Origin of the sequence: Rhizobium sp. 25PS6 (assembly GCF_032464655.1) — a bacterium.
In the GTDB taxonomy this organism is placed as follows: Bacteria; Pseudomonadota; Alphaproteobacteria; order Rhizobiales; family Rhizobiaceae; genus Rhizobium; species Rhizobium laguerreae.
The window spans coordinates 169,687-282,788 of record NZ_JAWDIV010000004.1 but is presented as its reverse complement, the minus strand read 5'-3'; the positions used below and the strand labels follow the sequence as shown (position 1 = coordinate 282,788).

At 61.8% G+C, this 113,102-nt stretch carries 111 protein-coding genes, 3 pseudogenes and 1 riboswitch (2 of these 115 only partly in view); of the genes and pseudogenes, 54 read left to right on the top strand and 60 right to left on the bottom strand.

The features are described from left to right. From RWK44_RS08025 to RWK44_RS07995, 7 genes are all read right to left on the bottom strand, one after another. Nucleotides 1–98: the beginning of an ABC transporter ATP-binding protein gene (locus RWK44_RS08025; protein ID WP_316028640.1), read on the bottom strand. 910 nt of this gene lie to the left of the window's left edge; the window shows 98 of its 1,008 coding nt (coding positions 1–98); the start codon lies at nt 96–98; its stop codon lies beyond the left edge, outside the window. Further along, on the bottom strand, nt 91–1,188 hold the full coding sequence (locus RWK44_RS08020) for an ABC transporter ATP-binding protein (RefSeq protein WP_168284342.1): 1,098 nt from the start codon (nt 1,186–1,188) through the stop codon (nt 91–93). The genes RWK44_RS08025 and RWK44_RS08020 overlap by 8 nt, the downstream gene beginning before the upstream one ends. A gap of 3 nt (nt 1,189–1,191) precedes the next feature. Continuing rightward, complete coding sequence (locus RWK44_RS08015; protein WP_063475102.1) at nt 1,192–1,404, bottom strand: hypothetical protein; 213 nt, start codon at nt 1,402–1,404, stop codon at nt 1,192–1,194. Continuing rightward, the gene (locus RWK44_RS08010) at nt 1,401–2,354 is read right to left on the bottom strand and encodes a carbohydrate ABC transporter permease (protein WP_168284341.1); all 954 of its coding nucleotides are present in this window, start codon (nt 2,352–2,354) and stop codon (nt 1,401–1,403) included. The genes RWK44_RS08015 and RWK44_RS08010 overlap by 4 nt, the downstream gene beginning before the upstream one ends. Beyond that, nucleotides 2,351–3,319, bottom strand: a complete 969-nt coding sequence (locus RWK44_RS08005) for a carbohydrate ABC transporter permease (protein WP_077978478.1) — start codon at nt 3,317–3,319, stop codon at nt 2,351–2,353. The genes RWK44_RS08010 and RWK44_RS08005 overlap by 4 nt, the downstream gene beginning before the upstream one ends. 123 nt (nt 3,320–3,442) lie before the next feature. Next, entirely contained in the window at nt 3,443–4,768 is a 1,326-nt protein-coding gene (locus RWK44_RS08000; protein ID WP_168284339.1) for an ABC transporter substrate-binding protein, read from the bottom strand. 121 nt (nt 4,769–4,889) lie between these two features. Beyond that, a complete protein-coding gene (locus RWK44_RS07995) occupies nt 4,890–5,252 on the bottom strand; it encodes a hypothetical protein (RefSeq protein WP_165504407.1) in 363 nt (120 codons plus the stop codon). Between the two features lie 86 nt (nt 5,253–5,338). On the opposite strand from RWK44_RS07995, the gene RWK44_RS07990 reads away from it, so the two are divergent. Together RWK44_RS07990 and RWK44_RS07985 are read left to right on the top strand one after the other, a co-directional pair. Continuing rightward, complete coding sequence (locus RWK44_RS07990; RefSeq protein WP_316028639.1) at nt 5,339–6,784, top strand: MFS transporter; 1,446 nt, start codon at nt 5,339–5,341, stop codon at nt 6,782–6,784. Between the two features lie 279 nt (nt 6,785–7,063). Next, nucleotides 7,064–8,128, top strand: coding sequence for a sensor histidine kinase (locus tag RWK44_RS07985; protein ID WP_131663578.1), 1,065 nt, complete (start codon nt 7,064–7,066; stop codon nt 8,126–8,128). A 26-nt stretch (nt 8,129–8,154) separates the two neighbouring features. Here the strand turns inward: RWK44_RS07985 and RWK44_RS35115 are convergent. Beyond that, a pseudogene (locus RWK44_RS35115) lies at nt 8,155–8,280 on the bottom strand (endonuclease domain-containing protein); the annotation flags it as partial. 71 nt (nt 8,281–8,351) lie between these two features. Here RWK44_RS35115 and RWK44_RS07980 point away from each other — a divergent pair. The 3 genes from RWK44_RS07980 to RWK44_RS07970 all read left to right on the top strand — a co-directional run bounded on the left by RWK44_RS07980 (nt 8,352) and on the right by RWK44_RS07970 (nt 11,909). Continuing rightward, nucleotides 8,352–8,903, top strand: coding sequence for a DUF924 family protein (locus RWK44_RS07980; protein WP_131663577.1), 552 nt, complete (start codon nt 8,352–8,354; stop codon nt 8,901–8,903). A 92-nt stretch (nt 8,904–8,995) separates the two neighbouring features. Then, complete coding sequence (locus tag RWK44_RS07975; protein WP_316028638.1) at nt 8,996–11,530, top strand: mechanosensitive ion channel family protein; 2,535 nt, start codon at nt 8,996–8,998, stop codon at nt 11,528–11,530. A 112-nt stretch (nt 11,531–11,642) separates the two neighbouring features. Next, on the top strand, nt 11,643–11,909 hold the full coding sequence (locus tag RWK44_RS07970) for a hypothetical protein (protein ID WP_131663575.1): 267 nt from the start codon (nt 11,643–11,645) through the stop codon (nt 11,907–11,909). A gap of 21 nt (nt 11,910–11,930) precedes the next feature. Here the strand turns inward: RWK44_RS07970 and arsK are convergent, their stop codons facing one another. Genes arsK through RWK44_RS07940 form a run of 6 tightly spaced genes read right to left on the bottom strand, consistent with a single transcriptional unit; the run spans nt 11,931 to nt 15,860 of the window. Continuing rightward, a complete protein-coding gene (arsK, locus tag RWK44_RS07965; RefSeq protein ID WP_131663574.1) occupies nt 11,931–13,166 on the bottom strand; it encodes an arsenite efflux MFS transporter ArsK in 1,236 nt (411 codons plus the stop codon). Beyond that, a complete protein-coding gene (arsH, locus tag RWK44_RS07960) occupies nt 13,163–13,888 on the bottom strand; it encodes an arsenical resistance protein ArsH (protein WP_316028637.1) in 726 nt (241 codons plus the stop codon). Before arsH ends, arsK begins: the two co-directional genes overlap by 4 nt. Beyond that, nucleotides 13,863–14,285: an arsenate reductase (glutaredoxin) gene (gene arsC, locus RWK44_RS07955; protein WP_131663572.1), complete on the bottom strand. Its 423-nt coding sequence runs from the start codon at nt 14,283–14,285 to the stop codon at nt 13,863–13,865. The genes arsH and arsC overlap by 26 nt, the downstream gene beginning before the upstream one ends. Further along, nucleotides 14,282–14,977, bottom strand: coding sequence for an MIP/aquaporin family protein (locus RWK44_RS07950; protein WP_316028636.1), 696 nt, complete (start codon nt 14,975–14,977; stop codon nt 14,282–14,284). The genes arsC and RWK44_RS07950 overlap by 4 nt, the downstream gene beginning before the upstream one ends. Further along, the gene (locus RWK44_RS07945) at nt 14,977–15,507 is read right to left on the bottom strand and encodes an arsenate reductase ArsC (RefSeq protein WP_131663570.1); all 531 of its coding nucleotides are present in this window, start codon (nt 15,505–15,507) and stop codon (nt 14,977–14,979) included. Before RWK44_RS07945 ends, RWK44_RS07950 begins: the two co-directional genes overlap by 1 nt. Continuing rightward, complete coding sequence (locus RWK44_RS07940; RefSeq protein WP_131663569.1) at nt 15,504–15,860, bottom strand: ArsR/SmtB family transcription factor; 357 nt, start codon at nt 15,858–15,860, stop codon at nt 15,504–15,506. The genes RWK44_RS07945 and RWK44_RS07940 overlap by 4 nt, the downstream gene beginning before the upstream one ends. A 42-nt stretch (nt 15,861–15,902) precedes the next feature. Here RWK44_RS07940 and RWK44_RS07935 point away from each other — a divergent pair, with 42 nt between their 5' ends. Next, nucleotides 15,903–16,424 carry a DUF6428 family protein gene (locus RWK44_RS07935; protein WP_020050403.1) on the top strand — a complete coding sequence of 174 codons (522 nt, stop codon included), beginning with the start codon at nt 15,903–15,905 and terminating at the stop codon, nt 16,422–16,424. A 28-nt stretch (nt 16,425–16,452) separates the two neighbouring features. Here the strand turns inward: RWK44_RS07935 and RWK44_RS07930 are convergent, their stop codons facing one another. From RWK44_RS07930 to RWK44_RS07905, 6 genes are all read right to left on the bottom strand, one after another. Beyond that, a complete protein-coding gene (locus tag RWK44_RS07930) occupies nt 16,453–16,905 on the bottom strand; it encodes a DUF411 domain-containing protein (protein ID WP_020050402.1) in 453 nt (150 codons plus the stop codon). A gap of 56 nt (nt 16,906–16,961) precedes the next feature. After that, complete coding sequence (locus tag RWK44_RS07925) at nt 16,962–20,132, bottom strand: efflux RND transporter permease subunit (RefSeq protein ID WP_316028635.1); 3,171 nt, start codon at nt 20,130–20,132, stop codon at nt 16,962–16,964. Beyond that, nucleotides 20,129–21,574 carry an efflux RND transporter periplasmic adaptor subunit gene (locus RWK44_RS07920; protein WP_245503830.1) on the bottom strand — a complete coding sequence of 482 codons (1,446 nt, stop codon included), beginning with the start codon at nt 21,572–21,574 and terminating at the stop codon, nt 20,129–20,131. Before RWK44_RS07920 ends, RWK44_RS07925 begins: the two co-directional genes overlap by 4 nt. Beyond that, nucleotides 21,571–21,990 (bottom strand): FixH family protein, encoded by a 420-nt coding sequence (locus tag RWK44_RS07915; RefSeq protein WP_316028634.1) that lies wholly within the window; start codon nt 21,988–21,990, stop codon nt 21,571–21,573. The genes RWK44_RS07920 and RWK44_RS07915 overlap by 4 nt, the downstream gene beginning before the upstream one ends. A gap of 112 nt (nt 21,991–22,102) precedes the next feature. Continuing rightward, nucleotides 22,103–22,486, bottom strand: coding sequence for a hypothetical protein (locus RWK44_RS07910; protein WP_131663567.1), 384 nt, complete (start codon nt 22,484–22,486; stop codon nt 22,103–22,105). 42 nt (nt 22,487–22,528) lie between these two features. Further along, nucleotides 22,529–23,533 (bottom strand): squalene cyclase, encoded by a 1,005-nt coding sequence (locus RWK44_RS07905; protein ID WP_131663566.1) that lies wholly within the window; start codon nt 23,531–23,533, stop codon nt 22,529–22,531. Nucleotides 23,534–23,940: 407 nt separating this feature from the next. Here RWK44_RS07905 and RWK44_RS07900 point away from each other — a divergent pair, with 407 nt between their 5' ends. From RWK44_RS07900 to RWK44_RS35040, 3 genes and pseudogenes are all read left to right on the top strand, one after another. Beyond that, nucleotides 23,941–24,771 (top strand): response regulator, encoded by an 831-nt coding sequence (locus tag RWK44_RS07900; RefSeq protein ID WP_131663565.1) that lies wholly within the window; start codon nt 23,941–23,943, stop codon nt 24,769–24,771. Nucleotides 24,772–24,956: 185 nt separating this feature from the next. Beyond that, nucleotides 24,957–26,288 carry a diguanylate cyclase gene (locus RWK44_RS07895; protein ID WP_017960878.1) on the top strand — a complete coding sequence of 444 codons (1,332 nt, stop codon included), beginning with the start codon at nt 24,957–24,959 and terminating at the stop codon, nt 26,286–26,288. A 31-nt stretch (nt 26,289–26,319) separates the two neighbouring features. After that, nucleotides 26,320–26,440 (top strand): annotated as a pseudogene (locus RWK44_RS35040) (glutaredoxin); the annotation flags it as partial. 661 nt (nt 26,441–27,101) lie between these two features. On the opposite strand, the gene RWK44_RS07890 reads toward RWK44_RS35040, so the two are convergent. From RWK44_RS07890 to RWK44_RS07845, 10 genes are all read right to left on the bottom strand, one after another. Beyond that, nucleotides 27,102–28,121, bottom strand: a complete 1,020-nt coding sequence (locus RWK44_RS07890; RefSeq protein ID WP_003540607.1) for a GlxA family transcriptional regulator — start codon at nt 28,119–28,121, stop codon at nt 27,102–27,104. A gap of 294 nt (nt 28,122–28,415) precedes the next feature. Beyond that, a complete protein-coding gene (locus RWK44_RS07885) occupies nt 28,416–28,616 on the bottom strand; it encodes a hypothetical protein (RefSeq protein WP_026157393.1) in 201 nt (66 codons plus the stop codon). A gap of 302 nt (nt 28,617–28,918) precedes the next feature. Continuing rightward, entirely contained in the window at nt 28,919–29,500 is a 582-nt protein-coding gene (locus tag RWK44_RS07880) for a hypothetical protein (protein ID WP_316028633.1), read from the bottom strand. Between the two features lie 132 nt (nt 29,501–29,632). Then, on the bottom strand, nt 29,633–31,075 hold the full coding sequence (locus RWK44_RS07875) for a DUF1254 domain-containing protein (protein ID WP_131663564.1): 1,443 nt from the start codon (nt 31,073–31,075) through the stop codon (nt 29,633–29,635). Nucleotides 31,076–31,198: 123 nt separating this feature from the next. Next, nucleotides 31,199–32,029 (bottom strand): transporter, encoded by an 831-nt coding sequence (locus RWK44_RS07870; protein ID WP_316028632.1) that lies wholly within the window; start codon nt 32,027–32,029, stop codon nt 31,199–31,201. Between the two features lie 116 nt (nt 32,030–32,145). Next, entirely contained in the window at nt 32,146–33,948 is a 1,803-nt protein-coding gene (locus RWK44_RS07865) for an adenylate cyclase (protein WP_316028631.1), read from the bottom strand. Between the two features lie 216 nt (nt 33,949–34,164). Next, a complete protein-coding gene (locus tag RWK44_RS07860; RefSeq protein ID WP_168285081.1) occupies nt 34,165–35,442 on the bottom strand; it encodes an alpha/beta hydrolase in 1,278 nt (425 codons plus the stop codon). Between the two features lie 65 nt (nt 35,443–35,507). Next, the gene (locus tag RWK44_RS07855; protein ID WP_131663772.1) at nt 35,508–35,882 is read right to left on the bottom strand and encodes a hypothetical protein; all 375 of its coding nucleotides are present in this window, start codon (nt 35,880–35,882) and stop codon (nt 35,508–35,510) included. 105 nt (nt 35,883–35,987) lie between these two features. Beyond that, nucleotides 35,988–37,004 (bottom strand): Lnb N-terminal periplasmic domain-containing protein, encoded by a 1,017-nt coding sequence (locus RWK44_RS07850; RefSeq protein ID WP_316028630.1) that lies wholly within the window; start codon nt 37,002–37,004, stop codon nt 35,988–35,990. A gap of 51 nt (nt 37,005–37,055) precedes the next feature. Then, complete coding sequence (locus tag RWK44_RS07845) at nt 37,056–37,322, bottom strand: hypothetical protein (protein WP_026158814.1); 267 nt, start codon at nt 37,320–37,322, stop codon at nt 37,056–37,058. A 221-nt stretch (nt 37,323–37,543) separates the two neighbouring features. Here RWK44_RS07845 and RWK44_RS07840 point away from each other — a divergent pair, with 221 nt between their 5' ends. The 3 genes from RWK44_RS07840 to RWK44_RS07830 all read left to right on the top strand — a co-directional run bounded on the left by RWK44_RS07840 (nt 37,544) and on the right by RWK44_RS07830 (nt 40,390). Further along, nucleotides 37,544–37,846 carry a DUF2147 domain-containing protein gene (locus tag RWK44_RS07840; RefSeq protein ID WP_051077434.1) on the top strand — a complete coding sequence of 101 codons (303 nt, stop codon included), beginning with the start codon at nt 37,544–37,546 and terminating at the stop codon, nt 37,844–37,846. A 115-nt stretch (nt 37,847–37,961) separates the two neighbouring features. Beyond that, nucleotides 37,962–38,738, top strand: a complete 777-nt coding sequence (locus RWK44_RS07835; protein ID WP_316028629.1) for a hypothetical protein — start codon at nt 37,962–37,964, stop codon at nt 38,736–38,738. 134 nt (nt 38,739–38,872) lie between these two features. Further along, nucleotides 38,873–40,390 (top strand): DUF1254 domain-containing protein, encoded by a 1,518-nt coding sequence (locus RWK44_RS07830; protein WP_316028628.1) that lies wholly within the window; start codon nt 38,873–38,875, stop codon nt 40,388–40,390. 633 nt (nt 40,391–41,023) lie between these two features. On the opposite strand, the gene RWK44_RS07825 is transcribed toward RWK44_RS07830, so the two are convergent. The 5 genes from RWK44_RS07825 to RWK44_RS07805 form a co-directional block, all read right to left on the bottom strand. Further along, nucleotides 41,024–41,671: a MarC family protein gene (locus tag RWK44_RS07825; protein WP_131663558.1), complete on the bottom strand. Its 648-nt coding sequence runs from the start codon at nt 41,669–41,671 to the stop codon at nt 41,024–41,026. A 79-nt stretch (nt 41,672–41,750) separates the two neighbouring features. Then, entirely contained in the window at nt 41,751–42,152 is a 402-nt protein-coding gene (locus RWK44_RS07820) for a hypothetical protein (protein WP_168285069.1), read from the bottom strand. A 54-nt stretch (nt 42,153–42,206) separates the two neighbouring features. Beyond that, a complete protein-coding gene (locus tag RWK44_RS07815; protein WP_222061045.1) occupies nt 42,207–44,363 on the bottom strand; it encodes a mechanosensitive ion channel family protein in 2,157 nt (718 codons plus the stop codon). 44 nt (nt 44,364–44,407) lie between these two features. Further along, nucleotides 44,408–45,721, bottom strand: a complete 1,314-nt coding sequence (locus RWK44_RS07810) for an alpha/beta hydrolase (protein ID WP_168285071.1) — start codon at nt 45,719–45,721, stop codon at nt 44,408–44,410. A gap of 143 nt (nt 45,722–45,864) precedes the next feature. Then, nucleotides 45,865–47,685, bottom strand: a complete 1,821-nt coding sequence (locus RWK44_RS07805; protein WP_222061047.1) for an adenylate cyclase — start codon at nt 47,683–47,685, stop codon at nt 45,865–45,867. A gap of 146 nt (nt 47,686–47,831) precedes the next feature. Between RWK44_RS07805 and RWK44_RS07800 the strand changes: the two genes are divergently transcribed. The 4 genes from RWK44_RS07800 to RWK44_RS07785 all read left to right on the top strand — a co-directional run bounded on the left by RWK44_RS07800 (nt 47,832) and on the right by RWK44_RS07785 (nt 50,649). Next, complete coding sequence (locus RWK44_RS07800) at nt 47,832–48,089, top strand: hypothetical protein (RefSeq protein ID WP_131663553.1); 258 nt, start codon at nt 47,832–47,834, stop codon at nt 48,087–48,089. Nucleotides 48,090–48,241: 152 nt separating this feature from the next. Further along, on the top strand, nt 48,242–49,348 hold the full coding sequence (locus tag RWK44_RS07795) for an HlyD family secretion protein (protein WP_316028627.1): 1,107 nt from the start codon (nt 48,242–48,244) through the stop codon (nt 49,346–49,348). Continuing rightward, nucleotides 49,338–50,366: a DUF2955 domain-containing protein gene (locus tag RWK44_RS07790; protein ID WP_131663551.1), complete on the top strand. Its 1,029-nt coding sequence runs from the start codon at nt 49,338–49,340 to the stop codon at nt 50,364–50,366. Before RWK44_RS07795 ends, RWK44_RS07790 begins: the two co-directional genes overlap by 11 nt. A 28-nt stretch (nt 50,367–50,394) precedes the next feature. Continuing rightward, nucleotides 50,395–50,649, top strand: coding sequence for a hypothetical protein (locus RWK44_RS07785; protein WP_245503828.1), 255 nt, complete (start codon nt 50,395–50,397; stop codon nt 50,647–50,649). A gap of 103 nt (nt 50,650–50,752) precedes the next feature. On the opposite strand, the gene RWK44_RS07780 is transcribed toward RWK44_RS07785, so the two are convergent. The 5 genes from RWK44_RS07780 to RWK44_RS07760 form a co-directional block, all read right to left on the bottom strand. Beyond that, nucleotides 50,753–51,250, bottom strand: a complete 498-nt coding sequence (locus RWK44_RS07780; protein WP_168285074.1) for a CYTH domain-containing protein — start codon at nt 51,248–51,250, stop codon at nt 50,753–50,755. Between the two features lie 175 nt (nt 51,251–51,425). Further along, nucleotides 51,426–51,758, bottom strand: a complete 333-nt coding sequence (locus RWK44_RS07775) for a hypothetical protein (protein ID WP_131663550.1) — start codon at nt 51,756–51,758, stop codon at nt 51,426–51,428. Between the two features lie 102 nt (nt 51,759–51,860). Beyond that, a complete protein-coding gene (ppk2, locus tag RWK44_RS07770) occupies nt 51,861–52,694 on the bottom strand; it encodes a polyphosphate kinase 2 (RefSeq protein WP_131663549.1) in 834 nt (277 codons plus the stop codon). A gap of 17 nt (nt 52,695–52,711) precedes the next feature. Beyond that, nucleotides 52,712–54,430: a SulP family inorganic anion transporter gene (locus RWK44_RS07765; RefSeq protein ID WP_316028626.1), complete on the bottom strand. Its 1,719-nt coding sequence runs from the start codon at nt 54,428–54,430 to the stop codon at nt 52,712–52,714. A gap of 196 nt (nt 54,431–54,626) precedes the next feature. Beyond that, a complete protein-coding gene (locus tag RWK44_RS07760) occupies nt 54,627–55,091 on the bottom strand; it encodes a hypothetical protein (protein WP_128401682.1) in 465 nt (154 codons plus the stop codon). A gap of 757 nt (nt 55,092–55,848) precedes the next feature. Here RWK44_RS07760 and RWK44_RS07755 point away from each other — a divergent pair. The 5 genes and pseudogenes from RWK44_RS07755 to RWK44_RS07735 all read left to right on the top strand — a co-directional run bounded on the left by RWK44_RS07755 (nt 55,849) and on the right by RWK44_RS07735 (nt 59,072). Continuing rightward, entirely contained in the window at nt 55,849–57,231 is a 1,383-nt protein-coding gene (locus tag RWK44_RS07755) for a DUF3300 domain-containing protein (RefSeq protein WP_222061054.1), read from the top strand. Nucleotides 57,232–57,251: 20 nt separating this feature from the next. Further along, on the top strand, nt 57,252–58,208 hold the full coding sequence (locus RWK44_RS07750) for a DUF2950 domain-containing protein (RefSeq protein ID WP_222061056.1): 957 nt from the start codon (nt 57,252–57,254) through the stop codon (nt 58,206–58,208). A gap of 81 nt (nt 58,209–58,289) precedes the next feature. Next, the gene (locus RWK44_RS07745) at nt 58,290–58,523 is read left to right on the top strand and encodes a DUF2171 domain-containing protein (protein ID WP_017964693.1); all 234 of its coding nucleotides are present in this window, start codon (nt 58,290–58,292) and stop codon (nt 58,521–58,523) included. A 115-nt stretch (nt 58,524–58,638) separates the two neighbouring features. Next, nucleotides 58,639–58,811: pseudogene (locus RWK44_RS07740) on the top strand (DUF2945 domain-containing protein). Between the two features lie 75 nt (nt 58,812–58,886). Then, nucleotides 58,887–59,072: a DUF3008 family protein gene (locus tag RWK44_RS07735; RefSeq protein WP_003564288.1), complete on the top strand. Its 186-nt coding sequence runs from the start codon at nt 58,887–58,889 to the stop codon at nt 59,070–59,072. 25 nt (nt 59,073–59,097) lie between these two features. Here RWK44_RS07735 and RWK44_RS07730 read toward each other — a convergent pair whose 3' ends face one another. After that, nucleotides 59,098–59,817 carry an MgtC/SapB family protein gene (locus RWK44_RS07730; RefSeq protein ID WP_168285077.1) on the bottom strand — a complete coding sequence of 240 codons (720 nt, stop codon included), beginning with the start codon at nt 59,815–59,817 and terminating at the stop codon, nt 59,098–59,100. Nucleotides 59,818–60,055: 238 nt separating this feature from the next. On the opposite strand from RWK44_RS07730, the gene greA reads away from it, so the two are divergent. Both greA and RWK44_RS07720 read left to right on the top strand, forming a co-directional pair. Then, nucleotides 60,056–60,538, top strand: a complete 483-nt coding sequence (gene greA, locus RWK44_RS07725) for a transcription elongation factor GreA (protein ID WP_316028625.1) — start codon at nt 60,056–60,058, stop codon at nt 60,536–60,538. A 24-nt stretch (nt 60,539–60,562) separates the two neighbouring features. Beyond that, nucleotides 60,563–60,883 carry a hypothetical protein gene (locus tag RWK44_RS07720; RefSeq protein ID WP_376776624.1) on the top strand — a complete coding sequence of 107 codons (321 nt, stop codon included), beginning with the start codon at nt 60,563–60,565 and terminating at the stop codon, nt 60,881–60,883. A 48-nt stretch (nt 60,884–60,931) separates the two neighbouring features. Here the strand turns inward: RWK44_RS07720 and RWK44_RS07715 are convergent, their stop codons facing one another. After that, entirely contained in the window at nt 60,932–61,825 is an 894-nt protein-coding gene (locus RWK44_RS07715) for a LysR family transcriptional regulator ArgP (RefSeq protein ID WP_077978440.1), read from the bottom strand. A 100-nt stretch (nt 61,826–61,925) separates the two neighbouring features. Between RWK44_RS07715 and RWK44_RS07710 the strand changes: the two genes are divergently transcribed. Continuing rightward, nucleotides 61,926–62,534: a LysE/ArgO family amino acid transporter gene (locus RWK44_RS07710; protein ID WP_020050356.1), complete on the top strand. Its 609-nt coding sequence runs from the start codon at nt 61,926–61,928 to the stop codon at nt 62,532–62,534. A gap of 110 nt (nt 62,535–62,644) precedes the next feature. Here the strand turns inward: RWK44_RS07710 and RWK44_RS07705 are convergent, their stop codons facing one another. Continuing rightward, entirely contained in the window at nt 62,645–62,833 is a 189-nt protein-coding gene (locus tag RWK44_RS07705; RefSeq protein WP_017960849.1) for a hypothetical protein, read from the bottom strand. Between the two features lie 73 nt (nt 62,834–62,906). Here RWK44_RS07705 and RWK44_RS07700 point away from each other — a divergent pair, with 73 nt between their 5' ends. Next, on the top strand, nt 62,907–63,848 hold the full coding sequence (locus RWK44_RS07700) for a LysR family transcriptional regulator (protein ID WP_017960848.1): 942 nt from the start codon (nt 62,907–62,909) through the stop codon (nt 63,846–63,848). Between the two features lie 185 nt (nt 63,849–64,033). Then, complete coding sequence (locus RWK44_RS07695) at nt 64,034–64,189, top strand: hypothetical protein (RefSeq protein ID WP_003540537.1); 156 nt, start codon at nt 64,034–64,036, stop codon at nt 64,187–64,189. A gap of 37 nt (nt 64,190–64,226) precedes the next feature. On the opposite strand, the gene RWK44_RS07690 is transcribed toward RWK44_RS07695, so the two are convergent. Together RWK44_RS07690 and RWK44_RS07685 are read right to left on the bottom strand one after the other, a co-directional pair. After that, nucleotides 64,227–64,580, bottom strand: a complete 354-nt coding sequence (locus RWK44_RS07690; protein WP_316028624.1) for a hypothetical protein — start codon at nt 64,578–64,580, stop codon at nt 64,227–64,229. Nucleotides 64,581–64,600: 20 nt separating this feature from the next. Then, a complete protein-coding gene (locus RWK44_RS07685) occupies nt 64,601–65,602 on the bottom strand; it encodes a glycine betaine ABC transporter substrate-binding protein (protein WP_206105866.1) in 1,002 nt (333 codons plus the stop codon). Between the two features lie 620 nt (nt 65,603–66,222). Between RWK44_RS07685 and RWK44_RS07680 the strand changes: the two genes are divergently transcribed. After that, entirely contained in the window at nt 66,223–67,680 is a 1,458-nt protein-coding gene (locus RWK44_RS07680) for a cobyric acid synthase (RefSeq protein ID WP_131663769.1), read from the top strand. A gap of 246 nt (nt 67,681–67,926) precedes the next feature. Here RWK44_RS07680 and RWK44_RS07675 read toward each other — a convergent pair whose 3' ends face one another. Continuing rightward, nucleotides 67,927–68,496, bottom strand: a complete 570-nt coding sequence (locus RWK44_RS07675; protein WP_131663536.1) for a hypothetical protein — start codon at nt 68,494–68,496, stop codon at nt 67,927–67,929. Nucleotides 68,497–68,799: 303 nt separating this feature from the next. Between RWK44_RS07675 and RWK44_RS07670 the strand changes: the two genes are divergently transcribed. After that, a complete protein-coding gene (locus RWK44_RS07670; RefSeq protein WP_221998027.1) occupies nt 68,800–70,056 on the top strand; it encodes an adenylate/guanylate cyclase domain-containing protein in 1,257 nt (418 codons plus the stop codon). A 21-nt stretch (nt 70,057–70,077) separates the two neighbouring features. Here the strand turns inward: RWK44_RS07670 and RWK44_RS07665 are convergent, their stop codons facing one another. Beyond that, entirely contained in the window at nt 70,078–71,868 is a 1,791-nt protein-coding gene (locus RWK44_RS07665; protein ID WP_221998029.1) for a chloride channel protein, read from the bottom strand. A 254-nt stretch (nt 71,869–72,122) separates the two neighbouring features. Further along, a riboswitch (cobalamin riboswitch) is annotated at nt 72,123–72,519 on the top strand. Between the two features lie 332 nt (nt 72,520–72,851). Here RWK44_RS07665 and cobU point away from each other — a divergent pair. The 12 genes from cobU to RWK44_RS07605 all read left to right on the top strand — a co-directional run bounded on the left by cobU (nt 72,852) and on the right by RWK44_RS07605 (nt 86,108). After that, nucleotides 72,852–73,376: a bifunctional adenosylcobinamide kinase/adenosylcobinamide-phosphate guanylyltransferase gene (gene cobU / locus RWK44_RS07660; protein WP_077978435.1), complete on the top strand. Its 525-nt coding sequence runs from the start codon at nt 72,852–72,854 to the stop codon at nt 73,374–73,376. A 4-nt stretch (nt 73,377–73,380) separates the two neighbouring features. Next, nucleotides 73,381–74,430: a cobalamin biosynthesis protein CobW gene (gene cobW, locus RWK44_RS07655; RefSeq protein ID WP_221998031.1), complete on the top strand. Its 1,050-nt coding sequence runs from the start codon at nt 73,381–73,383 to the stop codon at nt 74,428–74,430. Nucleotides 74,431–74,434: 4 nt separating this feature from the next. Next, nucleotides 74,435–78,574 (top strand): cobaltochelatase subunit CobN, encoded by a 4,140-nt coding sequence (gene cobN / locus RWK44_RS07650; protein ID WP_221998033.1) that lies wholly within the window; start codon nt 74,435–74,437, stop codon nt 78,572–78,574. 3 nt (nt 78,575–78,577) lie between these two features. Then, on the top strand, nt 78,578–79,213 hold the full coding sequence (gene cobO / locus RWK44_RS07645; RefSeq protein ID WP_077978430.1) for a cob(I)yrinic acid a,c-diamide adenosyltransferase: 636 nt from the start codon (nt 78,578–78,580) through the stop codon (nt 79,211–79,213). 59 nt (nt 79,214–79,272) lie between these two features. Then, nucleotides 79,273–79,692 carry a cobalamin biosynthesis protein gene (locus tag RWK44_RS07640; protein ID WP_131665055.1) on the top strand — a complete coding sequence of 140 codons (420 nt, stop codon included), beginning with the start codon at nt 79,273–79,275 and terminating at the stop codon, nt 79,690–79,692. Nucleotides 79,693–79,762: 70 nt separating this feature from the next. Continuing rightward, the gene (locus RWK44_RS07635) at nt 79,763–80,716 is read left to right on the top strand and encodes a nucleoside hydrolase (RefSeq protein WP_131664921.1); all 954 of its coding nucleotides are present in this window, start codon (nt 79,763–79,765) and stop codon (nt 80,714–80,716) included. Nucleotides 80,717–81,043: 327 nt separating this feature from the next. Beyond that, the gene (gene cobA, locus RWK44_RS07630) at nt 81,044–81,883 is read left to right on the top strand and encodes a uroporphyrinogen-III C-methyltransferase (protein WP_221998035.1); all 840 of its coding nucleotides are present in this window, start codon (nt 81,044–81,046) and stop codon (nt 81,881–81,883) included. Next, nucleotides 81,880–83,187: a cobyrinate a,c-diamide synthase gene (locus tag RWK44_RS07625; RefSeq protein WP_221998037.1), complete on the top strand. Its 1,308-nt coding sequence runs from the start codon at nt 81,880–81,882 to the stop codon at nt 83,185–83,187. The genes cobA and RWK44_RS07625 overlap by 4 nt, the downstream gene beginning before the upstream one ends. Further along, nucleotides 83,184–84,269, top strand: coding sequence for a threonine-phosphate decarboxylase (locus RWK44_RS07620; protein WP_221998039.1), 1,086 nt, complete (start codon nt 83,184–83,186; stop codon nt 84,267–84,269). Before RWK44_RS07625 ends, RWK44_RS07620 begins: the two co-directional genes overlap by 4 nt. Beyond that, nucleotides 84,266–85,246: an adenosylcobinamide-phosphate synthase CbiB gene (cbiB, locus tag RWK44_RS07615; protein ID WP_316028623.1), complete on the top strand. Its 981-nt coding sequence runs from the start codon at nt 84,266–84,268 to the stop codon at nt 85,244–85,246. Before RWK44_RS07620 ends, cbiB begins: the two co-directional genes overlap by 4 nt. A 93-nt stretch (nt 85,247–85,339) precedes the next feature. Beyond that, nucleotides 85,340–85,540 (top strand): ECs_2282 family putative zinc-binding protein, encoded by a 201-nt coding sequence (locus RWK44_RS07610; RefSeq protein WP_168306413.1) that lies wholly within the window; start codon nt 85,340–85,342, stop codon nt 85,538–85,540. A 139-nt stretch (nt 85,541–85,679) separates the two neighbouring features. Next, the gene (locus RWK44_RS07605) at nt 85,680–86,108 is read left to right on the top strand and encodes a L,D-transpeptidase (RefSeq protein WP_168321650.1); all 429 of its coding nucleotides are present in this window, start codon (nt 85,680–85,682) and stop codon (nt 86,106–86,108) included. Nucleotides 86,109–86,117: 9 nt separating this feature from the next. On the opposite strand, the gene RWK44_RS07600 is transcribed toward RWK44_RS07605, so the two are convergent. Further along, the gene (locus RWK44_RS07600; RefSeq protein WP_222061066.1) at nt 86,118–86,840 is read right to left on the bottom strand and encodes a Crp/Fnr family transcriptional regulator; all 723 of its coding nucleotides are present in this window, start codon (nt 86,838–86,840) and stop codon (nt 86,118–86,120) included. A 429-nt stretch (nt 86,841–87,269) separates the two neighbouring features. Between RWK44_RS07600 and RWK44_RS07595 the strand changes: the two genes are divergently transcribed. The 7 genes from RWK44_RS07595 to RWK44_RS07565 all read left to right on the top strand — a co-directional run bounded on the left by RWK44_RS07595 (nt 87,270) and on the right by RWK44_RS07565 (nt 93,736). Continuing rightward, entirely contained in the window at nt 87,270–87,548 is a 279-nt protein-coding gene (locus tag RWK44_RS07595; protein WP_003540486.1) for an acyl carrier protein, read from the top strand. A gap of 200 nt (nt 87,549–87,748) precedes the next feature. Then, nucleotides 87,749–88,231 carry a 3-hydroxyacyl-ACP dehydratase FabZ family protein gene (locus RWK44_RS07590; RefSeq protein WP_003540474.1) on the top strand — a complete coding sequence of 161 codons (483 nt, stop codon included), beginning with the start codon at nt 87,749–87,751 and terminating at the stop codon, nt 88,229–88,231. Continuing rightward, on the top strand, nt 88,228–89,433 hold the full coding sequence (locus tag RWK44_RS07585) for a beta-ketoacyl-ACP synthase (protein ID WP_168321652.1): 1,206 nt from the start codon (nt 88,228–88,230) through the stop codon (nt 89,431–89,433). Before RWK44_RS07590 ends, RWK44_RS07585 begins: the two co-directional genes overlap by 4 nt. A gap of 12 nt (nt 89,434–89,445) precedes the next feature. Continuing rightward, complete coding sequence (locus tag RWK44_RS07580) at nt 89,446–90,732, top strand: beta-ketoacyl-ACP synthase (RefSeq protein WP_003540471.1); 1,287 nt, start codon at nt 89,446–89,448, stop codon at nt 90,730–90,732. Between the two features lie 56 nt (nt 90,733–90,788). Then, nucleotides 90,789–91,817: a zinc-binding dehydrogenase gene (locus tag RWK44_RS07575; protein WP_221943828.1), complete on the top strand. Its 1,029-nt coding sequence runs from the start codon at nt 90,789–90,791 to the stop codon at nt 91,815–91,817. Between the two features lie 4 nt (nt 91,818–91,821). Beyond that, nucleotides 91,822–92,757: a lipid A biosynthesis lauroyl acyltransferase gene (locus RWK44_RS07570; protein ID WP_221943826.1), complete on the top strand. Its 936-nt coding sequence runs from the start codon at nt 91,822–91,824 to the stop codon at nt 92,755–92,757. 262 nt (nt 92,758–93,019) lie between these two features. Beyond that, on the top strand, nt 93,020–93,736 hold the full coding sequence (locus tag RWK44_RS07565; protein ID WP_221943824.1) for a PAS domain-containing protein: 717 nt from the start codon (nt 93,020–93,022) through the stop codon (nt 93,734–93,736). Nucleotides 93,737–93,791: 55 nt separating this feature from the next. Here the strand turns inward: RWK44_RS07565 and RWK44_RS07560 are convergent, their stop codons facing one another. The 3 genes from RWK44_RS07560 to RWK44_RS07550 all read right to left on the bottom strand — a co-directional run bounded on the left by RWK44_RS07560 (nt 93,792) and on the right by RWK44_RS07550 (nt 95,415). Continuing rightward, entirely contained in the window at nt 93,792–94,154 is a 363-nt protein-coding gene (locus tag RWK44_RS07560; RefSeq protein WP_020050327.1) for a VOC family protein, read from the bottom strand. After that, nucleotides 94,155–94,553 carry an SRPBCC family protein gene (locus tag RWK44_RS07555; protein WP_221943822.1) on the bottom strand — a complete coding sequence of 133 codons (399 nt, stop codon included), beginning with the start codon at nt 94,551–94,553 and terminating at the stop codon, nt 94,155–94,157. Nucleotides 94,554–94,623: 70 nt separating this feature from the next. Beyond that, nucleotides 94,624–95,415 carry a helix-turn-helix domain-containing protein gene (locus RWK44_RS07550; RefSeq protein WP_221943820.1) on the bottom strand — a complete coding sequence of 264 codons (792 nt, stop codon included), beginning with the start codon at nt 95,413–95,415 and terminating at the stop codon, nt 94,624–94,626. 210 nt (nt 95,416–95,625) lie between these two features. Here RWK44_RS07550 and gndA point away from each other — a divergent pair, with 210 nt between their 5' ends. The 5 genes from gndA (at nt 95,626) to RWK44_RS07525 (ending at nt 99,716) form a co-directional block, all read left to right on the top strand. Next, entirely contained in the window at nt 95,626–97,077 is a 1,452-nt protein-coding gene (gene gndA / locus RWK44_RS07545) for an NADP-dependent phosphogluconate dehydrogenase (protein ID WP_221943818.1), read from the top strand. A gap of 84 nt (nt 97,078–97,161) precedes the next feature. After that, entirely contained in the window at nt 97,162–97,920 is a 759-nt protein-coding gene (locus RWK44_RS07540) for a carbon-nitrogen hydrolase family protein (RefSeq protein ID WP_316028622.1), read from the top strand. A 13-nt stretch (nt 97,921–97,933) separates the two neighbouring features. Then, complete coding sequence (locus tag RWK44_RS07535; RefSeq protein ID WP_316028621.1) at nt 97,934–98,428, top strand: GNAT family N-acetyltransferase; 495 nt, start codon at nt 97,934–97,936, stop codon at nt 98,426–98,428. Between the two features lie 56 nt (nt 98,429–98,484). Next, on the top strand, nt 98,485–98,994 hold the full coding sequence (locus RWK44_RS07530; protein ID WP_222061076.1) for a GNAT family N-acetyltransferase: 510 nt from the start codon (nt 98,485–98,487) through the stop codon (nt 98,992–98,994). 104 nt (nt 98,995–99,098) lie between these two features. Further along, complete coding sequence (locus RWK44_RS07525) at nt 99,099–99,716, top strand: class I SAM-dependent methyltransferase (protein ID WP_132609091.1); 618 nt, start codon at nt 99,099–99,101, stop codon at nt 99,714–99,716. Nucleotides 99,717–99,760: 44 nt separating this feature from the next. Here RWK44_RS07525 and RWK44_RS07520 read toward each other — a convergent pair whose 3' ends face one another. The 3 genes from RWK44_RS07520 to RWK44_RS07510 are packed head-to-tail and all read right to left on the bottom strand — an operon-like array spanning nt 99,761 to nt 102,046. Beyond that, nucleotides 99,761–100,306, bottom strand: a complete 546-nt coding sequence (locus RWK44_RS07520; RefSeq protein ID WP_316028620.1) for an AAA family ATPase — start codon at nt 100,304–100,306, stop codon at nt 99,761–99,763. Between the two features lie 15 nt (nt 100,307–100,321). Beyond that, entirely contained in the window at nt 100,322–101,398 is a 1,077-nt protein-coding gene (locus RWK44_RS07515; protein WP_131642356.1) for a D-alanine--D-alanine ligase family protein, read from the bottom strand. 33 nt (nt 101,399–101,431) lie between these two features. Further along, nucleotides 101,432–102,046 (bottom strand): C39 family peptidase, encoded by a 615-nt coding sequence (locus tag RWK44_RS07510; RefSeq protein WP_131642357.1) that lies wholly within the window; start codon nt 102,044–102,046, stop codon nt 101,432–101,434. A 597-nt stretch (nt 102,047–102,643) separates the two neighbouring features. On the opposite strand from RWK44_RS07510, the gene leuS reads away from it, so the two are divergent. Then, nucleotides 102,644–105,160 carry a leucine--tRNA ligase gene (gene leuS / locus RWK44_RS07505; RefSeq protein ID WP_316028619.1) on the top strand — a complete coding sequence of 839 codons (2,517 nt, stop codon included), beginning with the start codon at nt 102,644–102,646 and terminating at the stop codon, nt 105,158–105,160. Nucleotides 105,161–105,314: 154 nt separating this feature from the next. Here leuS and RWK44_RS07500 read toward each other — a convergent pair whose 3' ends face one another. The 6 genes from RWK44_RS07500 to RWK44_RS07475 all read right to left on the bottom strand — a co-directional run bounded on the left by RWK44_RS07500 (nt 105,315) and on the right by RWK44_RS07475 (nt 111,903). After that, on the bottom strand, nt 105,315–106,430 hold the full coding sequence (locus RWK44_RS07500; protein WP_025394893.1) for a TRAP transporter substrate-binding protein: 1,116 nt from the start codon (nt 106,428–106,430) through the stop codon (nt 105,315–105,317). 48 nt (nt 106,431–106,478) lie between these two features. Continuing rightward, complete coding sequence (locus tag RWK44_RS07495; protein WP_316028618.1) at nt 106,479–108,059, bottom strand: TRAP transporter large permease; 1,581 nt, start codon at nt 108,057–108,059, stop codon at nt 106,479–106,481. A gap of 16 nt (nt 108,060–108,075) precedes the next feature. After that, nucleotides 108,076–108,624: a TRAP transporter small permease subunit gene (locus RWK44_RS07490; protein ID WP_077978406.1), complete on the bottom strand. Its 549-nt coding sequence runs from the start codon at nt 108,622–108,624 to the stop codon at nt 108,076–108,078. 101 nt (nt 108,625–108,725) lie between these two features. Next, nucleotides 108,726–109,388, bottom strand: a complete 663-nt coding sequence (locus tag RWK44_RS07485) for a response regulator transcription factor (RefSeq protein WP_020050312.1) — start codon at nt 109,386–109,388, stop codon at nt 108,726–108,728. After that, complete coding sequence (locus RWK44_RS07480) at nt 109,385–110,773, bottom strand: cache domain-containing protein (protein ID WP_316028617.1); 1,389 nt, start codon at nt 110,771–110,773, stop codon at nt 109,385–109,387. Before RWK44_RS07480 ends, RWK44_RS07485 begins: the two co-directional genes overlap by 4 nt. A gap of 86 nt (nt 110,774–110,859) precedes the next feature. Further along, nucleotides 110,860–111,903 (bottom strand): LacI family transcriptional regulator, encoded by a 1,044-nt coding sequence (locus RWK44_RS07475; protein WP_077978404.1) that lies wholly within the window; start codon nt 111,901–111,903, stop codon nt 110,860–110,862. Nucleotides 111,904–112,359: 456 nt separating this feature from the next. Between RWK44_RS07475 and RWK44_RS07470 the strand changes: the two genes are divergently transcribed. Continuing rightward, nucleotides 112,360–113,102, top strand: the 5' portion of a protein-coding gene (locus tag RWK44_RS07470) for an ABC transporter substrate-binding protein (RefSeq protein ID WP_025394888.1). 493 nt of this gene lie beyond the right edge of the window; only the first 743 of its 1,236 coding nucleotides appear in the window; its start codon is at nt 112,360–112,362; the stop codon falls past the right edge of the window.

Here is a 113,102-nt window from a genome sequence, read left to right as displayed (position 1 = left end):
ACGACGAACTCGCCGTCGCGGATCGAAAGATCGAGGTCGGCCAAAGCCTGGGTGTCGCCGAAGCGCTTGGCGAGGTTCCTGAGGACGACATCAGCCATGCCGGGTCTCCTGATAAAGCGAGGATGGCACCGCGCGGCCGGACGTGCAGTCGAAGAGCGCGAGTTTCGCCGGGTTGAATTCGAGGCCGACCCTTTCGCCGATCTGGAAGCTGCGATTGGCGGGAACGCGGGCCTTGATCAGGCCGCCCTGGGTTTCCACGGCCACGACCTGGTTGGTGCCGAGATATTCGCTGCCATAGACGGCGCCGCGAAGCGCCGAGGCGTCGCTGAAGCGGATATGCTCCGGCCGCACGCCGAGCGCCAGTTCGCTTTCGGCCATGTCCTGGTGGATCTCGGGAACGGCGACATCGACGCCATCGAGCAGGATGGAGCGGTCGCCGCTTTTCAGGCCGGAGGTGAAGCGCATGAAGTTCATCGGCGGCGAGCCGATGAAATCGGCGACATACATGGTTGCAGGCTTGGCGTAGATTTCCTGCGGCGTACCGAATTGCTCGATGACACCATGGTTCATCACGGCAATCTTGTCGGCCATCGCCATCGCCTCGTGCTGGTCATGGGTGACGTAGACGGTGGTCGCATGGATGCGGTTGTGCAGCTCACGCAGCTCATGAACCATGATCTCGCGGAACTCGGCGTCGAGCGTACCGAGCGGCTCGTCCATCAGGAAGCATTTCGGGCGCCGGACGATGGCGCGGCCGAGCGCCACGCGCTGACGGTCGCCGCCGGCAAGGCCGGAGACCGAGCGGTTTAGAATGTGGTCGATCTGCAGCAGACGCGCGGTCTCCTCGACACGCTGGCGGATTTCGGCCTTGGGCATGCCCTGCGACAGCAGCGGGAAGCCAATGTTCTTGCGCACGTTCATATGCGGGTAGAGCGCGAAGAGCTGGAAGACGAAGGCGATGTCTCGGGCGCTGGCGCGGTTGAAGGTGACGTCCTCGCCATCGAGATAGATCTCGCCACTGCTCGGCAGCTCGAGGCCGGCGATCATGCGAAGCGTCGTGGTCTTGCCGCATCCTGATGGACCGAGAAGCGCCAGGAACTCGCCGTCATGGACGGTGAAGCTCGAATCCTCGACGGCGACGAAGCTGCCGAATTCCTTGCGGAGATTTTCAATCCGGATGCCCGCCATGGTTCACTCCGGGAATTTCGAGACGATGATGAACATGACGGTGCCTATGAGCAGGGTCACCAGCGAATAGGTGTAGAGCACCAGCAGGAAGGGCTGGAACAGCATCAGGAAGCCGAGCCCGATCAGCACGGTGGCGATGGTCTCCATCGGGCCGCGGCGCAGGAAGAACGGCCGTTTCGGGCGGGCAGGGGTGCGTGTTTCGATCAGATGGCTCATTTGCGGACGGCTCCGAAGGTGATGCCGCGCAGCAGCTGCTTGCGCAGGAGAATGGTGAAGACGAGGATCGGGATCAGGAAGATCGTCGTGCCGGCGGCGACCGCCGGCCAATCCTGTCCGCCTTCGCCGATGATCGTCGGGATAAAGGGCGGCGCGGTCTGGGCCTCGCCCGAGGTCAGAAGCGCGGCGAAGGCATATTCGTTCCAGGCAAAGATCAGGCAGAAGATCGCAGTGGCGGCGATGCCCGTCGTTGCCTGCGGCAGCACGACCTTGCGGAAGGCCTGCAGTCTCGTATAGCCGTCGATCATCGCCGCTTCCTCGTATTCGCGCGGGATTTCGTCGATGAAACCCTTGAGCAGCCAGACGGCGAGCGAGACGTTGACGGCGGTGTAGAGCAGGATCATGCCCAAGGCCGTGTCCGACAGGCCGAGCTCGCGGTACATCAGGTAGATCGGAATGGCGACGGCGATCGGCGGCATCATGCGCGTCGACAGAATGAAGAACATCAGGTCGTCGGCGAGCGGTATCTTGAAGCGGGAGAAGCCATAGGCCGCGAGCGTGCCGAGGAAGACCGCGAGGAAGGTGGAGCCGAAGGCGATCACCAGCGAATTGATGAAGCGCGGCAGGAAGTTCGACGGGCCGGCGATCACCATGTTGCGTTTGCGCGTCACCTCATCGCAGGTACCGACCGGGGCCGGCAGCGAGGCGATATAATCAGGCGTCTGCCGCGTGCGCGTCGTGAACAGGTTGCAATAGCCTTCGAGCGACGGCGAAAAGACGATCTTCGGGGGATAGCTGATCGAATCCGGCGGCGACTTGATGCTGGTCAGGAAGATCCAGACGAGCGGAATGAGGGTGATCAGCGCATAGAGGACGACGATGGTGCCGGCGATGCGCTTGCTGGACAGGCTCGGTTCGACGACCGAATGGGCTGAGTTGGCGGCGCTCATCGTTGCTTCACCTTGTTCAATGCCTTGACGTAGATGTTGGCGAGGCCGAACACCGCGACGAACAGGATGATGGCGAAGGCCGAGGCCCGGCCGGTCGCCCAGCTTTCGAAGGCGGCGCGTTTCAGGGTGATCGAGGCGACCTCGGTGACCGAACCCGGCCCGCCGCCGGTGAGCAGCGTCACCATGTCGAACATCTTGAAATTCTCGATGCCGCGGAAAAGCACGGCGAGCATGATGAAGGGCAGGGCCATCGGCACGGTGATCGACCAGAACTGCCGCCACGGCGAAGCGCGGTCGACCTCGGCTGCCTCATAGATATAGTCGGGGATCGAGCGCAGCCCGGCGAGGCAGATCAGCATCACATAGGGCGTCCACATCCAGGTATCGACGATGATGATCGCCCAGGGCGCCAGCGTAACGTTGCCGAGCATCTGGATATCCGATGTCGGAATGCCTGTGACCAGCGACACGGCATAGGCGAAGAGGCCGATCTGCGGCTCGTAGAGAAAGCGCCAGAAATTGCCGACCACGGCGGGCGACAGCATCATCGGGATCAGGATGATCGTCGTCCAGAAGGCATGGCCGCGAAACTTGCGGTCGATCAGATAGGCGAGCGTGAAGCCGATCACCGTCTGCAGCACGATTGTCCAGAAAACGAAATGCGCGGTGGTTTGCATTGCCTGCCAGATGTCGGGGTCGTTCAGAACGCGCTGGTAGTTTCCAAAGCCGACGCCCAGGACCGGCGCATTCGGCCGGTTGGCGCGGTAATTTGTGAAGGAGAGATAGACCGCCCAAAGCAGTGGGAAGATATTGATCGCCAAGAGCAAGGTGATGGCAGGCGCAATAAACAGCCAGGCGATCGCCCTGTCGGAGAGGCCGCGGACGCGTCGGGCGACCGAGGAGGGCGTTGCCCTTGCAGTCACATCGGCTGCCTTCTCGACGATGGAGGATTGGGAAATAGTCAAGTTTTCACCTGGTATTTTTGGGGTACGGGGTCTTTTGGGGTATGAGAGATCTGGCGGCCCGGCTCGTCTGCCGATCCGGGCCGCCATCCTGTCGAGGATGGCGCGCATCAGGGATGCCACGCGTCAGATCTTGCCGTCGTCCTTGAAGACGTCGCTCCAGTCCTTCACCAGGCCGTCGAGCGCTTCCTTGGCGGTGCCGTTGCCGGCGACCACGTAGTTATGGACGCGCTTTTGCATGGCCTGCAGCAGCGAAGCGTAGCTCGGCTCTGCCCAGAAGTCCTTGACGATCGCCATGGAGTCCAGGAAGGCCTGGGCATAGGGCTGGCTCTTGGCAAAGCCCGGCGCGTTGACGACGGAGTTCAGGCAGGAAAAACCGCCGAGTTCCCACCACTTGGCCTGCACGTCGGGCTGTGCGAACCACTTGATGTATTGCAGGGCGGCATCGCGCTTGTCGGAGTAAGAAACCACCGAGATGCCCTGGCCGCCGAGCTGGGCGAAGTGGGCCTTTTCAGCCGGATTGGGGAAGAAGCCGATCCTGTCGCCGCCGACCTTCTCGTCCTTGTAGAGGCCGGGCCAGGTGAAGGCGAAGTTCATCTGCATGGCGACCTGGCCGGATTTGAAGGCGTCGGCGGATTCGACCATGTAGACGTTGGAGCTGCCGGGCGGGGTGCAGCAATCATAGAGGGACTTGTAGAATTCGAGGCCCTTGACCGCGTCGTCGGAGTTGACGAAGCCTTCCATGTCATAGGGCTTCTTCGGGTTTTCGTACTGGAAGCCCCAGTCATAGAGGACGTTGGTCACGCCCATGGTGATGCCTTCGGAGCCGCGCTCGGTATAGATCGAGGCGCCGTAGACGGTCTTGCCGTCGATCTCACGCTTCTGGAAGAATTCGGCGATCTGCTTCAGCTCGTCGTAGGTCTTCGGCGCCGCGAGGTCGTGGCCGTATTTCTCCTTGAATTCCTTCTGCAGTTCCGGCTTCTCGAACCAGTCCTTGCGGTAGGTCCAGCCGACGACGTCGCCCATGGCGGGCAGCGCCCAGTAGTTCGGGGTGTTCTTCGGCCATTCCGAGTAACCGACGACCGTCGCCGGCACGAAGTCATCCATCTTGATGCCTTCCTTGTCGAAGAAGTCGTTGAGCTTGACGTAGTGGCCATTCTCGGCCGAGCCGCCGATCCATTGGCTGTCGCCGATGATGAGGTCGCAGAGCTTGCCATGGGAATTCAGCTCGTTGAGGAAGCGGTCGGCATAACTCGTCCAGGGAACGAATTCGAACTTCATCTGCGTGCCGGTCTTGGCGGTGAAATCCTTCGACAGCTCGACCAGCGCATTGGCGGGGTCCCATGCGGCCCAGCACAGCGTCAGTTCATCGGCTTTGGCGAGATTGGGCAATGCCGACGACATGACGAATGCCGTGGCCAGCCCGAAAAGGGCTTTCGATGTTTTCTGCATAAGTTCCTCCCAGAACCAAGGGCCGGCTCCCCGCCGGCGTCGCATGTTCACCCACTTCAGAGAATGCTCACATGAACTCCTCAATCATCATGTTTAGCAATATGTTTAGTGATATCTATTTTTATAAACATTGCAAGCGCCAATCGTTGTTGCAATGCGACAGGTGTCGCGCCAAATGGGCAGATAGTTTTGAGGGCCGATCTTTTTTCGGCACGATCGCGAAAATTCTTTGGCGAGCGTACCGATGCAGCGACATCTGGCCTCGCTGCGACATCGATCGCACGGTATGGACTGCACGCCGCTCCTGTTTTTCCCCGGAGCGGTTCAAGCTTGGCCTCGCTTCGGTGGGGCCTTTTTCTTGAATCCTTTCTTGGGTCGATGCCGCCAGGTATCGAGCCGCATCGGGAATATTCCTGCGCAGTGCGAGATTTAGCCTTTCCGGCCGGCTGCAACGGGCGTATTCAGCCAGTGCGTGGCTTTCCATGTCCGCGCTCCCCCGCGCGGCAGATCTCCGATCGGCTTCCTTCCCGTTTGCCTGCCGCGTCATCCAGAATTTTCATTGGCAGATCGATGACCACGGCAGAGACGAGCGAGAATGGGCAAGAGGCGGCAAGTGGCCGCCAGGCGAAGATCGTGGCGCTGGTCGTTGCCGTTTCCTTCTTCATGCAGATCCTCGACGGCACGATTGTCACCACCTCGCTGCCGCAGATGGCGGCGAGCTTTAATGTACAGCCGGTGTCAATGAGCATCGGCATCACCGTCTACATGCTGACGATGGCCGCCTTCATTCCGCTGTCGGGCTGGCTCGGCGACCGGTTCGGCGCGCGCCGCATCTTCCTGATGTCGATCGCCGTCTTCACCGGCGCCTCGCTGTTCTGCGGGCTGTCCGGCAGCCTTGCGGAATTCGTGCTGTGGCGCGCCGTCCAGGGCGCAGGCAGCGCGCTGATGACGCCGGTCGGGCGTATCATCGTGCTGAAGAACGCCCGCAAGTCGGAACTCGTCCAGGCGATTGCGCTGATCACCTGGCCGGCGCTGACGGCGCCGGTGATCGGCCCGGTGCTCGGCGGCTTCATCACCACCTATGCCAGCTGGCACTGGAACTTCCTCATCAATATCCCGATCGGCATTCTCGGCATCGCGCTGGTACTGCGCTTCGTGCCGGAGCAGCGCGAGACCAATCCCGGCCGGCTGGATCTCGTGGGCTTTGTGCTGAGCGCCGCCGGGCTGACCTTCCTGCTCGCTGCTCTCGAACTCTCGGTCAAATGGGACGGCGGGCTTTTGCCTATCATATCAATGCTGGCGGCGGGCATCGTGCTGTCAGTCATGGCGACGCGGCATTTCCTCGCCGCCGACAATCCGCTGCTCGATCTTTCAGCCTTCCGCATCCAGACCTTCTCGATGTCGACGCTGTCGGCGGGCACGGCCTGCCGGATGGCGATCAATGCGACGCCGTTCCTGCTGCCTCTGCTGTTCCAGCTCGGCTTCGGCCTGAGCTCGATTGCCGCCGGCACCTATCTGCTCGTCTATTTCCTCGGCAATTTCAGCATGAAGGCGGTGACGACGCCGCTGCTGCGCATCTTCGGCTTTCGCGCAGTGCTTGGGGTCAACGGGCTGATCGCAGCGCTTTCGATCGTCGGCTGCGGTTTCCTCTCGCCGGAGACGCCGCCGTCTTTCATCCATGCGCTGCTTTTCCTCGCCGGCCTGTCGCGGTCGATGGAATTCACCGCTTTGAACACACTCGCCTTCGCCGATATCGGCCCGGCGCAGCGAAGCTCGGCCTCGACGCTGTCGAGCATGCTGCAGCAGGTGTCGATGCTGCTCGGCGTGGCAGTGGCGGCGGCCGTGCTCAACATCGCCTCGGCTCTCAGGGGCGCCGACAATCCCGTCCTTGCCGATTTCCGCTGGGCTTTCGTCGTGGTCGGCGTGATCGGTATCGTCTCGTCGCTTCGCTTTCTGCAATTGCCGGCAGAGGCAGGGGCCGAAGTATCCGGCCATCGGAAATTCCAGAAAAATTAACTTGTCCGCGGAACCAATCGGGCCGCTCGGCGTTCATGCATCTCATTTCAGGTTTTTCGTTTCCCCATCTCCTTCAACGACTTCCACAGGGATCCTCCCCAGGCCAGGGTCATGTTCTGAAAATGCCGGCTTCCCGACACCCTCCTTCCGCGCCGCCTGCGACAAGAGCGAGGGATAACCGCTGTTTACCCCAGGCGGCCAATGCAATACGACATTGCCATGCGGACGACTCGGACGCTTGCGGGCGGTCGTCGCTGCGAGAGAACGCCGGGAGACCGAATGAGCAATGCTAGCGGCGATGCGGATGCCCTGATCCACATCCTCTATATCGACGACGACGAGGGTCTCGCCCTTCTGATGCAGAAAAACCTGCGTCGGCGCGGCTTTTCGGTCGAGTGGGCCGAGAGCGGCGCTGCCGGTCTTGCGAGACTGGGCGAGGGCGGTATCGACGCCGTCGTGCTTGATCATGTCCTGGCGGGCGAAACCGGCCTCGACATTCTGCCCAGCATCACCGCGATACCGGATCATCCGCCGGTCATCTATGCGACAGGTTCGGACGATACCAGCATCGCGGTCGCCGCGCTGAAGGCCGGCGCCGACGATTACGTGCTGAAGGGGATCTCAGCCGATTATTTCGACCTGCTCGCCGCCGCCCTCGAGCAGGCTCTCGAGCGGGCGCGTTTTCGCCAGGAGACGGCGCAGGCGCAGGAGGTGATCCGCCAGCAGCGCGACCTTGCCGAAATGCTGCTCGCCGAAGTCAATCACCGCATCGCCAACAGCCTCGGCCTCGTCGGCGCGCTGATCCGCATGCAATCCTCGATGACCACGGATCAGGTTGCGATCGACGCGCTGCACGAAACGCAGATGCGCATCAACGCCATCGCCAGCGTGCACCGCCGGCTCTATACCAACCGCCAAGTCGGCTCGGTGCAGGTCGATGAATATCTGAACAGCCTGCTCACCGAACTCGAAACCTCGATGCGCGACGACAAGCGGCCGCACCGGATCGTCCTCACCGCGCAGCCGGTCAATCTGGCGACCGACAAGGTGATCACACTCGGGCTGATCGTCAGCGAGCTCGTCACCAATGCCTTCAAATATGCCTATCCGGACAGCGTGCCGGGTGAGATCCGCGTCATCGTCGACCAGACGGACGGGGCATTGCGCGTCATCGTCGAGGATGACGGCGCCGGTTTCGACCCGTCGAGCCCGGCCAGAGGAACCGGCCTTGGTACACGCATCCTGACGGCCATGGCCGCCAGCCTGAAATCGGATTTCGCCTATGACCCCGGCCACGACGGAACCAAGGCGACGCTGGTGTTTTCGCTGCATGAGGGGAAGTAGAAAGTGCAGCCTAGGGTGTGCCGTGTGGCCCCCTCATCCGCCCTACGGGCACCTTCTCCCCAAGGGGAGAAGGGGGAAGGAGACGTCGCCGCGAATCTCTTCTCCCCAGCGGGGAGAAGGTGGCGGCAGCCGGATGAGGGGGTTACCGGCACGGTGTTATCCCTTTTTCTACAATAATTTACCGAAACTGCATCATCAAGCCGAACGCTAGGGGAGAGGAAACATGACGACCATCCGCACGCCACGCGAAGTCTATGATTTCTGGTTCGTCAGATGCGGCCGAGAGCTGTGGTTCCGCCCGACGCCGGAACTCGACGTGGAGATCCGCGAAGGCTTTCGCGATACCCATCTGGCCCTTGCCACGGATGTTGGCGCCGAATGGCGGGCGGATGCGGAGAGCCGGCTGGCGGCTGTGATCGTGCTCGACCAGTTTCCCCGCAACATCTATCGCGGCACGGCGCTTGCCGTTGCGACCGATGGGCTGGCGCTTCGGGAAGCCAAGCTCGCGCTGGCATCCGGCGCCGATCAGGCGGTCGAAGCCGCGTGCCGCACCTTTTTCTATATGCCCTTCGAACATGCCGAGGACCTTGGCGAGCAGGAACGCTCGGTGGCGTTGTTTACCGCCCTCGGCGATGAAGAATATCTCGATTATGCGATCCGCCACCGCGACGTGATCGCTGCCTACGGCCGCTTTCCGCACCGCAATGCCATGCTCGGACGCGAGTCGACGGCTAGAGAGCGCGACTATCTTTCCAAGCCCGGCGCCGGTTTCTGAGGGCTTCCAGGGAGCTTCCGCCTTTCTGTCGCCTTTCTTTACTAAGACAAGCTGGCATTCTATTCCGACGACAACCTTTCCCGGAGGCGCTTTTGCGGCTGAGACCGATCCTGCTTCGCACCATTCTTCTGCTGACACTGGCGGTCGCCGGCGCGCATTTCAAGGGTGCTGCGGCTTTCGCGCAGGAGCCGCAGGCACCGGCGGCCGCGCAGGCGCCGCTTGTCGATAGCTCACTCGATCAGGCGACGAAGGAGATTGACAAGGCGAAGGTCCAACTGACCGCGCTTCAGGACGGCGTCAAGCAGAATGCCGACAATGACGATGCCCTGGTCGGGCTCGCGACCAAGGCCGACGAACTCAGCCGCGCCGTCATCACCATATCGGTCAATCTCAGGCCGCGTTTCGACCAGATCAAGAACCGGCTTGCCGAGATCGGCGATCCGCCGAAGGATGGGCAGCCGCCCGAAGCCGAGATCGTCACCCAGGAGCGCAACGCTCTCGCCGCCGAACGCGCGCAGATCAACGCGCTGACGGGCGACGCCGAAAACCTGTCGATCACGGTGACGAAGCTCGTCAACGAGATCACCGAGATGCGGCGGCGGCTGTTTGCCGATACGCTGCTCAGGCGCACAGAGATTTCAGTCTCGGTGCTCGACGATGCCGGCAGCTCCTTCGTGCACGAGGCCAGCGAATTCTCGCAGGCCCTGTCGAGCTGGGCCACCTTCGTCTGGAAATTCAAGCGTTTCCCGATGTTTGCCGCGATCTTCCTGTCGCTCGCCTCGGCGCTGATCCTGCTCTCCGGCAGTTACCGGCTGTTCGGCTCCTACCTGCGACGCGACGAGGCTGTCGAGAACCCGTCCTATATCGGCCGGCTGTCGATCGCCTTCTGGTCGACGTTGATCCGCACGCTGGCGCTCTCGGTGCTGCTCGTCACCTCGTTCTTTTTCCTTAACGGGTTCAATGTGCTGAGGCCCGATATCGCACCTGTCATCGGTGCGCTGTTCGGGGCGATCGGCCTCGTCTATTTCGTCGGCCGCTTCGTCAATGCCATCTTCGCGCCGCACGAACCGCGCTGGCGCCTCGTTCGGCTTTCCAATCTCGGCGCGCGCTCGATCGGCTACTGCCTGCTGGCGATGGCGATCGTCAATGCGCTCGATTATCTGTTCGGCACGATCGGCGAGGCGATGGGCTCGCCGCTGGTGCTGACCGTGGTCAGAAGCCTGATTGCCGCGCTGATCATCGGCCTGATCCTGATCGCGGTCTCGTTCGGAAAACCGATGCTGGCGAAGAACGGCGATCCCGATGCGCCGGGAAGGCATTGGCCGCGCGGCATGGCGATCATCCTGCGGGTCGTCGGCGCCGGCCTCATCCTCACCGCACTGACCGGTTATGTCGGGCTCGCGCGCTTCGTCGCCACCCAACTCATCATCACCGGCGCGGTCGTCGTCACCATGTATGTCGGCCTGCTTTCCGGCAAGGCGATATCAAGGCAGGAAAGCTTCGGCGACACCTTCTTCGCAAGCTTCCTGACGCGCCGTTTCAAGCTCGGGCCGGTGGCGATCGACCAGGCCGGCCTGCTTGTCGGCCTTGCCATCTATGCGGTGGCGCTTCTCGTCGGCATCCCGCTGATCCTGCTGCTCTGGGGCTTCCATGTGCAGGATCTGCAGCTTCTTGCCTATAGGCTGTTCACCGAGGTCAGGCTCGGCGGTATCAGCATCTCGCTGCTCGGCATCTGCACCGGCATCCTCTTGTTTGCTGGCGTCTACCTGCTGACGCGCTGGCTGCAGCGCTGGCTCGACGGCAATGTGATGGCCAGAAGCCATGTCGATCTCGGCGTGCGCAATTCGGTCAAGACCGGCATCGGCTATCTCGGCGTCGGCATTGCGGCGATCATCGGCGTTTCGGCGGCCGGCATCGATCTGTCGAGCTTCGCGCTCGTTGCCTCCGCACTTTCGGTCGGTATCGGTTTCGGCCTGCAGAACATCGTCTCCAACTTCGTCTCCGGCCTGATCCTGCTCGTCGAACGGCCGTTCAAGGTCGGCGACCATGTCGTTTCCGGCACAGCCGAAGGTATCGTCAAACGCATTTCGGTGCGCGCCACCGAGATCGAGACCTTCCGCAAGCAGTCGATCATCGTGCCGAATTCGGAGTTGATCAACGGCCTCGTCGGCAACTGGACGCACCGCAACAAGATCGGCCGCTCGGAAATTCCGGTTTCCGTCGCCTACAACGCCGATCCGCAGCAGGTGATGGACATCCTGCTGGAACTGACGGCCAAGATACCGCTCGTCATGCGCAATCCGGAGCCGCATGTCGAATTCCTGCGCTTCGGGCCCTATTCGCTGGATTTCGAGCTGCGTTTCTTCCTCGCCGACATGGGTGACGGCATGGCGGTGCGCAACAATCTCAGGATCGAGATCCTTAAGCGCTTCAAGGCCGAGGGCATCGAGATCCCGCTGCCACAGACCGATCTTACCATCCATCGAGAGGCTCGTCCCGCGCTTGCGGATGCGGGCAGGGATCAAGCCAACGAGCAGGAAAACGCGGCGGACACGCCCATGGAGGAGGAAGAGCAGCCGGTGCGGCAATTGCGCAGCAAGACGGCAGACGGCAATCGGAAAGGCTGAACGGGTCATTCAGCCATCATTCACAGCTATGTGTGCATGATCTCCACTATCGGGATCGCTGCCGGGGGCAGCACCGATCGTTCGAGGGGAGGGCGCGCCAGCGCCGCCGCACATGATGGCAAGATTTGCCGCCGTTCTGCTTGTCCCGCTGCTTGCCGCACCTGCGGCTGAAGCGGCATCCATCACCAACACCGATCCAGCCGCCGTCGTGCTCGTCATCACCGAGAGCGGCCAGCGCATCGAGGTCGTGGTCGATGCCGGCGCTTCGGAAAACCTCTGTGCTTCCGGCTGCTTCATGACAACGCCCGACGGCGACCGCATCGGGCTCGACGGCGGCGAGACGATCGTCATCGTCAAGGGCTCGGCCGTCGTCAAGTAGCGCCCGTCCTGATTAACGCGCTCAAGCTTCTCGGGGATTGGGTACAGGTTCCGGCCGGGCAACCGGGCGTGTCAGCCGCATGATGGCGAAGAATGCGGCAACGGCGACGGTGCTGAGCAAGGCAGCGATCGACAGCGACCACGATACGCCGAGATTGCCCATCAGGAAGGCAAGCGCGAACGGCGCCATCGAGGAGACGACGAGACGGACCGACATGATTTGTCCTTGCCGCCGGCCGTAGCCATCGCTTCCGAAGAGCGCGAGCGGCAAGGTTCCGTAGACGATGCTGTTAAGGCCCGAGCCGAGGCCGAAGACGACGGCGAAGAGTAGCGCGCCGGGCACCGAGGGTGCGGTAGCGATGAGGATGACAAGGGCTGTCGGCAGCAGGATGGCGCAGATGATCGCCAGCATCACTTGCGACAAGCTCTCGCCAAAGACCATGTTGGTGAGACGGCTCAGCACCTGTGACGGGCCGAAGAGCGTTCCGACCACCACTGCCATGGCGCCGAGGCCGAGGGCTGACATCACAGGCACCATGTGAACCAGAAGTGCCGAGTTCACGAAGCTTTCCAGAGCAAAGCCCGTCACCATCAGGATAAAGGCCGGCCTGCGCGCCGACGGCGGAAGGCTCGGCTCGACGCGTTTTGCGACCCCCTCTCCGGTCCGTCTCCTGGTTTGGCTGACGCCACGGGAGAGCCAGGCATGAATGGGAAGGCAGACCACGAGATTGAGCGCGGCGAAGATCAGATAGACTTCCTGCCATGAGAGATGCGCATGCAGCGCCGTGGTAATCGGCCAGAAAATGGTCGAGGCGAAGCCGGCGATCAGGGTCAGATAAGTGATGCTGCGCTGAGCGACCTGCGGCCTGATCTGCACGAGCAGAGCGAAGGCTGCGCCATATTGCACCAGGTTCGAGGCGATCTCGATGCCGATCAATGCCGCGACGAAAGCGATCTTTCCCGGCGCGAAGGCGCAGGCGACGAGGGCGGCGGCGGCAATCGCCGAGCCCGAAGTCATGATCCTGCCTGCGCCGAAGCGATCGATCCACGTGCCCATGAGAGGTGCGGCCAGGCCGCCGATCAGAAGGGCCGCGGAGAGCGCGCCGAAGATCCATTCCGATGACCAGCCTAGATCACGAGCCATGTCGGGGGCGAGGATGCTGAAGCTGTAATAGAGCGATCCATATCCGATGATCTGCGTCAGTCCGAGCGCGGCAATGGCCGCTACCGGCGGTCGTTCGGTGCTGACGATTGTCATAGGGATCTGAGGCTCACGCGCTGTTCGAGCTTTTCGACTTCTTCCTTCCGCTCGCTGTAGCGGTCGGTCAGATAGTTCGAGGCATCACGGGTCAACAGCGTGAACTTCACCAATTCCTCGCAGACGTCGACGACGCGGTCGTAATAGGACGAGGGTTTCATACGGCCGTCCGCGTCGAATTCCTGGAAAGCTTTGGCAACCGAGGACTGATTGGGAATTGCGATCATCCGCATCCACCGTCCAAGGATGCGGAGCTGGCTTACCGCATTAAAGGACTGGGAGCCGCCGGAGACCTGCATCACCGCCAGCGTCTTGCCTTGCGTCGGCCGGACGGATCCCACCGACAATGGAATCCAGTCGATCTGCGCTTTCATGATGCCGGTCATCGCGCCATGACGTTCGGGGCTGACCCACACCTGGCCTTCAGACCATGCCGACCATTCGCGCAACTCCTGAACTTTTGGGTCGTTCGCCGGCGCCGCATCAGGCAGCGGCAGACCTTCGGGATTGAAGATGCGCACTTCGCAGCCGAAATATTCGAGCAGCCGTGCCGCCTCCTGTGCGAGGAAGCGGCTGTAGGACACTGTTCGCAGCGAGCCATAAAGGATGAGGATGCGCGGCTTGTGCGTTGAGAACGCCGGTCTGAGCGCATCCATATCAGGTTGACGCAGATGCATCGGCGATATGGCAGGCAGATCAGACAATGCGCTTGCCTCCGGCATCGAGCACTTTCTCGCCGTCTTCCTTGGTGAAGGCGCCCTGATACGTTTCCGGTAGGATTTCGAGGACGACTTCGGAAGGCCGAGCAAGGCGCGTGCCGATCGGGGTGATGACGAATGGGCGATTGATCAGGATCGGGTCTTTCAGCATTGCATCGAGCAGCTGATCGTCGCTCAGATCAGGATTATCGAGGCCGAGTTCGGCGTAGGGCGTATCCTTTTGGCGAATGGCATCACGCACGGTGAGGCCGGCATCGGCAATCATCCCGACCAGTTCCTGACGTGACGGCGGGTTTTCCAGATATTCGATGATATCAGGTTCGATGCCGGCATTGCGGATCATCGCCAGCGTGTTGCGGGAGGTGCCGCATGCCGGGTTGTGGTAGATGGTGACGTTCATAGTTTTGCCTCTGACGATAGCGTTGATGAAGCTCCCGGCTGCAGCAGCCAGGTGAACAGGAAAAGCGCTGCGACCGCGCCTGTGATTTCAGCGATCCAGAAGCCTGGAAGATCGACCGGGCGAATGCCGGAGAAGGTGTCGGTCAGCGAGCGGGCCAAAGCGACGGCAGGATTGGCGAAGGAGGTCGAGGCGGTGAACCAGTAGGCGGCGGTGATATAGAGCCCGACCAGCCACGGCACCGCCTTCTGCTCGAACTTGATGCCAGCGAGGATGACCGCGACCAGACCGAAAGTGGCAACGCCTTCCGAAAACCATTGCGCGCCGCCGGTGCGCATCTTGCTCGACAGCTCGATCAGCGGCAGGGCAAACATCAGGTGGGCGGCGACGGTCCCGACGATGCCGCCGAAGATCTGCGCGGCGATATACCCGGCGAGATCGCGTTTCGCCAGCGTCCGCGACATCGCAAAGATCAGCGAGACTGCCGGGTTGAAATGGGCTCCGGAGATCGGCCCGAGCACGGTGATCAGCACCACCAGGATGGCGCCGGTCGCCAGCGTGTTGCCGAGCAGGGCAAGTCCCGTATCCTCGGTCAATGATGTCGCCATAATGCCGGACCCGACGACGGTCGCGACCAGCATGGCGGTGCCGAGGGCCTCAGCGACCAGACGGCGCGGCAGATCGAAGGGCGCCATCAGTCGGCCGTCGCCGGTTTTGCGGTCGTGCCTTCCATGGCGCCGATCTGACGCAGGTGCGATTCCAGCGCTAGCTTGTCGATCGATGTTAGCGGCAGGCTGAGGAAGGCCATGATGCGGTTCTTGAGGAAGCGGGCGGCCTGCGCGAAGGCGCGGCCTTTCTCGACCTCACTGCCCTCGACCGCGGCCGGGTCCTCGACGCCCCAATGGGCAGTCATCGGATGGCCGATCCAGACCGGGCAGGCTTCGCCATGGGCGGTGTCGCAGACGGTGAAGATGAAATCCATCTCCGGCGCACCAGGCTCGGCGAACTCGTCCCAGCTCTTCGAGCGGAAGCCGGTTGCGGGATAACCGAGCGCCTGCAGCTCCCTCAGTGCCAGAGGATTGACCTCGCCCTTCGGCTGGCTGCCGGCCGAATAGGCCTTGAACCGGCCCTTGCCTTCGGTCTTCAGGATGGATTCCGCCAGGATCGAGCGGGATGAATTGGCAGTGCAGAGAAAAAGCACGTTATAAACGCGGTCTGTGGTCATTGCAGTTCCTCCTTGGTTGCAGGTGCACAGCATGCGGCGACGGCGGCGGCCGGAGCGCATATCTCCGGGTTACCGCCGCAGCAATCCTCCATCAGAAAACGGATCAGGCCGCCGAGCGCTTCGTAATTGGCGGTGTAGATGATCGAGCGGGATTCCCGCTGCTGGGCTATCAGGCCGGAGCGTTCCAGCTCCTTCAGATGGAAGGAGATGTTGGATGGCGAAACCTCCGCCTTTTCCGCGATAGATCCTGCCGCCATGCCATCGGGGCCTGAGACCACGAGCATGCGGATGATGTGCAGGCGCGTTTCCTGCGAAAGTGCGCCGAATGCGATCAGGGCTTGACGTTGATCCATATTTCAATAATCCTTGAATTGTTGAAACGAGGATTAGCGCAAATGAACGCCATCGACAACAGCAAAATTCAGGCGGACGACATCAAGCTTGGCCTGCTGCTCAACATACTCGCCGGTGAAAGAGACACGCCGCTGGTCTTCTATTACGACGGCCAGCCGGTGAAGCCCGGTTATCATATCACCGAGGTCAAGGCGGGCCAATTCTCCGCGCTCGATTGCGGCGCCAATCCCGAGGCCTGGACGGAGATCTTCATCCAGCTCTGGGATATTGATGAGGACGATCGCACGCATATGCCGGCCGGCAAGTTCTATTCCATCATCCGCAAGGTGACGGAACATGTGCAGCTGGACGATTCGGCCAAGCTCACCTTCGAAGTCAGCGACGGCGTGCGGCCGATGCAGCTCTATTGCGCGGCGATGCCGGTTCTTCGCGCCGGTGCCGTGCATGTCGAGCTTTCGCCACGGCCGGCAAGCTGCAAGCCGCGCGATCGCTGGCTCGCTGGGGAAAGCTCTGCGACGACGTGTTGCGGTCCGAGCGCTCGCACAAAGGCGTGCTGTAGTTAAGATTCGCTAGGATCCAACTCCACTACGTCTATTTCGGGCGTACCGATTGATAGATCTGCGGCGTTCCGGCTCCCTTTGGAACCGCGAACACATCATAGGAGGCCTGCGGATCGTTGCCCATGCCGAGCGAGCCGGAGGGCATTCCGGGAACTGCCAGGCCGGCGATATCAGGCTTCTCGCGGAGCATCCGATGGATCGCCTCCAAGGGAATATGCCCTTCCAGATATTTTCCTTCCACGACGCCGGTATGGCAGCCCTGCACGGCGTCCGGCACGTTGTACCTCGCCTTGATGGCAGACAGATCGGTGGCGTCCTCGACCGTGACTGAGAAGCCGGCCTTCGTTAACGCATCGGCCCAGGCATGGCAGCATCCGCAATTCGGATCCTTGTAGACGGTGACGCCGGTAGCCGCCTTCGCTGTGCTACTCATCATGACGGCGACGCATGTGGCTGCACCGCTTATGAACGCTCTCCTGTTCATCTGTTTTCTCCCTTTGCGAGCATCGAGGATGAGCCCGCTGGCCTGTCCTTCTTATCTCATTCGGCAGCCTGCAGTTCACCCGATTGATCGGCGGCGGCAGCAGCGCTTTCCGAAGCGGCTGGCAGTCGCCACCCCTTGATCAATCCGTAGACGGCCGGAATGACGATCAGCGTCAGCAGCGTCGAAGACACCATGCCGCCGATCATCGGCACGGCGATGCGCTGCATGATCTCCGATCCGGTTCCAGTTCGCCAAAGGATCGGAACGAGACCCGCCATGATGGCGACGACGGTCATCATCTTCGGTCGGACGCGCTCGACCGCGCCGACCATGATCGCTTTGTTAAGGTCCAATTTCGAGAAGGCGCGGCGTTCCTTTTCGCAGGCCTCGCGCTGCTCTTTCAGGGCGTGGTCGAGGTAGATCAGCATGATCACGCCTGTCTCAGCCGCAACGCCCGCGAGCGCGATGAAGCCGACGGCGACCGCCACCGAGGCATTGAAGCCCATCCACCACATCAGCCAGATGCCGCCAACGAGCGCGAATGGCAAGGACAGCATGACGATCATCGTCTCCGTCAGCGCTTTGAAGTTGAGATAGAGCAGCAGGAAGATCAGCGCCAGCGTCAGCGGGACGACAACGGCGAGCCGCGCCTCGGCCCGTTGCAGGTACTCAAACTGGCCGCTCCAGGCGACCGAATAGCCGGGCGGCATCGTCACCTTCTCGGTGACGGCCTGCTGAGCCTCCGCCACATAGCCGCCGAGATCGCGGTTGGCGATGTCGACGTAGATGTAGACGGCAAGCTGACCGTTCTCCGTGCGAATGGTCGTCGCGCCACGGGTCAGCTTGACGTCCGCCACTTCGCCGAGAGGAATGGTTCCCCCACCGGGCAGGGATATCTGCACTCCCCTGGCGATGGATTGCGGATCGCTTCGCAACGCCCTTGGATACCGGATCGCCACGCCATAGCGTTCCCGGCCTTCGACGGTCGAGGTGACGACCTCGGAGCCGAGTGCCATGCCGACGACGTCCTGAATGTCGTTGATGGTCAGCCCGTAGCGGCCGAGCGCCGTTCTGTCCGGGACGATGTCGAGATAGTAGCCGCCGATCACGCGCTCCGCATATGCGCTCGACGTTCCGGGGATCGTTTTCAGCACGGTCTCGATCTGCCGGGCGACCTTCTCCATTTCACCGAGATCGGTTCCGTAGACCTTGACGCCGACCGGCGTCCTGATCCCGGTAGACAGCATGTCGATGCGGGCGCGGATCGGCATCGTCCAGGCATTGGAGACGCCGGGAAATTGCAGAGCAGCGTCCATCTGCTGCTTCAGGCTTTCGGTGGTGACCCCCGCCCGCCATTCCGACTTCGGCTTTAACGTGATGATCGTCTCGAACATTTCCGTGGGGGCCGGGTCGGTTGCGGTCAGTGCACGACCCGCTTTGCCGAAGACGCTCTGGACTTCGGGGAAGGACTTGATGATCCGATCCTGCGTCTGCATCAATTCGGCCGCCTTGGTCACCGATATGCCGGGCAGGGTGGTCGGCATGTACATCAGCGTGCCCTCGTCGAGATTGGGCATGAACTCGCTGCCGATGTGCTGGGCGGGCCAGACGGTCACTCCAAGGATGACAAGCGCCACTAGGATCGTCAGCGTCTTCACCCTGAGAACGCCTGAAATGACCGGACGGTAGATCCAGATGAGGAACCTGTTCAGGGGGTTCTTGTGCTCTGGGACGATGTATCCACGGACGAAGAGGATCATCAGTGCCGGCACCAGCGTCACCGAAAGCAGCGCTGCGGCCGCCATCGAGAAGGTTTTGGTGAAGGCGAGCGGACCGAAGAGGCGTCCCTCCTGCGATTCCAGTGTGAAGATCGGCAGGAACGAGACGGTGATGATCAGCAGGCTGAAGAACAGCGCCGGACCGACTTCGCTCGCCGCCTCGACGAGGATTTCCACGCGTGGCTTGTCAGGCGGCGCGCGTTCGAGATGCTTGTGGGCGTTCTCAATCATCACGATCGCCGCATCGATCATCGCGCCGATGGCGATGGCGATGCCGCCAAGGCTCATGATGTTCGCCCCGAGACCGAGGAGTTTCATGGCGATGAAGGCCATCAAGATGCCGACGGGCAGCATGATGATGGCGACCAGCGCACTGCGCACGTGGAGGAGAAAGGCGATCGTCACCAGTGCCACGACGATCGATTCCTCGATCAGCGTCCCTTTCAGGGTCTCGATGGCGGACTCGATCAAGGTCGAGCGGTCGTAGACCGGAACGATCTCGGTGCCATCGGGAAGGCCGCCCTTGACGGAATCCAGGCTCTTCTTGGCGTTGTCGATGACCGTCAAGGCGTTGGCCCCGAACCGCTGCAGGACGATGCCGCTTGCGACCTCGCCTTCGCCGTTCAATTCGGTGATGCCGCGCCGTTCGTCCGGAACGAGTTCCACCCTGGCGACGTCGCTGAGCTTCAGCGGCACGCCGTTCTGGCTCTTCAGCACGATGCTCTCGATGTCGGGTATGCCCTTCAGATAGCCGCGCCCGCGCACCATAAACTCGAACTCGGAGAGTTCGACGGTACGGCCGCCGACGTCCGTGTTGCTTGCGCGCACCGCATTGGCGATGTCGTCGAGCGAAACGCCCTGCGCCTTCAGCCGGGCCGGATCGACGACGATCGAATACTGCTTCACGAAGCCGCCGACGCTCGCGACCTCCGAGACGCCTTCGGATTTCGAGACCGCGAAGCGCACCACCCAGTCCTGCAGCGATCGCAGTTCGGCGAGCGACAGCTCCTTGGCGACGACGGCGTACTGGTAGACCCAGCCGACTCCTGTCGCGTCTGGGCCGAGCGTCGGGGCGACGCCCTGCGGCAGACGGCTCTGGGCGGCGTTCAAATATTCCAGCACGCGGCTGCGCGCCCAATAAGGATCGGTGCCGTCGTCGAAGATGACGTAGACGAAGGAAACGCCGAAGAAGGAGAAGCCCCTGACGACCTTCGACTTCGGCACTGTCAGCATCGACGTCGTCAGCGGATAGGTTACCTGGTCCTCGACAACCTGCGGGGCCTGGCCGGGATATTCGGTATAGACGATGACCTGGATATCGGAGAGATCGGGAATGGCGTCGAGCGGCAGGGACCGCAGAGCGTAGACGCCGCCTGCGACGGCGAGTGCTGTGCCGAAAAAGATCAAGACGAGATTGTGGGCGGACCACGAGATGACACGGGAGATCACGGCTTGGCCTCCTCTTGCGTCATGGCGCTGAGCGCCGAGCTGAGATTGCTTTCGGCGTCGAGCAGGAAATTGGCAGCCACGACCACCTTGTCGCCGGCGGCAATGCCCTTGGTGATTTCTGTCTGCTTCTCGCCCCGGACTCCGAGCGTCACGTCCTTCGGCTCGAATTGACCATCGCCTTTGTCGATGAACACGACCCGGCGATCGCCTGTATCGATGACGGCGCTGTTGGGGACGGCAATGACAGGTTTTGGTGCTCCGGCCTGGATCTCGACGTTGGCATACATGTTGGCCAGCAGTACGCCGTCCGGATTGGGAAGCTCGATGCGGACCTTCGTCGTTCGCGTCTGTATGTCGACGTCGGGATAGATCAGGTCGACGACACCCTTGAACGTCCGGCCGGGATGACTTCTGACCGTTACGTTCACCTCGGCTCCGCTGCGGACAGAGGCCAGATCATATTCCGGCACGCCTGATATCACCCAGACGTTGGAGGTATCGGCGATGCGGAACAGCACGTCGCCGGGTTTGGCCATCATGCCTGCCGTCGCCATGCGTTCGAGGACCACCCCATCGCGCGGCGCGACATAACCTATGCTGGCCGGCACCTGCCGGCTCCGCGCGATCGTATCGATCGCCTCCTGGGGAACGCCGAGGTTTTTCAGGCGCAGCGCGGAACCCACCTCTCCGTTCCCGCGGCCGCCATCTCTCCCGGCCGCGTATTCGGAGGCCGCAGTGGCGATGTCCTTCGAATAGAAGCTGAAGAGGCTCTGGCCTTTCCTTATGCGGTCACCGGTGGTGACATTGGCGACGTCGTCGACGAACGAATCCGTCCGCATCGAGATGACGCTGACGAGCCGCTCGTCGAGGACAATGGTGCCAGGCACCTCGATCTTCCTGACGATGCTGGCCATCTCGGCGGTGGCGGTCTTGACGCCCGTGCGCTGCAGTTTGCCGAGCGAGACCTTGACGGTCGAGGCGTCGCCCTGATCACCCTCGTAGACCGGGATATAGTCCATGCCCATCGAGTCCTTTTTCGGCACCTTCGACGTGTCGGGCAGGCCCATCGGGTTTCGATAGTAGAGAAGTTTTCCTGTCGGCGGCGCGGTTGCTGACGATGTCGTGGTCGTTTCCGTTTCGACCGGTTTTGGTGCTGCGGCGTCGGCGAAACTTAGATCCTGACTCGCATGCACGGCGACGAATGGCCGGCCATCCTCTGTATTCTTCGGCGTCGCAGAGAATTGCGGGAGGCCGTCAGGATGGCGATAGTAAATGATCGCGCCGGTTGGCACGGCCGAGGAAGCTGCCGGCGTAGCGAGCGCCGTTTCGGCGAAGGAAAGGCCGAGCTGTGCGCCAAGATCGTTCGTGCCAGCCCAATAGCCTCCCCCGCCGACCAATACGGCAAGGGAGAGCGTGGCCGCCACACGCGCTGGCGTGTTCACGGCGTTGCCTTGAGGACGAGTTCGCCCTCGACAGTGTCCGGCTCGCCCTGGACTTTGGCGGCAAGCTTGAAGCGCCAGCCACCCGCCATGGTAAAGTCCGCCTTGAAGGCATAGACACCGGGTTCCGTGGAGGCGGCGGCCTCGACGGGTGTCGTCATCATTTCCATGCCCGCGGGAGCCATGTCCATACGGGTGGTGAAGATGACCGCGTCGGGAACGGGCTTGCCCGTGCGCTTGTCAACGAGGCGGACGGAGACCTGCGATCCCTGGCCCTGCTTGACGTCGGTCGAAACCGGCTGGAATTCGTAGTCCTGTGACGCGGCGAAGGACGCTGTGGCGGAACCGACAATCAGCACGCCGGCGAGGAGCATCGCTCCCGCGGAAAAGATGGTCTTGTTCATAATATCTGATCTCATTGGGATAGGCGCTCAGGCCGCATCCTCAGTCATAATTGATTGCCGCAGGTCCCTGAAAGATGCGCAAAGCATCCGCCGTGAACCGTAGACGTGTTTCAGGAATGACTTGAGATCAAGCTTTCGGAGGTCGGGCCGGAGGCTCGACATACGCGGGCGTCAGTTGCGACGCCAGAACGAGGTCATAGCGATGGGACAGCCAGGAGATCGCAAATGACCAGCCTTGGATGTCGGGCGCGTGGGCGAAGATCGAGGTCGTGCAGACCAATGCCAGCGGGCAGCCCTTTGCGCAGTCCGGCTTGACGGGCTGCTGTTCGGGGCAGCACGGCATCTGCTCCGCCATCTGCATGCCGGCCATCGTGGCGCTCATGCCATCGGTCATCGCCGGATCAGAAGAGGCCATTGCACTGCCCGCCAACCCGATGCTCATCGGACCGATGACGATCGCGAGCATGGCGATGGCAAGCAACAGACGATGGACGGCCCGCAGGAAATTCATGGGCGGAATACTGGCATGCCGGTTCCGGAATTGGAAGCAGGCTCACGGAGATGTGTTGCAGGCGTCGAGACGGACTGAGGGCTGGGCATCCCACCATCTGAGCACCCGCATCGCCCGGAGCGTCACCCACCGCGAAGGCTTGCCTTGCCCGTCATCGACCTCGAACCACACCCGACCGGCAGGGATCTCGTCGAGTGGCCAGCGGCCGTCCTGCAAGCGCCGGGAACGAAGGTGGTCGATCGCCTCGCCGAGGCGCGGATCGGGGTCGGCGCCGGTCAGGATCGCGCTGGCGCGGAAATAGTCGAGCGCGCGCAAAATGTCGTAGCGCCAGCGGTTTGGATACAGGAGGCGCAGGAAGCGTTCGTCGGCCGGCTCGCCGGTGCCAAGGCGGCGGAAGAGGTTGCGGGCCAGCAGGAATTCCTCGCCCGTTCTGCGCGCCTCTCGAGACCGATGCGTGCCGCCGGTCGATCTCTCGTATTCCAGCAAACCTTCAAGCACGTTGATGGTGCTGGCGAAAGACGAGCGGACGGAGCCGTTGATCCGCTCGCAGTTCCAGCCGCCGTCGTCGAGACGCTCACCGGCCAGCCTGTCGACGATGGGCGAGACGTCGACGCCGAAATAGGCGCCGTCGGCAACGGTGCGGCCGTTGATGCACTCCTCGACTTCGCCTTCCCAATAGGGCTGGCCGCCTTCTTCCCAACGGGCGTTGGCGCCGACCAGTTTGACGGTGCGCCTGGCGCAGCCGCAGGCGGGATCGAGACCGAACTCGCGCAATTGCGACAGCGAGAAGGTCGTGGCCGTCCACGGCTGGCCACGCTCCTTCCACTCGTGCGGGTCGAAACCGGCGGGCAGGAAGGCGCCGCCTGCCCATTGCCCGTCCTCGTCCTGACAGGAGAGCAGCCTGGCGCCCCAGCCCTCGGTCTCGACTTTGGCCCGCTCAGCCATCCATTCCCGCTCCGGAGCATTGAGCAGGTCGCGCATCACCTGCCATCGGATCGAGGGGTCGGAGTCGAGAAGCCATTCGATCACCGGGTCGGATTGGATCATGGGCGAACCTGTCGGCGGGTCGGGTCGATGGCTCGTTTATAATCGCTTCGGCCGAGCGGTGCCAGCCAGATGGGCTGGTCGGCGGCGCCACCGATAGCGCCTTCGGCTTCCACAACAACCGCTCGCTGGCGCTTGCCATGCTGCGGCCGGATTGCGCCAGGGAAGGCACGAAACCGAAGATCAAAACGTCGGTTCGACCTATAATGCGACGGTTGTCGGCGAAAGCCCGTGCGACGCCGAGAATGCGGCGCTTCCCGCCTGATTTCTTAATCATATCTGCAAAGAAACCGGAGGCGGCCACATCGGGCCGCGTCTTCGTATATATCGGAACGCGCCGATTAATAATTATTCAAATCAATCGATGTATCGGTTTGATCCGGGGACAGATTTTACATCAAAGGTTTGCTATGGCGTTTCTAGGTATTTCGGGGATGCAATATTCCGGGGAAATGTTTGCGGGTGCGCGTATTCTTGTCGCGGAAGATTCCAACGTATTCACCTCGATGATCAGCAAACGTCTCAAAGAGCTGTTCGATATCGATGTCGAGATCTGCCGCAGCTTCGAAGATCTGCAGGTTTCCTACGACAAGTCTCCCGATCCGATCACGCTGGCGATCTCGAACATCAACCTGCCCGGCGCCGAAAACGGCGAAGCGCTCGAATATCTGGTCGATCTCTCCATACCCACAATCGTTTTCACCGGCACCTTCCATGAAAACATGCGCGACAAGCTGATGGCCAAGGATATCGTCGACTATATTCTCAAGGACAATATCTTCGCCGTCGATCTGCTGGCGGAATCGATCTGCCGCTTTCTCACCAATCATCGCCACCACGTGCTGATCGTCGACGATAGTGCGACTGCGCGCGCGTTGCTGTCGAGCCGGCTGAAGCGCTACAATTTCCGTGTCAGCGTCGCCGAGAGCGGCGGCAAGGCGCTGGAGATCCTGAAGGCCAACCGCGACATCGGCCTTGTCATCACCGACTACAACATGCCTGACATCGACGGCTTCGAGTTGACGCGGCGCATCCGCGCCAATATCGGCTCGCACGAGTTGCGCATCATCGGCGTTTCCTCCTCCTCGAACCGGCTGCTTTCGGCACGATTCCTGAAGGCCGGCGGCAATGATTTCATGCTGCGTCCCTTCATCGACGAGGAGTTCTACTGCCGCGTCAACCAGAACCTCGATACGCTGCTGCAAATTCAATCGATGCGCAAGGAGCGGGCGGTTGCCTGACAGCCCTTCCAGCATCGGTATCGCCAGGGGGTGGAAATGACGGTCGGGGACAGTCATCGAATTTTTGCAATTACAAGTAATAATGCCATTATTTGTCCCCTTCACGTGCACAGGCCTCTCGGTTATCGTCCCCGCCGGGGAGAGGGCCGAGTCGCGCCCATCGGACGCATGGGGGAGTAGCGGCTGTGGCTTTTCAAGCGGATTTTCAGCGGGACGGCATCGGGTTACGCTCCGGCGGGCTCAAGATACTTCTGGTTGAAGATTCCCGGATGTTTTCCGCCGTGCTCTGTCACCGGTTCCAGACGGAGCTCGGCCTTGCCGTCAAATCCTGCCCGTCGCTGAAGGCTCTTCGCAAAGAACTTGCCGACGACGCTCACGGCTACACCATGGCCGTCGTCGATCTCAACCTGCCGGATTCGCCCTATGGCGAAGCGCTCGACTGCACGATCGAGCACGATATCCCGGCGATCGTCTTCACCGCGACATTCGATCTCAACACGCGCAACAAGATCATGGAGCGCAATGTCATCGATTACGTGTTGAAGGACAATGAATTCGCGCTCGACAATCTGGTTGCCACCGTCCGGCGGGCGATCTCCAACCGCAAGACGCGGGTGCTCGTCGTCGACGATGTCGTCTCGGCGCGCCAGGTGCTCGTCGACCTCCTGAAGGCACAACAATATCTCGTCGTCGAGGCAAATTCTGGGCTCGAGGCGCTGGCAGCGCTCGAGGCCTATAGCGATATCGAGCTCGTCGTCACCGATCACCACATGCCCGATATGAGCGGCTACGAGCTGACGCGGCGCATCCGCCATCGTTTCGGTTCAGACAGGCTGCGCGTCATCGGCGTTTCCTCCTCCAACGACCGGATGCTTTCGGCGAGCTTCCTCAAGGCCGGCGCCAGCGATTTCGTCTACCGGCCCTTCGTCGCCGAGGAGCTGCAATGCCGCATCGCCAACAATGCCGAAACGCTGGCGCAGATGCGGCAGCTGAGGGCAGCGGCGGCCTGCGACTACCTGACTGGCCTCTATAACCGCCGCTACTTCTACGACAACGGCCCGAAGCTGGTGAACGAATGCCTGCGGCTGAAGGTGCCGAGCTCCGTCGCCATTCTCGATATCGACCATTTCAAGCGGTTGAACGATACCTATGGCCACGAGATCGGCGACAAGGTGTTGAAGGCTGTCGCAAACAGGCTGTTCACGATCTTCGAGGGCAGCGACAATCTTCTCTCGCGGCTCGGGGGCGAGGAATTCGCCATCCTCTTCCCGCAGATGGATTCGGCAGCCGCGACCAAGCTCTGTGACGAGATCCGCTCGGACATTTCGCGGCTGAAGGTCACGGCCGACGACGAGGAACTCGGCGTCACGATTTCGATCGGCATCGCCGAAATCGCCGGTTACGAGACCTTCGAGAATTACCTGAACGCCGCCGACCAGTTTCTCTACATGGCCAAACACAGGGGCCGCAACCAGGTCTACTCCGACGCCAGGATGACGGAAGAGGCGGCGCAATAGCGGGCGCCTAATCTCAGTTCGCTTCTCTCGAAAACGCGAGCTGAAATGCGCCTGCGTGGGCGGTGCCGGTGGCGTTCCGTTGGGCCTTGTTTCCAAAAAACCTGTTGACGATGGCGATGGCAGTATGGGGATCGGTCAGGTCCCTGTTGTGAACCAGACGTTGCAGTCAGATTCCAGCGCGTCGCCGTGGAACAAATGCCTGAACCGCAGGTTCAGTAGATTCAACCGAAAAACGGAGGCGCGCGAGCGGCTGTAGCTGTACGCTCGTCGAGCCCAGCCAACGCGGCGCCGTCAGCATTTTCGCCATCCCATGAAGCCGGTGTCCCTTGGCCGCGAGACGGCGAGAAATGAACGAGCGACAGGCGGAACTTCCGCGCATTCTCGTGGGGTTTGGATGCGCTTGCGGCGAGACTGTGAAAGGAAAAGTCAATGCGAATCCTAGCTGCATTGATCTTTGCGATGGTCGCATTTTCGAGTTCAAACGCTAATGGACAGGCAAATGAACAACCGTCTACCGACTCGGAACGTTGCACTGCATCGCCTGCAGATCAGAACAATCAGTCGGCAACCGGGGACGCCGGGAAGGCGGCCACGGACGGTTCGCTGTCGCAAAAGATGGACGATTGCCACGGTGTCCTGAAGCCGCCCCCGACCGGGGATAGCGAATTCAGCCAGCCCGCGCCTGAGGAAGGGAAGACACCGGTCATTCGGCCTGACAATCTACCCGGGCAGCAACAACCGAAGTGACGATTTTTGCCGCGGGACCGTTACTTGGCCCATCTGGCCGCGGCTGCGACGGCCTTTCTCAATGTCTCACGCGGCGACCGCCTGCCTTGCCGTCGCCATGGTCATCTTGCGCTCGGCGCGCTCCTGCTGCGGCGAGCGGTGGTAGAGTTCGCGATAACACTTGGAGAAATGCGAGGCCGAGACGAAGCCGCAGGCGACGGCGACTTCCACGACCGGCATGGAGGACTGTACCAGCAGGTGGCGTGCGCGGTCGAGCCGGATTTCCAGATAGTAGCGAGCCGGCGAGCGGCCCATCTCCTGGCGGAACAGCCGTTCGATCTGGCGGCGCGAGAGGCCGGCGCCGTCGGCGATCTCGATCAGCGACAGCGGCTCGGCAAGATTACCTTCCATCAGCTCGATGATCGACAGCACCTTGGCATTCTGCACGCCGAGACGGGCGCGCAAAGGCAGACGCTGGCGGTCGTGTGGGTTGCGCACGCGGTCGGTCAGGTGCTGCTCGCAGATGCGGTTGACAAGGCTTTCGCCAAAGTCCTCGCCGACGAGGTTCAGCATCATGTCGAGCGAGGCGGTGCCGCCGGCGCAGGTATAGAGATTGCCGTCGATCTCGTAGAGATCGGCATAGACCTCCGCCTGCGGGAAGGCTTCCGAAAAGCCGGGCAGGTTTTCCCAGTGGATGGCGCAGCGCTTGCCGTTCAGGAGGCCGGCCTGGGCAAGCACATGCGCACCCGTACAGAGGCTGCCGACGGCGACACCGCGATTGTAGCATTCACGCAGCCAGGCATTGACCGACTTGTTGTTGAACTGCTCGACATCGATGCCGGAACAGACGAGCACCATGCCCGGCCGGTTTTCACCGCCGAGATGGCGCCGCTCCTCGGCAAGCGAGGAATTTGCCTCGACGCCGATGCCGCAGGAGGAATAGACTTTTTCCCCGTCGACGGAGGTCAGCCGCCAGGTATAGGCCTGATAGCCGAGCATGCGATTGGCGATGCGCAAGGTGTCCACGGCGGCCGAAAAGGGCAGCATGGTGAATTGCGGTACCATAAAAAAGACTACCGAACGCTTCTTGATCTGCATCCTGTTCATAGCGAAATCCATGCTCGAGGGGCGATGACACATTCGTTGCGCGGAATGCGTCGCGCCGATGTCCTGAAAGCGACACTGGCATGGAAAAATGCGGCCGGGAAGAGCAAATATGCGACATCGCCGGCGATTTGGCCGGTCAAATCGCCGGAATGGCCGCGGGCAGGGAGAAGACAGGCTGATAGGCGACTGAAATTCAATGTTGAAAATGGCTTAGGAATGGACGCTCAGTTCACGAAAAAGGCGGCGTTGCACGAGGCAGGCGCCGCCCTTATCTTGGGAAGAATGTCGCATTCATTACATGGTCCGGTGTTTGTTGTCGTCCGTGCTCGGCCAGCCGATGTCTTTGCGAATGTCGAAGGGCATGGCTTCGATTTCGCGGGCCGTCTGCCAGCGCGTCCAGGCGAGCACAAGCTTACGGGCATAATGTGCCAGGTCGAAGCGGCTTTCACTGGAGGTGAGGGACTTACCACCACCGCGATAGGTGAGCGTGGTCATTTTCCGGTTCCTTTCTTGGGTCAGGGGCATGGTCGTCAATGGGAGGTTCGTCCATGTCCATGATCCTAATATGGGCTTTGAAAACTCATCATTCAAACGAATAGAACTTATGGATAACATCAGAGATATTGAATGATCGTGGCCTCCGCTGGGGTTGTCAGCGAACCTTAATCTTCAGGCTTTTCCAGGGACGGCGGCAAAGCGCTTCGGCATAGTTAGCAACGCCGCGATCGACTGGGTGCGGACGCTTCCGCGAGACGGGACAACGTGACCCCGGCAAGCGGAAGACCGTGGCATCACAGTCATGCAACGTCGATCACGACCTTACCCGCGGCACGTCCAGTTCGAAGCGCACCAGGAGCTTCGAGGCGCCAGTCGCTTTTAAAAGCGATACGCGGAACTGCGGTCTTCTTGGGAGTCGAAAGCGAAGAAGACCGCGCCCATGGCCGCCGGGAGACGCCGATCGCCAGCAGGCGTTCCTGCAGCCCTTCAGCGCGTCGTCTCGACCGCGCGAACATCCGCTCGGCGAAAAGTCCGGCCGCCGTCAGCCTAGGGGAGACGACGAACACCGGCAGCTTTCCCTGGGACAAGGCGTCCGCCCTCGTGCCAGAAGCTGCCGCCGTGAACTCGCCGGGAATCCTTGGGATTGCCTGAACGACGCCATCGATCCGTCTCCTCGTGGCAACCTCCCATGTCGCCAGACCGGCGTCCACTTCCTGGGCGGCTATCGACGGCGGGCCGGGCGCTTTCTTCAACCATGACCGAACCTCCGGATCCTGCAGCAGCCGCACGAGATCGTCGACCGTCTGGGATCGTGGAGCCTCCTGAGCGTGAGCAACGGCGCACATCGTGAGAGCCAGAAAAAGCCCGGCGATCCATTTCATACCCTTGTCCTTACGGCTATTTTCGGCTGCGAAGACCGGTCTCCAGTCCGACTTCAGGTCGACGTCCGGCCAGTTGCGGCGCTCCGGCTCGCGGAGCGCCTTGTCGACCCTGCTATCGGCGTTCAGCGCCTTCTACGAAACCCGCTTCACGCCGGGCGGCTGCCACGTTCCTTTCCCAGCGGGCAGGATCGAAGGCGCTTCCGTCTTCGGCCAGTACAGGCGCATCACGAGATAGATCGTACCGTCCGGGGCCGGAAGCCAGTTGGCTTCCTTGTCCGCACCGGGGCTGTCTTTCTGGATATATAGGGTGAGCGAGCCGTCCTCGTTCTTCTTCATCCCCGGCAACATCGGAGAGTTGATGAGGTAGCGATTGATTGGGTTCTTGACGAGGAACTGGCTCTTGCCGTCGTACATGGTCACGGACCAGAACGAATGCACTGGCGGCAACTGGCCCGGCGGGAAGGTGATCGTGTACTTGTGCTTGCTGCCGTCGAGCGGTTTTCCGCTCGCATCTGTTCGGGTGAAAGGGTACATGGCCTCTGCCGCATCGTTGCCATAGAGGCCTGCCTTGGCAGCGCCTGAACGCATCAACCAATCGCCGTTGAAGAAGGCCTCGTCGCCAAGAAGCGAGCTGACGTTCCAGCCGTTGATGGGCTTGTTTCCGCTGGCCAGCCACTTATCGATCTTGTCGTCGCCCTGCTTCATGCCGACCAGCATTTCGGCCTTGTGTTCGAGCGGCAGATCCTTGAACTCGAAGGTCTTGCCAGGACCGATGCCGATCCTTGCAAGCTTCGCACGGATGTCCTTGTCCCTTGACGTCTCCGGTACGAACTGCAGAGCCAAGTCGAGATATTCGAAGAAATTCTTCTTGATGCCGGCAGTGGTGGCGGGAAGGAACTCGATCGTCGGTGCGGCGGGCGGGGCGGGTTGCTTGAGGAAGGCCGAAAGCGGTTGCGCCTTGTAGCCGGTCTGCACCTTTTCCACGTTCGCCATATCTTCGGCGTCGATAAGCTGCGTCCGGAAGTTGGCGAATACGAACGGGGTGCTCGAGGTGAAGACCTGCTTGATGCCGTCGGGCTTCTCGCCTTTCCAGTCGGGTCCGACAACGAGATAGGAGCCCGGCTCGCTTCCCGTGGTGCGCGAGCCGATATAGCCGAAATTGTAGGTGTTGCCGTCGATGAGCTGGACCGAGTAATAGCGTTCCTTCTCGACCGTCGGCACCGAGATGACCATCGGTTCAGCACGCAAGTCCAGCCAGAGGATCGAGTAGGGCGTGTCGCTGTTCGGCGTGATGACTGCCGTGTCCGCCGGGCTGGCGACCTGATGCATGTTGTTGATCTCGTTGAACGGCGCCTTGAACTGTCCGGAGTTCCTATCGACAGCGAACTCCTGCATGACCGCATAATTCATCACCAGCGGCAGGCCGTAGATGAAGCCCTCTTCGGCGATGTCCTTTGCTTCCAGCAGGCTGGGCCATTCGGCCTTGTTCTGCGCAAGTACCGGGGTGGACTTGGCCGTTGCGGCGACGAGTGCGGCCATCGCAGCACAGCGGAGCAGATCGCGTTTGGTAAGCATTTGAACGTCCTTTCGGTTCGCGGCGTGCGATCGGGCACGCGAAGGTGGCAGGCGAAGGTCATGCGGCCGCGGACGTCAATCGAACAGAGCCGACTTGCTCCTGACCATGAGGGGGTTATGCGACTATTTAGGGAACAGGAACGTCAGCCCGACCCGGACGCCGAGGCCTTCGGGCTCATCGTCCGGAGCCGCCGCCCAGTATCGAAGTCCGGCCGTCAGGCTGATCGGCTGCTCGTTCACCTTGACCAGCTTGGAGACGGTCAGATTGATCGGCACCGACCAATCGTGCGCCTTCCAGTCGTATGTGGATTCCGTGTTCAGCGCGAACGTCCATGCCGTCGGTGTCGTGTAAGAGAGAAAGGGCTGCAGGAACGTGCTGCTGATGTCGTTGCGATCCCCATTGCCGGCGAACGACCAGATGTGGTTGGCCAGCACGCCATAGGTCCAGGGGCCGTCCTGCTTCAGCGCAACAATCGTCGGCCCTGCGCCCCATTTCTCGCCGCCGAGCAGATCGTCGGTCGCGGTCGGGATCAGGAAGACAGGTCCCGCGCCCCAGACGAGGCCGCCATCGGTCGGCTTGGCAGGCGATAGGAAGAAACTCTGAACGACGTCCCCGAGACCGAACTGCGATCCGGATGACCCGGCGATGTCGTTCTGATAGGTCACGGGAAGGATCGTGCGAGAGATCAGATTCCAGTCGGCGTTCAGCGAGAAGGGGATCACGGGCTGCATGTTCAGGGTCGCCTTGTCGCCATCAAGGGGTCCATAGCCATGGTCATAGTTCAACTGAAAGGGGACGCTGATGAGCGAGGCGATCGGGTTCGAAAGCTTCTTGGCGAGATCGGCGCTGGAATCCTGACCGTAGGCCGGCGTCCCCAAGCCGAGGGTCGCGGCGACGGCGAGCGTCAGGGATCTCTTCAGCGGCAGGGTGCGGGTCGGTGCGGTCTTGACCATTGGGCTCTGTCTCCATCCGATGCCCAGGCTGGCGGTGAGCCAGCCTGGGGTCATGCGCCGGAAGAATGAAGGAACGAGCAGGAAGAGGAAACGTATGTTACTGTAGCGTACGGCCTTCACGGGCCGTATGAGGCGTCGGAGACCCTGAACTCGGCTTCGATATCCGTCGCGCTTGGCACTGGCAGCCCAGCCCGCCGAAGCGCTACGATCATGCGCATGCTGTCCTTCTGCGACAGGTTTCTCTTCCGGTTCTCGGCCACGATGTTGGGCAGATAGTCGGGGCGCATTTTCATGAACACCTCGCCCTCGCGCTTCGCTTCCGCTAACAGCCCGGCCTCGGAGTAGATGACCGCCGCAACGCCATGGAAGAGCGGAAATTTCTGCAGGTCGGCTTTACGGATCAGACGCACCGCCACTTCATGATCGTCGAGCATGCAGGCGATCAGGCCGCGCGTACCGAAGTAATATCCGGCTCCGCCTGGATTGAGCTCGATCGCACGATCCAGCAGTTCCGCGCCGCGCTTCCATTGCCCCGAGAACGCGACGCGCGTTCCGAGTTCCCCGAGAAACTCCGTGTCGTTCGGGTTGGCGGCGAGCGCCGCTTCGCCGACTTCGAAGGCCTCTTTCGTCTCGTTGTTGAAGAATAGAGCCGTCATGAGCGCCTGCAGGGCGCGCGTGTTGTCGGGTTCGAGCGAGACCGCCCGCCGTGCCGAACCCAGCGCTCGCTCCATCGCGGGACCCTTGTTACTCTGTGGATTGAACTCGAACCGGCCCTCGTCGAGATGGATGAACGAGAGCATCGACCAAGCGGTCGCGTAGCTGGGGAAACGCGCGACAGCGTTCTGAAGACAGTCGCGCGCGATCAGATGCGTTTCCGGGTTCAGCTCCTCGCGGTAGGCGTAGAAGCGCAGCGTGCAGTCATGGACGCCGACATCGTCCGGCGGCGGGTTGGCCGCCAACGATTTCGCGATGATGCCGTAAGGCTGGGCGATCGCCGTCGCCACCTTGCTCGCGACATCCGTCTGAATAACGAAGAGCTCGTGCGTGTCCAGGTTCTCGTCGTAGTGCTGCGACCACAGGATGGATCCTTCGGAGGTGTCGACGAGACGCACGGTCACGCGGATCTTGTCGCCCGCGACGCGGACCCCGCCCGCGAGAAGGTAGTGCGCGCCAAGTCCCTCGCGCACCCGCGACGGCTCGACGCCTGGAGGCAGTGCCTTCGATGTCTCGCGGCCGAAGACGGTGATCTCCTTGAAGCGGGGAAGGGCGGTTAGAAGCTCCTCGGTCAGCCCGGCGGCATAACGTGCAGCCTGGGGGCCGTCGCCAAGGTCCTCGAAAGGTGCGATTACAAGGGTCGGCTCGCCCGGAACCTGCCCGGCGGAACGACCGGTGGCCGGCCCCGTCAGAACTCCCGCGTAGTAGCCAAGCCCCGCGCAGACGAACGCCACGAGCGCGGCCAGCATGGGCCAGGCGCGTCGCCGCCACGCGAAAACACGGGGCTCGACGACGTCTTCGATCGGCGCATCCCCGGCCGCTTTTGTCGGCGCGTAGTTCCACGTAAAGGCCGGCACGTAGCCGCCCTTAGGGATGTCGATGCGGATCGGATCGCGTTGGCCTGCAACGAGATAGTAGCGTTCGATGACCCGGCGAAGACGTCCGGCCTCGATGCGAACGACGGGATCTTCCTGAGAGAAGCCCGCGCTTCGGTTGAACACTTCGATGGCGATCGAATACGCCTTGAGACGCTGTGCCCGGCCTGCAAGCGTCTCCTCGGTGACATATTTCAGGAAGGCAGCGCCACGTCCGGCGTTGGGAAACTCGCGGCTCGACAGTATCCGTTCAAGCTGCGCCCTGACCTCCTCATGGGTCGGACAGGGGCGCTCGGCCTGATCGTCAGGCAAAGGCACCGAGGTCTGCATTGCATCATCCCCCTCGTCACACAGATGCGCGACAGTTAAAGCTTGTATTAAAATCCCCTTATGCAACCTAACCCCCGAAGAGCCCTTCGTCTACCTGAAAGAAGTTTCAAGGCGGGTCACCTATGGGCCTGGCAGCCGGTTGGGGACCATGACGGCGATGAACGGGCATGACGAAGAGCGTGCCAGGCGTCGCCGAACTCAAGCGGGCGCCTCCTGCTATCGTTGCTTCCGGCACGCCGGGTCGGCCGGCGTCGCAGCGCAGTTCTTGACCGCGATCTTCTGCGTGCCGCCGTCTTGCCCGGTCAGACCGCCGACATGATTGGCGTAGTTGCTGCGGGTATCGGCGTCGAGCACGGCGACGGGGGCGGTCAGTACGAGGCCCGCGGCGCTTCCGGCCGCCGCCGCCACATGCGTCGTCCCTGCGAGGATCGTGTCGCCGAGGCCGACCCGGCTGTCGGTCAGCGTCTGCCCTTCGGATAGCCGCGCGCCGATGAGCTGTACGACTTGCGGCGATTCCGCGAACTTGCTGTGATTGAGGTCGTCGCTGACCTTGATTTTGGTCAGATCGATCACCGAGACCTTGTAGTCGGCGAGTTCGGTCTTGTACGGCGCGGTTTCCGGATCGATCGAACCGAGCCGCGGGATGTTGCCCCAGACCCGCCGCGAGAAGGCAAGCGCCTTGTCGTCTTGCGAGACGAAGAGCGTGAACTGCGGATGAGGGTCGCCCATGTCCTCGATCTGAGACCGGAAGACGTCCACGTCGACGTCCGGAGCGGCCAGCATGACATTCTTGAACTTCGACGGAAGGCCGTCATTGCGGATCGCCATCTGCCGGAGCGCTTCCAGCGCCAGCCAGTTGCCCATCGAGTGGGCCAGCACGTTGACTTCCTTCACGGTCGCGTCTTTGGCGAGATACTGGAACAGCGTCTCGAGCGCGTTGCGCGTGTAGTTGGTGCTCTCGCGATCATAGCCGTAGGCGAGCAGGCTGCCGCGCGATGGCCAGGTCACAAGGACCGGCGTGCTGTGGACATTGGAATCGTGGACGATCTGAGCGAAGCGGTAGACGCTATCCTCGAAGCGGTTGTTGAAGCCGTGGATGAAGACCAGCACGCTTTGGTCGCGGTTCCTTTTGACCGAGGCGTTCAGCCAGTCTTTCGCCCCCTCGAGACTGAGCTCGTCGGCCTTAAGCGTGGCGAAGTCGGTCTCCGGATTTGGAGGCAGCTTCCTTGGCCAAGCGACGTCGCCCTCCTTGCGAACCTTGGGCAGTGAAACCCTCATCTGAGCAAAGGACGGCGTCCGGGCGCGCTCGCCCGTAAACATCTCGCCCGGAACAGTCGATCGGGCGCGCGTGGTCGCGACGAGCATGTCGACGCGACTGGTATCCGGCGCGGTGTCCGCAACGGGGGACAGCACGCCCTTCGGATGTCCGCCGCAGCCAGCAAGCACGACCAGCGCGAGGCATGGAAGAAGTCGCCGGATACGACCAGCAGTCAACGAAGCAAACAAGCTCAAGTCCTCTGTTGAAATCGATTCGCCGTGCTCGATGCTCACGGCGATCGCTATCGTGGGCAGACGTCCCAGAAACCCGTTTTCTTGGTGCTATCGGTATAGTACCAGCACATGCCGGACTTCGGCGGCGTTCCGGCGACCGAGGCCGCCGCGGCGCCCGCGACAAAGCCGATGGCAGCCCCAGCCGCGATCGCACCCCCGGCGGGCCAATAGCGGCGAGGATTCACGACGACGACGCCGCGCCTGACGGGCGCGCGAGGGACCACGACGGCGCCGCGATTGCCGACGGCCGCACATCCTCCGGCTCCGCAGCCGGCCACCGCACGGCGCGCTTCGGCCGGGGTCGGAGCGAGCATTGGCGCGGCCACCATCATCAGGATGGCCGCAGCCGTCGCGAGGTCTTGAATGTGCTTGATGAGGTTCATGAGTTCGGTCCTGGTTAAGAGCATAGACGAAACTTCGCCCAGGAAATTCCTGACAGGGCGGACCATGCCTCAATCATCGAGATTCCCTTCGTATGTTACTGTACGTTACGGCCTAGCGACGACGACGGGGAGGGGCACGCCGAGACGGATCGCCTTCGAGAAGTCGGGCGACAATCCATCCGCCCGCGCCCGCACGTCGATCTTGGCAATCTCCCGCAGGCGGTCGAGCGGCATCGACGTGTCGACGGCTCCCCGATCATAGGCGTAGTCGGGAAGATAACCGTTGACGATCAGCCGCCAGTCGAACGGAACCTTGTCGCCTGCGATCCGCATCAGCTTGGCGACGGTCGTCGTGCAGTTCGTCGTGATCGAGTTGTAGAACTGCGGCGTCCGGGCGAGCGCATTGGCCTCGGCGACGTACTCGAGCAGCAGGTTGCGCGCCTGCTCGGGACTGGCTCTGAGCCGGTAAATCTGGACGTCCTCGCCACGCACATTGGAGCGGACGCCGACGACGTCGCGTTCGTCCGCGGCAACGACCACCAGCGGGTCGTTCTTGAAGAGATCGGCAAGGGGAGAAAACCCGCCGCCGACCTTGTGACGCACCTCGATCGACCAGGCGAGCTGTTCGCCGCCTTCGAAGCCGAAGCTGAAGATGACATGCGCGATTTGCGGCCCCGCCCAGTATGACATGAGCAGGTCGACCGTCCTCACCTTGCTTACATCGTAGGTTCGTGTCGTCCAGCGCTCCGTAAAGTCGGAATTGCTTCGCCACTCGAAGTCCCGGACATCGGTCAAGGTCAGCAAATTTCCCTCGGCACGACCCGTGACCTGGCGGGCGACATCCGGCGCCCATGCGGCGTTGGCTTCCGGCTTGATGGAGCTCCACCAGAAGAGAACCAGCGCGAAGACGATCGCGAACGAAAGGAGGGCTCTGATGCGCTGCCGGCTGGCAAGCGCCGCCACAGTGAAGAGACCGTAGACGAGGAAGACGCCAGTGCCGATCGCCCGCCCGCCATCAGGCAGGGGTAGGCGATACCATAGGGCGAGGGAACTCCAGGCTGTCAAAGCCGTCACGATAACGGCGACCGGGAGGATGAGGACGAACGCCATCGGTCGAGGCATGTTGTTCCTTTTCTGTAGCCCCCGTGCCGCCACGACGGCGAGATCGCGGCTTTATCGGGCGGCTGGGAATGGAACGACCTTGGCAAAGTCCAGCATGGTGTGGATTTCCGCGGCGAGGCCGTCCATGAGTTCCAGCGCCTCGGCATAACGTGCATCCCGCTCCGGAGCCGTAGACGACTTCCAGTCCCGCACGAGCTGGTCGGCGATGGAAAAGTCGTTGCACAGTTCCCGGAAGCTTTCACTGCGGGAGGCAAGCGCTTCGATCTCCAGCGTCTGCTCGGGAAACCTGCGCTTGGCAAACTCCGTGTCGTATTCCATTGCATCGGCTCCCGCCAGGCGACGCGGGGGGCGCACATCGCGTCGTCGTCGTGAAGATGACACAGAACCGGGCTGGCACCATGTAGGTTACAGTAACACACCGTGAGTTTCTTGCGGTCGGCAGAGCATGTGTGGTCCATTCGGTCATCGGCCCGGTGGCGGGCCAGCCATGCGAGGACCTTACCGTGAAACCCATCCTGATCTCCGTCACAGCGCTGCTGATGTCGACCGGACTGGCGAGCGCAGCCGAGCCGATCGTCGGAAACTGGAAGACGACGCTCGGCGACACCGCCGCGATCGAGCCGTGCGGCGGCGGTTTCTGCATCACGCTGAAAAGCGGCAAGCATACCGGCGAGAAGATCGGCGCGTTCGAAGGTAGCGGTGGCAGCTATTCCGGCAAGATCACCGATCCCGACGCGAAGAAAACCTATAACGGCACCATCAGCGTCTCCGGCGACACGGTCACTCTCAAAGGCTGTGTGATGAAGGTCGTCTGCGAGTCGCAGAAGTGGTCACGCCAATAGTCCGCGGGGACAAACGGAATACGTAACATACGGGTGCTTCCGGCGTGATTGGCTATCCTTGCGCCGGGAATCATTTCCGGCATCCGCCGGAGCCATGGAAGATCGGGATTGCTGCATGATCAAAATGAAAAGCGCCTATTGCGGGTTGGCTCTGGCACTGGCGGCGGCACCCACGGCCGCCGCAGACATGTCGGAACCTCGATCGGTTGTCGCCGACAGCGGATGGAAGTTCCAGGTCACGTTCGACGGCTGGCTGGCAGGTTTGAATGGCGACATCGGCGTGCGCGGCCTCCCGGCGGCGGCAGTCGACGTCTCATCTCTGGACGTGCTCGAGGATTTGGACGGCGTGTTTGCAGGATCCTTTCAAGCAGCAGGCGATAGCTGGCTTCTCTATACGGATGTCATGTGGGCCAAGATTTCGACCGACGCCGACGTCGGCCCCTTCGGCGGAACGGCCGACTTCGAGCAGACGCAGATCGTGGCGACGGCCCTTGTCGGCTACGAGCTGCCCGTCAACGTGGCGAACATGCAGCTCTACGCGACGGGCGGACTTCGCTACCAGCACAACAAGGTGGAACTCGGGATCGATCCCGTATTCTTCCCGGCGATCGACCGCAGCGGTTCGCAAAGCTGGGCCGATCCGATCGTCGGGCTCACCATGCATTATGACGTCAACAGCAAATGGTTCGTCGACGTCATGGCCGACATCGGCGGCTTCGGCGTCGCTTCCGACATCACTCTGCAGGGCACCGCGACGGTCGGCTATAACTGGACGGACACGCTCGCTTCGTCTCTCGGCTACAAGGCCCTCTACACCGACTACGAGGACGGTGGCTTCCAGTACGACGCCACCCAGCACGGCGTCTTCACGCGACTGGCGGTGAAGTTCTAGCCGAAGCCGCGGGGGCGCCTCGCGGTAAGCTACGGTCGTGTAACCGTAACATACTTCCCCGCGCGCCGCCGAATGCACACAGATTGGCGACCTCATGAAAAACGACCGACGGGGCGGTCGACAAGGAGAGTGCAATGAAACGCGCGACGAGACGGGTTTACGCTACTGCCGCGGTGCTGCTGATGGGCTGGGGAACCGCGTACGCCGAAGCACCGAAGACGAAGATGGCGACGCCGATACCGGATTCGATCGTCACGCCGGAGAGCGTCGACACCAGGATTGGCAATCTGAATTTTTTTGACGGCTTTCCGGACGACGCCACTTCGGAGAAGATCTATGACAATCTCGATTTCATGCGAGGCGTGGATGCTTTTCTCAATGCGATGCCCGGTGCATCCGTCGAAGCTATGCGGGTTGGACTGGCCAGCCAGGGCGCCGACAACAACCAGACGATCCTGATATTCGAAAATCTCATGGACTCGCATTCGCTGTTCCTGACCGGCAACACCGAAAGCATTTACAATCTCATGTGGCTCGACACTAAGGCGGGTCCGCTGGTCATCGAGACGCCGCCCAACATCCTGGGCATGATCGACAACCACTGGTTCCAATATGTCGGCGATGTCGGCAATGCCGGCCCGGACAAGGGTAAGGGTGGAAAATACCTGCTCTTGCCGCCGGACTACGAGGGCGTGGTCCCCGAGGGTTATCACGTGTTGCGGTCGTCGACCTACGGGAACCTGTTCTTCTGGCGCGGCTTCCTCGAAAACGGCAGTACGATGACGGCCGTCGAAAACACCAGAAAATTCGCCAAAGTTTATCCGCTTTCGGAAGTCGGCAATCCGCCGCCGATGAAGATCGTCAACGTCTCCGGCAAGGAGTTCAACACGATCCATGCCAATAATTTTCATTTCTACGAGGAAGTGAACGCCATCGTCCAGTACGAGCCGAACGAAGCCTATCATCCGGAAGTGCTGGGACAGCTCGCCTCCATCGGCATCGTAAAGGGCAAGCCCTTCGCGCCGGATGCGCGGATGAAGAAGATCCTGACCGAAGCGGTAGCCGTCGGCAATGCGACGGCGCGCACCATAACCTTCAAGAGCCGCATGAAGGACGCCTATTATTATCCGAACAGTGCCTGGTTCACCGGCTTTGTCGGCGGCAGTTACGAGTTTCTTCTGCAGCCCGGCGTTCGCTATCTGGATGCGCGCGTCCTGTTTCACTACTACGCGACGGGCATCACGCCGGCGATGGCGATAAAGCGCGTCGGCATCGGTTCGCAATATGCCGGCGCCACGACCGACAAGGACGGCAAGCCGTTCGACGGCGGCAAGACCTATAAGATTCACCTGCCGCCAAACATTCCTGCAAAGGAATTCTGGTCGTTCGTGGCGTATGACAACCAGACGCGTTCGATGCTGCAGACGGACCGGCAATTCCCCAGCATCGGGAGCGACAAGAAAGACATCGTGATCAACGCGGACTCGTCCGTCGATGTCTGGTTCGGTCCGACGGCGCCGAAAGGCCATGAGGCCAACTGGGTCCAGACAGTGCCCGGCAAGGGTTGGAACGTCCTTCTTCGCCTCTATGGGCCCCTGGAGCCGTGGTTCGACAAGACCTGGAAGCCGGGCGAGTTCGAACCGGTCGAGTGACGCCAGGCTAGGTGATGAACGGATCGCCGCGCCACAGGCGCCCGCCCGCATACTGGGTCCACCTCAATGCCGATCCGACTGGTATGTCGGATCGGCATTGGGCGGGAATACTGCGCCGTACATGAGGGCGTCGTCGGCATCAGCCACGGTGGCTTGCGCCTTCTGGCGCGTGTTTTCACCGTAACAGCGATCAGCGGGACTGCATTGGGAGGCGGAGCTTGAGGTCAAGATTTGGGCTGTCGGCTCCATGGATCTAAGTGGGTCTCCTCGCAGCTCAGACCACTGCGGCCTTGATCCTGTTTTGGATCGTGTTCCCGTCTTTCATGGCTTGGTCACCCACCTAGGTGAATGGCAGCTGCTGGATCTCTCGGACCAGGTCGGGATTTCGTACGATCGCTTGAATCCAAATTTTCGAAATTGCTGTTTTTTAACGGGTTGGCTGAGTTGGTTCGAATTGATTGCATATTACAGTCGGCTAAGATCTTAGTCCCCAGGCTTTCCGCGCAAGGGATCACAAATCTGCAGGCGGGCTTGATGCCGAAAGTGTCAGCAGTTTCGGATGGCATCACGCTCTGTTTCTTGACTTAGACCGGGGTTCAGATGTTAGGTCGGCGCGGCCTAAATCATCCGCATCTAATGCACAGCGGCCGGGGTGATGATCCCGAGATTGCCAAGCCCGGCGACGATCAGCTGGACTGCGACGGCGGTCAGCAGAATGCCGAAGACGACCTCCGAGACGATCATAGTGACTGGCTTCATACGCTTGGCGAGCTTGTCGATGTTGGTGAACACCAGATAGTCCAATGCGCCGACGATCAGGATCAGGCCGATGACAAGTATCGCACTGGCGATCGAGACGACTTCGCCGGAGGCGATGATGATGATCGTAATGCCGACAGGATTGAGCAGGTAAGGGACCGCAAGCGGAAATACGGCCAGCTTGTCGGGATCGACGGGCGCCGCAATATCGTCATGCGGCTTCTCTGTCGGTCCTGATGCCATCTTGATCGCGATCAGTGCGAGGATGATGCCACCGGCGACGGCGACGGCGCCGCCCGTGATGTGGAGAAGCCGCATCAGCAGAGCGCCGGTGGCAAATAGGATCAGGGCCGTGACGACGGCGATCTGGACCATCTGGCGGCCGATGCGCACCTTGGTTTGGGTATCGAAGGCGTGGGTCTTTTCCAGAAACGGCACCAGGGCAATCTTCGGCCCCATGCCGATCAGAAGCAGCAGGAGAAGTTTTCCGACGAGTGCGGCATCGATGACTGTGAAATCCATGAAACGTGCCCTCTAAATTTGTGATGCGGAAATCGAGACGAAGAGAACCAAACGAACTCGTCAGTTTTTCTGCGAGCACTCAGCGCGGGCATACGTCCCAGAAGCCCGTCGTCTTGGCGGGCGAGGTGTAATACCAGCATTGACCAGATTGCGGCGGCGTGCCTGCCAAGGACACGGCGGCAGCTCCGGCGACGAAGCCGATGGCAGCACCCGCGGCGATGGCGGTGCCCGGACGCCAGTAGCGGCGAGGGGTGACGACGACGACGCCGCGCCGGACAGGCGGGCGAACGGCGGGGCGGGTGCTTCCGACTGCGGCGCATCCCCGCGGTCCGCAGGCTGCAGCGCCGCAGCCTCTCGGACCACATGCCGCCACGCCACGACGGGCAGCTTCGGCCGTTACGGGAATGAGGACGGGCGCGCAGACCGTCATCATGACCGCAAGTGTCGCAAGCATGTGCGACAGGATGACCAGGATCTTCATTTCATTTCCTCCCATTGTTCTCGTGTGTCGTTCATTTCCTCGAAGATGCCGCCCTCAGGCCGGGTTTGCGGCGGCGGCCGCGTTCTGTGCTGCGAGCGTCTGCTGGGCAGCGGCTGCAACAGCGTCGTCCTTGCCGCCGGAGACCTGAACTGTGGGCACAGCGAGCTTGATGCCGTTTTCGTTGAACGCCTCATGGATCATCCGCAGAGCCCGACGCTTCAGCGTGAACTGCTGGCCGGGAAGCGTCATGACCTTCATGCGCAGGAGCAGGCCGGAGTCGCCCAGGCTGTCGATCCCCTGCATCTTCAGCGGCTCGATCGTCGTCGGCTTGAACTCCGGATCCTCGAACAGCTCCAGGCCGATCTTCTTGATGATCTTGCGGGCCTTCTCGATGTCGGAATCGTAGGTGATGGTAATCGTCATCTTCTCGATCACCCAGTCGCGGCTCATGTTCTGGACTGCTCCGAGCTCGCTGAAGGGGACGATGTAGACCGCGCCGCGGTGGTGCCTGAGCTTGATCGATCGCAAGCTGAAGGATTCGACGGTGCCCTTGTAGCTGCCGCTCTGGATATATTCGCCCACCCGGAAGGCGTCGTCGAGCAGGTAGAACATCCCGCTGATCACGTCCTTGACCACCGTCTGCGCGCCGAAACCGATCGCAACGCCGACCACGCCGGCGCCAGCGATCAACGGGCCGATCTCCACGCCGAGCGACGATAGTGCCATCATGATCGCGACGGCAACGAAGAGGATCATCAGGAAATTGCGAAGGATCGGCAGCAGGGTTCTGAGACGTGTGCGCCGCCGCTCCCGTTCGCTGCCGACTTCGAGGACGGCTTCGGTGTCGCCGAGCTTGCGATCAATCAGCACTTTGACAACGCTCCAGGCAAGGTCGACGACGAGCAGAATGATGCCGGCGCTGAGGAGGCCGCGCACAAGGCGCAGAAGCGGCGAATCCTGCATCGTCATCTGCGTCAGCCTGATATCCAGGGCGTTCGCCAGCAGAAGAATGGCGCCGACGATCAGTGCCGCCCTGATGCCGCGCTCGACGATCACCGAGACGACGGTGCCTCTCTTATGGCCGTCCTCTTCGTCCTCGGAAGAGCGCAGGATATTGTCGACCGACGCCTTGGTGAGGGCGATAGCGCCGGGCAGTGCGGCACAGACCACCGCGATCCAGAACAGCCTCATCGCACCCACCACCCACAGCAGCCAGACGGCAACGAAGTAGACCGTCCAGAGCCAGTTCCGCGCCCGCAGGCCGATGCGGCTGGCCTGGCCGGCCGTCAATCCGGACGGACGTCTCCAGACGGCTTCGATGCCGATGACGAGGAGCACGAGGCCGAGGACATAGGCCACGAGTTGCCGGGCCGGGACGGAAAAACCGAGTGTGCCGAGCAGGCGGATGGTCACCCAGCCAAAGGCATACCAGCCGACGAGATAGCCGAGGCGTTTCGCCCAATGGCCGGCGGCATTCTTGGTGATCGGTACGACACGAAACCGACCTTCTTCCTCTGCTCGCGGTGCCAGAAGCACATCGAAAATGGCGCTTGCCAGACGGAAGATCACGATCGCAAAGAGGTAGCCGACGACGATTTCCCGGACGATCGGCGGCCATTGGAACAAGAGGAAGAAGCCGATGCTGCCGAGTCCGAACGACAGGACGAAACATGCCGCCCACAGAAGCCTCGCAGCCAGTGCGATCACCCTCTGGCGAACCGTGGCGAAGGGCGCGCGTGTCATCCATGAGCGCCAGCCGGCGCTGATCCACCACAACAGCCATTGCGCAGCCAGCCCGACGGCAACGAAGGCAGCGACCAGGAAGATCGGCCGCGTTCCGCCGTTCGCCTGGACGTCGCCTTGGAGCATGGCCGCGCCACGCATCGTCTCGGAGGGAAAGGATTTGATAGCTCCGAGAAGGCTGGAAACATGGACACGGAGCCGCATCGCAAATTCCGAGAACGAAGGGTCGGCATTCGGCGTTGCGACAGGCGGTTCCGTGACGGCCCGGGCTGCTTCCGATTGCTGCTGCAGGAAGCGCTGGACATCCGGATCCGAGAACATGCCGATAAAGCGCTGGACACTTTCAGGCTGCGGGCTCGCAGGCGTCGCGCTCTGGGCCGCGGCAATGGAGGCACAAAGGAGAATGGATACCAGGGTGGCCCCGATGAGAAGCGGCCTGACCATGCGGAGTTTGGAAAGTAAAGGCATCGTCTATCCTGATCTCGATGAAGCTGTTGCCGGTTGCTGAAGCGCTATTGCCTACATGACTCCTTCGATCGGCCCGCGGCAGTGCACTCGGACGCCTTCGGTCGCGTACCCACAGGACCCGTGAGGCCGCTGACCTGGCCGGCGTAATTATCTCTGGTATCCGCATCGACGACGGCGACCGGGGCGGCAAGGATCAGGCCGGCTGCGCTGCCCGCGGCGGCCGCCGTGCTCGTCGTCGCGGCGAGGATCTTGTCCCCGAGCCCAACCTTGCTGTCGGTCAGCGTCTGCCCGTCAGAAATGCGAGCCCCTATGAGCTGAACGACCTCGGGCGATTCCGCGAATTTTCCGTGGTTCAGCCTGTCGCCCGCCTTGACCTTGGTGAGGTCGATGACCGTGATCTGGTTGTCGGCCAGTTCCTTCTTGAAGGGGGCCTGCTCGGGATCGATGGCGCCGAGTCTGGCGACGTCGCCCCATACCCTGCGCGATACCGCGAGCGCGCGATCGTCTCGCGAAACGAACAAGGTGAAATTCGGATGCTGCTTGCCCATGTCGACGATCTGCTGGCGGAAGACATCGACATCCACGTCGGGCGAGGCCAGCATGACATTCTTGAACTTGGCAGGGAGGCGGCCGTTGCGGATCGCCATCTGGCGAAGCGCTTCCAACGCCAGCCAGTTCCCCATGGAATGCGCCAGGATCGAGACTTCCTTCACCTCTGGATCCCTCGCGAGATACTGGAAGAGCGTCTCCAATGCGTTGCGCGTGTAGTTGGTGCTCTCCCTGTCGTAGCCATAGGCAAGTAGACTGCCGCGCGACGGCCATGTCACTAACACGGGCGCGCTGTGCACGCCGGAATCCTTGACAATCTGAGCGAAGCGATAGACGGAATCTTCGAAACGGTTGTTGAAGCCGTGGATGAACACCAGCACGCTGCGGTCGCGGCTCTTCCTGACAGAGGCGCTCAGCCATTTCTTGGCGTCGTCGCGTGTGATCTCCGCGGCTTTCAAGGTTGCGAAATCCGTTGCTGGATTGGATGGAAGTCTTCTCGGCCAGGCGACTTCGCCGATCTTGCGGACGTTCGCAGGCGGGATGGATACGGTGATGTCGGCAAAGGCCGGGGCGAGTGCACGCTCGCCTGTGAACATTTCGCCTTGGATCGTGGAGCGGCCGCGCGTCGTGGTCACGAGCATGTCGACCTTGGCGGCGTTCGGCGCGCTATCGGCAACCGGGATGAGGACGTTCTTCGGGTGGCCTCCGCATCCGGCCAATGCGCAGAGCAGCAGCAGAGCCGAGATCCATTTCAAACCCGGGGAAAGGCTTGGTTGAATTCGGCCGTCACGACATTTTGCTGTGCTCACTGGCGTTCCTCATAGCCCTGTCAAATTGGTACGGGCCTCGACGCCGCACGCCGCGGCGGTCGAAGTCGGCACTGAGGCCAGACTATGCGAAGACGAGATGGCGTGCCCGTATGATCGGGTATGTTACGGTCGGGAAGACAGTATCAGCGGGGTTGCAGGTCCGAGGTGGCGGCGGTCGACGCGATTGCATCGGGATCGGGCACCGTCATCCCCGCCTTGCGAAGTCCTTCGATCAGACGATCGCGATCTTCGGGCTGCATGTTGCGCATTGCGAGTTCGGTGACGATGTTCGGCAGGAAGTCGGGTCGCATGCTGACGAACACCTGTCCTTCCCGGCGGGCGTCGTCCATCATGCCAGCCTCTGCGTAGATGACGGCGGCGACAACATGGAAGAGAGGGAACTTCTGCATGTTCGCCTGTCTGATCTCCAGCACGGCAGTGTGGTTGTCGCGGAGCATATAGGCGGCCAGGGCTCGTGTTCCGTGGTAAAAGCCGCCGCTGCCAGGATTGAAGGCGATGGCCTGGTCCAGCAGGCTTGCTCCACGTTGCCACTGGCCAGCGATCGCAAGCCGAGTTCCGAACTCGCCCATCAGTTCGGTGTCATTGGGGTTGGTGGCGAGCGCCTGCTCGCCCACACGCAGTGATTCAGCGAGCTGCCTGTCAAAGAACAGCGCCGTCATCAGTGCTTGAAGTCCGCGTGTATTGTTCGGATCGATCTGCGTTGCGCGCCTGGCGGCATCGAGTGCACGCTGTATGGCTGTATCCTGGTCTGGTGTCGGATTGAACTTGTACCGGTCCTCATCGAGATAGACGATCGACAGCATTGCCCAAGCGGTCGCGTAGTTCGGAAACCGCGCGAGCGCGGCCTCGAGGCAATCCCGGACGCGCGCATGCGCTTCGGCGGTCAGTTCGGAACGATAGGCATAGAAGCGCAAAGTGCACTCATACGCACCGAGGTCATCCGGGGGCGGACTGGCGGCGTCGACCTGTGCCATGACCCCGTAGGGCTGGGCGATGGCGGTCGCGACCTTTCTGGCGACATCCGTCTGGATCGCAAACAGGTCTTCCGATGCGAGATCATTGTCATAGTTCTCCGACCAGAGGATTTCGCCGTCCGACGTATCGAGCAGCCTCGCGGTTACACGAAGGCGCTTGCCCGACGTGCGTACCCCGCCGGCAAGGAGATAGCGTGCGCCGAATTCGGCCCGGATCTCCGATGCGCCCACATCCGCTGGGAGGGACTTGGACGTTTCGCGGCCGAAGACCTTGATCTCCTTGAACCGTGGCAGGATGGTCATCAGCTCCTCAGTCAGGCCAGCTGTGTAGAGCTGTGCCTCCGGCCCTTCGCCGAGATTGGCAAACGGGGCCACGACGAGGGCCGGCCGATCGGGCGACAGGCTTGCAACGCGTTCGAGCGACGGAGCGGGAGACCGCGCCCCGATCCAATAGAGCGAAATAGCCACTGCAGCGAGCGCGGCAGCACCCGGCAACAAGACCCGCCTTGCGCGCCACCAGCGTCCGGGGCGAACCTCAAAGGGTGATGTTTCGCCAGCGTCTTCGTCTCCAATGTCGGCTGACGCCGGGCAGGACCAGGCGAAGGTTGGAACATATCCGCCCTTGGGGATGTCGATCCTGACCGGGTCATGCTGCCCGGCAACGAGATAATAGCGCTCGAGCGACCGCCGCAGCCGTCCGGCCTCGATCCTGACCACCGGGTCATCCTGGGTGAAGCCGGGATCCCGGCCGAACACCTCGATCGCGATCGAATAGGCTTTGATCCGGTTGCCCCGACCCTCGAGAGTTTCCGAGACGACATAGCGGAGAAACGCTGGCGCGCGACCGACGCCTGGAAATTCAGGGCTGGAGACGACACGTTCCAGTTGCTCGCTGATATCGTCGGCTTGAGGCGCCGGCCTTGAAGAAATGGATGCAGCAGACCCCTCTGCTGGTATCGATGTCTGCATGTCTGTCCCCAATCCCCCGTGGAGTCACATCACTGCCAGACCGTATGTTACGGTAACATACTCCACGAACCGATTGCCGTCCATGAAGATCGGGATCTGGCACACGTTGCAGTGGCGACGTCTCGAATGCCGGTAAGGAGTGGACCATGGACGAAGGCGTGACCGCAGTCCGTCGGCAGTTTCCAGCGAGGATCAGGGCGATCGACGATCTCTCTGCCCGCAGTGAGGATTTTCGGGAAATCTGCAGGGACTTTGCCGACGCCCAATCGGCGCTGCAGAAATGGAACGGCTCAACCGATCCGAAACGCGACGAGCGCGTCGTCGAATACCAGGAACTGATCGCCGAACTCTCCAAGGAGATAGAGGGCGCGCTTGACGCCTCGGTACCGCCAACGGCACGCTGACGAGGCGAGACTAAGCACGCGGCAAGCCATCGCCAGGCGTATGTTACGGTTACCTACTTGCGTTCCATCGCCCGGTAACGACCATCGCGACAGATGTCCGGCGCTGAAACTTTGCGCTTCCACGAAACGAAACGCCTCCGAAGGATATTGCCGTGGTTTCCGAAAACTTGGACGAGCCTGCCATTTCCCCAACGCCTCGGAATCCACTCCGCAGGATAGCACTCATCGTCCTCCTCCTGGCGCTCGTCCTGTTCGTCCTCTCCATCTTCATGGAGCGGCGCACGCCATCGACCTCGCAGGCTCAGGTCCAAGCCTATATCGTCGGCATCGCGCCCGAAGTTACCGGCCGGGTGGTGGAAGTCGGCGTCGCCGACAACTCGCGCGTCGAGGCCGACCAGATTCTCTTTCGTATCGATCCCGAGCGCTATGAACTCGCGGTCAGTGAGGCCGAGGCGAGCCTTGCAAGTGTCGGCCAGTCAATGGGCGCGTCAACGGCTGCTGTCGATGCGGCGCAGGCAAAGCTCGTAACGGCCCAGGTCGATCGGGACAATCTTCGCGAACAAGCCGCACGCGCCGCAGAGCTGCAAAAGAGGGGCGTGTATTCCAAAGCGCGGGCTGATTCAACCAAATCGGCTTTCGTTCAGTCAGAGGCAGCCGTCACCGGTGCTGAGGCTGAGCTGGCCAAGGCCAAGGAGCAGCTCGGGCCGAGCGGAAATGACAATCCGCAGCTCCGGGCAGCTCTGGCAGCGCTCGAAAAGGCACGACTCGATCTGGTGCGGACCACCGTTCAGGCACCTTCGGCCGGGGTCGTGACCAACCTCCAACTTACAACCGGTAAGGTCGTGTCGGCCGGACAGTCAGCCATGACCTTTATCGATGTCGGAACGATCTGGATCACCGCCGCCTTCAAGGAGAATAGCCTCGAGAAGGTGGCAGTTGGCAACCGGGCGGAAGTCCTTTTCGACGCGCTTCCCGGTCGGTTGTTTCCGGCGCAAGTCGAGAGCGTTGGTTTCGGCGTATCGCAAGGGAGCACGGACCCGAACACCGGATTGCCGACGATCCGGAGCGATAGCGGCTGGGTCCAGGAGCCGCAGCGGTTTCCGGTCCGCCTCATCATCGAGGAGGCGCAGCGGCCCAAGGGCGGCGTACGCTACGGCTCACAGGCGACCGTCGTCATCTACACCGGCGACAACCCGGTCACCAATGCCTGGGGATCGCTCTGGATCCGCATCATGTCGGTGCTAACCTATGTCCGCTGAGAGGAGCCCCGCGGTCGAGGAGCAGAAACGCAAGGGGCTGCGGGTCGCATTCGCGGTCTCCATCGGCTTCACGCTCGCAGTCTATGCCGGGGCTATCGTACCGTTCCTTGGTCCGCTCTTTGCCGCCCAGTTTCTGCTCGGAAGTTCGCGGCCGATGCCGCTCGGCAAGACTATCGGGGCGGCGATGGTCATCCTGATCGCAGGAATGGCGATGATGGTTCTGACCGACGTGCTCGGCGACCGTCCGGCACCCTTTCTGCTGATCCTGGGGCTGACCTATTTTGCGTGCTTCGCCGCACAGTCGACGGGAAAGGGAGGACCGGCCGTCTTTCTCGTGCTGGTCGTTTCGATCATCGTGCCTCTGCTCGGCATTCTGAACAAGGAGCTCGCCAATTCCATCCTGTCCATCCTGGTCGCCGGGGTGTTGTCCGGCACGGCTCTGATGTGGTTCGCCCATGCGATCTTTCCCGAGCCGTTTTCCCCGGAGGTTGAGGCGGTGGCGATCGACGAGCGGCCGCCGGCCTTGGGTCGGGCGCTGGCAAACACGGTCATCCTTCTGGGCTCCGTCGTGATCTGCCTGACGAGCGACAACCTGACCGCCGCGGCGGTCATTCCGATCACTGTTGCTTCGCTGCTCGGGCAGCTCGACGTTGCCGCGAGCGCGCGAGTGGCGATCGGGCTCGTGCTCGTCAACCTGTTCGGCGGCGTGCTCGCCTCCGTTGCCTATGCCGCGCTATCGCTGCGCCCCAATCTTTTCTCGATCTTCGTCATCGTTCTCGTCGTCGTCCTCCTCATCGGAGGGCGCGCGGCTGCTCGCTCGAAGGACGCCCCGGTTTTTGCCGGCGCCCTGACAACCTTCCTGATCCTGTTCGGCCTCGGGGTCTCGCCTCTGCCGGGGAGTGCTGCAGAATCCTTCGCCACCCGCATCGTCTATGTCGCAGCAGCCTTGATCTACGCGCTGCTGTTTGCCGTCATCCTGTGGCCGCGGGCCGCGGAAACGAAGAGGATATCGGTATGACTCAGTCGTACTCTGAGAGCACGTTACCTTGAAGAAGTCGGCTGTCTTCAGTCCCGCGATGTTCTTGGCGTTAGTCGCTTCGGTGGCCTCAGTAGACGCCGCCCAGAGAACAGAAGACTTCCTCAAGGCCCGCAAGCATTGCGAACTCACCCATCTGTGGAAGGATCCACCCGACCCCAATGGCTTCAGCGAATGCATGAAAGAAAGGCGCTATCGCCTCCATTTCTCGCCGACCTGCCAGACCGGGAGCCGCAGGGCGCAGTGCTACGACCTGCAGCGCTAACTGCCGACGCGTTAGCATCAGGTCTTTGCTTGCAACCCGGCGCAGAGGAACTGCCGCCCGTTATCGAGGCGCTCATTGTTCCCTCCCGTGGAAAGGCGGCCCATCAGGTTGCAGCCTTTGATACATACCGGCTGCGGTAGTCGTTGCGTTGAACGAGCATTGCGAGCCTACGATTGGAAAATGCGGCATTCCCGGTCACTTCCGGGCCGAGCCACGGCGGGCAGGGAGGTTGATCGCTTTCGTCGGCAAGCTCGATTTCTGCGACAACCAATCCGTCGTGGACGCCACTGTAGACGTCCACCTCCCAAAGGCAGCCACGATGGTTCACCTCATAGCGGGTCTTATCCACCACACTCGTTGCAAAGGCGATCATTTCGAGGGCATCGGCGTAAGGAATCTCATATTCGAACTCCTCGCGCCGCAGGCGCCCGGTCCGGAGTTTAACGGTCAGGACGGCGTGTGCCTTATCGATGATCCTGACGCGCACGAAGCGGTTCTTCTTCGCCAGCAGGTAGCCCTGGCAGAATGCGGCGCCCTTGGAAGCGTGGTCCCGCCAACTATCGTTTGCGACCAGAAATTTTCGCTCAATCTCTGCGGTCATTCTTGCCTCCCTTGTCGTTCCGAACCGCGACGAACCTGAATGAGGGTGCTTGACGGACTTCCCGACCAGGCACCGCCGTCCGAACTTTAATATCGAGTCGGCAGGGATGCAGCCTCCCTCCGCCGGATCGTGCCGTTGATCGCCATATGCCGACAAAACTCCGGGACGAAGATTGCTAGCGCTTCAGATCGAGGATCTGTCCCGACGCCCTGAGCTGCTCCAGCGTTTTACCGAGACAACTTCCACCGATCGGTTCGCCCAAGGCCTTGGCGGTCCCGCCGACAGATATCGTTCCGGCAAGCTTGCTCGGATTGACATAGGTGGCCACGCCATTCGCCTCCAATCTCGTGAGATAGAAGATCTGGTACAGGCCTTTATATTCGCAGGCTACGGCGATCGGAAATTGATCGAACGGCTCGGCCGCCTGCGCTCGCGAAACGGATATGCCGGCCAAGGGAAGAATGCAGGCAATGGCGACAGACAGCACACGGTCCGATGGATGGATCATCACACACTCCTGTTGATTGATAACATCGCCGCGCCGGACAGCTGGTCTGTTCCGGGCGGGCCTTCCTCCTGAAACTGCGGTGTCGTTCCCGCGCGGCTTCGACTATTGCATCTGCTCGGCGACCACATCCGGTACAATATGCCGGATGCTTTTGTCTTCGACGTAGTCAGCGGGTCGCTTTTGACGTTTCCCAAGGTCCGGTGCGTTGAACTTCATCGTTTCGTACGGAATCGACTTCAGGATGTGCGAGATGCAGTTGATGCGCGCGCGCTTCTTGTCGTCGGACGGCACGATCCACCATGGGGCGTGCTGGCGGTCCGTCGCCCGGATCATCTCGTCGTAAGCAACCGTGTAGTCCCACCACCGTTGGTACGACTCGATATCCATCGGGCTGAGCTTCCACTGCCGCAGCGGATCCTCGATCCGCCGCCTGAAGCGCCGATCCTGTTCCTTCTCGCCGACCGTCAGGAAGTACTTCAGCAGGGTGATGCCGCTTTCGACGATCGAGGCTTCAAAACCGGGAGCCAACTCAAGAAAGCGCCGGGCCTTTTTCTCGGAGCAGAATCCCATCACCCGGTCGACGCCGGGGCGATTGTACCAACTGCGATCGAATATGACGATTTCGCCCGCAGCGGGCATATGTGCGAAGTAGCGCTGCATGTACATTTGCGTCTTTTCGCGATCGGTCGGGGCCGGCAGCGCGACCACGCGAAAGACACGTGGACTGACGCGCTCGGTAATTCGCTTGATCATCCCGCCTTTGCCGGCAGCATCCCGGCCCTCGAAGATGATCACGACGCGAGCGCCCGATTTTTTCACCCAAGCCTGCAGATGCGCGAGCTCGACCTGAAGCTTTGCGATTTCCTTGTCGTAGTTCCAGGACTTCTTGCCTTTCATTTCGTCCACTTCGGTGTAGTCTTCCTGCCGCTTGTTCATCACGTCCTCCTTGCCCTTCACTGATGATCGCCGACCAAAGGCCGGTCGCTTCCTTCCCCAAGGCGCGCGGCACGCAGCGCGTCCTCCGTGTCGCCAAAGAACTTTCCGGCTCCGATGCCGTCGACGACGCCGGCGCGGCCCAGCAGCTCCGTGACCTCGGCGTTCAGATGAGCCACGCCGAAGACGATGCCCCGCCCGGAGAGGTTTGCCTGCACGGCATCAAGTGCTGCGGCCCCGGTGCTGTCGATATGCGCAATGGCGCTGGCGTCGAGGACGAACCAGCGTGTTTCGGCCGGCAGGCCGTCAGCGACGGTGCGCAACCGGATCCGGACATAATCGGCGTTGTAAAACAGCAGATTGCCCTGGACGAGACATATGGCGATGCCCGGAATGCCCCGGGCCTCCGGAAAGCGCTGCATGTCGTAGAAGCCATCGCGTCCGGCAATGCGGCCGAGAAGCGTGTCTTTCGGAAACATCGTCTTGCGCAGGAGATAGATCAGGGTTGCGGCGATCGCGACGATGACGCCGTTCAGGACTCCGAAGCTGATGGCTCCGAACATGGCGATGAGGGCGAAGACGAACTCCGCGCGGCTGATGTGCCATATCTTTCTCAACTCGCTGACGTCGATCAGGCTGATTGCGGCTGCCGCCAGGATCGCCGCCAGGGCAGGGATCGGCAGGATGCGCAGGGCGCCATTCAAGAACAGCAGCGCCGCCATCAGGGTCACGGCGGAAACGAGACCGGCTGCCTGCGATCTGCCGCCGACTGCAAGATTGATCGCTGTACGCGAGTCGGACACGGCGATGGGAAATGAACCAAACAGGCCAGGGGCGATGTTCGCCCCGCCCAGCCCAATCAGTTCCTGGTTGGCGTCGACCTCCTCGCCGGAGCGCGCCCCGAAGCTTCGTGCGGCGACGATACTCGAACCAAAACTGATCAGAAAGACGGCTGCCGACCCAAGGACGATCCTGTCCATGGGCATTTGAGAGAATGCATGGAGGGAGAATGACGGCAGCCCGGTGGGGAGATCGCCAACGACGCGGATGCCAGCGGCTTCAAAGTTGAAGATGGCGGAGAGAATGACGGAAACAACGACAACGACGACGGGTCCCGGTACAGGCAGCCGCGTGGCTTTCACGATCCACAACAGTGCGAACATGGCGAGCCCGAACAGCAATGTCGGCCAATGGATCAAGGCATTCTTGCGAATGATCTCGGCAATCGGCGGCAGGAGACCGTCGGACTCGATACGCACCCCGGTAAAGCGGCCGATCTGCCCGACAAGGATCGAGATGGATACGCCGGCAAAGAAGCCGACCAGAATCGGGCGGGATAGAAAGCTTGCGAGGACGCCTAGCCGCAGCAGCCGTGCTGCAAAATAGAAGGCTCCGACGCCGAGCGCCAGGGCAGACGCGATCGCAACCGGATCGGCTGATGTGCCGGCAGGTTGCGCGGCGATGACAGTTCCTATGACCGCCGCGAGAACCGCCATGGTCCCGGCGTCCGGTCCGACCACCAATAGCCGCGACGGCCCGAACAGAGCGTAGGCAACGGGCGCGACGATACTCGCATATATCCCCGTTTCCGGGGGGAGGCCGGCGATGGCGGGATAAGCGATCGCACTCGGCAGTCCGACAGCCGCAATCGACAGCCCCGCAGGAATATCGCTTCGCAGCCAGTCCGCGCGAAATCCTTCCAGGCCCCTGAATACCGGCATATGAAAACTTTGAAGCATGCCACTCCCCCCCGAAATTCATTCATCTGCTGAAGCGAACTCAGGCTACCAGTGGGGTGGCTTCCGATCGCTCCAGACTGGGCGCAGATTGGGCTTTGACGAAGATGGCCTTGCCAGCGTCAGCCGAAGGGTTGACCGCGGACGCTGACGCGCTGGCCGAACCCATGGCTGACGACCCGCATGGTTGCGCAGCGGCCTAGCCGACGGGTGCCTCCCAATTCAGGAAGAAGCCGATGTCGCCCGGCATACCGCCCGGAAAACTGATGACCATCGCTTTCAACTTGTAGCCGTGAGGCCGGGCCACTTCGACGAAAAGATCATATATTTCCTTGGCTTTTCCTTGAAGCGTCGTCGGCCACTCTGGCCGGGCACTGTTGATCGCGCGGCCGCTATCCGTGCAGAAGCTCGAGGGAAAGCTATAAACCATGGCCTCGGATTTGCCGTCGGCGGCTGCCTTCATGACGACGCGCCTGATAATGTCACGTTCCTTGTCGCCGACGTGTTTGCGGAAGAAGTCATCGACGAACTCCGCGTGTTTTTTTGCTTCACGCGCTTTGACTTTGTCATCACGCTGCATTTCTATCAGCTGCAGTTCCAGAGCTTTCTGCCTCAATTCGTCCGCGCTAAGCATCTGAGGATTTGACTTTTCACTTTCAGCCATGACGTTCCCTCCCACTGGTCCAAGGCCAAGACCAAAAATTACAGCATCGATAAGTCAAGCTAGACAGTATGATACTGTAGGTTCTGGTAACCTACCGCGCTGCCGATATTTTAGCCGTCAACCCTCCCACTGGGATGAATATGCGGCATGGGCGAAATGCATGAAGCAGGAGTGTTGTCGGCTCCATCTCGTTGACGTGCCGAGCCGGAGGCGGCAGGGCACCGCGCCACGACATGGAACGTTAGCCACCGGTTTCGAAACCGGGGTACAGCATCATTCCGCCGTCGACATAGATCGTCGCTCAGACGATGTAGTCGGTGAAATCAGACGCAAGCCGCACCGCCATCCGGCCAATCTCCTCCGTCTCGCCGATGCGCTTGTATGGAATGAGCTTCATCAGTTCGACGTAGGCTTCCGAGGTTTGCCACGCGCTGGATCGGCGTGCGAATGGCGCCTGGGGCGATGCTGTTGACGCGAATGCGCTTTCAGCGTGCCCATGACTTCGTGGTCAAGCGGCCCGCGGTCGATTTTAGCCTGCGCTCTGAACTCCGCTTTTGCAAGGGTGTTACTGTAACATACGTCCCAGATCAGTCCCACGACTACGCCTGGAGCTGTCTTTGCTATAAATTTGGAGCAAAAGACGGCTTGGCCGATGTTTAGCTATCAATCCTCCTCCACTCGGAGGAGTATGCGGCACGAGCGAAGATACAATAGTCGACAGCCTACACACCATGTCTGACCGCAAGGAGGATTTGAGATGGCTAGACCTCACGCATTGTTACTCGCCACAGGCTTGTTCCTGCCTTTTGCAGGTTTCCCGTTTTCGCCACATCCGACACCGATCGCCGCCGCGCAGGAGCCGACCCCTTCCAGTCCCGTCGCGGAAAAAGACGACGCGCCGGCGCCGTTGAGCGAGGATGAACTCGAAATCCTGGTGGCGCGGATTGCGCTTTATCCGGACGAACTGGTCGCGCTCGTCACATCGGCGTCGCTCTATCCGCTGCAGGTCGTGGAAGCAGCCCGGTTTCTCGAAACCTTGAAGAAGCAGCCCGAGCTCAAGCCGAAGACGTCGTGGGACGGCAGCATCGTATCCCTGTTGAACTATCCCCAGATCGTCACGATGATGAGCGACGATCTGGACTGGACGCAGTCGCTCGGAGAGGCGCTCTCCTACCAGCAGAAGGACGTTTTGATCGCCATACAGCAGCTGCGCGACAAAGCGGTCGCCGACGGCATCATCAAGACGGACGACAAGATCAAGGTCAGCCAGGAGAACGACAACGTCGTGATCGTCTCCGCCAGTCCTGACAAGATCTACGTTCCGCAGTATGCGCCGGAGATGCTGTATGAACCGAATTATGTGGCCGCGCCGATCGGCTACTATTCCGAGCCGTATCCGAACTACTACTATCCGACCGCCACATTTTTCGCGGGTGTGGTGACGGGAGCGGTGTGGGCCGCTGCCGTCGACTGGAACCGTTGGGGCGTATGGGGCGGTCGCTGGAACGGCAACGTCGATATCGACTGCAACAATTGCCTCAACAACATCAACGGCAAAATGAATATCAACGACGTCGACTGGAAGAATGTCGACCGCAGCAAGATCGGGTTCGACGGGGCGCAGTTCAACAATATCGACCGCGGCTCCTTCCGGAGCAGTATCGAGGCGAATGCCGGCAACAGGGTCGGAGCTAGAGGCAACGACCGTGCGAACACGATCCGCGACCAGCCAAGCAAAATCAGCGTCAACGATGTCCGCAAGAGCAAGATCGATGCGGACAGGATAAGTGCTGCCCGCAGCAATGCAGGCAATATGGGAGCGGCTCCTGGTGGCGGGAAGGGAGCGCAGGCTGCACAGAATCGCAGGCCCGAGGCAAGGACGCCGAACAGGGCGGCCGAAAAAGCAAGGCCCGGGGTCAACGCCAAACGTCCGGTCGCAAAGCCGAAGCCTGCGGCCCGGGTCGACAGCCGGCCGAGAAAGCCGTCGGCCCTCGGTCAGGTCGACAGCGGCAGGCGCGCTGAGATGCAGTCCAACCGCGGCAGACAGGCCATGGCCGGAGGCAATCGTGGCGGCGGTAGAGCAATGCACGGCGGTGGCGGCGGCCGCGGCGGTGGTGGACGCGGCGGCGGTCGTCGGTGACGGAAAGAAGGAGGAAAGTCATGACCAAGTCAGTCAGAAACATGCTTCTGGGTTCGATGTTCACTCTAGCGGCTCTCGCCACCAATCCGGTTCCGGCATCTGCAGCAGAACCATCCGATGCAACCGTCATCTCGGACTTCGCTTCACAGAGCGATCCCCCCGTATTCGAGACGCCGGAACAGGCCGTTGACGCCTTCAAAGCGGCCTTGGCGTCTGATGATTTCGACAAGTTCGCGGCGCTGCTGGGTATTGATGCAGCGAAAGCGAAGGCAGGCGAAGGCGTGATGGACACCTACGCACAGATTCGGGACGGCACAAGCAAGAAGATCGTCGTGAAGGACGTCGATGACCGCAAGATCATCGAGATCGGCGACAAATTATGGCCTCTGCCATTTCCGATCGTGAAGGGCGACGATGGCAAATGGGGCTTCGACACCTATGCCGGGTTCGAGGAGATCATCAATCGTCGCGTCGGCGAGAACGAATTGCAGACCATCGACACGATGAAGGCCTATGTCGACGCCCAAAAGGAATATTCTTCCGCCGACCACGACGATGACGGCGTCCTGGAATATGCTCAGAAACTGATCAGCAGCGACGGCAAAACCGACGGGCTCTATTGGTCGCCTGATCTCGGCGAGGGCGATAGCCCGGCGGGCAATGCCCTGGAAGACAATGCTGCGCTTGACAAGGCGAAGGCCGGCGAGGGCTATTACGGCTATCGCTACAGGATCATCGACGGCCAGGGGCCGAACATCGCGGGTGGAAAGTTCGATTATGTGATCAACGGCAATATGATCGCGGGATTTGCCCTTATCGCCTGGCCGATCCGATATGGCGAAACCGGCGTGCACACATTCGCAGTCAACGCGAACGGCACGGTCTACCAGGCCGATCTCGGCCGGGAGACCGAAAAGATAGCTGCCGGTGTCAGGACCTTCAACCCAGGTGACAATTGGGACGTGACTGCTGATTGAACACGGTCGCGGATGTTTGGAACCAAGTCCGCTCCACCTCGTTGCCGCTTCGTATCTGGCAATGATGCAAAGGAGGAAACGATGATTTCTGCAGATCAGATCCGTGAACATATGGAAGTTCGGGCTGCCGACGGCACCCATGTCGGCACAGTCGATCATCTCGACGGCCCCACGCGCATCAAACTGACGAAGACCGACTCGGGGGATGGAAAGCACCACTTGATCCCGCTCGATTGGGTCGATCACGTGGACGCACACGTCCATCTGTCAAAGAACGCCAGGGATGTCCGAAGCCAGTGGGCCACCATCAACTGACCGCCGGTCGGCTGCGGCTTATGGGCCGCAGCCTCCTTGAACAGGATGGTTAGAGCATGATGTCGTCCGAAAACCGCTCACACTTTTCGGCATCATGCTTTTAAAGGAACCCGCCATATCGAAGCAATTGAAGAGGGGCGATGAGGTCAGCTGGAATACCAGCCAGGGAAAGACCAAGGGCAACGTGATTAGGAAGCAGACCAGCCAGACGAAGATCAAGGGTCACACAGTGAAGGCCACGGTGGCAGAGCGCAGTATATCGTCGAAAGCGAAAAAACGGGAAAGTGAGCCGCGCACAAGCCCTACGAACTCAGGAAGCTCTGACGACCGCGGGCACTTTATTCAGATACAAGGAGATCGAATATGCCAGCCAAGTCGAAAGCCCAGCAAAAAGCTGCGGGTGCCGCGCTCTCGGCAAAGCGCGGCGAGACGCCGAAGAAGGAGCTCAAGGGCGCTTCGAAGCAGATGGTCGAGTCCATGAGCGAAAAGCAACTCGAAGAGTTTGCCTCGACCAAGAGAAAGGGCAAACCGGAACACGCCTCGAAATAGACGGCGAAATCATGGCGTCCCCGGCTCAGGTCGTCGTCGATTGTATGGAAAATTCCGCGACGTCGTGCGACTCGGAGACGGCGGCCAGGATTGTGCGGGCGGATGCGTCTGGATCTTTCGTGAGCCAGCGCAATTCGAAGGCCGCCCCGATGCGGCCGTCCTCGGTCCGTTTCAGCGATCCGAACAGCGCGCTGCATTCGAGAGGGCTAAGCACATCCGACAGATCGGGAATACCGGAGTTCGGACAGTAGATCACGAGCGTTGCCTTGCGTTCGGATCGCAGCCACGTGTCCAGTTGCTTCATCGGCGACAACACGATGAAGGCTACCAGGGTGGCCACCGTCCCCGTCACGATCTGGCCGCCGCCGAAGCAGAGGCCGACGACGGTCATGAACCACATGGTCGCGGCCGTCGTGACGCCCGTCATCGTGTCGCCGCGCCTCAGGATCACTCCGCCGCCGATGAAGCCGACGCCCGTGAGCACGCCGAGGGGAAAGCGCAGCACGTCCATTTGCGTGAAAAAGTTGAACGTTTTTCCGTAGGTCGATAGAAGGAGATTGGCTTGGATCATCGCCAGGCAAGCGGCAAGCGCCACCAGGATCGTAGTCCTGAAGCCTGCGGCGTGACCGCCGCGCTCGCGGTCGAGACCGATGAGGCCGCCGGCGACCACCGTCAGTACGATCCGTGCAGCGATGTCCCACCAGCTTGGTGTGAGCGGCATCGCGTCGGTCAGGAGTGAAGGCATCGTCTGACCCTGACGGTGTTGCCGCTCCTTCGCTGCTGGCGGGGCATTCGTTCCTCCTGCGCTACAGTGCCTCCGGATGAGATAAACGCAATGTCGGCCAGGACGTTCCCTTTGCTTCGGGGTCGTAGAGGTTTGCCCAGATGGCAAGATTGGCGGTTTGTCGGCGCTCGGTGTATGCTTCCGAACCGGGGATAATCCCCCACCAACCTGCGCGTGGCGTCTAAAACGGAGTTCGAGATTGGCCGTCGCTTTCACCAAGGAAGAGAGTTTCGAAACCGCTTCGGAAACCCTGCTGCCCGATCGTCCGATTTCGCCGCATCCGAACCTCGTCACGGAAGCGGGATTGAAGGCTCTAGAATTGCAGTTCCTGCAGGCTCGCGAGGCTTATGATGCTGCGAGCCCCATCGAAGACGTGAACGAACGGCGGCGGCAGACGGCCAATCCCTTGCGTGATCTTCGCTACTTAGCCGCAAGACTTCGCACCGCTCAGCTCATGCCTGCCCCTACGTCAATCGATACCGTCGCCTTCGGCAGCACGGTGACTTTCCGTCGTGACGACGGGCGTGTGCAGACCTATCGCATTGTCGGAGAGGACGAGGCCGATCCGAAGGCCGGGTCCATTTCCTATGTCTCCCCGGTGGCGCGGCTGCTGATGGGCAAGGCTGTCTGGGATATGGTCGAGACAGGCGGCCAGGAACTGGAGATCATCGCCATCGCATAGGAGTGGTCTATTCGCGTAGCCACCATTTTGAGTTCAGCCGCTTCAACCTCGTCTTCCAGTTCGTCGGATCAGCTTGCCTCTCTTGAGGCGCAGCTTGCCGAAAAGCAGGCAGCCCTGTCGGAAACGCAGGACGAGCAAGAGAAGGCTACGATCGAAAAATCCATCGCGACGCTGGAAGCGAAGATTGCCAAGATCGAAGCGAGCGAGAGCAGCCAAACTCAGGCGTCTGCTGCATCGAAGCCTGCCGATGGCGCTCCGAAAGAACTTTCCGGCGAAAGCGAGTGTATCGGCACGACGAATTTTGACGAGACCAGCGAGTTCGGCAGCCGCACGGCTTACGTCTGATAAAAGCGACCCGTTCAGCGGGATGATGCTGCATTTTTGAGTGATGCATCAAAGGCGGCGCTTGGCCACGGTGACGACTTCGCGTGTCAGATCCGCCAGACGGTCGGCGGCGAGGCGATTTATCTGCCAGTAGAGCGGGACATCGAGTGGCGTGTCGGGCACCAGCTCGATCAGCCGTCCGGATGCGAGGTGCTCGCGGGTCAGCTGGGTCGGGTTCATTCCCCATCCCATGCCTGAAAGGCTCGCCTCGACGAAGCTCTGCGGCGACGGCAGCCAGTGGGTGGGATAATCGAGATCGCGTTCGAATGTTCGCCTGATCCAACTGCTCTGTAGCCTATCCTTTTGATTGAATGTCAGCGCCGGAGCGTTGCGGATCGCCTCTGATGTCACGCCCTGCGGAAAATGGCTTGTGACGAAGTCGGGGGTTGCCGTTGCATGGTAGCGCAGAACGCCGAGGGCAAAACGCCGGCATCCGCGGACCGGTTTTTCCAGGCTGGTGACGGCGGCGATCACCCGACCGCGCTGCAGCCATTCGGCGGTATGGTCCTGGTCGTCGACGGCGACATTCAGCAGATAGGAAGAGCTTTTGGAAAAATTCGACATGGCCTCGACGAACCATGTTCCGAGGCTGTCGGCGTTCGTCGCGATTTGAAGCGTGACCCTTTGGCGTGGTTCGTCGGGATCGACGAGGGCGGGCAGTTGCCCGAAGAGTTCTGCTTCGAGCATGCCGACATTCTCCATATGGCGGCAGAGCCATTCTCCCTTTTCCGTCGCCGTGCACGGCGTGCCTCTGACGATGAGGACGACGCCGAGACGCTCTTCGAGTTGCTTCACGCGCTGCGAAATGGCCGAAGGGGTCACGTTCAAGGCGGTCGCAGCTCTTTCGAAGCTGCCTGTCTGGACAATAGTTGCGACGGCGCGAAGAGCGGGATAGTCGAGCATGGATTAGTTTCACTTAATCTGGGTAAGTTAGATTAATTAGCCTAATTCTCGAAATGGCGATAGCGCAACCTCACCGAAATGAGGGGCGTTAGCCGAAGAGATGAATTTTTCGATCTATGGAACCGGCCTGATGATGGGCCTCAGCCTGATCGTCGCCATCGGCGCGCAGAATGCCTTCATTCTCCGTCAGGGCTTGCGCAACGAACATGTCTTCGCCGTCTGCCTCGCATGCGCGGTATCAGATGCCGCGCTGATCGTGCTTGGCGTGACCAGCCTCCATCAAATCGCCAGGTTCATGCCCTGGCTCGATCCCGTCATGCGCTACGGGGGAGCTATGTTTCTGGTCTGGTACGGGGCAAGAAGCCTCTATTCCGCCTTGCGGTCGTCCGCCGCTCTCACGGCCGCGGAAGCCAAGCCATCGAGCTTTCGGCAGACGCTGGCAACCTGCCTCGCACTCACCTGGCTCAATCCGCATGTTTATCTCGACACCGTGGTGCTGCTCGGCACGATATCGACACGATATCCGGGAGAGCAGGCTTCTTTTGCGGCAGGGGCGGTGACGGGGTCCTTCCTGTTCTTCTTTTCGCTCGGATATGGCGCGAAGCGGTTGCGGCCGATCTTCTCGAAACCCTCGTCCTGGCGCATGCTGGAAACGCTCGTCGCTTTCACGATGTGGATCATAGCGTTCAAGCTGCTGGGCGGGTTGTGACCGCCGTTCGGCTGTCGGTCGGCCGCTGCGGCGCAGGTCGAGCGGACGTTGCAAGTGGACCGGCATCGATCTGTCCAGATCCTGTGCGGGTTCAAACCGATGAAGCGTCTCTACCGCGTCCCATCGCACGCGCGGCGCTCCGGGACGGTCAACTCCATCTCGCGCTGACAGTCTGCCAGCAGATGTGGCGGAAAGCGCCTTAGCTCCCGGAGCGCATGCTCATGGTTGGCATCCCTGCGCCTCTGCGACTTGAATGCGGAAAGGGCCTGTACGATATTCCAGATGCTTGTTTGAGACATGTCGGGCCTCCTTTGCTGCATTTAGCTGCCGACACTCGAAATATGAGGGTCAATTGACATTCAATCAAACAAAATGATATGGGGTTATAAATCAGAAAAATTGAAAGATGCGACGATGAGCATTCCCTTTCGCCGTCCCATTCCGCTGCTTGACAATGAAGTGCTGCGTACCTTCGTGGCGATCGCCGAAACAGGCAATTTTTCGACCGCCGCAGAGGCTGTCTTCCGCACGCCGTCGGCGGTATCGATGCAGATTAAGAAGCTTGAAGAACAGCTTGGGGCGACGCTTTTTCTGCGCGACGCCCGCTCGGTGTCGTTGACGCGCCACGGCGAGATGCTGCTGTCCTATGCCCGCAACATCCTGGCGCTGTCGAACGAGGCAGTGTCGCGCTTCATCATGCCGGAACTCAGCGGCGTCGTGCGGCTCGGCGCGCCAGAGGATATCGGCGAACGGCTGCTGCCGAGCATCTTGAAGAGTTTCGCCGAGAGCTATCCCGGCATCATGGTCGATGTGACCATCGACATGAGCATCGGGCTGAAGAAGCGCATGGAGGAGCAGCGGCTCGACCTGGCCTTGATCAACTGTGCGACACGGCCGTTCCCGACGGGCGGTGAGGTGGTGTTCCGCGAGCGGCTGGTCTGGGCCGGCGCCAAGTGCGGTTCGGCGCATCGGCGCGATCCGCTGCCGATCTCGATCTGGGAAGACGGCTGCATCTGGCGCCAGGAGGCACTCTCCCAGCTCGAGCGCAACAAGCGGCATTATCGCGTCGCCTATCTCAGCGGTCACACGATGGCGCAGCGCGCCGCCGTGCTTTCCGATCTCGCCATAGCGCCGTTGCCGCTGTCCTATGTCAACGAGGACATGGCGATCCTCGGGCCTCAGGAAGGGCTGCCGGAGCTCGGCGCCTTCGATATCCGCCTGCTGACCGCCTCGCAGGTATCGGGGCCGATCGAGACGGTGGCCGACAGCATTCGCGGCGCCTTTGCCGAGAGAGCGAAGGCGGTCGCCGCCTAGCGCATAGTCCCCGAAGATCCGATTCGATTTTTGGGAAAGGATTACGCGCCGATTGCGTTGTGATAGGGCGTCCTTAGCGCTAGCTGGTATCCTTCCAACCCGTGAACCTTTTGGTTTGTCGCGCGTTATTGGCGCGGACGGCATTTGTCGCCGTTCGGGGTAGATCTCAAACAAGGATATCCGAGATGACGACAACGGCCAAAATTGCCGCAGCCTTAATGGTTCTTCTTGCCCTTTCCTCCTGCGGCAACACGATCCGCGGCATAGGAAAGGATACGGCAAATACCGTGAACGCGACGCAGGACGCTGGCCGCTCAGTCGACCGCGCCGCGAAGAAGTAGCGACGGTTCAGATTCCTGCCGGGATTGCCGGATCATCCTATCGGATGACCGGGGGGTAAACCTTTTCCAACCCGCCGGATCGGTCGAGACCGGTGCGGAAGGCCTGGTAGGCGGGATGCTGGCCGGAACGGGCCGTTTCCATCAGCCGGATCTGCAACCGGTCCGGAGCCTGGCTTCCGAGCCAGAATCCTAGATTGTCGAGCTTCAGCGAGTTCAGGAAACGCGATCCGGCGGCAAGATCGAGATGGCGGCGCAGGCCGTCGAGCAGATTGTCGTCCTGGGCGGCGTTTTCCATGAGCAGCGCCAGGTAGGACTTGTCGGTCTCCGACAGCGCGGCGAGCTTTTCCGCAACGGTATCGCGGTCGGGAAAGGGAATCATCGAATCGTCCATGCTTGATCGTGTTTTGGCCGTTATAAGCTCGCCTTGATCTTCTCGGCTACATCGGCCGGCACCCATTTCGTCCACAGACTCTCGTAATTGCGAAGGAAATAGATCGCGGCATCCTCGTTGCTTTCGCGGTTTTCGTCCTGCCAGGCGAGCACCTGGTTGATCGTCGCATTGTCCCATTTGCGGGTCTTGAGATAGGCCGTGACAGGTCCGGCACGGCTGGCGAAGGACCTGGTCATCAGTGTGAAGGCGCGCGAGACCGGGTAGGAGTTGAGCTCGGGCCTGGCGCAGCCGGCAACCGCGGTACAGCGGTCCCATTCATTCTTGTTGTGGCCGACGCCGAAGCTCAGGCGCGTCATGTCGTATTTGCCGAGGATGGCGGTCGGCGCCCAGTAATAACCGAGCCAGCCGATCTTGTTGTCGAAGGCGCGGGCAATCGACGAATCGAGCCGTTCGGGACTGCCGGTCTCGACGAGTTCGAAGCCCTTCTTGTCGGCGGCAAGCGCCTTGAACAGGTTGGTGGTCGATATCTGGCAGCTCCAGTCGGCGGGGCAGTTGTAAACTGCGCCTTTCGACGGGTCGTCCTCGGCGGGGAAGAGTTCGGGATGTTTTAGCGCGTCCTCGACCGAGCGGATGTCGGGGTGGGCGTCGGCGATAAATTTTGGAATCCACCAACCCTCGACGGCGCCGTCGGCCAGGATTTCGGCCCCCTGTACCAGCCGGCCGCTGTTGACAGCCTGATCGAGCAGGGACCTGACGGAATTGATCCAGTATTCCGAGGCGATGTCGGGGATGCCTTTCTCATTCATCGAGGCGAAGGTCGGCAGGGTGTCGCCATCGACGATGGTGACCGAGCAGCCGTAGCCTTTTTCCAGGATGATCTTGTCGAAACTCGCCGCAATGCCTGCTGAGGCCCATTTCATTTCGGCGATCGAAACGCTGCCACATTCGGCGGCTTCGGCCGGCACGACGGTAGAAAGAGCCGCGGCAAAGACGGCCGGAATCAGAAACGTCTTCATCGTCATTCCCCGAATTCTTCTTAGGCGGACGTGCAGCAGGCTCTGAAATTCACCGACAAATCTCTCCGGCACCCGAAGGGAAAATGCCTGCCGGGCGATACGGCGACAGGCTTTCCGGTTCATGGGCAAGCCATGTTCAACAATGGCGCGTTATGACGGAGCCTACGCGTTCGCTCGCAGAAATCAACCATCTTCTGCTCATGGTTGCGTGACTAAATTATTGAATTCGAAGAATTTATGTCAGCATTCCGAAATTGGCGCTCTCGGGCGAAAAGCACGCTCTTGGCGATCGGCAGCGGATCTTCGGCAGAAATTTCGGCCAGAATGTCAAAAAAGATCAAAATTAACATTTGCGTAAGCCTTCAATAACTCTCCGGTAAGAATGTACCGTTATCAGTTGGGTCGTGGCAGCAATGACCGCCGCTTCTCCGGTTCAGGTAGTGCGTACCGGAGAAAGCGAGCTTCGCCGTGTAAGGGCGAAGACGCCTGAGTTTTTCGGCAAACCGCGCAGAGCCAAGGCCATGCGCGGTTTTCGCGTTTGCAGGACGGAACTTTAGGCCGAGTCTTGACCCGGGATCGCCGCCCATTGTAGGCCTCGCCTGAACGAGAGGCGAATGCGGGCCACCATGGCAAGAGCGATCATGCTGCAGGGAACCGGCTCCGATGTCGGCAAGACGGTGCTGGTCGCAGGGCTCTGCCGGCTGGCGGCCAATCGCGGCCTGACGGTCCGACCATTCAAGCCGCAGAACATGTCGAACAATGCGGCGGTCGCCGATGACGGCGGCGAGATTGGCCGGGCGCAGTGGCTGCAGTCGCTGGCTGCGCGCACGCCATCCTCGGTGCACATGAACCCGGTGCTGCTTAAGCCGCAATCGGAGAATGGCAGCCAGATCATCGTCCAGGGCAGGGTGTTCGGACAGGCGAAGGGGCGGGACTACCAGCGGCTGAAGCCCGAGCTGCTCGGCGCCGTGCTCGAAAGTTTCGAAAAAGTGGCTGCGGGTGCCGACCTCGTTATCGTCGAGGGCGCCGGATCGCCGGCCGAGATCAATCTCAGGGCCGGCGATATCGCCAATATGGGCTTTGCGACGCGTGCCGGCGTGCCGGTCGTGCTCGTCGGCGATATCGACCGCGGCGGCGTCATCGCCTCGCTGGTCGGCACGCATGCGATCCTCGAAGATGGCGACCGGGCGATGATTGCGGGCTATATCATCAACAAGTTCCGCGGCGACGTCTCGCTGTTTGAAGACGGCATCCGCGCCATTGAAGGCTTCACCGGCTGGCCGTGCTTCGGCGTCGTGCCGTGGCTATCTGGTGCCGCGCGGCTGCCGGCTGAAGATTCGGTCGTGCTCGAGCGGTTGGCGAGGGGCGGCGCGAGCGCGCTGAAGATTGCCGTGCCGGTGCTGCCACGTATCGCCAATTTCGATGATCTCGATCCGCTGAGGAGCGAGCCAGATGTCGAGCTGGTCTTCGTGCGGTCAGGCGAGCGGATCCCTGCCGATGCGAGCCTCGTTGTGCTTCCCGGCTCGAAATCGACGATATCGGATCTCGCCGACTTCAGGGCGCAGGGCTGGGACCGCGATCTCCAGGCACATGTCAGGCGCGGCGGCCGGGTGATCGGCATCTGCGGCGGTTACCAGATGCTCGGCGGCATGGTGCACGACCCGCTCGGCATCGAGGGCGGGACGTTCGAGGCGCCGGGGCTTGGGCTGCTCGACACCGAAACCGAGATGGCGCCGGAAAAGACCGTGCGCAACAGCCAGGCCTACTCGACCGAGTATGATGACGCGCCGCTTGCCGGCTACCAGATCCATCTCGGCATCACCCGCGGCCCGGATTGCGATCGGCCTTCGGCAATCATCGACGGCGCACCCGACGGGGCGCTGTCGGCCGACGGCCGGATCATGGGCACCTATCTGCACGGGCTCTTCGGCAGCGACACCTACCGCGCCCGGCTGCTTGAAAGCTTCGGTCTATCAGGCGAGCGGCGGAATTACCGCGAGAGCGTCGAGCAGGCGCTCGACGACGTCGCCGGGGAATTGGAACGTCATCTCGATCCGCGCTGGCTGGCCGGGCTGCTCGGCTAGGAAGTGCGTGCTTTTGGGATTCCCAAAATTCGCTTTGATGACCCGCTGGAAGGCTTGACGGCCGGCGCTTCATTTTGATTGTCAGGCATTTGGTTGCTCCCAGGTTGATGCCGGAAAACTCTAGCTTCGGGTGGTCCAACGTTTGGGAGCGGTTCAGTTCATACAGGCCCTCTCCAGCGTCGTGTCTATAGGGCTTCCCGTACGATTCGACAGCTTAGCGAACGCGCAAATAATCTGATCGAAAAATTATCTCACCGGAAGCGCTTGTTCCAGAACCGCGGCCAAGTCCTCTCGCCGCATCCTAATGGCAGGTGTCTCGGTGAGTGCGGAAAGCGTAAGATTGATAACCGCGAGCGCATAATCACAGTATAAGCTGGAGGGATCATTGTTGTATCTGATATCTGCCAAGCAGTGCGAGACTTTATCATCCTTCAACTCAGATCGAGCTACGCCAACAACGGTCCTGAAGTTGTCAATAATCTGCTGCGTTTGAGCCGACGATCGCATAGACACCCGTCCTCCGTTTCTTGCTTGGGTGAGTTTGCTTATAATCTCTTTGAAACCTGTTTTGTCATGGTAGTCGCGAGCGGCGACTTTCGCCTTCTTTTGTGTGAACAAAATCAGCCATCGCGTAGAACTACAAGCAGGGGAGTCCAACCCATCACGTGCCAGGATTGCGGTGTGGCATGCTTCGATCTCGCCTCCCTGTCCCGCTATAAGTGGAGCGAAATAAGGTGGCAGGGCTTCGTCCTCCGCGGCGTTCAAAGCCGTTGCAAGCAGCGCGGATAGAGCGATGATGAGCAATCCAGATTTCATTTTCCACCCTCTGCGATTTCGGGACCGTTTCACAATACCGAAGTAACTCAACAGTCAACAGCCTGAGCCGAAGTGACCGCGCTGCTGGTCAAATTCTATCGGGGCTCATCGAAGTCTTTCTCAACCTGCTCGTTTAGTCGGAATATCTGCGCATCGTCTTTCATTTCTGCGGCACTCTGCATTGCTTTCTCGTCGGCAGGCGAATGACGGTAAAGGCAGGTGTCATTCCCTCTTCGTCTACCCTGCGGTTGTCGTTGGCGGAGTCAGTGGCTAGAAATATCTGCCTGACTCGACTATTGGTTGATGTGGCAACGCCCCGGTTGGTCATCGCCGTCCATTTGCCCGATGTCCGACCATAAACCGCGTCGGTCACTTGGAGGTTCGGAAATTAGCAATCATATTCAGTGGCTTATAGAACATGGAATCACAGCCGAGCATATTGGCGAGCTGATAGCTGGATTGTGCGATCGACTGATCGCGGATGGCTTTCCGATCTGGCGGGGAAGCATCTCAATGCCGTCTATTCATCCCATGTATGGCGGCGTCTCGGCCAATTTCGTGCGCGGCGGTGCGACCACGATCGAGAATGCCGAGTATGGCAGTGCGGCAGTGCTGAATTTCGAGAAGACCCCGATCTATTTTCTTTTGGGCCGTGGCGAAACGTCAGGTCGATGGAACATCGCCAAGGGTGAGGGTGTCGATGACTACCCACAGCTTGCGGAATTCGCGCATGGTGGCGGCACGGATCATCTGGTCAGCCTGCTGGAGTTTCCGAAGGAGGCTGCGCTGCGCGGGGTCAGTCTGTCTCTTACAAGCGACAGGCCGGGCGGATTTTCTGATGACCAACTGGCGATCGTCGCGAAGCTCTTCCCGGCGCTGGGGCTGGCTTGTTATCGCATCGCGGCAACGAAAACCGCATCGGATATCCTTGCCGTCTATACAGGCGCCAAAACAAGTGCACGCATCCTTGCAGGCGATATTCAGAGGGGAAAGGGAGGGGCGATCAATGCTGCGATCCTGCTTGCGGACCTGAGAAACTTCACGGCGCTGACCGAGGTTTATCAGTCGGGCGAAATCGCCGGGTTTCTGAATGAACATTTCGAGCTGATCGGCTGGCATGTCGAGGAAAATTCGGGCGAGATCCTCAAGTTCATGGGCGATAGCGTGCTGGCGATCTTTCCGACCGATGCTGAAGATCCGCAAAAGGCCTGCATGGCCGCACTGGCTTCCGCAAGGAATATTCTAGAAGCCAACAAGGTGCTGAATGGTCAGCGGAGGAATGATGGAGGTCCTGACATCGGCGTCGATGTCGTGCTGCATCTTGGCGAGGTCTTCTACGGAAATATCGGCGCACGCGGCAGGCTTGATTTCACGGTGATCGGCAGCGCCGTCAACGAGGCTTCGCGGCTCGAAAAACTCTGCGGCGTGCTCGGGCACCATCTGCTGATGTCGGAGAGTTTCGCCGTCACCTCTGCCGTTGCCAGCGAATGTCTCGGCTCCTTCGAATTGCGCGGCGTTTCGAAGCCGGTCAACGTCTTCAAGCTGGCCGGCACCGACTGAGGACGGAGTGTTCCGACTTGCTCAGATCTCGCCTGAGACCTCACGGCGGCGGCGGTCAAGTTCTTCGCTATAGCGGCGCAGCGTGTAGCTTTCGCTGAGCTGGCCGATCACCTTGCGTTCGATCAGGTTGTTGACGACGGCGAGCGCTTCGCTTTCGCTCTTGTCGAAGATCGCCGCCGCCTGCCTGGCATTCATCTGCGGCTGCAGGAAATCGTTGCGGTAGTGGATGAAATCGGCAAGCGTCTTGCCCTCGTCCTGCGCATCGGTCGGATTGGCGTAGATCTCCGGCACCAGCACAAGGCCCGCATATTTGTCGCTCTCCTCGACGAGGATGACGCGCTGGGTCGAGCCGATCGGGAAGGCCTGCTTGAATTCCTCCAGCGAGATGCCCGCCCTTGCCGTCTTGACGTCGGCGCGCATCAGCTTGTCGACCGTCAGATTGCGGATCCAGCCGACATCATGGGCGCTACGGATGCTTTCGCCGCGCAGGTGGAAGCGCCATGTGGCGAAGGAGTAGCCGAAGGTCGAACGCACGACGAGCGAGGAGGTGATGACGGCGGCGAGCACCAGCGCCGTGATCGGAAAATCGCCGGTGATTTCGAGCGCCAGGAACGTCATGGTCAGCGGCCCGCCGATGACGGCGACGGCAAGCGAACTCATGCCGACCACGGCATAGATGACGGGCGTCAGCGTCGCATCGGCGAAATAGGGGCCGCAATAGGCGAAGAGTTTGCCGAGCAGGGCGCCCATGAACAGTGAGGCGAAGAACAGCCCGCCCCTGAAGCCGGAGCCGATCGAGATCGCCGAGGCGAAGGATTTCAAAAGGAAGAGGCCGATCAGCGTCGGGATCGCCACCTCGTGGGAAAGGTTGAGATGCAGCGCGCCGTGACCGGCCGAGAGCACCTGCGGCGAGATCATCGCCAACAGCCCGACGATGATGCCGCCGAGAGCCGGGCGGAAGGGCGGGGCGATCGAGCTCTTGCGCGCGAGCTCCTCGACAAAAGCGACGCCCTGCATGATCAGGATGCCGACACCGGCGCAGAAAGCGCCGAGCAGCAGCGCCGGGACATAATCGGCCGGCACGACCGAGCCGAAGCTGCCGATATCGATGGTGAAATCGCTGCCGGCGAGCAGCCTTGCGACCAAGGTGGAGACAAGGGCGGAGACGACGACAGGCGTCAGCGAGACGATCGTATAGGTGCCGATGATCAGCTCGAAAGCATAGAAGGCGCCGGTCAACGGCGCGTTGAAGGCGGCGGCGATGGCGCCCGCCGCGCCGCAGCCAACCAGGGTGCGCAGGTCCGAGCGGCGAAGCTGCAGCTTCAGGCCGAATTTCGAGGCGAGTCCGGCGGCAAGCTGGGTATAGCCGGCCTCCAGGCCGACGGAGGCGCCGAAACCGTTGGAGATCAGGTTCTGCACGGCAACGATGATGCTGTCGGTCAGGGACAGGCGGCCGCCATGCAGCGCATTGGCCTCGATCGGGTCGACCATCGGCTTCTTGCGCCGTTTCGCCAGCACGAAAAGCAGCAGGCCGAGCAGGGCGCCGCCGATGACGGGGGCGGTGAGCAGCAGCAGCTTGTTCTCGATCTCGGAGGAGCTCAATCTTTCGCTGTCGGCGATGCCGAAGACCAACTGATGCAGCTCGTTGGAGACGTAGCTCATGCCGGTGACGGCGAGACCCGAGATGATGCCGACGACGGCGCCCGCCAGCGACAGGCCGACCTCGCTGCGCCGGGTCAGAGCCCGCAGGCGTCCCGGATCGAAGAAAACGCGCAGCGCGCGGAAACGGCGCCGATCCAATTTCATAAGCATGGCAAGACAACTAGGCAGGGAGAGGCCCGGTCAAGGGCGAAGGCGCAGTCCGCTTGCGACGCAATTGCGGCGAAAACCCGGCGGGCGGGATAAATATTTGTGACGTAAGTCTCTGATAAATGACGATGTTTTAGGTAGAGTAAGTCGTGTTGGAGCAGGCCATACCGGGTGGCCGTCAACTGGTCGACCGCCGAGCCCGGTTGACTTCACCCCTGCGCTTGCCTAACCATCCCGATAACGGATGGTCGACTGACCATCCTGACATAACGGATGGTTCCGGATCGGTGTTACGCCCTTCCGGATGAAAAGGGAATGTGACGGGGCGGACCCAAGCCGGGCGCCTTCATCACAGCCGACCCCGCGACTGTAGAGCGGTCAGGGTCTTCCATCCGGCACTAAGCCCTTCCGGCTGACAGCTTGCAATAATGCAAGCGGGCGGGACAGGTGGTGTGCCGGAAAAGCCACTGGATATGCATGGTGATCAACCGGGGTCGGACGCCTCTCAAGTCTACGAATCGTCCACCTTTTCACTGATGCGGCCGGGAAGGCGAGGATGATCCGCTGGCACGATCAGGGCGACCGGTTTCCGGTCTGCCCCGATCGCGGCCGATAACCGCGAGCCAGGAGACCTGCCATGCGTGCCGGGCGAGAAGCCTAACCCTGGGCACTATGCCCGTTGCCAGCACGGAGGTTGTCTTGGCTGAACGATTGAATTCGGCGTGGCCTGGTGCGGCGCGACGGGGAGGTGCCTTTTCGGCACCTCTTGGCCCGGTGTGTTTGGGACGCACTTTCCTCTCCTCCCTCATTCCTGTGCTTGTCACAGGAATCCAGCGTGCCCAAGTCCTTGGGCACAGAAGAATCATTTCACGGGGGCATAGAGTCATTCACGGCGCGGACGCGCCGCGGCTGGATTCCTGTGACAAGCACAGGAATGAGGGAAGAGAGTGGGGCGACGCCGCGTTTCTTCTGGAGGCCGCTTGCGCATGACGGACGCCCCATCCAACACCGTCTTCATCCTCGGCGGCGCACGCTCGGGCAAATCCCGTTTCGCCGAAGACCTCGTCACGGCAACCGGCCTCGATCGCCACTATCTCGCGACCGGCCGCGCTTGGGACGAGGAGATGCAGGCGCGCATCGCCCAACACAAGGCCGACCGGGGTCCGTCCTGGACAACGCATGAAGAGCCGCTCGATCTGGTCGGCAAGCTCGCCGCCATCGACGGCGAAGTGCGCATCGTGTTGATCGATTGCCTGACGCTCTGGGTCACCAATCTGATGATGGAGGAGCGGAACATGGCGACGGAATTTGCCGCCCTTGCCGATTTCCTTCCCGCCGCGAAAGCACGGCTCGTTTTCGTTTCCAACGAGGTCGGTCTCGGCATCGTGCCCGACAATCGCATGGCGCGGGATTTTCGCGATCATGCCGGCCGTTTGCACCAATCGATCGCGGCGAAGGCCGCCGAAGTTTATTTCATCGCGGCAGGCCTGCCGCTGAAAATGAAGGGTTAAGTCCATGAACCAGCAAAAAATTCCCGCAACCGTCATCACCGGCTTTCTTGGCGCCGGCAAGACGACGATGATCCGCAACCTGCTCACCAATGCCGGCGGCAAGAAGATCGCGCTGATCATCAACGAATTCGGCGATCTCGGCGTCGACGGCGACGTGCTGAAGGGCTGCGGTGCGGAGAATTGCACCGAGGAGGACATTATCGAGCTGACCAATGGCTGCATCTGCTGCACCGTTGCGGACGACTTCATTCCGACGATGACGAAGCTGCTCGAACGCGAACAGCGGCCCGACCATATCGTCATCGAGACTTCTGGTCTTGCTTTGCCGCAGCCGCTGGTCGCCGCCTTCAACTGGCCCGACATTCGCACCCAGGTGACCGTCGACGGCGTCATCACGGTGGTCGACAGCGCTGCCGTTGCCGCCGGCCGTTTCGCTGACGACCATGATGCCGTCGATGCGCGCCGCGCCGAGGATGAATCGCTCGATCATGAAAGCCCGATCGAGGAGCTGTTCGAGGATCAGCTGACCTGCGCCGATCTCATCGTGCTCAACAAGACCGACCTGATCGATGCCGCCGGCCTTGTCAGGGTACGCGACGAGGTCGCCTCCCGCACTGTGCGCAAGCCTGTGATGATTGAGGCGCGGAACGGCGAGGTGTCGGCCGGCATCCTGCTCGGCCTTGGCATCGGCACCGAGGACGATGTTGCCAATCGCAAGTCGCATCACGAGCTGGAGCATGAGGATGGTGCGCCGCACGACCATGACGAATTCGACAGCTTCGTCGTTGAGCTTGGACCCATTGCCGATCCGGCCGGCTTCATCGAAGCGCTGAAAGGCATCATATCAGCCCATGACGTGCTGCGCCTCAAGGGTTTCGTCGATGTCTCGGGCAAGCCGATGCGCCTGCAGCTCCAGGCCGTCGGCAGCCGCATCGACCATTATTTCGACCGCGCCTGGACGTCTGGCGAAAGGCGCGCCACACGCCTTGTCGTCATCGGCCTGCACGAAATGGATCAGGACGCGGTGAGAGCGGCGATCGAAGCGCTGGCCTAACCCGATGCATCTGCTTCTGGCTCAACAGGGAACGATCAGTGACGGCGAGGAGGCGATCGACCTTGGGCAGACGCCGGGCGATATCCTGTTCCTGTCGGCTGCCGACAGCGAGCTTGCCGCGATCGCAACCGCCCATCGCGAGCGCGGGGCGGGGCCTTCGCTCCGGCTCGCCAGCCTGATGAGCCTCAAGCACCCGATGTCTGTCGATACCTATGTGGAGCGCACGGCGCGGCATGCCAAGCTGATCATCGTCCGTGCGCTCGGTGGCGCCAGCTATTTCCACTATGCGCTGGAGGCGCTGCATGCGGCAGCAGCGCGCGCCGGTGCGCTGATCGCGGTGCTGCCGGGCGACGCCAGGCCGGATGCGGGGCTTGTGCCTTTCTCGAATATCGGGCTCGACGACCTCAACGCGCTCTGGGCCTATCTGATCGAGGGCGGCGATGCCAACGCGCAGGCTTTTCTTGACTATGCCGGGGCGATGCTGTCGGGCGCCGAGAAGCCGGCGCCGGCCGTGCCACTGATGAAGGCGGGTATCTGGTGGCCGGGGCGGGGGTTGATCGGGGTCGAGGAGTGGCGGCGGGTTGTTGCTGCGGAGGTATCTTCGCGTGTGGCTGTCCCTTTGTCGGTCGAGCTTGAGACACCCCCCTCTGTCCTGCCGGACATCTCCCCCACAAGGGGGGAGATCGAGGATGAGAGATCTCGCTCCATCTCCTCGGCCGAAGGTGCGGCATCCTCCAACGTTTCTTTTGTGGGAAGCTCAAGCGACTTGCCGATCTCCCCCCTTGTGGGCGAGATGTCCGGCAGGACAGAGGGGGGTACTACGAACTCGACGCAACAGGCATCTCCCATCGTCGCCATCAGCTTCTACCGCGCCCTCGTCCAAAGCGGCGAGACCGGGCCGATCGAAGCTCTGATCGAGGCGCTGACGACACTTGGCCTCCGGCCGCTGCCGGTCTTTGCCTATAGCCTCAAGGATCCGGTTTCGACAGGCATTCTCGAAAGCGTGTTTTCGACGCTGAAACCCGATGTCGTCATCAACACGACGGGCTTTGCGGTCTCGGCACCGGGTGCGGACCGGCAGCCGACGGTGCTGGAGGCGAATGAGGCGATCGTGCTGCAGGCGATCCTGTCGGCCTCGTCGAGGGAGGCATGGCTCTCTTCCTCACAAGGCCTGTCGGCGCGCGATCTCGGCATGAACGTGGCGCTTCCCGAGGTCGACGGTCGGGTGCTGGCGCGGGCGATCTCCTTCAAGACGGCGGCCCGCTACGACGCGCGGGTCGAGACCAATATCGTCGCCAGCCAGGCCGATGCCGGCCGGGTGCATTATACGGCGGAGCTTGCCGCCAATTGGGCACGGCTGCGAAAGACTTCCGTGGGCGACCGGCGCATCGCGCTCGTCATGGCGAATTATCCGAACCGCGACGGTCGGCTCGGCAACGGCGTCGGCCTGGATACGCCGGCCGGCACCATCGAGGTGCTTCGCGCCATGCGGGCGGCGGGTTATCCGGTCGCTGACATTCCGGCCGACGGCGACGCGCTGATCCGCCACCTGATGGAAGGGCCGACCAATTCCGGTTCTGACGGAAAAATCATCCGCGAGACGCTTTCTCTGAGTCGCTACAACAGCTTCCTGGAATCTCTTCCCAATAAGATTCAGAATGAGGTGAGCGCCCGCTGGGGCAGCCCGCAAGACGATCCGTATTTTCGCGAGGGCGTCTTCGCCCTGCCGTTTACACGTTTCGGCGACGTGCTCGTCGGCATCCAGCCGGCGCGCGGCTACAATATCGATCCGAAGGAAAGTTATCATTCGCCGGATCTCGTGCCGCCGCACGGCTATCTCGCCTTCTATGCTTTCCTGCGCCGCGAATTCGGCGCCCATGCGATCATCCACATGGGTAAACACGGCAATCTCGAATGGCTGCCCGGCAAGGCGCTGGCGCTGTCTGAAAGCTGTTATCCTGAGGCGATCCTCGGACCGTTGCCGCATCTCTATCCCTTCATCGTCAACGATCCAGGCGAGGGCACGCAAGCCAAGCGCCGAAGTGCGGCCGTCATCATCGACCACCTGACGCCGCCTTTGACGCGGGCCGAAAGCTATGGGCCGCTGAAGGATCTGGAGGCGCTGGTTGACGAATATTACGAGGCCTCCGGCGGCGATCCCCGCCGCATCCGTCTGCTCAGCCGTCAGATCCTCGATCTCGTCACCGATATCGGCCTCGACCGTGATGCCGGCATCGCCAAGGACGAAAGCGAGGGCGAGGCGCTGAAGAAGCTCGACGCCTATCTCTGCGACCTCAAGGAAATGCAGATCCGCGATGGACTGCATGTGTTCGGTGTGTCGCCAGAGGGGCGGCTGCTGACGGACCTCACCGTGGCTTTGGCGCGGGTGCCGCGCGGGCTGGGTGAGGGTGGGGATGCGAGTTTGCAGCGGGCGATTGCGGTGGATGCGTTCGGAAACGCCTCACCCCTTCGCCAGGTAAAAAACCCCTCCCCAACCCCTCCCCACAAGGGGGAGGGACTTACCTCCGCGCTTGCGGCAGACTCAGTTGCCAAAGCTGATGTTGAGACGGCGCATCCTGCAAGCCCCTCCCACCTGTGGGGAGGGGTTGGGGAGGGGGCTTCTTTCGACCCTCTCGACACCGACATGGCCGCCGTTTGGACCGGACCGCGACCTGAGATTCTCGCCGATATCCTCGATGCCCCATGGCGAACCAACGGAGATACCGTCGAGCGCATCGAACTGCTGGCGGCAAAGTTCGTTTCCGGTGAAATGGAGTGCCCGACCCTCTGGTCCCAAAGCAGATTGGTGCTCTCCGAGATCGAGATCCGCCTCAAGCCCTCCATCCTCGCCTGCGGCTCGGCCGAGATCGAAGGATTGCTCAAAGGGCTCGACGGCCGCTTCGTCGCACCCGGACCCTCGGGTGCGCCGACGCGCGGGCGGCCGGATGTCTTGCCAACGGGCCGCAATTTCTATTCGGTCGACAGCCGCGCCGTGCCGACGCCGGCGGCCTACGAGCTCGGCAAGAAATCCGCCGAACTGCTGGTGCGCCGTTATGTGCAGGATCACGGCGAATGGCCAGTCTCCTTCGGGTTGACGGCCTGGGGCACGTCAAACATGCGCACCGGCGGCGACGATATCGCCCAGGCCCTGGCGCTGATCGGCGTCAAGCCGCTCTGGGACATGAGCTCGCGCCGTGTCACCGGCTACGAGATCATTCCGCCGGCGATGCTCGGGCGGCCGCGCGTCGACGTGACGCTCAGGATCTCCGGCTTCTTTCGCGATGCCTTTCCCGAGCAGATCGCGCTGTTCGACAAGGCGATCCGTGCCGTCGGCGCGCTTGAAGAGGACGAGACCGACAATCCGATCGCAACACGCATGCACGGCGAGGCGGCAAGGCTTGGCGCCGCCGGCGTGGACGAGGTCTCGGCAAAGCGCCGGGCGGCCTACCGCGTCTTCGGCTCGAAGCCCGGCGCCTATGGCGCCGGCCTGCAGGCGCTGATCGACGAAAAGGGCTGGGAGCGGCGCGCCGATCTCGCCGAGGCCTATCTCGTCTGGGGCAGCTATGCCTATGGTGCCGGCGAGGAGGGCAAGGCCGAACGCGGCCTGTTCGAGGAGCGGCTGCGCTCGGTGCAGGCTGTGATCCAGAACCAGGACAATCGCGAGCATGACCTGCTCGACAGCGATGATTATTACCAGTTCGAGGGCGGCATGGCGGCGGCGGCCGAACAGCTCGCCGGCGCGCGCCCTTCGATCTATCACAACGACCATTCCAGACCGGAAAAGCCGGTGATCCGCTCGCTGGAGGAGGAGATCGGCCGGGTCGTGCGCGGGCGCGTCGTCAATCCGAAATGGATCGCGGGCGTCATGCGTCACGGCTACAAGGGCGCTGCCGAGATCGCCGCTACGGTCGATTATCTCTTCGCCTTTTCGGCGACGACGGGCGCAGTCGGCGAACATCATTTCGAGGCCGTCTACCAAGCCTTTGTCGCCGATGCCGGCGTGCGCGACTTCATGATCGAGAAGAACCCTGCGGCATTCGACGAAATGAGAGAGCGGCTGTGCGAGGCGATCGAACGCAGCCTCTGGACGCCGCGCAGCAATTCGGCCCGGTTCCACCTGGCTGCAAACAACAGAATGAGGTGAGCTATGAGTGACGAGATCCCGGAAAACGAAACCGGCAAGGATGATGCACGCCACGCCGAGAAAATGGCGAAGAAGAAGGCCGCGCGCGACAAAATCATGGCCACCAAGACGGATGGCAAGGGGCTGATCATCGTCCATACGGGCAAGGGCAAGGGCAAGTCCTCGTCTGCCTTTGGGATGATCTTCCGCCACATCGCCCATGGCAAGCCGTCTGCCGTCGTGCAGTTCATCAAGGGCGCGATGTGGACCGGCGAGCGCGACCTGATCGAGAAGCATTTCTCCGATCTCTGCCAGTTCCACACGATGGGCGAGGGTTTTACCTGGGAAACGCAGGATCGCGCCCGCGATGTCGCCGCAGCCTCCGCCGCCTGGGAAAAGGCCAAGGAGCTGATCCGCGACGAGCGCAATTCCATGGTGCTGCTCGACGAGATCAATATCGCGCTTCGCTACGACTATCTCGACATCAACGAAGTCGTCGCCTTTCTGAAGAGCGAGAAGCCCCATATGACGCATGTCGTGCTGACGGGGCGCAACGCCAAGGAAGAATTGATCGAAATCGCCGATCTGGTGACCGAGATGGAGCTCGTCAAACACCCCTTTCGCTCCGGCATCAAAGGGCAGCCGGGTGTGGAGTTCTAAACATCCGGGACTTGTTGATGTCGATAGTGCGCGAAAACCTTGGTGGTGGGGCGTTCATCATGGGTGAAGTGAAATTCGACGCCGTCCGGCGCCTCGTCCTCGGGCTCGGCTGCGAGCGCGGCACGTCGGCACAGGAGGTGTTGGCGCTAGCCGAACAGGCGCTTCGCGAGGCCGGGGTCAGCGGGGAGGCCCTTGCGGCCGTCGCCTCGATCGATAGCCGCACGAACGAGCCCGCGGTGCTTTCAGTCGCCGCCCATTTCTCTGTGCCGGCGGTATTCTTTGCCGCCGGGCGGCTGGAAGAGGAGACGCCGCGGCTCGCGAATCCCTCCGCGATCGTCTTTGCCCGCGTCGGCTGCCATGGTGTCGCCGAGGGTGCGGCGCTGGCTGCGGCGGGGCCGGATGCCGAGCTTGCTGTCGCCAAGATCAAATCTGCACATGCGACGGCGGCAGTGGCCCGCAGCGGGTTGCAGAAAGCCTGATCGGCGTTATGTTGGCGCCAATTCGCGGCGCCGTCCGGCAGCCTCACGGTTCACATCTAGAGGATATCTCATGCACAAGGTCATTTATGACACCGACCCTGGCGTCGACGACGCCATGGCGCTTCTCTTCCTGCACCGTCATCCCGAAATCGACCTTCTCGGCATCACCACGGTCTTCGGCAACGCCTCGGTCGAGACGACGACGCGCAATGCGCTCTTCCTCAAGAGCGAGTGGAATATTCCGGCACCCGTTTCCAAAGGCGCCAGCGTCACCATCGATTCCTCGCGCGCGGAGCGGCCATGGCCGGCCATGGTGCATGGCGATAACGGTCTCGGCGATATCGACGTGCCGGAGACGGTCGACCTGCCGCTCGATCCGCGGCCGGCGTATCGCTTCATCATCGACACGGTGCGCGCCCATCCGGGCGAGGTACGCCTCGTCGCCGTCGGCCGAATGACCAATCTGGCGCTGGCACTGAGGGAAGACCCCGAGATTGCGACTCTGGTCAAGGACGTTGTCATCATGGGCGGCAACTTCTATGTGCCGGGCAATGTCTCGCCGGTCGCCGAGGCCAATATCCACGGTGATCCCGAGGCTGCCGACATCGTCATGACCGCGCCCTGGAAAGTCGCCGTCATCGGCCTCGACGTCACCGCAATCACCACGATGAGCCGCAGCTATCTCGGCGAGATGGCGGCTAGGGGCGACAAGGCGGTCAAGCAGCTCGACGCACTCTCGCAGTCCTACATCGATTTCTACAGCCATGCGGTCGAAGACGGCATGATGGTGCATGACAGCTGCGCCTGCGTCTATGCCGTGGTGCCGGAGCTGTTCTCGTCAATATCGGGTGCGGTGCGTGTCGTCTGCGGCGGCATCGCCGATGGCCAGACGATCGTCAGGCCAGATGCACGGCGTTTTCCGCCTGATGACGCCTGGGACGGCTTGCCGAGCCAGATCGTCTGCACCGGCATCGAGTCGGACAGGGTCCTGGACCTCATCCGCAATACGCTGCTTGCAGCCTGACAAGCTCGAAGGCCGGCAACATCGACAGGCCTCGTTCTTTAGTCGGCGTCATCCTCGGCCTTGTGTGTGCCGAGGATCTGCTGCACCGGCTGCAGATGCTCGGGACAAGCCCGAGCATGACGAAAGAGAAGTTGGCCGACTTTGTCAGCAGTCCGTGCCGTGGCTGGCCGTTCGGGGTAATATTCTAATATATTCATATTGTTGCGCGGCTTTTCTGCGTAATCGAATCCGACACTTCACGAAGTGAGTCACGATCATCTCAGCAACTTCAAGTGAGGTGACGAGCGCGGCGTTGACCTTGCCCTTTGCGGGGCCTAGATCAGCAACATGATCGATGCCGCATTCTCCCATCTTCCGGCGCTTGAGCCGGGCAGCGTCTGGCTCGTCGGCGCCGGTCCCGGCGATCCTGGGCTTTTGACGCTGCTCGCCGCCAAAGGGCTTTCCGAGGCTGACGTCATCGTCCACGACGCGCTGGTCAACGAGGAATGCCTGGCGCTGACGCGGCCGGAAACGCTGGTGGAATATGCGGGCAAACGCGGCGGCAAGCCTTCGGCGAAACAGCGCGACATCTCGCTGCGGTTGGTGGAGCTGGCGCGCGCCGGCAAGCGGGTGCTGCGGCTGAAGGGCGGCGATCCCTTCGTGTTCGGGCGCGGCGGCGAGGAGGCGTTGACGCTGGTCGAGCACAATATCCCCTTCCGCATCGTGCCCGGTATCACCGCCGGTATCGGCGGGCTCGCCTATGCCGGCATTCCGGTGACGCATCGCGACATCAACCATGCCGTGACCTTCCTTACCGGCCATGATTCCTCCGGCATCGTGCCCGACAGAATCAACTGGGAGGCGATCGGCCGAGGTTCGCCCGTCATCGTCATGTACATGGCGATGAAACATGTCGCCGAGATCAGCGCCAATCTCATCGCCGCCGGCCGGCTGCCGACCGAGCCCGTCGCCTTCGTCTGTAATGCCGCGACCGGCCGGCAGCAGGTGCTGGAGACGACGCTTGGAGAGGCGACGGAGGCCGTTGCCGCCTCCGGCCTGGAGCCGCCGGCCGTGGTCGTCGTCGGCGAGGTGGTGCGGCTCAGGGCCTCGCTCGACTGGCTCGGCGCCCTCGGCGGACGGCGCCTGCAACCCGATCCATTCCGCCGTTCCGGCAAGGTGACGGCATGAGCGGCCTCCTGATCGCAGCACCTTCCTCCGGCGCCGGCAAGACGACGGTGACGCTCGGGCTGCTCCGGGCGCTGCGCCGGCGCGGCATCGCGGTCGCGCCCGGCAAGGCCGGCCCTGACTATATCGATCCCGCCTTCCATGCGGCAGCGAGCGGCACGCTCTGCCTGAATTTCGATCCCTGGGCGATGCGCCCGGAGTTGATCTCGGCCAATGCCGCCCTTCACCGTTCCGGCGACCGCATCCTCGTCATCGAGGCGATGATGGGGCTTTTCGACGGCGCGGCCGACGGAAAGGGAACGGCGGCCGAACTCGCCACTCAACTGGGGCTTTCCGTGGTGCTCGTCGTCGACGCCTCGCGCATGTCGCAGTCAGTGGCGCCGCTGGTTGCCGGTTTTGCCGGCTTCCGCGCCGATGTCCGCGTCGCCGGCGTCATCCTCAACAAAGTCGGCAGCGAACGGCACGAGGCGATGCTGCGACAGGCGCTGGAGGCTATCCGCATGCCCGTCATCGCCGTCATCGGCAGCGACAAAGGGCTTTCCCTGCCGGAACGTCATCTCGGGCTCGTCCAGGCCGGCGAACATGCGACGCTCGACAACTTCATCGACCATGCGGCGGATGCGGTCTCCGAGGAATGCAATTTCGAATTCCTGCTGCGCATTGCAAAGCAGGGGCTCAACCGGCCATCGGCCGCCAATATCGACCGGCTGCCGCCGCTGGGCGCACGCATCGCCGTGGCGCGCGATGTCGCCTTTGCCTTTTCCTACGAGCATATGCTGCTCGGCTGGCGCCGCCGAGGTGCTGCGATCTCCTTCTTCTCGCCGCTCGCCGACGAGGCGCCGGCTTTGGATGCCGACGCGATCTATCTGCCCGGCGGTTATCCCGAGTTGCATGCCGGACGGCTCGCCGAGGCGCAGAATTTCCGCGCCGGCATGCTCGATGCGGCAGCGCGGGACATCCGGATCTATGGCGAGTGCGGCGGCTACATGGTGCTCGGCGACGGGTTGATCGACGCGGAGGGCAAGCGCCATCAGATGCTCGGCCTGCTGCCCGTCGTCACGAGCTATGCCGAGCGCAAGCGCCATCTCGGTTATCGCCGTGTTGTGCCGCTCGACGGCGCCTTTTTCGCGCGGATGATGACGGCCCATGAATTCCACTATTCAACCGTCGTCTCCGAGGGCGAGGGCAAGCGGCTTTTTCAGGTGCAGGATGCGCTCGGAACCGATCTGGGGGCTGCCGGGCTCCGGCGCGACCAGGTAGCGGGCTCCTACATGCACCTGATCGATCTCGCCGGAGCTGCCGGATGAGCGCACCGATCGCCCATGGCGGCGGCATCACCGCCGCTGCCGCCGCCTTCGGTGGTAGGCCGGAAGACTGGCTTGATCTTTCCACAGGCATCAACCCGTGCCCCGTCGCTCTGCCGGATATTCCGGCAAGAGCCTGGCATCGCCTGCCGGACCGGCATCTTTTTGATGAGGCAAGGCGTGCAGCGCGTGACTACTATGGCAGCGGTGAGATCCTGCCGCTGCCGGTGCCGGGTACGCAGTCGGTCATCCAGCTTCTGCCGCGTCTCGTTGATCCGAGCGGACGGATCGCCGTGACGGACAACAGGGTCGCCGTGACGGACAACAAGATTGCCGTGGCGGACAACAGGGTCGCCGTGACGGACAACCAAATTGCCGTGGTATCGCCGACCTACGGCGAATATGCCCGCGCCTTCGCCTCTGTGGGGTTTGCCGTCGATGCGGTCGGCGATATTGCCGCGATCGGCGGTGGGCATCGGTTGGCTATCGTCGTCAATCCCAACAATCCCGATGGGCTGATATGGCCGACCGAAACGCTGATTGCCCTGCATGACAGGATGAAAGCAGCGGACGGGCTTCTCGTCGTCGATGAGGCCTTCGGCGATACTGATCCGGCGCCGAGCCTTACATCCCGTGCGCCGCAGCTTTCCAACCTCATTATCTTTCGCTCCTTCGGCAAGTTCTTCGGGCTTGCTGGCCTGCGGCTCGGTTTTGCCATTGCGCGGGACGATATTCTTGCGCGTTTCGACGACTGGCTCGGCCCCTGGGCGGTCTCCGGCCCGGCTCTTTCGATTGCAGGTTCACTGCTGCGCTCGGACGTTTCTCCGATTCGCGGCGGCATCGATGAGCGCTGCGCCGGCCTGCATAACGTACTGAAGGGCGCCGGGTTGCAGATTTCAGGAGGGACGGCACTCTTCACCCTTGTCGCCGATGCGAGAGCCGGCGACATTTACACGCATCTCTGCCGCCATCATATTCTCGTCCGCAAGTTCGACTATGCGCCGGATTGGCTGCGTTTCGGGCTGACGCCTGACCCGGCGGCAGACAGGCGGCTTGGCGAAGCCCTTCAGAGATTTGAGCGATGACGATCGACGAAAACCTTCTCGTACTGCTGCTGGCGCTGCTGCTTGACCGTATCGCCGGCGATCCGCAATGGCTGTGGTCGCGGATGCCGCATCCCGTCGTCATTTTCGGTGCAGCGATCTCCTATGCCGACCAGCAGCTCAACCCGGCAAGCCTCACGGGCTCGCAACGCCGAATGAACGGTATCGCCGCCATTATGGCGCTGCTTCTTTTGGCGGTGGCCGCAGGCTTCGTGTTCAACCGGTTCTTCGCGCTGTTCGGCCTTGCCGGCATCTTGCTGGAGACCGGGCTGGTGGCGATCTTCCTGGCGCAGAAAAGCCTTGCCGATCACGTCGCGGCCGTCGCCGTCGCCTTACGCGACGAGGGGCTTGCCGGCGGGCGGACCGCCGTTTCCCGCATCGTCGGACGCGATCCCGAGACGCTGGACGAGCCAGCCGTCTGCCGCGCGGCGATCGAAAGCCTTGCCGAGAATTTCTCCGACGGCGTCGTGGCGCCGGCGCTCTGGTATGCCGTCTTCGGCCTGCCAGGGCTCTTCGCCTACAAGATGCTGAACACGGCGGATTCGATGATCGGCCACAAGTCGGAAAAATACATCGATTTCGGCTGGGCCGCCGCCCGCCTCGACGATATCGCCAACTGGCCGGCCGCCCGGCTCTCCATCCTGCTGATCGCTGCCGGCGCCTGGATCCGGCGGGGAACAAGCGCCGGGCGCGAGGCGATCCGGGTGGCGATGCGCGACGGGGCCTTGCACCGTTCGCCGAATTCCGGCCGGCCGGAGGCGGCCATGGCCGGCGCGCTGAATGTCCAGCTCGCCGGGCCGCGCATCTATGGCGGCGTCATCGTGGCCGAGCCGATGATCAACGACACCGGCCGCGACGTGGCGACCTCAGGCGACATCGAGGACGGCGTATCGGTGTTCTACGCCAGCTGCATGGTGCTCGCCGGTGTGACGTTCGGGCTTTTCTTGTGTTTTCTGTAGAGGCGGCACGGTACGACCACGCCTCGGTAGACAGCTCCCACTCAAACGTTTATGCGAAACGCCTCCTACCTCCACCAGACCGGAAGCAGAGCGATGACAGTTCAGATTGAATTACCGTGCCCGAAGTGCAAGAGCACCAAGATGAAGTTCGAGCGTCCCGAGATCCGGGAGACCGACATCATCACCTGTGCCGCCTGCGGCCATAATCTCGGCACCATGGCCTCGATCCGCGAGAAGATGAACAAGGCCTACCAAGGGCTCAATCAGGCTGGGGCGAAGCGCAAGCTTCAATAAGCCTGCGGCGCACCCGCTTGCTGCCATGCGCCGTTAAAATTGTGATTACCATTCGGATTAAAGCAATCTAATAAGTATTGCCGTAGTCTCTCTTTCGTGAGGGCGCAATTAAGCTGCGTGTGTTCGAAGAGGGGCTATGATGAAGACGATTTTGGCGGCTGCGGCCGCAAGTTTATTGCTGCAGTTTTCTCCTGTTGCCGCTCAGGCGGCAACGCTGATAGCCAATATCAGCATCGGCAAGCAGACGATGACTGTTTCCGAGAACGGCTTCGTCAAGTATCGCTGGAAGGTTTCGACTGCGCGCAACGGCTATGTCACGCCGACCGGTTCGTGGAGCGCCAAGTGGCTGTCGCGTGATCACCGCTCCAGGAAATACGACAATGCGCCGATGCCGTATGCTGTGTTCTTCAACGGCGGTTATGCCGTTCACGCCACCTTCGACCTGAAGCGCCTGGGCCGGCCGGCCTCGCATGGCTGTGTTCGCCTGCATCCGGACAATGCCGCCCAGTTCTTCTCGCTGACGCGGCAGGCCGGCCTTGCCAATACCCGCGTGGTCATTACGCGCTAACCGAACGGGTTATGCGCTGATCATCCGTTCCAGCTCATCCATGTCATGGACGACGATATGCCGGTTGTTCTCGATGCGGATCACGCCCCGCTTGCGCAGCTTGGTCATCTGGCGGCTGACGGTTTCGATCGTCAGCCCCAGGAAATCGGCGATCTCGGCGCGGGAGAGCGGCAGGTCGAAGGCGGTGCTCGTGGGCGTCTGCGGTTCGGCATGGGTGGCGATGAGGTGGAGCAGGCTTGCGACCTTTTCCTGCGCGGTGCGCCGGCCGAGCGTCAGCATCCATTCGCGCGCGGCATCCAGTTCCCGCAACGCCTGACCGTGCAGGCTGCGCTGCAGTTCCGGTGTCTCCGATATCATGCGGTCCAGCAGGTTGCGCGGGAAGACGCAGATTTCGGCATCGGTCGCGGCTTCCGCCGAGAGCGTGCTTTCGCGCACGAAGGGCCTGCCGACGAAATCGGGGGCGAATTGCAGGCCGACGATCTGCTGGCGCCCATCCGGCATGACTTTGCAGAGCTTCACCACGCCGCACATGATATTCGAATAGAACGAGCTTTCCGACCCTTGAGCGATGATCTCGCCGCCGGCATCGACCTTGCGGCGCAGCGAGTGGCGGCCGAGGTCCTTCAATTGAAGGCTCGACAGTACGCCGCAAACGACGCCGTGCCGCGCCTGGCAGGAACGGCAGGCGACGGGGATGCCAACCTCGAGAACCCCACTGTGTGCGACGTCCATACCCTGATCCCTTCGAAATCCGCGTGTGCCGGGCGTAGCTGCGCATGCCAGGCATACCGTAGACGATTACGCCGCGATTGCGGGTTCGGCTATCCCGATTTCTTCCAGCGCGGCTTGATGATTATCAATTTTGCCGGGATCGCGAGTTGATCCAGATCAAAGTTTCCATGCCATGGCTACGCCCGAAGCGCTTGCGCCGAGAAGAGGCCGTCCGCGGGTTTGATTCGGAGGGCTTCTTCGCCCGGTGGGCGAACGGGTTTTCTGCAGCGGCATCGTCTCGCGCCCTGGGTGACGGCAAAGGCCGGCATTCCATTGCTGTTTAGGCAACACCCAGCCGGCAAATTGCCGCAGCGCTGGGACGAAAGCATTGGCTTTTGAAAAGGATTTGCCTATGAGGGGTTTAAATTGTCATTTCATGAGGTACAGCGCGTGACCGCTACATTCGATAAAGTTGCCGACATTATTGCAGAAACCAGCGAGATCGACCGCGCGACGATCACGCCGGAGAGCCATACGATCGACGACCTCGGTATCGACAGCCTCGATTTCCTCGACATCGTCTTTGCGATCGACAAGGAATTCGGCATCAAGATCCCGCTCGAAAAGTGGACGCAGGAAGTCAACGAAGGCAAGGTTTCCACCGAAGAATACTTCGTGCTGAAGAACCTCTGCGCCAAGATCGACGAGCTCAAAGCAGCCAAGGCCTGAGCGCCATAAAAGTCTTTTTTGAACGCCCTGCCGCCCTGAATATGGCGGCCGGGCGGTTTCGTTCCTAACTAGTGCATGCCGCCCAAAAGTGCGCAGCGGTTTTGGGCGGCATGCATAAAAACAAAGACCTAAAGTGCGAACCAGACGCGCTTTAGGCGTCACCGGCGGGCGGATCTGGCCTGTCGGGCCGGAGGATCCGAATGCTGCTGGAATATTTCCAGATGATTGACCGCGTCGAAGCGGTGGACCTGAAGAAGGGCACGCTTAAGGCGCGATCCGTCGTGCCGGCGAAGAGCCCCGTCTTCGAGGGTCATTTCCCCGGCATGCCGCTCGTTCCCGGCGTGCTGCTGATCGAGACCATGGCCCAGGCCTCCGGCATGCTGGTGCTTGCCGTCACCAATTTTGCCGCCATGCCCTTCCTGATGACCGTCGACGGCGCCAAGATGCGCACTTTCGTCGAACCGGAAGCCGTGCTCGACATCGAGGCGGTGCTGGAGCATGACGGTTCGGGTTTCGCGGTCACCAAGGCTAAAATCACGAGCGGCGGCAAAAAGGTCTGCGATGCGCAGCTGAAACTGCGCACCATGCCGTTTTCCGAGGTGCCGCTCGGCGATATCGTGAAGAAACGTGCCGGCGAGATCGGGCTTCTCGAAGCGATCGCGGCGCAGGGAGTGATTGGATGAGCAAGGCTGCAAACGACGTCGTTATCTCGGGCATCGGTATCGTCACCTGTCAGGGCGTCGGCAAGGATGCGCATATCGCGCTGCTTTCGGCCGCGAGCACGCCGAAGGCGATTGTCGAGACCGAAAAGTTCAAGCCCTATCCGGTGCATCCGCTGCCCGAGATCGACTGGTCGCAGCAGATCGCCAAGCGCGGCGATCAACGCCAGATGGAGAACTGGCAGCGCATCGGCGTCTTCGCCGCCGGCCTTGCGCTCGACGATGCCGGCTTCAAGGATGATATCGAAGCCTGCGGCACGATGGACATGATCGTGGCGGCCGGCGGCGGCGAGCGCGACATCAATGTTGACACACTGATCGTCGACGAAGCGCTGAAGCGCAATGACCGCGAGTTGCTGCTCAACGAGAAGCTGACGACCGAGCTGAGGCCGACACTGTTCCTCGCCCAGCTCTCCAACCTGCTCGCCGGTAACATCTCGATCGTGCACAAGGTCACCGGCTCGTCGCGTACCTTCATGGGCGAGGAAGCGGCCGGCATATCCGCCGTCGAGACCGCCTTCTACCGCATCAAATCAGGCGAATCCTCGCATGCGCTTGTTGGAGGCGCCTTCGCGGCCGAGCGGCCTGACATGATCCTGCTCACCGAAGCGATCGGCGCCCATGCGCGCGGCGACTGGGTGCCGCTCTGGTCGCGCAGGCCGAGCGACGGCGGCGGCATGATCACCGGTTCGGCAGGCGCCTTCCTGGTGTTGGAATCGCGCCAACACGCTAGAGCTCGCGGCGCCCATATCTATGCCGTCATCGACGCGGTCGAGGGTGACCGCGGCAACCGCAATTCCGGCAATCTCGAAGTCCGGCTGGAGCGGCTTTTGGCGCCGGCTGCCGGGCTTGCCACTGAGAGCACGGCGATCTTTTCCGGATCGACCGGCATGCACGATCTTGCCGCCCGCGAGCGGGCGGTGCTCGAACATCAATTGCCCGACGTCGCAATCCGCGGCTTCGGCGGCGTCACCGGCCACACTATCGAGACGCAGTTCACGCTGGGTCTGGCGCTTGCCGCCCTTGCCGTCGACGGTAAGGCCAAGGTTCCGCCCTTCGATGCCGCCCATGAGGCGCCGATGCGCGCAGGCGCCACAGCTGCCGTCGTGACCACGGTCGGACACCAGCGCGGCGAGGGCGTTGCCGTTCTTTCCGCAGATGCGTGAGGAGTGAGAAATATGACAGCTTCCGCTTATAGAGATCACCTCGGCCGTCCGATCGTGGCTGTTACCGGCATGGGCATCATCACCTCGCTCGGTCAGGGCCTCAGCGACAACTGGGCAGCGCTTTCGTCAGGCACGTCGGGCATCCACGAGATCAATCGATTCCCGACCGAGGGACTGTCGACGCGGATCGCCGGCACCGTCGATTTTATCGGCATCCCGGTGCCGAATGCCGTCGAGCGCTCCTATGCCTTCGCCCGCGAAACGACGATCGAGGCGCTTGCCGATGCTGGCCTTTCCGGCGATTTCAACGGCCCGCTGTTCCTCGCCGCCCCGCCGATCGAGCCGGAATGGAGCGCGCGTTTCGAGCTTGCCGACCGTTCGCCGGCTTCCGACCATCCGGGGGATGCCTATGAGCGCTTCCTGACGGCGCTGCGTCAGCGTCCGGATCCGGCCTTCCATGAGGCGGCCCTGTTCGGTGCGATTTCCGAGCGCCTTGCCGACCGGTTCGGCACCCGCGGCCTTCCCGTCACGCTGTCGACCGCCTGCGCCTCCGGCGTCACGGCGATCCAGCTCGGCATCGAGGCGATCCGCCAAGGCCGCACCGATCGCGCACTGACGGTCGCGACCGACGGATCGTTGAGTGCCGAAGCGCTGATCCGCTTCTCGTTGCTGTCAGCCCTTTCGACGCAGAACGATCCGCCGACCAAGGCTTCCAAGCCGTTTAGCAAGGATCGCGACGGCTTCGTCATCGCCGAGGGCGCTGCGACCCTGGTGCTGGAATCGCTGGAATCAGCAGTTGCCCGCGGCGCCAAGGTGCTCGGCATCATGAAGGGCGCCGGCGACAAGGCCGACAGCTTCCACCGCACCCGGTCGTCGCCCGATGGCGGCCCGGCAATTGCGACGATCCGCGCGGCCCTTGCCGATGCCGGCATCGACGAGAGCGGCATTGGCTACATCAATGCGCACGGCACCTCGACGCCGGAGAACGACAAGATGGAGTATGGCGCGATGTCGGCCGTGTTCGGCGATCGGCTCGTCGGCATTCCGGTGTCGTCCAACAAGTCGATGATCGGCCATACGCTGACGGCGGCGGGCGCCGTCGAGGCGGTGTTCTCGCTGCAGACGATGCTGACCGGGACGCTGCCGCCGACGATCAACTATAACAACCCCGATCCGTCGATCGTTCTCGATGTCGTGCCGAACAAGAAGCGGGAAGCCCAGGTTTCAGCCGTGCTTTCCAACTCCTTCGGCTTCGGCGGGCAGAATGCCAGCCTTGTCATGGCGCTTGAACCGGCTTAAGCGGTTCGCGACAATTTCAAAACAAGAAGACCGTCTTGAAGGCGAGGGATTTTGCCATGCGCGCTTTGCAACTGATCGATGACCGCAAGCTTGAGATCACCGACCTGCCGGAACCGGACGCTCCTGGTGCCGGCGAGGTGACGCTGCGCGTCAAGGCGGTGGCGCTCAACCATATCGACGTCTGGGGCTGGCGCGGCATGGCATTCGCCAAGCGCAAGATGCCGCTGGTCATCGGTGCGGAAGCTTCTGGCGTCGTCGAGGCCATCGGGCCGGGCGTCGCCAACGTGCTGCCGGGCCAACTCGTCGCGATCTACGGCGCGCGCACCTGCGGCCTCTGCCGCCGCTGCCGCGAAGGCCGCGACAATCTCTGCGAACATGTCTCCGGCGTGCACGGCTTCCATCTCGACGGCTTCGCCCAGGAGAAGGTCAACCTGCCGGCGCGCCTGCTGGTGCCGGCCCCTCCCGGTGTCGACGCGATCGGCGCGGCGCTTGCTCCGGTCACCTTCGGCACGGTCGAGCACATGCTGTTCGACAATGCCAAGCTTGAGCCGGGCGAGACGATCCTTGTCCATGCCGGCGGCTCCGGCATCGGCACGGCGGCGATCCAGCTCGCCAAGAAGATCGGCTGCACCGTCATCACCACGGTCGGTTCGGACGACAAGATCGAAAAGGCCAAGGCGCTCGGCGCCGATCACGTCATCAACTACCGCACCGACCGTTTCGAAGGCGTGGTGCGCAAGCTCACCAAGAAGAAGGGCGTCGACGTCGTCTTCGAACATGTCGGCAAGGACACCTGGGCAGGCTCGATGCTCTGCATGAAGCGCGGCGGGCGCCTCGTCACCTGCGGCTCGACCTCGGGTGTTTCGACAGAGATGAACCTGATGATGCTGTTCCAGCAACAGCTGAAGCTCTTCGGCTCCTTCGGCTGCCGTATGGAGAACATGGCGGATGCGATGCAGAAGATGGGCCGCGGGCTCGTCCATCCCGTCATCGATACCGAGGTCAGCTTCAGCGATATCGACCGGGCGCTGGAGCGGATGGAATCGCGCCAGATCTTCGGCAAGATCATCCTGAAGATGGACTGACCGCGTGAAGCTCTTCATCACCCGGATCGTTCTGGCGCTGAGGAATTTTCAGCAATGGCTGGTGGCTCAGATGATGTTCGGCTTCCTGAATTTCCTGAAGCTGTTTCCGGCCGATGGCGCGATCCGCTTCGCCGACAGGATGATGCGCCGCCTCGGCCGGCTGACCAGCCGCCACAGACTGATGCTGGCCAATCTGCGCAACGCCTTCCCTGAGAAGAGCGAGGCCGAGATCGAGGAGATCGCACTCGCTAGCTGGGGCAATATGGGCCGGCTTGCGGCCGAATACGTCTTTCTCGACCAGCTGTTCGACTATGATCCCGAAAAGTCGGAGCCGGGCAGGGTGGAGGTATCGGGCGTCCCGATCTTCCTCGACCTGCGCGATAATCCGCGCCCCTTCATCGTCTTTACCGGCCATACCGCCAATTTTGAGCTGCTGCCGGTGGCGGGTGCCGCCTTCGGGCTTACAGTGACGGTGCTCTTTCGGCCGCCGAATAATCCTTATGTCGCCAAGAAGGTGTTCGACTTCAGGAGCGCGCGCATGGGCAAGCTGGTGCCGTCGCATGCCGGCTCCTCCTTCGCGCTTGCCCGTCAGCTGGAAGCAGGCCAGGGTGTGGGCGTACTGGTGGACCAGAAATTCCGCAAGGGGCTGAAGGGCACCTTCTTCGGCCGCGACGTCAAGACCAATCCGCTGCTGCCGAAGCTGGTGCGCCAGTTCGACTGCGAGGTCTATCCGGCGCGCTGCATCCGGCTGCCGGGAAATCGCTACCGGCTGGAAATCGAGCCACGGCTGAACATGCCGCGCGACGCCAAGGGCAATCTCGACCTGCCGGCCGCCGCCCAGCTGCTCAACGACAAGGTGGAAAGCTGGGTACGGGAATATCCGGAGCAGTGGCTCTGGTATCACGACCGCTGGCAGATCAAGCAGACGCTCGGGCCTTAGAATAGGATGCTCCAAACGAATAGTTGGAGCATGATGTCGCCCGAAAACCGCTCACACTTTTCGGCATCACACTCAAAAAAGGTCCACCCCCATTTATCAGCGGTGAAAAGCGGCAGGTGCTCTCGGATTGAAACTGAGGGCGCTTCATGTTACCCGTCACCACCAAGGCGCGAATAATGTCTACCGGAAGGCGCATTTTTGGGAAATGCGGCCATGTGAGGTTTCGGACTCGTCTCTTGGCACAATGGGAGTGGGAGGCGTCTTGCTGGAGCTTTTTCGAGCTTTTTCTTTGCGTTGCGTGCAAATCGAGGAAGCCATACGCCTGGGCGACGACCAGCGCGTCACGGCGCTCGACCGTCATGTCGAGCCGCTGGTCGAGGCAATCCTCGCCTGCCGGGCAGCCAATCTGCTCGAAGTCTACATGCAGCTGCAGTTCGTGAGCCACCTGATCAGCCAGGATGCCGACGATAGCGCCAGCGTCACGGAGCATACGTCGGTGCTTTCCTATCTGCTCGACCGCTATTTCGGGGCGCATGGGCCGGACTGGCGCGTGCCTTCTCCGCAGGATGTGCGCATAGAGCCGCCGCCGGCCTATGTGCCGGATACCGACAATGGCCAGTTCCTCAACGCGGCGATCCTCGAAAGTCTGCCGGATCGCGTGGCGGTGCTGACACGGGACTATCGCTACCTCTATTCCAATCCAGCCAACAGCGCCCATCTCAACAGGAAGCCAATGGAACTCATCGGCCGCCACCTTTCCGAATTCATCGGCGAGGAGCGGTTTGCCGAATGCGCCAAGCATAAGCTCGACGCCTGTTTTGCCGGTGACCAGATCGACTATACCTATGAGCGCCCGGACGGCAGCGGTGGGTCGCGGCAGGTGCGCTGTCGCATGTCGCCGCTACGCGATGCGGGCGGCACGGTGATCGGCGCCCTGCTCGTCATGGAAGATCTCGACCGGCTGTCGCAGGCTGCCTGATCCCGGTGGGCAGCCTTAGGCGGCCTGACCAACTCGGCAGCCTCGGGTAATCCGGCTAAACGGCCGCCCAGACGGCGAGCTCGTAGCCGTCGCGGTCGAGGAAGTGGAAGCGACGGCCGCCAGGAAAATCGGTGATCGGCCGGCAGATCGTGCCGCCAGCTCTTTCGACTGAGGTCAGCACTTCTTCCAGATCATTGGCATAGACGACGACCAGCGGGCCGCCGCCTGTCCGCACCGGTCCGAAATCGGTAAAGCCGCCCTTCAGCCGGCCGTCGTCGAATTCGCAATAATTCGGGCCGTAATCGGTGAAACGCCAGCCGAAGGCCGAGCCATAAAAGGCTTTGGCGGCAGCGATGTCGGCGACGTTGAATTCGACATAGTCGATGCGGCGGTCGTGGTTTTCTGTCTTCTCGGCCATCTATCTCTCCATCAGGGCTTTCAGCATGGCGAGATCCTTCTCGACATGGGTGGCATCGGCGGAAAACTGCGCGTCGGTCATGCCGGGCAGACGCAGCAGCGTGAACATGACCTCGCAGCCATCGCCGTTCGGCACGATGCGCAGGGCATTATAGACCCTGAGGCCGGATTCGATCGTCACCGTATGGTCGATCACGCCGAATTCATTGGCAGGCACGAAGCTCACCCTGATTTTTCCAAGGGCGCCATCGGCGATCCAGTCGGCACCATCAGGATCGAGCCCGGTCGCAAGGCCGGAGGCCCAGAGCGGCATGTTCTCCGGCTTGCCGGCGAATTCATAGACGTCGCGCCAATCGCGCTCGATCGACCGGTGGATGATTTTCGCGGGCATTGTCGTCATGGCTTGCGGGTCCCTGTCATTTGGTTTCGTCAGAATAACAGACCGGCCGGCAGCGTCTTGAACAAAACGGTCAGTCGCCTCTTTTCCGCATGCCGAGTTGGTCGAAAATGACGGCGGGCGTCAACGTCGAAAGCTCGCCGACCTCCCGCGTCATGTGAGGCTGGTCGGCAAAGCCCGCTTCCAGCGCAAGGCGGGCAAGCGGCATCGTGCCCGACTTGCGGCAGAGGTCGAGGAAACGCTGGAACCGGCGAATCCGTTCCAGCGTCTTTGCGCCGTAGCCGAAATGATGGTGGCAGCGACGGCGCAGCTGCCTTTCGCTCATGCCGAGCTGGTCGAGCAGGCCGGATGCCGGGCGACCGCCGTCGGCGGCGGCGAAGATCATGACGGCGTCGCGGGCGGGCTCCTCCGCATCGCGCGCGGTCTCTTCAAGCAGGCGTCCAAACAGTGCCATCGCGGCCGAGGGGTCGGGACAATCCGCAAGCCGCGCTTCGAATTCGGCGGTGTCCTTCCGGCCGATTTCGGCAAGGGGCACCGAGCAGCCGATCAGCGCCGAGAGCGGCGTCTTCAGCCAGGATGCTGCAGCGCCAGGTGCAAAACGTGCGCCGATGACGGTCGCGCCCGGCTGGATGACGGGAAAGGCCGCCGTCCTGTCGGGGCCGGCGACGACCAGCCGGCCGTCGATCCAGAGGAGATCGCAATAGCCATCCGGTACGATCGCCACCATTGCCGGCGGTCCGTTGTGAAGCGCATGAGACCAGAGGCGGCTGAAATGGCGTCGCAGTGTCGGCGGCGGTGCATATTCGCGGTAGCGGCCGGCGCGGGCCGCCAGGAGGGCCGCCTCTTTTCGTTTTCCCGATGCCAATGCGATATCTCCCGAACCACTGATGATAACATGAGATAGGGCATTACGGGCAGGACGCGCGAAAAACTTGCGGCTTCGGATCAAGCGGCGGCTGGCGGGTTGTCGGACAAGCGGGGATTTTGCAAGCCTCATTTCATTGGCTTTTGCGAACCGATTAGACCCTTGCGAGACTTGCCGTTTGACCGAGACAGTGCCACAACACCGGTCCAAATGACACATCGGAGGTTTGTCGTGGAAAAGGCAGAAATCGGACTGATCGGCCTTGCGGTCATGGGCTCCAACCTGGCGCTCAACATCGCGGAGAAAGGCAATAAAATCGCGGTCTTCAACCGCACGCCGGAGAAAACCGACGAATTCTACGAAAGCGCCGGCGATCTGAAGAAGCAGATTATTCCCTGCAAGACCATCGAGGAATTCGTCGATTCGATCCGGCCGCCGCGTCCGATCATCATCATGATCAAGGCGGGCGAGCCCGTCGACCAGCAGATGGAGCTGCTGCGCCCGCATCTCTCCAAGGGCGACATCATGATCGATGCCGGCAACGCCAATTTCCGCGACACCGTCGCCCGCTTCGACCGGCTGAAGAATACCGATCTGACCTTCATCGGCATGGGTGTTTCCGGCGGCGAAGAAGGTGCGCGCCACGGCCCGTCGATCATGGTCGGCGGCACCGAAGAGTCCTGGAAGCGCGTCGAGAAGGTGCTGACCTCGATTGCCGCCCGCTACAATGACGAGCCCTGCGTCGCCTGGCTCGGCAATGACGGCGCCGGCCATTTCGTCAAGACCATTCACAACGGCATCGAATATGCCGACATGCAGATGATCGCCGAAATCTACGGCATCCTGCGCGACGGCCTCGGCAAGAGTGCCTCGGAAATTTCCGGCATCTTCGGCGAATGGAACAAGGGCCGGCTGAACTCCTACCTGATCGAAATCTCCGAGAAGGTGCTTGCCGCAACCGATCCTGTTTCCGGCGGGCCGATGGTCGACATGATCCTCGACAAGGCCGGCCAGAAAGGCACCGGCAAGTGGTCGGCGATCGAGGCGCAGAACATGGGCATTCCGGCAACGGCGATCGAAGCCGCGGTCGCCGCCCGCAGCCTCTCCTCGATGAAATCGCAGCGCGAAGCCGCCGAGAAGATCTTCGGAACGCAGGCCGTGTCCTTCCCGATCGCTTACGGTCCTGAGCTCAACAGGGATCTGGAGCTGGCGCTTTTCGCCGCCAAGATCGGCGCCTATGCGCAGGGCTTCGCGGTGATGGCGGAGGCGTCGCGCGAGTTCAACTGGTCGCTGCCGATGCCGACGATCGCCAGGATCTGGCGCGCCGGCTGCATCATCCGCTCGCAGTTCCTCGACGAGATCACCTCGGCCTTCACCAAGTCGCCTGACGCTGCAAACCTCATCGTCACGCCAGCCTTCTCCGACATGGTCAAGGAATCGATCCCGGCGCTGCGCCGTGTCGTCGGTGCCGCGATTGCCGCCGGCCTGCCGGTGCCGGCGCTGACCTCGGCGCTGACCTATTTCGACGCCTATCGCCAGGGCAGGGGAACGGCAAACCTCATCCAGGCACAGCGCGACTTCTTCGGCGCCCACGGCTTCGACCGCCTTGATGCTAGGGATTTCCACCACGGCCCCTGGGGCAGCGGTGCCTCGACCTTCTGAGGTTTACAGATTTTTCAATGAGAGGCCCGGCCATAGTGCCGGGCCTTTTGCTGAAATGCCGCGGCCGAGAACCCGGAGATCTAAGTGACGAGCATTCGGATAGCCGCCGCGCAGACGCCGGAATTTCGGGAGAATGTTGGGGCGGCCTTGGATTATGCGGTTAAGGTTGCGGCGCTCGCCGAGGCTGATGGCGTGGCCCTGCTCGTCTTTCCAGAAGGCTTTCTGCAGGGCTACCTGATCGATGAACCATCGGCGCGGCGTGTTGCCCTCGATCTTGCATCGGCGGAGTTCGCGGCAGTCCTGGATCGGTTGCCGAAGTCGGGACCGATGCTGGTCATGGGGCTGATCGAGACCGATGACGGGCGATTGTTCAACACCGCCGTCGTCGTCGAGCGCGGCGCTCTCCTCGGTCGCTACCGGAAAACCCACCTGCTGCCCGGCGAACGGGCTTTCGAGGCAGGAAAGGACAGTCCGCTCTTTGCGACGGGTGCGCTGCGCTTCGGGATCAACATCTGCTACGACACCAATTTTCCGGAGGCAGCCGCAAAGGTTGCTGCGTCTGGCGCATCGCTGATCTTATGCCTGTCCAACAACATGATGCCACGGGAGAAGGCGGAAATATTCAAGCCGCTGCATAATGCCGTTCGCGGTGAAAGATGCCGCGAGGCAGGCCTGTGGCTGATATCGTCCGACGTAGCGGGTGAGCGCGACGGGCGCATCGCCTGGGGACCGACGGCCGTGCTGAACCGGCAAGGGCATGTCGTGGCGCAGCTCCCGCTGGAGGAGCCCGGCTTGCTGATCTTCGACTTTCCCTGCATAGCATCTGCGAGCTATCACGTTTGAGGAGTTGACAGAGATGTTCATCCGAGACGAAACGCCTGATGATATCGATGCGATCCATGATCTGACCTCGACCGCCTTCAAGCCGATGCCCTACAGCGACGGTACGGAAGCGGAAATTGTCCGAAGACTTCGCGCGGCGGGCGATCTCAAGATATCGCTGGTAGCCGAGCAGGATGGCGAGATTCTCGGGCATATCGCGTTTTCGCCGGTGACGATCGACGGCGCGCATGATGCCTGGTTCGGGCTGGGGCCGATATCGGTCAAGCCGGAGAGACAGCGGCAGGGTATCGGCAAGGCGATGATTGCACGGGGTCTCGAATTGTTGAACGATATCGGCGCCAGCGGATGCGCGCTGATCGGCAATCCCGAGATCTACAGCCGTGTCGGTTTCAGCAGCGACGGACAGTTGACGTATCTCGACCTCGATAGGCGGCTGGTGCAGAGGATTGTCTTTCGCGGATCTCCGCCAAGCGGGACGTTGCAATTCGCCCCAGCATTTGAAAGCTAGAATATTCCGTTCAACGGCTGAAACTCCAAACTCAAGCTGACAGAGAAGGCGACGACATGTCCCAAGCGGGCGCGATGACCATTCGAACCGAGCGTCTCAAGCTCCGCATGCCTGTTATCGGCGATTTCGCCGCCTATGCTGAGATCATGGCATCGCCGCGATCCGTCGGAATGGGCGGCCCGTTCGATCTGCGCGCGGCGTGGGGGATGTTCTGCCACGACGTGGCTCTCTGGCAGCTTTTCGGGCACGGAGCGCTGACGATCGAGCTTGGCGAAACCGGCGAATGCGTCGGTCAGGTGGGGATCAATCACGGGCCTCTCTTTCCGGAGAAGGAGCTCGGCTGGTTCGTCTATGAAGAATATGAGGGCAAAGGCTATGCGACCGAAGCGGGCTTGGCGCTGCGCGACTGGGCTTTCGCAACGCTCAAGCTGCCATCGCTCGTCAGCTATATCGCTCCCGGCAATGCTGCATCTGTCGCCGTTGCGGAACGGCTGGGCGCGCGTCTCGATCCCACAGCACCCCGAACTGATCCTGCCGATCTCGTTTACCGTCACCTCGCTTCCTGAACGGAGAACATGGTCTTGGGCGCACTGTGATTGGTTGCAGACGTCTCAGTCCCTACATGTTGATCAGCTAGGGAATCGAGTTCCGCAAGAGATGGGCATATCCGATGACGGGCGAGAAGCGGGAACACTGGGACGAGGTCTATCGCACGAAACCTGCCGACAGCGTCAGCTGGTATCAGCCGACGCCCGGGCCTTCCTTGCGGGCGCTTGACGAGCTGCAACTGCCGGCCACGGCCTCGCTGATCGATGTGGGCGGCGGCGCATCGAGCCTTGTCGACCGTCTTGTCGAGCGCGGTTGGTCCGACCTCACCGTCCTCGACATCGCCGCGCCGGCGCTCGATGTCGCCAAGGCGCGGCTGCGGGATGAAGCCGCCCGCATCACCTGGGTGGTTGCCGACGTCACTTCATGGCAGCCCGACCGCCATTACGATGTGTGGCACGACCGCGCTGTTTTTCACTTCCTCACCGAGCCCGAGCAGCGGCTGGCCTATCGCCGCGCGCTCGAAACCGGCACGGCGGCGGGCAGCGCCGTGATCATCGCGACCTTCGCGCCGGACGGGCCGGAACGGTGCAGCGGCTTGCCGGTCCAGCGTTACGACGCGGTGGCGCTTGCGACCGAATTCTCGTCCACCTTCGCGCTTCAGCGTGACTGGCGGGAGGAACACACGACACCCGGCGGTGGCCGGCAGTCGTTCCAGTGGTGCATTTTTCGGAGGCGCTGAGCCCCTTTTGAGAAGGCGGCGGAGAGACGCCCTAGCGATCTCGTCTACTGCTGCCTCGTTTCCCGAGGGAGGCAGTCGAGGATGAAATCCGCCCGGTCGGCGACCGCGATTTTCGGCAGCATGACGACGTCGTAGCCGAGCGTCGGATAGACGGCGACAAGTCGATCATATTCCGCGACCGCCTCGTCGAAGCCATGGCGCCGCTCGGGGTCGGTCGTGTAGATTTCGGGCCATGGCGGCGTGAGAAAAACCCTCGGGTGATAGCGATGAGCGGCGCTCAATTTTTCCAGGGCCGGTTCTCCGGTCAGGTGCTGCAGCGCTGCCGCGGCATCGATCAGCCCGCGATCAAAAAACGTCCAGCCGGCCTGCTCACGCGCAGCCTTGTGATCGGCGATCGCCATCTCGATCGCGCGGCGGGCAAACGCCGCCATGTCGGCCCAGGGCAGGACGGTGCCGCCGCTCTCGATCTCCTGCTTGACGATCCGTCGGCCGGGCTCTTCGACGACGGCATGACCGCGTGCAGCAAGCTCAGCAAGCAGCGTCGATTTTCCGCCGCCGGAACATCCCGAAATCAAGACCGACCCGTTCATCTTCAAGCTCCCGTCTCAGGCGGCTCGTCGGGCGCGCGCCAGGCCGTGGTCCACCAGTCGGTCGATGATTTCGGCGTAGGTGACGCCGCTTGCCGCCATCGCCTTGGAATACATGCTGATATCGGTGAAGCCGGGGATGGTGTTGATTTCATTGACGAGGAACTGCATGTCATCCGTCAGGAAGAAATCTATGCGGGCCATGCCGTCGCAGCCGACCGCCCGGAAGGCTCTTGCGGCCACGTCGCGCATGGCGGTCTCGACCTCCTGCGGCAGTTCGGCCGGCACTTTCAACGCCGCACCGTTCTCGTCGATATATTTGGCATCGTAGCTATAGAAGTCGTGGCTTTCCGCCGGCACGATCTCGCCCGGCCGGGAGACGAAGAGTTCGCCTGCCGCATCCTCGAGCACACTGAATTCGATCTCGCGGCCGCGCACGAATTCCTCGGCGAGCAGCGTGCGATCGTGGCGGAAGGCTTCAGTAAGGGCGGGTGCGAATTCCTGGCTGGCATGGACCTTGGCGACACCGACCGACGATCCCTGGCGCGCAGGCTTGATGAAGAGCGGCAGGCCGAGCTCGCCTTCCAAGGCTGCCAGTGAAGGGGCGGCACTCTCATGGATCGTCACCGCGCGCGCCACCGGCAGGCCCGCCGCCCTCAGCAGGCGTTTGGCGATGTCCTTGTCGAGCGCCGTGGCCGAACCGAGGATGCCGCAACCGGCGAGTGGAACGCGGGCCACCTCCGCCGCGCCCTGTACCGATCCGTCTTCGCCATGCTGGCCGTGAAGGACAGGAAACAGGATGTCGACCTTTGCTAGGTCATGCGGCGCGCCATGAGTTGGGATCGCCAGCACCCGGCCGCGCCCACCCGGCACCAGGCAGATTTCCGTGCCTGATGAAGGTGTCGCCAGCACGCCATCCTCAAAACTGCTCAGCAGCCACTGTCCGTCGCGCGTGATGAAGACGGGGACTGCGTCGTATTTCTCGGGCATGAGCGCGCCCATGACATTGGTTGCCGAGAGCACGGAAACTTCATGCTCGGCCGAGCGGCCACCGAAGAGCACGGCAATGCGCAGCCTGTTTGGGGATGGGGTCATGAAAGCCTCCGAAACGATCTGGTGTGAAAAGGGTCAGGCGTCGACCGATATGCCGCGATTGGCGAAGAAGCGGTCGAATACGGCAAGCGGCAGCGTCACGTCAGCCTGGCTCGCCTCGTCATGGCCGGACGGGTTGTGAAAGCGGATTGTCTCGTCGCTGGCTGCCGTCACCAGCACCAGGTGTCCGCCCTTCGAGGGCGGTTCTCGCTCCGGCCAGCGGATGCCAGAGTTCACCGAGGCGATGAAGAACCGGCGTTTCGCGAGATGCCCGGGAATGGCCGATGTCTCGACGCCGGTCATCGTCTCCGCGCTAAGTCCGAAGCGCTCGGCTGCGAAGCGGACGAAGGGCGCGTAAATCAGCCCTTTGATCGAGGCGTCGATCTCGTTGACCACATAACCGCCATAGGCGGTGCAGGCGTGGGCAAGCTCGATGGTCGGATGGATTTCACCGCGGGCGGCAAGAATCATCTTCAGGCAGGCCATGCCGCAGACATTGACCGCCCAGCGCGCATATTCCTCGATCGTCGCGGCTCCCGAATGGCGCCAGAGCGGGTCGCTGAGCAAGGCCTGCGATCCCTGGGCAAGCACCGGCAGCGTCATGCCCGGTGTTTCCCACTGGCTAAAATAGGGCACACCGTTTTGCTGCATCCTGTCGATTCCCCCGTGGCTCGTCTCTGAGATGGCGGGCAATCTGGGCTTTTTCGAGCCGATGTGGCACACCCTGATCATCTAGTCGCTGGCGCCATCCGTCCACCGCGCTATCCTGCGGTGACGCGGCGGGCGAGGCAGTCACCCGAAGATCGCGGCGGTGCTCCGATCAGCTGGTAAGAAACCTGGCGGATCTGAACGGAGCTTTTCGTGCAATACACTCTTGGCATGAGCGATCTTATCGGGCACTCTTGGCCTATGACCATGGCAACTCAAGCACCAATCGCCCGCAGAAGCGGTGCACGACTTATCACCACGGCCTCCTGATCGGAGCCGGGTCAACGCTGTCGTTTGCTTTCCGTTTATTTGCCTGAGTTACCGTCCATGGACATCACATCGTTTCCCAAGCCGTATTGTGCCTTTTCCGTTCTGCAGGCGGTACTGAGATTCCGTGCCGCAACTCCGGGCGCGTTTCGACTTAGCCGCGGCTGCCGGACGTCACCGGAGCACCGGCAGCCGTAGCTGCTCCTGAACCAAAGAACGCCTCCATTTTTCAGGACACGCCACCGCATAGCCGGCCGGCGCCAGGAGTGATGCATGCCTTATGATCCCAAGACGATCGAACCGAAGTGGCAGGCCTATTGGGCCGACCACCATACCTTCCGAGCGGAAATCGATCCGGCCAGACCGAAATTCTACGCGCTCGACATGTTTCCGTATCCTTCAGGCGCAGGCCTGCATGTCGGCCATCCCCTTGGCTACACGGCCACCGACATCATGTGCCGTTACAAACGCATGTGCGGCTTCAACGTCCTGCATCCGATGGGATGGGACAGTTTCGGCCTGCCGGCGGAGCGCCACGCGATGCGGACTGGTGTGCATCCCGATATCACGACGAAGCGCAATATCGAGACGTTTCGCGGGCAGGTGCAGAGGCTGGGCTTCTCCTATGACTGGAGCCGCGAGTTTGCCACCACCGATCCCGCCTATGTGCACTGGACGCAGTGGATCTTCCTGAAGCTGTTCGAGAAGGGCCTCGCCTATCAGGCGGAGGTCGCGGTCAACTGGTGCCCGGCCCAGAACGCCGTGCTTGCCGACGAGGAGGTCAAGGACGGGCGTTATGTCGAGACCGGCGATCCCGTCATTCGCCGCCGGATGCGCCAGTGGATGCTCCGCATCACGGCCTATGCCGATCGGCTGCTGCAGGGACTGGACGGCCTCGACTGGCCCGAAAACCTGAAAACCATGCAGCGCAACTGGATCGGACGCTCCGAGGGCGCCGAAATCCGGTTTCCGCTCGAGCACGGCAAAGAGGTCATCACCGTCTTCACGACGCGCCCCGAGACCCTGTTCGGAGCAAGCTATATCGTGCTCGCGCCGGAGCATCCTGCAGTTGCCGCCATCGTCGAGCCCGCAATGCGCGAGGCGGTGGCCGCCTATATTGCCGAGGCCGAAGAATTGGAAGAGACGGTGCGGGCCGATGCCGGGCGAGAGAAGACGGGCGTCTTCACCGGCGTCTATGCGATCAACCCTGCCAACAGAGCCCGGCTGCCGGTTTGGGTGGCCGATTACGTGCTGGCTGGTTATGGGACCGGCGCCCTGATGGCGGTGCCGGCTCATGACGCGCGCGACTACGCTTTTGCCCATACGCACGAGCTGCCGATCATTCGCGTGATCGACAGCGAGGGCGATATCGATAAGGCGGCTTATGAGGGCGAGGGGGCGATGGTCAACTCCGGCTTCCTGGATGGCCTGGGCCCGCCGGAGGCGAGATCCGCCATCATCGCCTGGCTGCAGGCGAACGGCGCGGGCTGGCCGAAGGTCACCTACCGCCTGCGCGACTGGCTGTTCTCCCGCCAGCGCTACTGGGGCGAGCCGATACCGGTGCTGCATCTGGCGGACGGCTCGGTGATGCCGCTGCCTGAAGAATGCCTGCCGCTGCTGCCGCCGGAACTCGACGATTACGCCCCGACGCCGGATGGCGAACCGCCGCTTGCCCGTGCGCAGGCCTGGGTCGAAACGATCGTGCCGGGTACCGACATTCCGGCACGGCGGGAGACTAATACGATGCCGCAATGGGCGGGCTCCTGCTGGTATTATCTCAGGTTCCTTGATCCGGAGAACGCCAGCGAACCCGTCGGGCGCGAGGCCGAGCGCTATTGGATGCCGGTCGATCTCTATGTCGGCGGTGCCGAGCATGCGGTTCTGCATCTGCTCTATGCCCGCTTCTGGCACAAGGTGCTCTACGATATCGGCGTCGTTTCGACGGAAGAGCCGTTCGAGCGGCTGTTCAACCAGGGCATGATCCTTGCCCATTCCTACCGCGATGCAGCAGGCCGGTATTACGCGCCGTCTTCCGTCGTCGAAGGGAAGGGCAGATGGTTCGCCGGGCCGGTCGAGGTGCAGCGCGCCGTCGAGAAGATGTCGAAGTCGCAGTTGAACGTCGTCAATCCCGACGTTGTCGTCGAACAGTTCGGGGCCGACGCGTTGCGGCTGTACGAGATGTTCATGGGGCCGCTGGATGCGGCAAAGCCCTGGCAGACCGCCGGCGTGATCGGCGTGCGCCGGTTTCTGGAGCGCGCCTGGCGCATCGTCTGCGACGAGCGTGACGAACTCTCGCTGGCGGTGCGGGAGGAAACTGCGAGTCCACAGCTTCTGCGCTTGCGCCACCAGACGGTGAAGGCCGTGACCTCGGATATCGAAGCAATGCGGTTCAACACCGCCATTGCCCGGCTGATGGAGCTGGCCAACGCGCTGACGGCGGAGATCGTGCGACCGCAGGAGGTCGTCGAGACGTTCGTGCTGTTGCTGTCACCTTTTGCGCCTCACATCGCGGAGGAGTTATGGGGTAAGCTCGGTCATCGGGAAACGCTGACATGGGTTTCCTGGCCGGCCTTCGACCTTGCAATGGTCGAGATGGAGACCCGCAACTACGTGGTGCAGATCAACGGCAAGGTTCGCCACCGCTTCGAAGCCGCCGCCGATCTTGGCGAGGCGCTGCTCGCAGCCGTGCGATCCGACCCTGCCGTCATAGCCTTGCTCGACGGCAGAATGGTGGTCAAGGAAATCGTGGTCCCGGGGCGATTGGTGAATTTCGTCGTCGAGGACCCGTGATACCGCAAGCCGATCGTCGGATTGAGCCCCGACGGTCGGTTCTCGCCAGCCGCGGCGGCCGGACTTCGTAAACACCCCCCACGAATCACAAACCCCCGGATTTCTCCGGGGGTCTGGCAGCAATCCGGGCCAGACAATTCGCCCGGCCTCCATGTCATTTCCCGGCGGCCTGCGCGGCGTACATGTAGCTGTCGTAGCTGTATTCGGCGACGCGGAACCATTCGAAGGATTCGTCGCGGAATTTTTTCCAGCCGGGATAGATCTTCGCCCAGGCGGGGTGCTTCTCTCCGTATTCCGCATAGAGTTCGAAGGAGGCCTTGTAGGCGGCGTCCATGACGTCGCGCGGCAGCGGGCGGAGCTTGACGCCCTTGCCGACGAGCGAGCGGATCGCCGTGGTGTTCTTGACGTCGTAGAGCGACTGCATGTTGACGTTGGCCGATTTGCAGGCGGCGTCGAGTGCGGCCTTGTAGGCATCCGGCAGGGCTTCGTACTGGGCCTTGTTGATGAAGAAGTGGATGGTCAGGCCGCCTTCCCAGTAAGCCGGGTAGTAGTAGTTCGGAGCGATCTGATAGAAGCCGAGACGTTCGTCGTCATAGGGGCCGATCCACTCTGCCGCATCGATCGTGCCGCGCTCGAGGGCGGGGTAGATGTCTCCCCCCGGCAGCTGCTGCGGGATAACGCCGAGCCTTGACATGACCTCGCCGGCAACGCCCGCGATGCGCATCTTGACGCCCTTGAGATCGGCGACGCTCTTGATTTCCTTGCGGAACCAGCCACCCATCTGGGCGCCGGTGGCGCCACCCGGAATGCCGACCACGCCATAGTCTGCGAGGAACTCGTTATAGGCCTCGTTGCCGCCGCCGTGATAGAGCCAGGCATTCTGCTGACGGCCGTTGAGGCCGAAGGGGATGGTCGAGCCGATCGCGAATGTCGGATCCTTGCCGGTGAAGTAATAGCCGCAGGTGTGCGCGATTTCGACCGTATTGGCCTTGACCGCGTCGATCGCCTGCGGACCGGGAACCAGTTCGCCGGCCTGGAAGACCTGGATCTGGAACTTGCCTTCGGTGATCTTCGACAGGGCATCGGCCATGACGACCGCGCCGCCATAGATGGTGTCGAGATTGTTGGGGAAGCCTGATGTCAGGCGCCATTTGATCGTCGGCAGTTCCTGCGCAACGGCAGGTGCTGCAAGTGCTGCGCCGGCCACCGTGGCTGCGCCGCCGATCGCGCCTTTCGTCAGAAAGTTACGTCGATTGATCGTGTTGGTCATGTCGTCCTCCTCGGGTTGATCAATGGGCTCAGGCGATCACCTGGGCATTCATTTCGTAGGTTCTGCAGGCGGTGCGCCGAAGCTCGGCGTTGGCGATCCGAAATCGGGTGCGGGCGCGTCGAATGACGGTGCGGTCGGCTCGCCGGTGGAAGGCTCGGGCGCGCCGAACGGCTGGGTAGGGGTGCCGAACGGGTTTTCTCCGCCTTGGCCTGGCATCGGCACGTTCAGCTGAATCGTCGAGGGATCGACGGTCACCTGTCCCGCCTTGTAGTGGGTGACGAGGCCGGGGAAGGCGATGACGATGGTGACCATGACCAGCTGGATCGCCAGGAAGGGCAGGGAACCCATGTAAATCTGGCCAGATGTGACCGGCTGTATCGTCGCGCCGGTGATCCGGTCCTTGTATGCGCGGCTCGGGGCGACCGATCTCAGATAGAAGAGCGAGAAGCCGAAGGGCGGATGCATGAACGAGGTCTGCATGTTGATCGCCAGCATCACGCCGAACCAGATCAGGTCGATCCCGAGCGCGTCGGCGACGGGTGCCAGCAGCGGGATGATGATGAAGGCCAGCTCGAAATAATCGAGGAAGAAGGCGAGAAAGAACACCAGCAGGTTGGCGACGATCAGGAAGCCGACCTCGCCGCCGGGGATCGACGTCATCAGGTGCTCGACCCAGACATGGCCGTTGACGCCGTAGAAGGTCAGCGAAAAGACGCGGGCGCCAAGCAGGATGAAGATCACGAAGGACGAGAGCTTGGCGGTCGCGTAGAGCGCCGACTTGATCATCGTGAGATTGAGACGACGGTTGAATGCCGCAAGCAGCAGTGCTCCAACCGCGCCCATGGCGCCGCCTTCCGTCGGCGTCGCCAGGCCGATGAAGATCGTGCCGAGAACCAGGAATATCAGGACGAGCGGCGGGACGAGGGAGGTGACGACCTTGCCGAGCAGCTTCCATCCGCGCAGGGATCGGGCTTCCGGCGGCAGTGCGGGAACGCTTGCCGGGCGAATGAACGACATGACGATGATGTAGCCGGCATAGGCGGCGACGAGCAGGAGGCCGGGAACAAGCGCGCCCTTGTACATGTCGCCGACGGACCTGCCGAGCTGGTCGGCGAGAATGATCAGCACCAGGCTCGGCGGGATGATCTGCGCCAATGTTCCGGAGGCCGCGATCGTGCCGGCGGCGACACGCCGGTCATAACCGTAGCGCAGCATGATCGGCAGCGAGATCAGGCCCATCGAGATGACGGAGGCAGCAACCACACCTGTCGTCGCCGCCAATATCGCGCCGACGAAGATCACGGCAAAGGCGAGGCCACCGCGGATCGGGCCGAAAAGCTGGCCGATCGTGTCGAGCAGGTCTTCGGCCATGCCGCTTCGCTCGAGGATTAGGCCCATGAAGGTGAAGAAGGGGATGGCGAGCAGTGTCTCGTTCGACATCTGGCCGAAGATGCGATCCGGGATCGCGCCGAAGAGGTTGATCGGCAGCAGGCCCATCTCGATGCCGATGAAGCCGAACACGAAGCCGACGAAGGCGAGCGCGAAGGCGACGGGATAGCCGAGCAGCAGCACGACGATCAGCGACAGGAACATGATCGGCGCGAGGTTTTCCGCGAAGAAGGCAAACATAGGCATGTTCCTGGATTTAGAGCGCTTGTGCTTCGGCGTCGGCCAAGGCGACGGCGTCAGGCATTGCCCCGGTGAGGATGGCGATGCGCTTGATGAGTTCGGACAGACCCTGCAGGGCAAGCAGCCCGAACCCTGCCGGGATCAGGGCCCATACCGGCCAGAGGATCAGGCCGCCGGTGTTGTTCGACACCTCGCCACTCTGGAATTTGGCGACCACGATCGGCCAGGACAGATAGATCGTCACCAGGCAGAAGGGCAGCAGGAAGAAGATCGTGCCGAAAACCTCGACCCAGAGCTGCGCGCGGCGCGGCAAATGACCGTAGACCAGATCGACCTTGACGTGTTCGCTGCCGAGCAGCGTCCAGGCGGCGGCGATGAGGAAAGCCGCCGAGAACAGATACCATTGCGCCTCGAGCCAGGCGTTCGAGCTGAGATTGAAGAGCTTGCGGGTCGTCGCGTTGACGGCGCTGATCAGCACGGCGGCGAGCAGCAGCCAGGAGACAGCCTTGCCCAAAAAGGTGTTCAACGCGTCGATCGCACGCGATAGCGTCAGTAAGCCAGACATCGAATAATCCTCCCGACGGCAGCACGAAGCGCGCCGTCCGCCAAGTGCTATCGGCGTGCGGAGATCCGAACAAGGAGCCGTTCCGGGCAAAAACCGATAGCCTACCCAGTAGTGGGTATGTCTGCCTCCGGGGAGGTGAGGCCGTTGTCGATCGCGAAACGAACGAGGCCGGCCGTCGTGGCGATGCCGAGTTTTTTCTTGATCTTCTTGCGGTGCGTCTCCGCCGTGGCTTCGGAAATGCCGAGCGATTGGGCGATGTCGCGGTTGCTCCGGCCGGCTGCGATCAGCAGCAGGACGTCATGTTCGCGGGTTGTCAGAGGCACCGGCGATGCATTCGACCGCTTTTCGAGCAAGACCTCGGAAACGCCTGACGAGAAATAGGTCTTCCCCGAAGCGACCGCCTCGATGGCGGAGACGATCTCATCGGTGGAGACGTCCTTGAGGATGTAGCCGGCGGCGCCATGAAGCACCGAGGTCGAGATATATTCCCGACTGTCGTGCATCGAAAGCATCAGGATACGCGTTCGCGGCAGGCTCTCCCTGAAGAGCTCGATGGCGTCTATCCCGCTCAGCTGCGGCATGTTTATGTCCATCAGGACGACATCGGGCCTGGTGCGCAATGCGAGCTCCAGTCCGGTTCGCGCCATGCCGGCTGTGCCGACGACCTCGATGTGATCATAGGTCTTCAACAGCGCTTCCAGCCCCTCCAGGACGAGCGGGTGGTTGTCCACCAGCAGCACCCTGATGGTTCCCGGCGCGTTCATGCAGCCTCCTTAGCCCCGTCGGGATTTGCCCCGGCGGATTTCGGAAGCATCGCAGTCAGCGTCGTTCCCTCCGATGTGGAGTTGATCAGCAGGACGCCGCCAAAATGCGCCATGCGCTCCTGCATGTTGCGCAGCCCGAGCCCGCCCGTTGGTGAAGCCTGGCTTACCGCGCCATGATCGAAGCCGAGGCCGTTATCGGCAATGATCATCCGAACGCGGCCGCGAACGGTCCAGACCCTGATCGAGCCGGCAGTGGCGCCCGAGTGCTTTTCGATATTGTGAAGCGCTTCCTGGGCGACACGGTAAAGCGCTGTCGCCGCCTCCGGCTTGAGATTGCCGCGGAAGGGCGTGGCATCAAGGGACATGTCGATGCCGGTTCTTTCGGTGAAGGCCGCAAGCAGCGCCTGGAGTGCGGCGGCAAGACCGAGGTCGTCGAGCGCGCGCGGACGAAGATCGTGGGACAGCCGGCGGACCTCCTTGATCGCTCCATTCAGGGCCTCGGCGCCCCGATCGATCGCGCCGGAGGCGTCGTCGCTTTTGCTGCGGACCTTCCTGCTTGCCAGGTCGATCGCATATCTGACGCCGACGAGATTCTGGGAGATGCCGTCATGCAGCTCCCGGGCAAGGCGGGCGCGCTCCTGCTCCTGCGTATCGATGATCCGCTTCGTCAGTTCTTTGAGCTTGCCGTCCGCCATTCGGCGCTCCCTTAGCGTCACCAGCATGCAGGCCGCAAAGACCAGAAGCACGGAGGGAACCGCGATCAGCGCCACGACCATGAAGGTCTTGCGGATATTGGCGCGAAGATCCGCCTTGGCGGCGGCGGTCTGGGCGAAGACGTCGTCGAGATAGACGCCGGTTCCGAGCATCCACTGCCACTTGTCGAGCCCGACGGCGAAAGAGAGCTTGTCCGCCATCTCGCCGGAGGAGGGTTTCTGCCATTTGTACTGATGGAGGCCGCCGCCTTCCTTGGCTTTCTCGATCAGGTTGGCGATGACGGGATCGCCGTCCGGATCGACGAGGTCGAGCCAGTTGCGGCCCGGGCGGAACGCCTGCCGGGGGTGGACGATGTTCTTGCCTTCATAGTCGTAGACGAAGAAATAGCCGTCCTTGCCGTAATCGAGCGACGTCAGTATCTCCCGCACCTTCTCCTTGGCCGCCTCGTCTTCAGGCCCGGCCGCATCATAGGTGCTCTGGATCGCCGACAATGCGAGGTTCGTCAGATTGAGCAGCTCGGTTTCCTTGGCTTTCAGCATGTTGCGCTCGAACGTGCCGATACTGCTGCCGACAAGGGTGGCCGACTGCCAGGTGATGAAAGCGGTGACGGTCAAAATCGCGATCACGAGCGGGATGACCGTCAGTGCGATGATCTGATGTCTGAGGTTCATGACGTCTCCTCCGCGCCCGTCCTGCCGCTATATGCAGCAGATTGACCTGGAACCTCAAGCGTTTTGGCATTCGGCGGCGGTGAGCCTTATCTGCCGCTGTTCGGCCAGGTCGGCTGGCTGATGCTCTGCAGCAGCTCCGGCTCGACGCCGTCGATGCGGGCGATGACGGCTTTGGCCATTTCGCGGCCGGCTTGGCGAACGTCTTCCTGGGCGGTGATGATCTCGGGGCGGATCCAGTTCAGGATCGGTACCGATTGCTTGGAGACCATGTCGAGATCGCGGCCGAGCGCCTTGCCGGCGGCTTCGATGCCGGCATTGACGGCGATCGCCGCGCTACCGGCCGAACAGACGATGCCGTCTGGGGCGTTGGCCGAGCGCATCATCACCTCGACGATGTCGCGGATGTCGGCGAGCGGTGCGTCGGTGTTGACGCGCAGCGGCACTTCCTCGGCGCCGTAATCATGCAGGCCGGTTTGGAAGCCGATGCGAATATGGGCGTAGTAGGTGAGCTTACTCGGTGGCTGCAGCAGGGCGATGCGGCGGCGGCCGCGCTTGACGAGCTTTTCCACCGCCTGATGAGCGAAGGCCTCGTTGTCGAAATCGTGGAAGGGGTGGGTGAGACCCGCATCGGTGCGCCCATGCGTGGCGAAGGGCATGCCACGCTCCGTCAGCAGCCGCACACGCGGATCATCCGGCTCGATGCGGGAGATGATGACGCCGTCCGCCGAGCCGGTATCGAGGATATAGCGAACCGGCTGCATTGGATCCTTGCTGTGGGAATGCGGCGTGATGACGATATGATAGGGCGTGCCGGACAGCACCTCGGAGATGCCGAAGACCATCTGGCTCGAGAAGCCCATGATCTCCTCGTCGATGCTGAGAACAAGGGCGATGACGTTGGTCTTGCCGGTGCGCAGGCGCACGCCCGCCCTGTTCGGCTGGTAGCCGAGCTGGCGGGCGACCATGCGCACGCGCTCCTTGGTCTCGGCCCCGATATCCGGCGCATCCTTCAGCGCGCGTGACACCGTCGTCACGCCAAGGCCGGTCATGAAGGCGATCGTCTTCAATGTCGGGCGCTCGCGCGCCGTCGGTGCCGATGCCGCCTGCCCGAAATTTCCCTTGTTTTCCATCCCTGTAAGCCTGCCTCGCGCGAATTGGTGTCGCTTATAGAGGCTTTCTCAAGCGCGCTAAGCCCGCCCACCTGCCAAAATCGCGCCTCCCTAAGGAATGCAATCTGTAACGATACAGTAGAAATGTCGAGGACTTTTTCTTGTGTGCATTGCTGGATGCCACGCATAGGTTGAATCGGTGATTTATGACCCGTTTTTCTGCAGTTGCGAAAAGGATAATAGGCGGAACGCAAACATTGTTCGGAATATATGGTTAAAATCCAATAGTTTATACCAGGAAACGCAAGCGCGATGGCGCTTGGTCGAGAATCGATTCAAGGCACGCGAATGCCAGCCTTTCAACAGGCATAAGTAGCAACTGTAGTGCTCACGGAAAAATTTGCAGGCGAGCAGTTGCGTGAAGAAATCGATTGATCTAAGTTTTTCCGGCAACGTTTCAGTGAGGGAGGAAAACTCATGAAAATCCGTCTAATGGCAGCCCTGCTTGCCACTTCGGTCGCGCTTCCGCTGGGAGCCGCCAACGCCACCGATCTTGAAGTCACCCACTGGTGGACATCTGGCGGCGAAGCTGCAGCGGTCGCCGAGCTGGCCAAGGCATTCGACGCCACCGGCAACCACTGGGTCGACGGCGCGATCGCCGGCTCCGGCGGCACTGCTCGCCCGATCATGATCAGCCGCATCACCGGCGGCGACCCGATGGGCGCGACCCAGTTCAACCATGGGCGCCAGGCCGAGGAACTCGTCCAGGCCGGCCTGATGCGCGATCTGACCGACGTGGCGACCGCCGAGAAGTGGAAGGATATCATTCGTCCGTCGAGCCTGCTCGATTCCTGCACCATCGACGGCAAGATCTACTGCGCTCCCGTCAATATCCACTCCTGGCAATGGTTGTGGCTTTCGAACGCCGCCTTCAAGAAAGCCGGCGTCGAGGTTCCGAAGAACTGGGACGAGTTCGTCGCTGCGGCTCCGGCTCTCGAAAAGGCCGGCATCATTCCGCTCGCGGTCGGCGGTCAGCCGTGGCAGGCGACAGGCGCCTTCGACGTGTTGATGGTCGCGGTTGCCGGCAAGGATACCTTCAACAAGGTCTTCAAGGACAAGGATGCGGAAGTTGCTGCCGGTCCTGAAATCGCCAAGGTGTTCAAGGCCGCCGACGATGCTCGGCGCATGGCCAAAGGCAGCAACGTCCAGGATTGGAACCA

Bases quoted from the DNA above. Each gene is read 5' to 3' on its own strand.
- RWK44_RS07475 (WP_077978404.1), bottom strand. From the start codon at position 111,903: ATGGAAAACAAGGGAAATTTCGGGCAGGCGGCATCGGCACCGACGGCG.
- RWK44_RS07880 (WP_316028633.1), bottom strand. From the start codon at position 29,500: ATGAAATGGATCGCCGGGCTTTTTCTGGCTCTCACGATGTGCGCCGTT.
- RWK44_RS07580 (WP_003540471.1), top strand. From the start codon at position 89,446: ATGACAGCTTCCGCTTATAGAGATCACCTCGGCCGTCCGATCGTGGCT.
- RWK44_RS07585 (WP_168321652.1), top strand. From the start codon at position 88,228: ATGAGCAAGGCTGCAAACGACGTCGTTATCTCGGGCATCGGTATCGTC.
- RWK44_RS07730 (WP_168285077.1), bottom strand. From the start codon at position 59,817: ATGCCTTCACTCCTGACCGACGCGATGCCGCTCACACCAAGCTGGTGG.
- RWK44_RS08015 (WP_063475102.1), bottom strand. From the start codon at position 1,404: ATGAGCCATCTGATCGAAACACGCACCCCTGCCCGCCCGAAACGGCCG.
- RWK44_RS07875 (WP_131663564.1), bottom strand. From the start codon at position 31,075: ATGCTTACCAAACGCGATCTGCTCCGCTGTGCTGCGATGGCCGCACTC.
- RWK44_RS07695 (WP_003540537.1), top strand. From the start codon at position 64,034: ATGACGACAACGGCCAAAATTGCCGCAGCCTTAATGGTTCTTCTTGCC.
- RWK44_RS07755 (WP_222061054.1), top strand. From the start codon at position 55,849: ATGGCTAGACCTCACGCATTGTTACTCGCCACAGGCTTGTTCCTGCCT.
- RWK44_RS07640 (WP_131665055.1), top strand. From the start codon at position 79,273: ATGGGTGAAGTGAAATTCGACGCCGTCCGGCGCCTCGTCCTCGGGCTC.
- RWK44_RS07815 (WP_222061045.1), bottom strand. From the start codon at position 44,363: ATGCCTTTACTTTCCAAACTCCGCATGGTCAGGCCGCTTCTCATCGGG.
- RWK44_RS07840 (WP_051077434.1), top strand. From the start codon at position 37,544: ATGTCGACCGGACTGGCGAGCGCAGCCGAGCCGATCGTCGGAAACTGG.
- RWK44_RS07905 (WP_131663566.1), bottom strand. From the start codon at position 23,533: ATGATCCAATCCGACCCGGTGATCGAATGGCTTCTCGACTCCGACCCC.
- RWK44_RS07900 (WP_131663565.1), top strand. From the start codon at position 23,941: ATGGCGTTTCTAGGTATTTCGGGGATGCAATATTCCGGGGAAATGTTT.
- RWK44_RS07845 (WP_026158814.1), bottom strand. From the start codon at position 37,322: ATGGAATACGACACGGAGTTTGCCAAGCGCAGGTTTCCCGAGCAGACG.
- arsH (WP_316028637.1), bottom strand. From the start codon at position 13,888: ATGCCGGAGGCAAGCGCATTGTCTGATCTGCCTGCCATATCGCCGATG.
- RWK44_RS07715 (WP_077978440.1), bottom strand. From the start codon at position 61,825: ATGCTCGACTATCCCGCTCTTCGCGCCGTCGCAACTATTGTCCAGACA.
- RWK44_RS07690 (WP_316028624.1), bottom strand. From the start codon at position 64,580: ATGGACGATTCGATGATTCCCTTTCCCGACCGCGATACCGTTGCGGAA.
- RWK44_RS07825 (WP_131663558.1), bottom strand. From the start codon at position 41,671: ATGGATTTCACAGTCATCGATGCCGCACTCGTCGGAAAACTTCTCCTG.
- cobW (WP_221998031.1), top strand. From the start codon at position 73,381: ATGAACCAGCAAAAAATTCCCGCAACCGTCATCACCGGCTTTCTTGGC.
- ppk2 (WP_131663549.1), bottom strand. From the start codon at position 52,694: ATGAACAAGCGGCAGGAAGACTACACCGAAGTGGACGAAATGAAAGGC.
- RWK44_RS07700 (WP_017960848.1), top strand. From the start codon at position 62,907: ATGATATGGGGTTATAAATCAGAAAAATTGAAAGATGCGACGATGAGC.
- RWK44_RS07980 (WP_131663577.1), top strand. From the start codon at position 8,352: ATGACGACCATCCGCACGCCACGCGAAGTCTATGATTTCTGGTTCGTC.
- RWK44_RS07985 (WP_131663578.1), top strand. From the start codon at position 7,064: ATGAGCAATGCTAGCGGCGATGCGGATGCCCTGATCCACATCCTCTAT.
- RWK44_RS07940 (WP_131663569.1), bottom strand. From the start codon at position 15,860: ATGGATCAACGTCAAGCCCTGATCGCATTCGGCGCACTTTCGCAGGAA.
- RWK44_RS07670 (WP_221998027.1), top strand. From the start codon at position 68,800: ATGTGGCAACGCCCCGGTTGGTCATCGCCGTCCATTTGCCCGATGTCC.
- RWK44_RS07500 (WP_025394893.1), bottom strand. From the start codon at position 106,430: ATGACCAACACGATCAATCGACGTAACTTTCTGACGAAAGGCGCGATC.
- RWK44_RS07495 (WP_316028618.1), bottom strand. From the start codon at position 108,059: ATGTTTGCCTTCTTCGCGGAAAACCTCGCGCCGATCATGTTCCTGTCG.
- arsC (WP_131663572.1), bottom strand. From the start codon at position 14,285: ATGAACGTCACCATCTACCACAACCCGGCATGCGGCACCTCCCGCAAC.
- RWK44_RS08000 (WP_168284339.1), bottom strand. From the start codon at position 4,768: ATGCAGAAAACATCGAAAGCCCTTTTCGGGCTGGCCACGGCATTCGTC.
- RWK44_RS07910 (WP_131663567.1), bottom strand. From the start codon at position 22,486: ATGAATTTCCTGCGGGCCGTCCATCGTCTGTTGCTTGCCATCGCCATG.
- RWK44_RS07775 (WP_131663550.1), bottom strand. From the start codon at position 51,758: ATGATCCATCCATCGGACCGTGTGCTGTCTGTCGCCATTGCCTGCATT.
- RWK44_RS07780 (WP_168285074.1), bottom strand. From the start codon at position 51,250: ATGACCGCAGAGATTGAGCGAAAATTTCTGGTCGCAAACGATAGTTGG.
- RWK44_RS07590 (WP_003540474.1), top strand. From the start codon at position 87,749: ATGCTGCTGGAATATTTCCAGATGATTGACCGCGTCGAAGCGGTGGAC.
- RWK44_RS07625 (WP_221998037.1), top strand. From the start codon at position 81,880: ATGAGCGGCCTCCTGATCGCAGCACCTTCCTCCGGCGCCGGCAAGACG.
- RWK44_RS07995 (WP_165504407.1), bottom strand. From the start codon at position 5,252: ATGGAAAGCCACGCACTGGCTGAATACGCCCGTTGCAGCCGGCCGGAA.
- RWK44_RS07575 (WP_221943828.1), top strand. From the start codon at position 90,789: ATGCGCGCTTTGCAACTGATCGATGACCGCAAGCTTGAGATCACCGAC.
- RWK44_RS07705 (WP_017960849.1), bottom strand. From the start codon at position 62,833: ATGTCTCAAACAAGCATCTGGAATATCGTACAGGCCCTTTCCGCATTC.
- RWK44_RS07605 (WP_168321650.1), top strand. From the start codon at position 85,680: ATGAAGACGATTTTGGCGGCTGCGGCCGCAAGTTTATTGCTGCAGTTT.
- RWK44_RS07560 (WP_020050327.1), bottom strand. From the start codon at position 94,154: ATGGCCGAGAAGACAGAAAACCACGACCGCCGCATCGACTATGTCGAA.
- RWK44_RS07485 (WP_020050312.1), bottom strand. From the start codon at position 109,388: ATGAACGCGCCGGGAACCATCAGGGTGCTGCTGGTGGACAACCACCCG.
- RWK44_RS07515 (WP_131642356.1), bottom strand. From the start codon at position 101,398: ATGACCCCATCCCCAAACAGGCTGCGCATTGCCGTGCTCTTCGGTGGC.
- RWK44_RS07620 (WP_221998039.1), top strand. From the start codon at position 83,184: ATGAGCGCACCGATCGCCCATGGCGGCGGCATCACCGCCGCTGCCGCC.
- RWK44_RS07555 (WP_221943822.1), bottom strand. From the start codon at position 94,553: ATGACGACAATGCCCGCGAAAATCATCCACCGGTCGATCGAGCGCGAT.
- RWK44_RS07850 (WP_316028630.1), bottom strand. From the start codon at position 37,004: ATGCCTCGACCGATGGCGTTCGTCCTCATCCTCCCGGTCGCCGTTATC.
- cobU (WP_077978435.1), top strand. From the start codon at position 72,852: ATGACGGACGCCCCATCCAACACCGTCTTCATCCTCGGCGGCGCACGC.
- RWK44_RS07680 (WP_131663769.1), top strand. From the start codon at position 66,223: ATGGCAAGAGCGATCATGCTGCAGGGAACCGGCTCCGATGTCGGCAAG.
- RWK44_RS07760 (WP_128401682.1), bottom strand. From the start codon at position 55,091: ATGGCTGAAAGTGAAAAGTCAAATCCTCAGATGCTTAGCGCGGACGAA.
- cbiB (WP_316028623.1), top strand. From the start codon at position 84,266: ATGACGATCGACGAAAACCTTCTCGTACTGCTGCTGGCGCTGCTGCTT.
- RWK44_RS07820 (WP_168285069.1), bottom strand. From the start codon at position 42,152: ATGAAGATCCTGGTCATCCTGTCGCACATGCTTGCGACACTTGCGGTC.
- RWK44_RS07865 (WP_316028631.1), bottom strand. From the start codon at position 33,948: ATGCAGACCTCGGTGCCTTTGCCTGACGATCAGGCCGAGCGCCCCTGT.
- RWK44_RS07520 (WP_316028620.1), bottom strand. From the start codon at position 100,306: ATGAACGGGTCGGTCTTGATTTCGGGATGTTCCGGCGGCGGAAAATCG.
- RWK44_RS07855 (WP_131663772.1), bottom strand. From the start codon at position 35,882: ATGAACCTCATCAAGCACATTCAAGACCTCGCGACGGCTGCGGCCATC.
- RWK44_RS07930 (WP_020050402.1), bottom strand. From the start codon at position 16,905: ATGAACAGGAGAGCGTTCATAAGCGGTGCAGCCACATGCGTCGCCGTC.
- RWK44_RS07950 (WP_316028636.1), bottom strand. From the start codon at position 14,977: ATGGCGCCCTTCGATCTGCCGCGCCGTCTGGTCGCTGAGGCCCTCGGC.
- RWK44_RS07735 (WP_003564288.1), top strand. From the start codon at position 58,887: ATGCCAGCCAAGTCGAAAGCCCAGCAAAAAGCTGCGGGTGCCGCGCTC.
- RWK44_RS07600 (WP_222061066.1), bottom strand. From the start codon at position 86,840: ATGGACGTCGCACACAGTGGGGTTCTCGAGGTTGGCATCCCCGTCGCC.
- RWK44_RS07480 (WP_316028617.1), bottom strand. From the start codon at position 110,773: ATGAACCTCAGACATCAGATCATCGCACTGACGGTCATCCCGCTCGTG.
- RWK44_RS07685 (WP_206105866.1), bottom strand. From the start codon at position 65,602: ATGACGATGAAGACGTTTCTGATTCCGGCCGTCTTTGCCGCGGCTCTT.
- RWK44_RS07710 (WP_020050356.1), top strand. From the start codon at position 61,926: ATGAATTTTTCGATCTATGGAACCGGCCTGATGATGGGCCTCAGCCTG.
- RWK44_RS07870 (WP_316028632.1), bottom strand. From the start codon at position 32,029: ATGGTCAAGACCGCACCGACCCGCACCCTGCCGCTGAAGAGATCCCTG.
- cobN (WP_221998033.1), top strand. From the start codon at position 74,435: ATGCATCTGCTTCTGGCTCAACAGGGAACGATCAGTGACGGCGAGGAG.
- RWK44_RS07805 (WP_222061047.1), bottom strand. From the start codon at position 47,685: ATGCAGACATCGATACCAGCAGAGGGGTCTGCTGCATCCATTTCTTCA.
- gndA (WP_221943818.1), top strand. From the start codon at position 95,626: ATGACACATCGGAGGTTTGTCGTGGAAAAGGCAGAAATCGGACTGATC.
- RWK44_RS07750 (WP_222061056.1), top strand. From the start codon at position 57,252: ATGACCAAGTCAGTCAGAAACATGCTTCTGGGTTCGATGTTCACTCTA.
- RWK44_RS07610 (WP_168306413.1), top strand. From the start codon at position 85,340: ATGACAGTTCAGATTGAATTACCGTGCCCGAAGTGCAAGAGCACCAAG.
- RWK44_RS07765 (WP_316028626.1), bottom strand. From the start codon at position 54,430: ATGCTTCAAAGTTTTCATATGCCGGTATTCAGGGGCCTGGAAGGATTT.
- RWK44_RS07945 (WP_131663570.1), bottom strand. From the start codon at position 15,507: ATGACCACAGACCGCGTTTATAACGTGCTTTTTCTCTGCACTGCCAAT.
- RWK44_RS07530 (WP_222061076.1), top strand. From the start codon at position 98,485: ATGTCCCAAGCGGGCGCGATGACCATTCGAACCGAGCGTCTCAAGCTC.
- leuS (WP_316028619.1), top strand. From the start codon at position 102,644: ATGCCTTATGATCCCAAGACGATCGAACCGAAGTGGCAGGCCTATTGG.
- RWK44_RS07835 (WP_316028629.1), top strand. From the start codon at position 37,962: ATGATCAAAATGAAAAGCGCCTATTGCGGGTTGGCTCTGGCACTGGCG.
- RWK44_RS07890 (WP_003540607.1), bottom strand. From the start codon at position 28,121: ATGAACAGGATGCAGATCAAGAAGCGTTCGGTAGTCTTTTTTATGGTA.
- RWK44_RS07525 (WP_132609091.1), top strand. From the start codon at position 99,099: ATGACGGGCGAGAAGCGGGAACACTGGGACGAGGTCTATCGCACGAAA.
- RWK44_RS07510 (WP_131642357.1), bottom strand. From the start codon at position 102,046: ATGCAGCAAAACGGTGTGCCCTATTTTAGCCAGTGGGAAACACCGGGC.
- cobO (WP_077978430.1), top strand. From the start codon at position 78,578: ATGAGTGACGAGATCCCGGAAAACGAAACCGGCAAGGATGATGCACGC.
- RWK44_RS07665 (WP_221998029.1), bottom strand. From the start codon at position 71,868: ATGCTTATGAAATTGGATCGGCGCCGTTTCCGCGCGCTGCGCGTTTTC.
- RWK44_RS07635 (WP_131664921.1), top strand. From the start codon at position 79,763: ATGCACAAGGTCATTTATGACACCGACCCTGGCGTCGACGACGCCATG.
- RWK44_RS07990 (WP_316028639.1), top strand. From the start codon at position 5,339: ATGACCACGGCAGAGACGAGCGAGAATGGGCAAGAGGCGGCAAGTGGC.
- arsK (WP_131663574.1), bottom strand. From the start codon at position 13,166: ATGACAATCGTCAGCACCGAACGACCGCCGGTAGCGGCCATTGCCGCG.
- RWK44_RS08020 (WP_168284342.1), bottom strand. From the start codon at position 1,188: ATGGCGGGCATCCGGATTGAAAATCTCCGCAAGGAATTCGGCAGCTTC.
- RWK44_RS07535 (WP_316028621.1), top strand. From the start codon at position 97,934: ATGTTCATCCGAGACGAAACGCCTGATGATATCGATGCGATCCATGAT.
- RWK44_RS07490 (WP_077978406.1), bottom strand. From the start codon at position 108,624: ATGTCTGGCTTACTGACGCTATCGCGTGCGATCGACGCGTTGAACACC.
- RWK44_RS07790 (WP_131663551.1), top strand. From the start codon at position 49,338: ATGTCCGCTGAGAGGAGCCCCGCGGTCGAGGAGCAGAAACGCAAGGGG.
- RWK44_RS08010 (WP_168284341.1), bottom strand. From the start codon at position 2,354: ATGAGCGCCGCCAACTCAGCCCATTCGGTCGTCGAACCGAGCCTGTCC.
- RWK44_RS07970 (WP_131663575.1), top strand. From the start codon at position 11,643: ATGATGGCAAGATTTGCCGCCGTTCTGCTTGTCCCGCTGCTTGCCGCA.
- RWK44_RS07935 (WP_020050403.1), top strand. From the start codon at position 15,903: ATGAACGCCATCGACAACAGCAAAATTCAGGCGGACGACATCAAGCTT.
- RWK44_RS07800 (WP_131663553.1), top strand. From the start codon at position 47,832: ATGGACGAAGGCGTGACCGCAGTCCGTCGGCAGTTTCCAGCGAGGATC.
- RWK44_RS07745 (WP_017964693.1), top strand. From the start codon at position 58,290: ATGATTTCTGCAGATCAGATCCGTGAACATATGGAAGTTCGGGCTGCC.
- RWK44_RS07830 (WP_316028628.1), top strand. From the start codon at position 38,873: ATGAAACGCGCGACGAGACGGGTTTACGCTACTGCCGCGGTGCTGCTG.
- RWK44_RS07885 (WP_026157393.1), bottom strand. From the start codon at position 28,616: ATGACCACGCTCACCTATCGCGGTGGTGGTAAGTCCCTCACCTCCAGT.
- RWK44_RS07915 (WP_316028634.1), bottom strand. From the start codon at position 21,990: ATGAGATCAGATATTATGAACAAGACCATCTTTTCCGCGGGAGCGATG.
- cobA (WP_221998035.1), top strand. From the start codon at position 81,044: ATGATCGATGCCGCATTCTCCCATCTTCCGGCGCTTGAGCCGGGCAGC.
- RWK44_RS07675 (WP_131663536.1), bottom strand. From the start codon at position 68,496: ATGAAATCTGGATTGCTCATCATCGCTCTATCCGCGCTGCTTGCAACG.